The 114,630-nt window shown below is 71.7% G+C and carries 114 protein-coding genes and 3 pseudogenes (2 of these 117 running past the window's edge); 69 read left to right on the top strand and 48 right to left on the bottom strand.

From position 1 onward, the window contains the following. The 10 genes from H6H00_RS28505 to H6H00_RS28550 form a co-directional block, all read left to right on the top strand. On the top strand, positions 1–73 hold the 3' end of the coding sequence (locus H6H00_RS28505) for an ABC transporter ATP-binding protein (RefSeq protein ID WP_255425414.1). Its footprint begins 665 nt before the window's first position; only the last 73 of its 738 coding nucleotides appear in the window; the start codon falls outside the window, past its left edge; its stop codon occupies positions 71–73. Then, positions 70–750: a heme exporter protein CcmB gene (locus tag H6H00_RS28510; protein ID WP_185718731.1), complete on the top strand. Its 681-nt coding sequence runs from the start codon at positions 70–72 to the stop codon at positions 748–750. Before H6H00_RS28505 ends, H6H00_RS28510 begins: the two co-directional genes overlap by 4 nt. Further along, complete coding sequence (gene ccsA, locus H6H00_RS28515; protein ID WP_185718732.1) at positions 747–1,505, top strand: cytochrome c biogenesis protein CcsA; 759 nt, start codon at positions 747–749, stop codon at positions 1,503–1,505. The genes H6H00_RS28510 and ccsA overlap by 4 nt, the downstream gene beginning before the upstream one ends. Before the next feature lie 111 nt (positions 1,506–1,616). Further along, complete coding sequence (locus tag H6H00_RS28520; RefSeq protein WP_185718733.1) at positions 1,617–2,060, top strand: cytochrome c maturation protein CcmE; 444 nt, start codon at positions 1,617–1,619, stop codon at positions 2,058–2,060. Then, positions 2,057–4,060, top strand: coding sequence for a heme lyase CcmF/NrfE family subunit (locus H6H00_RS28525; RefSeq protein ID WP_255425415.1), 2,004 nt, complete (start codon positions 2,057–2,059; stop codon positions 4,058–4,060). Before H6H00_RS28520 ends, H6H00_RS28525 begins: the two co-directional genes overlap by 4 nt. After that, the gene (locus H6H00_RS28530; protein WP_221775698.1) at positions 4,053–4,556 is read left to right on the top strand and encodes a cytochrome c-type biogenesis protein; all 504 of its coding nucleotides are present in this window, start codon (positions 4,053–4,055) and stop codon (positions 4,554–4,556) included. The genes H6H00_RS28525 and H6H00_RS28530 overlap by 8 nt, the downstream gene beginning before the upstream one ends. After that, positions 4,553–5,374 carry a tetratricopeptide repeat protein gene (locus H6H00_RS28535; protein WP_185718734.1) on the top strand — a complete coding sequence of 274 codons (822 nt, stop codon included), beginning with the start codon at positions 4,553–4,555 and terminating at the stop codon, positions 5,372–5,374. The genes H6H00_RS28530 and H6H00_RS28535 overlap by 4 nt, the downstream gene beginning before the upstream one ends. Beyond that, a complete protein-coding gene (locus H6H00_RS28540; protein WP_185718735.1) occupies positions 5,371–6,033 on the top strand; it encodes a TlpA family protein disulfide reductase in 663 nt (220 codons plus the stop codon). Before H6H00_RS28535 ends, H6H00_RS28540 begins: the two co-directional genes overlap by 4 nt. Next, positions 6,033–6,770 carry a TlpA family protein disulfide reductase gene (locus H6H00_RS28545; protein ID WP_185718736.1) on the top strand — a complete coding sequence of 246 codons (738 nt, stop codon included), beginning with the start codon at positions 6,033–6,035 and terminating at the stop codon, positions 6,768–6,770. Before H6H00_RS28540 ends, H6H00_RS28545 begins: the two co-directional genes overlap by 1 nt. A gap of 27 nt (positions 6,771–6,797) precedes the next feature. Beyond that, positions 6,798–7,211, top strand: coding sequence for a hypothetical protein (locus H6H00_RS28550; RefSeq protein ID WP_185718737.1), 414 nt, complete (start codon positions 6,798–6,800; stop codon positions 7,209–7,211). Here the strand turns inward: H6H00_RS28550 and H6H00_RS28555 are convergent. Further along, on the bottom strand, positions 7,153–7,902 hold the full coding sequence (locus H6H00_RS28555; protein WP_255425416.1) for a CPBP family intramembrane glutamic endopeptidase: 750 nt from the start codon (positions 7,900–7,902) through the stop codon (positions 7,153–7,155). The two genes, H6H00_RS28550 and H6H00_RS28555, sit on opposite strands and share 59 nt — an antisense overlap. A 231-nt stretch (positions 7,903–8,133) precedes the next feature. On the opposite strand from H6H00_RS28555, the gene H6H00_RS28560 reads away from it, so the two are divergent. After that, positions 8,134–8,634 carry a L,D-transpeptidase gene (locus H6H00_RS28560; RefSeq protein WP_185718697.1) on the top strand — a complete coding sequence of 167 codons (501 nt, stop codon included), beginning with the start codon at positions 8,134–8,136 and terminating at the stop codon, positions 8,632–8,634. Positions 8,635–9,130: 496 nt separating this feature from the next. On the opposite strand, the gene H6H00_RS28565 is transcribed toward H6H00_RS28560, so the two are convergent. The 4 genes from H6H00_RS28565 to H6H00_RS28580 all read right to left on the bottom strand — a co-directional run bounded on the left by H6H00_RS28565 (position 9,131) and on the right by H6H00_RS28580 (position 12,198). Continuing rightward, positions 9,131–9,508, bottom strand: a complete 378-nt coding sequence (locus H6H00_RS28565) for a hypothetical protein (RefSeq protein ID WP_185718738.1) — start codon at positions 9,506–9,508, stop codon at positions 9,131–9,133. Positions 9,509–10,539: 1,031 nt separating this feature from the next. Then, on the bottom strand, positions 10,540–11,442 hold the full coding sequence (locus tag H6H00_RS28570; RefSeq protein WP_185718739.1) for a cation diffusion facilitator family transporter: 903 nt from the start codon (positions 11,440–11,442) through the stop codon (positions 10,540–10,542). Positions 11,443–11,535: 93 nt separating this feature from the next. Further along, entirely contained in the window at positions 11,536–11,811 is a 276-nt protein-coding gene (locus H6H00_RS28575) for a L,D-transpeptidase (protein WP_185722842.1), read from the bottom strand. Between the two features lie 168 nt (positions 11,812–11,979). Further along, positions 11,980–12,198, bottom strand: coding sequence for a hypothetical protein (locus H6H00_RS28580; protein ID WP_185718740.1), 219 nt, complete (start codon positions 12,196–12,198; stop codon positions 11,980–11,982). A gap of 740 nt (positions 12,199–12,938) precedes the next feature. On the opposite strand from H6H00_RS28580, the gene H6H00_RS28585 reads away from it, so the two are divergent. From H6H00_RS28585 to H6H00_RS28610, 6 genes and pseudogenes are all read left to right on the top strand, one after another. Beyond that, a complete protein-coding gene (locus tag H6H00_RS28585; RefSeq protein WP_255425417.1) occupies positions 12,939–13,850 on the top strand; it encodes an amidase family protein in 912 nt (303 codons plus the stop codon). Next, the gene (locus tag H6H00_RS28590; RefSeq protein ID WP_185718741.1) at positions 13,847–14,374 is read left to right on the top strand and encodes a hypothetical protein; all 528 of its coding nucleotides are present in this window, start codon (positions 13,847–13,849) and stop codon (positions 14,372–14,374) included. Before H6H00_RS28585 ends, H6H00_RS28590 begins: the two co-directional genes overlap by 4 nt. 529 nt (positions 14,375–14,903) lie before the next feature. Further along, positions 14,904–15,125: pseudogene (locus H6H00_RS32935) on the top strand (hypothetical protein); the annotation flags it as partial. A gap of 30 nt (positions 15,126–15,155) precedes the next feature. Further along, a complete protein-coding gene (locus tag H6H00_RS32575) occupies positions 15,156–15,446 on the top strand; it encodes a hypothetical protein (protein WP_185722930.1) in 291 nt (96 codons plus the stop codon). A gap of 327 nt (positions 15,447–15,773) precedes the next feature. Next, positions 15,774–16,636, top strand: a pseudogene (locus H6H00_RS28605) (DUF5131 family protein). 195 nt (positions 16,637–16,831) lie between these two features. After that, the gene (locus H6H00_RS28610) at positions 16,832–17,338 is read left to right on the top strand and encodes a hypothetical protein (RefSeq protein ID WP_185718742.1); all 507 of its coding nucleotides are present in this window, start codon (positions 16,832–16,834) and stop codon (positions 17,336–17,338) included. Between the two features lie 974 nt (positions 17,339–18,312). Here H6H00_RS28610 and H6H00_RS28615 read toward each other — a convergent pair. Next, positions 18,313–18,498, bottom strand: a complete 186-nt coding sequence (locus H6H00_RS28615; protein WP_185718743.1) for a hypothetical protein — start codon at positions 18,496–18,498, stop codon at positions 18,313–18,315. A gap of 161 nt (positions 18,499–18,659) precedes the next feature. Here H6H00_RS28615 and H6H00_RS28620 point away from each other — a divergent pair, with 161 nt between their 5' ends. Further along, positions 18,660–19,424, top strand: coding sequence for a winged helix domain-containing protein (locus H6H00_RS28620; protein ID WP_185718744.1), 765 nt, complete (start codon positions 18,660–18,662; stop codon positions 19,422–19,424). A 234-nt stretch (positions 19,425–19,658) separates the two neighbouring features. On the opposite strand, the gene H6H00_RS28625 is transcribed toward H6H00_RS28620, so the two are convergent. The 3 genes from H6H00_RS28625 to H6H00_RS28635 all read right to left on the bottom strand — a co-directional run bounded on the left by H6H00_RS28625 (position 19,659) and on the right by H6H00_RS28635 (position 22,455). Then, complete coding sequence (locus H6H00_RS28625) at positions 19,659–20,030, bottom strand: hypothetical protein (protein ID WP_255425419.1); 372 nt, start codon at positions 20,028–20,030, stop codon at positions 19,659–19,661. A 108-nt stretch (positions 20,031–20,138) separates the two neighbouring features. Next, the gene (locus tag H6H00_RS28630) at positions 20,139–22,097 is read right to left on the bottom strand and encodes a heavy metal translocating P-type ATPase (protein WP_185718745.1); all 1,959 of its coding nucleotides are present in this window, start codon (positions 22,095–22,097) and stop codon (positions 20,139–20,141) included. Further along, the gene (locus tag H6H00_RS28635) at positions 22,090–22,455 is read right to left on the bottom strand and encodes an ArsR/SmtB family transcription factor (protein WP_221775700.1); all 366 of its coding nucleotides are present in this window, start codon (positions 22,453–22,455) and stop codon (positions 22,090–22,092) included. The genes H6H00_RS28630 and H6H00_RS28635 overlap by 8 nt, the downstream gene beginning before the upstream one ends. Positions 22,456–22,559: 104 nt before the next feature. Between H6H00_RS28635 and H6H00_RS28640 the strand changes: the two genes are divergently transcribed. The 5 genes from H6H00_RS28640 to H6H00_RS28655 all read left to right on the top strand — a co-directional run bounded on the left by H6H00_RS28640 (position 22,560) and on the right by H6H00_RS28655 (position 26,064). After that, positions 22,560–23,201, top strand: a complete 642-nt coding sequence (locus H6H00_RS28640; protein WP_185718747.1) for a TlpA family protein disulfide reductase — start codon at positions 22,560–22,562, stop codon at positions 23,199–23,201. After that, positions 23,198–23,971 carry a cytochrome c biogenesis CcdA family protein gene (locus tag H6H00_RS28645; protein WP_185718748.1) on the top strand — a complete coding sequence of 258 codons (774 nt, stop codon included), beginning with the start codon at positions 23,198–23,200 and terminating at the stop codon, positions 23,969–23,971. Before H6H00_RS28640 ends, H6H00_RS28645 begins: the two co-directional genes overlap by 4 nt. A 255-nt stretch (positions 23,972–24,226) precedes the next feature. Further along, positions 24,227–24,631 (top strand): TlpA family protein disulfide reductase, encoded by a 405-nt coding sequence (locus H6H00_RS32025; RefSeq protein ID WP_221775701.1) that lies wholly within the window; start codon positions 24,227–24,229, stop codon positions 24,629–24,631. A 31-nt stretch (positions 24,632–24,662) separates the two neighbouring features. Beyond that, positions 24,663–25,031 carry a BlaI/MecI/CopY family transcriptional regulator gene (locus H6H00_RS32030; RefSeq protein ID WP_221775702.1) on the top strand — a complete coding sequence of 123 codons (369 nt, stop codon included), beginning with the start codon at positions 24,663–24,665 and terminating at the stop codon, positions 25,029–25,031. A gap of 73 nt (positions 25,032–25,104) precedes the next feature. Then, positions 25,105–26,064 (top strand): M56 family metallopeptidase, encoded by a 960-nt coding sequence (locus tag H6H00_RS28655; protein ID WP_185718750.1) that lies wholly within the window; start codon positions 25,105–25,107, stop codon positions 26,062–26,064. Positions 26,065–26,131: 67 nt separating this feature from the next. Here H6H00_RS28655 and H6H00_RS28660 read toward each other — a convergent pair whose 3' ends face one another. Beyond that, a complete protein-coding gene (locus tag H6H00_RS28660; protein ID WP_185718751.1) occupies positions 26,132–27,031 on the bottom strand; it encodes a cation diffusion facilitator family transporter in 900 nt (299 codons plus the stop codon). Between the two features lie 60 nt (positions 27,032–27,091). Then, on the bottom strand, positions 27,092–27,535 hold the full coding sequence (locus tag H6H00_RS28665; RefSeq protein WP_255425420.1) for a L,D-transpeptidase: 444 nt from the start codon (positions 27,533–27,535) through the stop codon (positions 27,092–27,094). Between the two features lie 451 nt (positions 27,536–27,986). On the opposite strand from H6H00_RS28665, the gene H6H00_RS28670 reads away from it, so the two are divergent. The 7 genes from H6H00_RS28670 (at position 27,987) to H6H00_RS28700 (ending at position 32,162) form a co-directional block, all read left to right on the top strand. Then, complete coding sequence (locus H6H00_RS28670; RefSeq protein WP_255425421.1) at positions 27,987–28,694, top strand: M23 family metallopeptidase; 708 nt, start codon at positions 27,987–27,989, stop codon at positions 28,692–28,694. A 559-nt stretch (positions 28,695–29,253) separates the two neighbouring features. After that, positions 29,254–29,691: a VldE C-terminal domain-containing protein gene (locus tag H6H00_RS28675; protein WP_185718753.1), complete on the top strand. Its 438-nt coding sequence runs from the start codon at positions 29,254–29,256 to the stop codon at positions 29,689–29,691. A gap of 52 nt (positions 29,692–29,743) precedes the next feature. Continuing rightward, the gene (locus tag H6H00_RS28680) at positions 29,744–30,142 is read left to right on the top strand and encodes a hypothetical protein (protein ID WP_185718754.1); all 399 of its coding nucleotides are present in this window, start codon (positions 29,744–29,746) and stop codon (positions 30,140–30,142) included. A 189-nt stretch (positions 30,143–30,331) separates the two neighbouring features. Then, complete coding sequence (locus H6H00_RS28685) at positions 30,332–31,003, top strand: DsbA family protein (RefSeq protein ID WP_185718755.1); 672 nt, start codon at positions 30,332–30,334, stop codon at positions 31,001–31,003. A gap of 10 nt (positions 31,004–31,013) precedes the next feature. Continuing rightward, a complete protein-coding gene (locus H6H00_RS28690; RefSeq protein WP_185718756.1) occupies positions 31,014–31,631 on the top strand; it encodes a vitamin K epoxide reductase family protein in 618 nt (205 codons plus the stop codon). Next, entirely contained in the window at positions 31,628–31,900 is a 273-nt protein-coding gene (locus H6H00_RS28695) for a hypothetical protein (protein ID WP_185718757.1), read from the top strand. The genes H6H00_RS28690 and H6H00_RS28695 overlap by 4 nt, the downstream gene beginning before the upstream one ends. 118 nt (positions 31,901–32,018) lie before the next feature. After that, positions 32,019–32,162 (top strand): hypothetical protein, encoded by a 144-nt coding sequence (locus tag H6H00_RS28700; RefSeq protein WP_185718758.1) that lies wholly within the window; start codon positions 32,019–32,021, stop codon positions 32,160–32,162. Here the strand turns inward: H6H00_RS28700 and H6H00_RS28705 are convergent. From H6H00_RS28705 to H6H00_RS28735, 7 genes are all read right to left on the bottom strand, one after another. Next, on the bottom strand, positions 32,148–34,094 hold the full coding sequence (locus H6H00_RS28705) for a cytochrome c oxidase assembly protein (RefSeq protein WP_255425894.1): 1,947 nt from the start codon (positions 34,092–34,094) through the stop codon (positions 32,148–32,150). The genes H6H00_RS28700 and H6H00_RS28705 overlap by 15 nt on opposite strands. A 28-nt stretch (positions 34,095–34,122) precedes the next feature. Beyond that, positions 34,123–34,674, bottom strand: a complete 552-nt coding sequence (locus H6H00_RS28710; RefSeq protein ID WP_185718760.1) for a hypothetical protein — start codon at positions 34,672–34,674, stop codon at positions 34,123–34,125. After that, a complete protein-coding gene (locus H6H00_RS28715; RefSeq protein WP_185718761.1) occupies positions 34,671–35,987 on the bottom strand; it encodes a hypothetical protein in 1,317 nt (438 codons plus the stop codon). The genes H6H00_RS28710 and H6H00_RS28715 overlap by 4 nt, the downstream gene beginning before the upstream one ends. 113 nt (positions 35,988–36,100) lie before the next feature. Further along, on the bottom strand, positions 36,101–36,349 hold the full coding sequence (locus H6H00_RS28720; RefSeq protein WP_185718762.1) for a hypothetical protein: 249 nt from the start codon (positions 36,347–36,349) through the stop codon (positions 36,101–36,103). A gap of 408 nt (positions 36,350–36,757) precedes the next feature. Beyond that, positions 36,758–37,549, bottom strand: coding sequence for an FkbM family methyltransferase (locus tag H6H00_RS28725; protein WP_185718763.1), 792 nt, complete (start codon positions 37,547–37,549; stop codon positions 36,758–36,760). A gap of 81 nt (positions 37,550–37,630) precedes the next feature. Then, positions 37,631–38,131: a hypothetical protein gene (locus H6H00_RS28730; protein WP_185718764.1), complete on the bottom strand. Its 501-nt coding sequence runs from the start codon at positions 38,129–38,131 to the stop codon at positions 37,631–37,633. Between the two features lie 118 nt (positions 38,132–38,249). Continuing rightward, the gene (locus tag H6H00_RS28735; protein WP_185718765.1) at positions 38,250–38,930 is read right to left on the bottom strand and encodes a signal peptidase II; all 681 of its coding nucleotides are present in this window, start codon (positions 38,928–38,930) and stop codon (positions 38,250–38,252) included. Positions 38,931–38,985: 55 nt separating this feature from the next. On the opposite strand from H6H00_RS28735, the gene H6H00_RS28740 reads away from it, so the two are divergent. The 3 genes from H6H00_RS28740 (at position 38,986) to H6H00_RS28750 (ending at position 42,534) form a co-directional block, all read left to right on the top strand. Beyond that, the gene (locus H6H00_RS28740; protein ID WP_185718766.1) at positions 38,986–40,275 is read left to right on the top strand and encodes an Nramp family divalent metal transporter; all 1,290 of its coding nucleotides are present in this window, start codon (positions 38,986–38,988) and stop codon (positions 40,273–40,275) included. 196 nt (positions 40,276–40,471) lie between these two features. Further along, positions 40,472–41,905 carry an apolipoprotein N-acyltransferase gene (lnt, locus tag H6H00_RS28745; RefSeq protein ID WP_255425422.1) on the top strand — a complete coding sequence of 478 codons (1,434 nt, stop codon included), beginning with the start codon at positions 40,472–40,474 and terminating at the stop codon, positions 41,903–41,905. Further along, on the top strand, positions 41,902–42,534 hold the full coding sequence (locus tag H6H00_RS28750; RefSeq protein WP_185718767.1) for a thioredoxin-like domain-containing protein: 633 nt from the start codon (positions 41,902–41,904) through the stop codon (positions 42,532–42,534). The genes lnt (H6H00_RS28745) and H6H00_RS28750 overlap by 4 nt, the downstream gene beginning before the upstream one ends. 25 nt (positions 42,535–42,559) lie before the next feature. Here the strand turns inward: H6H00_RS28750 and H6H00_RS28755 are convergent, their stop codons facing one another. Continuing rightward, entirely contained in the window at positions 42,560–44,419 is a 1,860-nt protein-coding gene (locus H6H00_RS28755) for a bifunctional copper resistance protein CopD/cytochrome c oxidase assembly protein (RefSeq protein WP_185718768.1), read from the bottom strand. 106 nt (positions 44,420–44,525) lie between these two features. Between H6H00_RS28755 and H6H00_RS28760 the strand changes: the two genes are divergently transcribed. Next, positions 44,526–45,356 (top strand): DUF4394 domain-containing protein, encoded by an 831-nt coding sequence (locus H6H00_RS28760; RefSeq protein ID WP_185718769.1) that lies wholly within the window; start codon positions 44,526–44,528, stop codon positions 45,354–45,356. Here the strand turns inward: H6H00_RS28760 and H6H00_RS28765 are convergent. Then, positions 45,353–45,916: a copper resistance CopC family protein gene (locus tag H6H00_RS28765; RefSeq protein WP_185718770.1), complete on the bottom strand. Its 564-nt coding sequence runs from the start codon at positions 45,914–45,916 to the stop codon at positions 45,353–45,355. The genes H6H00_RS28760 and H6H00_RS28765 overlap by 4 nt on opposite strands. Positions 45,917–46,335: 419 nt before the next feature. On the opposite strand from H6H00_RS28765, the gene H6H00_RS28770 reads away from it, so the two are divergent. The 13 genes from H6H00_RS28770 (at position 46,336) to H6H00_RS28830 (ending at position 60,634) form a co-directional block, all read left to right on the top strand. Beyond that, entirely contained in the window at positions 46,336–46,764 is a 429-nt protein-coding gene (locus H6H00_RS28770) for a hypothetical protein (protein ID WP_185718771.1), read from the top strand. Continuing rightward, positions 46,761–48,218, top strand: a complete 1,458-nt coding sequence (locus H6H00_RS28775; protein WP_221775704.1) for a multicopper oxidase family protein — start codon at positions 46,761–46,763, stop codon at positions 48,216–48,218. Before H6H00_RS28770 ends, H6H00_RS28775 begins: the two co-directional genes overlap by 4 nt. Before the next feature lie 347 nt (positions 48,219–48,565). After that, positions 48,566–49,381: a hypothetical protein gene (locus tag H6H00_RS28780; RefSeq protein ID WP_185718772.1), complete on the top strand. Its 816-nt coding sequence runs from the start codon at positions 48,566–48,568 to the stop codon at positions 49,379–49,381. Next, positions 49,378–50,646 carry a hypothetical protein gene (locus tag H6H00_RS28785; RefSeq protein WP_185718773.1) on the top strand — a complete coding sequence of 423 codons (1,269 nt, stop codon included), beginning with the start codon at positions 49,378–49,380 and terminating at the stop codon, positions 50,644–50,646. The genes H6H00_RS28780 and H6H00_RS28785 overlap by 4 nt, the downstream gene beginning before the upstream one ends. 363 nt (positions 50,647–51,009) lie before the next feature. Beyond that, positions 51,010–51,201, top strand: a complete 192-nt coding sequence (locus H6H00_RS28790; RefSeq protein WP_185718774.1) for a helix-turn-helix transcriptional regulator — start codon at positions 51,010–51,012, stop codon at positions 51,199–51,201. A gap of 68 nt (positions 51,202–51,269) precedes the next feature. Then, the gene (locus H6H00_RS28795) at positions 51,270–52,505 is read left to right on the top strand and encodes a tyrosine-type recombinase/integrase (RefSeq protein WP_185718775.1); all 1,236 of its coding nucleotides are present in this window, start codon (positions 51,270–51,272) and stop codon (positions 52,503–52,505) included. A 506-nt stretch (positions 52,506–53,011) separates the two neighbouring features. Further along, entirely contained in the window at positions 53,012–53,203 is a 192-nt protein-coding gene (locus H6H00_RS28800) for a helix-turn-helix transcriptional regulator (RefSeq protein ID WP_185718776.1), read from the top strand. 4 nt (positions 53,204–53,207) lie between these two features. Then, positions 53,208–54,491 (top strand): tyrosine-type recombinase/integrase, encoded by a 1,284-nt coding sequence (locus tag H6H00_RS28805; protein WP_185718777.1) that lies wholly within the window; start codon positions 53,208–53,210, stop codon positions 54,489–54,491. A 155-nt stretch (positions 54,492–54,646) separates the two neighbouring features. Next, the gene (locus H6H00_RS28810; protein ID WP_185718778.1) at positions 54,647–56,479 is read left to right on the top strand and encodes an SNIPE associated domain-containing protein; all 1,833 of its coding nucleotides are present in this window, start codon (positions 54,647–54,649) and stop codon (positions 56,477–56,479) included. Positions 56,480–56,890: 411 nt separating this feature from the next. Beyond that, positions 56,891–57,172: a metal-sensitive transcriptional regulator gene (locus H6H00_RS28815; RefSeq protein ID WP_185718779.1), complete on the top strand. Its 282-nt coding sequence runs from the start codon at positions 56,891–56,893 to the stop codon at positions 57,170–57,172. 22 nt (positions 57,173–57,194) lie between these two features. After that, complete coding sequence (locus H6H00_RS28820; protein WP_185718780.1) at positions 57,195–57,401, top strand: heavy-metal-associated domain-containing protein; 207 nt, start codon at positions 57,195–57,197, stop codon at positions 57,399–57,401. A 22-nt stretch (positions 57,402–57,423) separates the two neighbouring features. After that, positions 57,424–58,371, top strand: coding sequence for a DUF8832 domain-containing protein (locus tag H6H00_RS28825; RefSeq protein ID WP_185718781.1), 948 nt, complete (start codon positions 57,424–57,426; stop codon positions 58,369–58,371). A 16-nt stretch (positions 58,372–58,387) separates the two neighbouring features. Beyond that, entirely contained in the window at positions 58,388–60,634 is a 2,247-nt protein-coding gene (locus H6H00_RS28830) for a heavy metal translocating P-type ATPase (RefSeq protein ID WP_185718782.1), read from the top strand. Between the two features lie 248 nt (positions 60,635–60,882). Here H6H00_RS28830 and H6H00_RS28835 read toward each other — a convergent pair whose 3' ends face one another. Together H6H00_RS28835 and H6H00_RS28840 are read right to left on the bottom strand one after the other, a co-directional pair. Beyond that, positions 60,883–63,234, bottom strand: a complete 2,352-nt coding sequence (locus tag H6H00_RS28835; protein WP_255425423.1) for a penicillin-binding protein — start codon at positions 63,232–63,234, stop codon at positions 60,883–60,885. 518 nt (positions 63,235–63,752) lie between these two features. Continuing rightward, positions 63,753–64,352, bottom strand: a complete 600-nt coding sequence (locus tag H6H00_RS28840) for a hypothetical protein (RefSeq protein WP_185718783.1) — start codon at positions 64,350–64,352, stop codon at positions 63,753–63,755. A gap of 133 nt (positions 64,353–64,485) precedes the next feature. Here H6H00_RS28840 and lnt (H6H00_RS28845) point away from each other — a divergent pair, with 133 nt between their 5' ends. The 6 genes from lnt (H6H00_RS28845) (at position 64,486) to H6H00_RS28870 (ending at position 69,571) form a co-directional block, all read left to right on the top strand. Next, a complete protein-coding gene (gene lnt / locus H6H00_RS28845; protein ID WP_255425424.1) occupies positions 64,486–65,961 on the top strand; it encodes an apolipoprotein N-acyltransferase in 1,476 nt (491 codons plus the stop codon). Further along, a complete protein-coding gene (locus H6H00_RS28850; protein ID WP_185718784.1) occupies positions 65,958–66,572 on the top strand; it encodes a thioredoxin-like domain-containing protein in 615 nt (204 codons plus the stop codon). The genes lnt (H6H00_RS28845) and H6H00_RS28850 overlap by 4 nt, the downstream gene beginning before the upstream one ends. A gap of 15 nt (positions 66,573–66,587) precedes the next feature. Further along, positions 66,588–67,421, top strand: coding sequence for a F510_1955 family glycosylhydrolase (locus H6H00_RS28855; protein ID WP_185718785.1), 834 nt, complete (start codon positions 66,588–66,590; stop codon positions 67,419–67,421). Between the two features lie 79 nt (positions 67,422–67,500). Next, complete coding sequence (locus tag H6H00_RS28860; RefSeq protein ID WP_221775706.1) at positions 67,501–68,145, top strand: TlpA family protein disulfide reductase; 645 nt, start codon at positions 67,501–67,503, stop codon at positions 68,143–68,145. After that, entirely contained in the window at positions 68,142–68,915 is a 774-nt protein-coding gene (locus H6H00_RS28865) for a cytochrome c biogenesis CcdA family protein (protein ID WP_185718786.1), read from the top strand. The genes H6H00_RS28860 and H6H00_RS28865 overlap by 4 nt, the downstream gene beginning before the upstream one ends. Then, the gene (locus H6H00_RS28870; RefSeq protein ID WP_221775707.1) at positions 68,912–69,571 is read left to right on the top strand and encodes a TlpA family protein disulfide reductase; all 660 of its coding nucleotides are present in this window, start codon (positions 68,912–68,914) and stop codon (positions 69,569–69,571) included. Before H6H00_RS28865 ends, H6H00_RS28870 begins: the two co-directional genes overlap by 4 nt. Before the next feature lie 12 nt (positions 69,572–69,583). On the opposite strand, the gene H6H00_RS28875 is transcribed toward H6H00_RS28870, so the two are convergent. Next, entirely contained in the window at positions 69,584–70,036 is a 453-nt protein-coding gene (locus H6H00_RS28875; protein WP_185718787.1) for a L,D-transpeptidase, read from the bottom strand. Between the two features lie 109 nt (positions 70,037–70,145). Here H6H00_RS28875 and H6H00_RS28880 point away from each other — a divergent pair, with 109 nt between their 5' ends. From H6H00_RS28880 to H6H00_RS28890, 3 genes are all read left to right on the top strand, one after another. Continuing rightward, positions 70,146–70,676 carry a hypothetical protein gene (locus tag H6H00_RS28880; protein ID WP_185718788.1) on the top strand — a complete coding sequence of 177 codons (531 nt, stop codon included), beginning with the start codon at positions 70,146–70,148 and terminating at the stop codon, positions 70,674–70,676. Positions 70,677–71,038: 362 nt separating this feature from the next. Continuing rightward, entirely contained in the window at positions 71,039–71,482 is a 444-nt protein-coding gene (locus tag H6H00_RS28885; RefSeq protein WP_185718789.1) for a GNAT family N-acetyltransferase, read from the top strand. Then, on the top strand, positions 71,479–72,495 hold the full coding sequence (locus tag H6H00_RS28890; protein WP_185718790.1) for a hypothetical protein: 1,017 nt from the start codon (positions 71,479–71,481) through the stop codon (positions 72,493–72,495). The genes H6H00_RS28885 and H6H00_RS28890 overlap by 4 nt, the downstream gene beginning before the upstream one ends. 9 nt (positions 72,496–72,504) lie before the next feature. Here H6H00_RS28890 and H6H00_RS28895 read toward each other — a convergent pair whose 3' ends face one another. Both H6H00_RS28895 and H6H00_RS28900 read right to left on the bottom strand, forming a co-directional pair. Further along, positions 72,505–73,770, bottom strand: a complete 1,266-nt coding sequence (locus H6H00_RS28895) for a coiled-coil domain-containing protein (protein WP_185718791.1) — start codon at positions 73,768–73,770, stop codon at positions 72,505–72,507. Positions 73,771–73,862: 92 nt separating this feature from the next. Beyond that, positions 73,863–74,387, bottom strand: a complete 525-nt coding sequence (locus H6H00_RS28900; RefSeq protein ID WP_255425425.1) for a M23 family metallopeptidase — start codon at positions 74,385–74,387, stop codon at positions 73,863–73,865. A gap of 580 nt (positions 74,388–74,967) precedes the next feature. Between H6H00_RS28900 and H6H00_RS28905 the strand changes: the two genes are divergently transcribed. From H6H00_RS28905 to H6H00_RS28920, 4 genes are all read left to right on the top strand, one after another. Then, positions 74,968–75,333 carry a BlaI/MecI/CopY family transcriptional regulator gene (locus tag H6H00_RS28905; protein WP_185722853.1) on the top strand — a complete coding sequence of 122 codons (366 nt, stop codon included), beginning with the start codon at positions 74,968–74,970 and terminating at the stop codon, positions 75,331–75,333. Beyond that, positions 75,330–76,277, top strand: coding sequence for a M56 family metallopeptidase (locus H6H00_RS28910; RefSeq protein ID WP_185718792.1), 948 nt, complete (start codon positions 75,330–75,332; stop codon positions 76,275–76,277). Before H6H00_RS28905 ends, H6H00_RS28910 begins: the two co-directional genes overlap by 4 nt. A gap of 200 nt (positions 76,278–76,477) precedes the next feature. Beyond that, complete coding sequence (locus tag H6H00_RS28915) at positions 76,478–76,843, top strand: hypothetical protein (protein WP_185718793.1); 366 nt, start codon at positions 76,478–76,480, stop codon at positions 76,841–76,843. Between the two features lie 287 nt (positions 76,844–77,130). Continuing rightward, on the top strand, positions 77,131–78,207 hold the full coding sequence (locus H6H00_RS28920) for a prolipoprotein diacylglyceryl transferase (RefSeq protein ID WP_185718794.1): 1,077 nt from the start codon (positions 77,131–77,133) through the stop codon (positions 78,205–78,207). A 20-nt stretch (positions 78,208–78,227) separates the two neighbouring features. Here H6H00_RS28920 and H6H00_RS28925 read toward each other — a convergent pair whose 3' ends face one another. Then, complete coding sequence (locus tag H6H00_RS28925) at positions 78,228–79,616, bottom strand: multicopper oxidase family protein (RefSeq protein ID WP_221776044.1); 1,389 nt, start codon at positions 79,614–79,616, stop codon at positions 78,228–78,230. Between the two features lie 381 nt (positions 79,617–79,997). On the opposite strand from H6H00_RS28925, the gene H6H00_RS28930 reads away from it, so the two are divergent. Next, positions 79,998–80,930: a hypothetical protein gene (locus H6H00_RS28930; RefSeq protein WP_185718795.1), complete on the top strand. Its 933-nt coding sequence runs from the start codon at positions 79,998–80,000 to the stop codon at positions 80,928–80,930. Here the strand turns inward: H6H00_RS28930 and H6H00_RS28935 are convergent. Next, the gene (locus H6H00_RS28935) at positions 80,917–82,419 is read right to left on the bottom strand and encodes an MDR family MFS transporter (RefSeq protein ID WP_379539820.1); all 1,503 of its coding nucleotides are present in this window, start codon (positions 82,417–82,419) and stop codon (positions 80,917–80,919) included. The genes H6H00_RS28930 and H6H00_RS28935 overlap by 14 nt on opposite strands. Then, positions 82,359–83,411: a PLP-dependent cysteine synthase family protein gene (locus H6H00_RS28940; protein WP_255425896.1), complete on the bottom strand. Its 1,053-nt coding sequence runs from the start codon at positions 83,409–83,411 to the stop codon at positions 82,359–82,361. The genes H6H00_RS28935 and H6H00_RS28940 overlap by 61 nt, the downstream gene beginning before the upstream one ends. Positions 83,412–84,022: 611 nt before the next feature. Here H6H00_RS28940 and nicT point away from each other — a divergent pair. Then, a complete protein-coding gene (gene nicT, locus H6H00_RS28945; protein ID WP_185718797.1) occupies positions 84,023–85,144 on the top strand; it encodes a Nickel transporter NicT in 1,122 nt (373 codons plus the stop codon). Between the two features lie 446 nt (positions 85,145–85,590). On the opposite strand, the gene H6H00_RS28950 is transcribed toward nicT, so the two are convergent. After that, complete coding sequence (locus H6H00_RS28950; RefSeq protein ID WP_255425426.1) at positions 85,591–86,226, bottom strand: histidine phosphatase family protein; 636 nt, start codon at positions 86,224–86,226, stop codon at positions 85,591–85,593. Positions 86,227–86,309: 83 nt separating this feature from the next. On the opposite strand from H6H00_RS28950, the gene H6H00_RS28955 reads away from it, so the two are divergent. Together H6H00_RS28955 and H6H00_RS28960 are read left to right on the top strand one after the other, a co-directional pair. Then, on the top strand, positions 86,310–86,519 hold the full coding sequence (locus tag H6H00_RS28955; RefSeq protein ID WP_185722856.1) for a CbtB domain-containing protein: 210 nt from the start codon (positions 86,310–86,312) through the stop codon (positions 86,517–86,519). Beyond that, positions 86,482–87,279, top strand: coding sequence for a CbtA family protein (locus H6H00_RS28960; RefSeq protein WP_185718798.1), 798 nt, complete (start codon positions 86,482–86,484; stop codon positions 87,277–87,279). The genes H6H00_RS28955 and H6H00_RS28960 overlap by 38 nt, the downstream gene beginning before the upstream one ends. Positions 87,280–87,363: 84 nt before the next feature. On the opposite strand, the gene H6H00_RS28965 is transcribed toward H6H00_RS28960, so the two are convergent. From H6H00_RS28965 to H6H00_RS28980, 4 genes are all read right to left on the bottom strand, one after another. Further along, entirely contained in the window at positions 87,364–88,191 is an 828-nt protein-coding gene (locus tag H6H00_RS28965) for an FkbM family methyltransferase (protein WP_185718799.1), read from the bottom strand. Between the two features lie 74 nt (positions 88,192–88,265). Then, positions 88,266–90,206, bottom strand: coding sequence for an asparagine synthase (glutamine-hydrolyzing) (asnB, locus tag H6H00_RS28970; RefSeq protein WP_185718800.1), 1,941 nt, complete (start codon positions 90,204–90,206; stop codon positions 88,266–88,268). Between the two features lie 178 nt (positions 90,207–90,384). Further along, on the bottom strand, positions 90,385–90,753 hold the full coding sequence (locus tag H6H00_RS28975; RefSeq protein WP_185718801.1) for a hypothetical protein: 369 nt from the start codon (positions 90,751–90,753) through the stop codon (positions 90,385–90,387). A 244-nt stretch (positions 90,754–90,997) separates the two neighbouring features. Continuing rightward, positions 90,998–92,296, bottom strand: coding sequence for a sensor histidine kinase (locus H6H00_RS28980; RefSeq protein WP_185718802.1), 1,299 nt, complete (start codon positions 92,294–92,296; stop codon positions 90,998–91,000). Positions 92,297–92,550: 254 nt separating this feature from the next. Here H6H00_RS28980 and H6H00_RS28985 point away from each other — a divergent pair, with 254 nt between their 5' ends. After that, a complete protein-coding gene (locus tag H6H00_RS28985) occupies positions 92,551–93,504 on the top strand; it encodes a hypothetical protein (protein WP_185718803.1) in 954 nt (317 codons plus the stop codon). A 93-nt stretch (positions 93,505–93,597) separates the two neighbouring features. Here H6H00_RS28985 and H6H00_RS28990 read toward each other — a convergent pair whose 3' ends face one another. The 10 genes from H6H00_RS28990 to H6H00_RS29035 all read right to left on the bottom strand — a co-directional run bounded on the left by H6H00_RS28990 (position 93,598) and on the right by H6H00_RS29035 (position 102,855). Next, positions 93,598–95,013: an NADH-quinone oxidoreductase subunit N gene (locus tag H6H00_RS28990; RefSeq protein ID WP_344735555.1), complete on the bottom strand. Its 1,416-nt coding sequence runs from the start codon at positions 95,011–95,013 to the stop codon at positions 93,598–93,600. Further along, on the bottom strand, positions 95,010–96,491 hold the full coding sequence (locus H6H00_RS28995) for a complex I subunit 4 family protein (RefSeq protein ID WP_185718804.1): 1,482 nt from the start codon (positions 96,489–96,491) through the stop codon (positions 95,010–95,012). Before H6H00_RS28995 ends, H6H00_RS28990 begins: the two co-directional genes overlap by 4 nt. 3 nt (positions 96,492–96,494) lie before the next feature. Further along, positions 96,495–98,372, bottom strand: a complete 1,878-nt coding sequence (locus H6H00_RS29000) for an NADH-quinone oxidoreductase subunit 5 family protein (RefSeq protein WP_185718805.1) — start codon at positions 98,370–98,372, stop codon at positions 96,495–96,497. A gap of 1 nt (position 98,373) precedes the next feature. Next, a complete protein-coding gene (locus H6H00_RS29005; RefSeq protein WP_185718806.1) occupies positions 98,374–98,679 on the bottom strand; it encodes an NADH-quinone oxidoreductase subunit NuoK in 306 nt (101 codons plus the stop codon). After that, positions 98,676–99,236 (bottom strand): NADH-quinone oxidoreductase subunit J, encoded by a 561-nt coding sequence (locus tag H6H00_RS29010; RefSeq protein WP_185718807.1) that lies wholly within the window; start codon positions 99,234–99,236, stop codon positions 98,676–98,678. Before H6H00_RS29010 ends, H6H00_RS29005 begins: the two co-directional genes overlap by 4 nt. Position 99,237: 1 nt before the next feature. After that, positions 99,238–100,194: a complex I subunit 1 family protein gene (locus tag H6H00_RS29015; protein WP_185718808.1), complete on the bottom strand. Its 957-nt coding sequence runs from the start codon at positions 100,192–100,194 to the stop codon at positions 99,238–99,240. Beyond that, a complete protein-coding gene (locus tag H6H00_RS29020; RefSeq protein WP_185718809.1) occupies positions 100,191–101,312 on the bottom strand; it encodes a hypothetical protein in 1,122 nt (373 codons plus the stop codon). The genes H6H00_RS29015 and H6H00_RS29020 overlap by 4 nt, the downstream gene beginning before the upstream one ends. Beyond that, entirely contained in the window at positions 101,303–101,662 is a 360-nt protein-coding gene (locus H6H00_RS29025) for an NADH-quinone oxidoreductase subunit A (protein WP_255425427.1), read from the bottom strand. The genes H6H00_RS29020 and H6H00_RS29025 overlap by 10 nt, the downstream gene beginning before the upstream one ends. A 115-nt stretch (positions 101,663–101,777) precedes the next feature. Then, positions 101,778–102,449: a DUF305 domain-containing protein gene (locus H6H00_RS29030; RefSeq protein ID WP_255425428.1), complete on the bottom strand. Its 672-nt coding sequence runs from the start codon at positions 102,447–102,449 to the stop codon at positions 101,778–101,780. Positions 102,450–102,468: 19 nt separating this feature from the next. After that, complete coding sequence (locus H6H00_RS29035) at positions 102,469–102,855, bottom strand: DUF6153 family protein (protein WP_185718810.1); 387 nt, start codon at positions 102,853–102,855, stop codon at positions 102,469–102,471. A 163-nt stretch (positions 102,856–103,018) separates the two neighbouring features. Between H6H00_RS29035 and H6H00_RS29040 the strand changes: the two genes are divergently transcribed. Both H6H00_RS29040 and H6H00_RS29045 read left to right on the top strand, forming a co-directional pair. Beyond that, positions 103,019–104,080, top strand: coding sequence for a VldE C-terminal domain-containing protein (locus tag H6H00_RS29040; protein WP_255425897.1), 1,062 nt, complete (start codon positions 103,019–103,021; stop codon positions 104,078–104,080). A gap of 469 nt (positions 104,081–104,549) precedes the next feature. Next, entirely contained in the window at positions 104,550–106,139 is a 1,590-nt protein-coding gene (locus tag H6H00_RS29045; RefSeq protein WP_185718812.1) for an MFS transporter, read from the top strand. A 115-nt stretch (positions 106,140–106,254) separates the two neighbouring features. Here the strand turns inward: H6H00_RS29045 and H6H00_RS29050 are convergent, their stop codons facing one another. The 3 genes from H6H00_RS29050 to H6H00_RS29060 are packed head-to-tail and all read right to left on the bottom strand — an operon-like array spanning position 106,255 to position 110,164. Continuing rightward, positions 106,255–108,000, bottom strand: a complete 1,746-nt coding sequence (locus tag H6H00_RS29050) for a UvrD-helicase domain-containing protein (protein WP_185718813.1) — start codon at positions 107,998–108,000, stop codon at positions 106,255–106,257. Then, entirely contained in the window at positions 107,997–109,691 is a 1,695-nt protein-coding gene (locus tag H6H00_RS29055) for an ATP-dependent nuclease (protein ID WP_185718814.1), read from the bottom strand. The genes H6H00_RS29050 and H6H00_RS29055 overlap by 4 nt, the downstream gene beginning before the upstream one ends. A 23-nt stretch (positions 109,692–109,714) precedes the next feature. Beyond that, positions 109,715–110,164, bottom strand: a complete 450-nt coding sequence (locus H6H00_RS29060; RefSeq protein WP_185718815.1) for a hypothetical protein — start codon at positions 110,162–110,164, stop codon at positions 109,715–109,717. Positions 110,165–110,215: 51 nt separating this feature from the next. On the opposite strand from H6H00_RS29060, the gene H6H00_RS29065 reads away from it, so the two are divergent. Together H6H00_RS29065 and H6H00_RS29070 are read left to right on the top strand one after the other, a co-directional pair. Continuing rightward, positions 110,216–110,647 carry a MerR family transcriptional regulator gene (locus tag H6H00_RS29065; RefSeq protein ID WP_221775709.1) on the top strand — a complete coding sequence of 144 codons (432 nt, stop codon included), beginning with the start codon at positions 110,216–110,218 and terminating at the stop codon, positions 110,645–110,647. A gap of 69 nt (positions 110,648–110,716) precedes the next feature. Beyond that, a pseudogene (locus tag H6H00_RS29070) lies at positions 110,717–111,983 on the top strand (IS256 family transposase). Positions 111,984–112,165: 182 nt separating this feature from the next. Here H6H00_RS29070 and H6H00_RS29075 read toward each other — a convergent pair. Together H6H00_RS29075 and H6H00_RS29080 are read right to left on the bottom strand one after the other, a co-directional pair. Beyond that, the gene (locus H6H00_RS29075) at positions 112,166–113,026 is read right to left on the bottom strand and encodes a CPBP family intramembrane glutamic endopeptidase (RefSeq protein WP_221775710.1); all 861 of its coding nucleotides are present in this window, start codon (positions 113,024–113,026) and stop codon (positions 112,166–112,168) included. Positions 113,027–113,215: 189 nt separating this feature from the next. Continuing rightward, on the bottom strand, positions 113,216–114,630 hold the 3' portion of the coding sequence (locus H6H00_RS29080) for a S9 family peptidase (protein ID WP_185718818.1). 559 nt of this gene lie beyond the right edge of the window; only the last 1,415 of its 1,974 coding nucleotides appear in the window; its start codon lies off the right edge, out of view; its stop codon occupies positions 113,216–113,218.

Genomic DNA, 114,630 nt, shown 5'->3' on the forward strand with positions numbered 1-114,630 from the left:
GCGGCTCGCCGGGTTGACCGACCGGCTGGTCCGGATCGTTGATGGGCGGGCACTTCCCGAGGTGGCGCGGTGACCACAACCGTCGTGGCCCCGCTCGGCCAGTGCCTGACCCTGGCCGCCAAGGACCTCCGACTGGAACGCCGCGCCGGGGAGGCGATGCTGGTCACCGCGCCGTTCGGGGCGGTCGCGCTGCTGCTCGCCCCGCTGGCCGTCGGCACCGACACCCCGCTGCTGCGCCAGCTGGGCCCGGCCCTGTACTGGCTGGTGGTGCTGCTGTTCGGGGTACTGGTGACGATGCGCGCCAGCGCCGTCGACGGCCCCGCGCAACTGGCCATGCTGCGGCTGGCCGGGGTGAGCCCGCGGGTGCGCCTGGCCGGGCGGGCGCTGGCCAACGGGGTGCTGCTGCTGGGGTTCCAGCTGGTGCTGGCGCCGGTGGCGGTGCTGCTCTACGACCCCGACCTCACCGGCTGGCCGTGGCTGCTGCCGGTGTTCGTGCTCGTCGCCGCCGGGCTGGCGGTGCTCGGCGCCCTCGCCGACGCGCTCGCCGTCGGCCTGGCCGGCCGGACCACGCTCGGCCCGCTGCTGGTCGCACCGATCGCGGTGCCGCTGCTGCTCGGGGCCACCGGGGTCCTGCAGGCCACCGGCTACGGGCGGTCGCCATGGCCGTGGCTGCTGCTCGTGACCACCGTCGATCTCGTCGCCGCGCTGCTGGCCGCGTGGTGCGCCCGCTACCTGGAGGACCTGGCATGACACCACTGACCACTGCACCCGGCCCGGTGTTCGGTCGCCGGCTACCGCTGGTCGTCGGCGTCGCTGCCGCCGCCGGCGTGACCGCGGCGGTGCTGTCACCGCCTGACGTCGTCCAGGGTGATCTGGTGCGGTTGCTGTACGTGCACGTGCCCGCCGCCTGGACGGCCTTCCTCAGCTACGGGATCACGTTCGCCGCCAGCCTGGGCTGGCTGTGGCGGCGCCGCCCGGGGATGGACCGGCTGGCCGCGGCCAGTGCCGAGGTCGGGGTGTTCTTCACCGCGCTGGCCATCGCGCTGGGCTCGATCTGGGGCCGCCCGACCTGGGGGGTGTGGTGGACCTGGGATGCGCGGCTGGTCACCACAGCGCTGATGCTGTTCATCTACCTCGGCTACCTGGCGCTGCGCCGGGCCACCCCCGACCCGCTCGACCGTGCCAAGCGGTCCGCGGTGTTCGGGGTGGTGGCGTTCGCGCAGGTGCCGCTCGTGCACTTCTCGGTGGTGTGGTGGCGGACCCTGCACCAGCCGCCCTCGGTCATCCGGCCCGGCGGCCCGACCATGGACCCCTCGATGCTGCTCGTGCTACTCGGGAACGCCGTGGTGTTCACCCTGCTCTACGTCCTGATGGTGCGGGCCCGCGCCCGGATGGCCGCCACGGAGGACGCGCTCGACGCGGCCCAGGACACCCACCCGCTGGCCGGGGCCGCCGTGTCCGCACCGCAGCTCGCCACCGCACGATCGGAGAAGACGGATGTCTGAGTGCGCCTGGGTGATCCTTGGCTACGGCACGACCGGGGTGGCCGTGACCGGCTACCTCCTGGTGCTGGCGCGGCGGTCCGCCGCCCTGCGGCGTCGTGCCGGGGGCCGGAGGTGACCGCCGCCCGCACCGCCGCGCGCGGGGTCGTCGGCCGCTACAAGCTGCTCGCGCTCGTCGCGCTGGGCGCGGCAGCGGTGCTGGTCGGGATGCTCATGTTCGGCAATCTCAACCGCAACCTGGTGTACTACCTCACCCCGGACGAGGCGCTCGCCCAGCAGGCGGACTACCCGGACGGACGCCGGTTCCAGCTCGGCGGGCTCGTCGTCGACGGCAGCGTGGCGACCACCCCGCAGGGCGTGTCGTTCACCGTCACCTCCGACATCGGGCCCGCGGGCGTCGAGGTCCCGGTGACCTTCGAAGGGGCGCCGGCGCAGCTGTTCGGCTCCGACATCGGGGTCGTCCTGGAGGGTTCCTGGCGGGCGGGGACTTTCACCTCGGACACCATGAAGGTCAAGCACGACGAGAACTACCAGCCCGCCGAGGACCCAGCGTCGTGACGACGCTGTTCTCGACGACGACGCTGGTCCCGGGGGCCGGGTGGGCGGGCGCGATGCTCGGCCTCGCCGGCTCGATCGTGCTCGGCGTGCTCGGCCTGCGCGCCCAGCGGCACCCCGACGCCGTACGCCACCGGCAGCTGCAGGCCGCCGTGTGGTGCATGCTCGGCGGCGCGGTGCTCGCCATGGCCGCGCTCGAGGTGGCCCTGTTGACCGACAACTTCGCGGTGTCCTACGTGGCCGAGACCCACTCCCGGGCCACCCCGCTGCTGTTCACCATCACCAGCGCCTGGGCCGCGCTGGACGGCAGCCTGGTGCTGTGGGCGCTGGTGCTCACCGGCTACACCGCGGTGGTCGCGCGCGGGGTCCCGGACACCTCCGACCGCCTCGGCACCGGCGCGCTGGGCCTGCTGGGTCTGGTCGCGGCGTTCTTTTTCGCGATGATCCTGCTGGCCGCGAACCCGTTCGAGATCCTCGCGAACCCGCCCGCGGACGGGCCCGGGCCCAACCCGATCCTGGCCGATAACTTCCTCATCGCCCTGCACCCACCGATGCTCTACCTCGGCTACGTCGGGTTCACGGTGCCGTTCGCGTTCGCGATGTCGGCACTGCTGGTGCGCGAGGGCGGCGTCGACTGGCTGCGCCGGACCCGGCGGGCCAACCTGGTGGCCTGGAGCTTCCTCACCGGCGGGCTGGTGCTCGGGGGCTGGTGGTCCTACGAGGTACTCGGGTGGGGCGGGTACTGGGCGTGGGACCCGGTGGAGAACGCCGCATTGATCCCGTGGCTGGTAGCCACCGCGTTCATCCACTCCTCGGTGGTCCAGGTCCGGCGCGGGATGTTGCAGGCCTGGAACTTCGTACTGGTGCTCGCCACGTTCGCGCTGACCATCCTGGGCACCTTCCTCACCCGCTCGTCGGTCGTGGTGTCGGTACACAGCTTCAGCCAGTCCCCGATCGGACCGGCGCTGCTGGCGTTCTTCGGCGTCGTCGTCGTCTTCGGGTTTACCCTGATCGTGCTGCGCGCCGAGCGCGTCGCGTCGTTGTCGCGGCCGGAGTCGCTGGCCAGCCGCGAAGGCATGTTCCTGGTCAACAACCTGCTGCTGAGCCTGTTCGCCTTCGTCGTGCTGCTCGGTACCACCTACCCGATCCTCGTCGAGGCCCTGACCGGGCAGCAGGTGTCGGTCGGGCGGCCGTTCTTCGACCGGATGGCGGTGCCGTTGGGTTTCGCGCTGCTGCTCGCGATGGGTGTCGGCCCGGTCACCCCGTACCGGCAGGCGACCATGGCGGTGCTGTGGGAGCGGCTGCGGTTCCCGCTGCTGGCCGCGGCGGCGGCGTCGGCGGTCGTCGTGGCTGTCGGCGTCCGTTCCCCCGGGGTGGTCGGGATCGTCGGTATCGCCGCCGGGATCGCCGCGTCCACGGTGCGTCAGCTGCTGGTCACCGCACCCGTGCGGACCCCGGCCGGGTTGCTGCGGTTGGTCCGCGGGCAGCGCGGCTACTGGGGCGGGCAGCTGGCGCACCTGGGGGTCGCGCTGACGGCCGTGGTGATCGCGGTGTCCGGCGGGCTCGCCGAACGCGCGACGATCACCTTGGACCGCGGCGAGTCCGTCGAGTTCGCCGGGTACTCGGTGACCTTCGAGGTCAGCGAGCAACATCAGCAGCCCGACCGGTTGGTCACCGACGCGCACATCGTGCTGCGTTCGGGGGGCGAGGTGGTCCGGGTCGCGGAACCGCGACTCAACTCCTTCCCCGGGCGGCCCCAGGCCGTCGGCAACCCGTCGGTCTGGTCCACCCCGGCGCAGGACATCTACGTCGCGCTCGGCGCGCTGAGTCCCGAGCAGGTGACGCTCAACCTGTTCCGCTACCCGTTCATGGTGTGGCTGTGGGTCGCCGGCGCGCTGGTCGCGGCCGGTGGCTTCTGGGCCCTCGGCGGGCGGCGACGCCGTCCCGACCCGGCGCTGGAGTCGCGCGAGGAGCCCCGGTCGGAGGTGGGCAGCGGTGTCTGACCCGGGAGCGCGCACCCGCACGTCCGTCGTCCTCGCCGTCCTGATCTTCGCGCTGTTCACGGTCACGGTGGTCGCGTTGCTCACCTCGGCCCGGCCGGCACCCGACCGGGCCCAGGATCTGGCGGAGAGCCTGCGGTGCCCGGTCTGTCAAAGTGTGTCGATCGCCGACTCCCCCTCGGAGCAGGCGGTCGCTATGCGGCAGGTCGTCGCCGAGCAGGTGGCGCAGGGCCGCAGTGACGAGGAGATCGTCGCGTTCTTCCGGGCCCGCTACGGCGACTGGGTACTGCTCGACCCGCCGACGCGGGGCGTCACGCTCGCGCTGTGGCTGGTGCCGCCGGTCGCCGCGGTGCTGGGCGCGGTGCTGGTGGCGGCGCGGGCCCGCGCACGTCCGCACGCCGGCGCCGGGCTTGACCTGTACGAGCCGGACCGGGCCCGCGTCGATGCCGCGGTGACCCGTGCCCGCCTGGCGACCACCCAGCGGGAGGACCAGCCGTGAGTATCCGTGAGCCGCAGCTACGCCAGCTGGCCGACCAGGCCGTGCGCGACATCGTGGAGCTCGACGAGCAGGTCGCCGCGGGCGAGATCACCGACGCCGATGCGCGACCGCTGCGCCGGCGCTACGAGGGGACCGCGGCCCGCGCCCTGTCCGCTCTGGACGCCCGGACGCCGGTGCCCGGCCAGGACGAGCTGGAGCCCGCTCGGCCGTTACGCCCGCACGGGTGGGTGCTCGTCTATGCGATCGTCGGCGTCGTCGCCGTCCTGGTGACCCTCGTCCTGCTGCCCGCGTCGGTGATCGACCGCCCGGTGGGCGGGTTCGTCACCGGCAACGAGATCGGTACCGACGTCGGCCGCGACAGCGGCGCGGCACCGCCGCTGGACCCGAGCACGCCCGTCACCGACGAGCAGCTGGAGGAGGTCGTCGCGGCCAACCCCGACGTCGTGGGGATGCGGCTGGCGCTGGCCGACCGCTACGTCGGGCAGGGTGACTACGCGGCCGCGATGCGCCACTACCTCGACGCGCTGCGCCGCGAACCCGATAATGCCGCCGGGCTCGCCCGGCTCGGCTGGCTGCTGTTCCAGATCGACCAGCCCGACGACGCGCTGGCCTCTGTGCAGCAGGCCCTGGCCATCGACCCGAACCTCGACGAGGCCCTCTGGTACCGCGCCAACATCCAGCTCGACGGTCTCGACGACCCGGCGGGTGCGCTGACCACGCTGCTCGTGCTCAAGGGCCGCACGCTCGATCCCGAGATCGCCGCGCAGGTCGATGAGCTCACCGCGGAGGCCGAGCGACGGGCGGCGGGCACTGGATGAGCGAGCCGATCGGCACCGACGACCTGCTGGCCCCGGCCCCGTCCCGGCGGCGGCGCCTGTTCCGCGTCGCCGCCGTGCTGGTGGCACTGGTGGCGATCGGCATCGGCGCGGTGTTCGGCTCGCAGCTCGGCACCGACCCCACGCTCGTCGATAGCCCGCTGATCGGCCGCCCCGCGCCCGAGCTGAGCCTTCCCCTGCTGGATAGCCCGGGCGAGCTGGCGCTGGCGGAGCTGCGCGGGCAGGTCGTCGTCGTCAACTTCTGGGCGTCGTGGTGCGTGGCCTGCCGGGAGGAACACGCCGCCCTGGTCGGGGCGGCCGAACAGTTCCGCGACGCCGGGGTCGTCTTCGTCGGCATCGACTATCAGGACACCATCTCGGGCGCGACCGGGTTCCTCGACGAGCTGGGCCGCGGCGGCGACAACTACCGCTACGTCACCGACACCGGCTCCCGGGCGGCGCTGGAGTTCGGCCTGTTCGGTGTGCCCGAGACGTTCGTCATCGACCGCGGCGGCACGATCGTCTCCAAGATCACCGGAGCGACCACCCTCCCGTTGCTGGCCGGGGCGCTGGACGCGGTGCTCGCCGGCCGTCGGCCCGGCACCCAGTCCGGTGGTCCGGTCCAACCCGCCCCGGGTGCGCCGTTGGTCGGGGGCGGCTGATGCGCCCGCTGCTGCGGTCCGCGGAGCTGCGCACGACGCTCGTCGTCGTGGTGCTGGCCGTGGCGGGGGTGTTCGCGCTGTGGCCCCGGCCCGATGCGCAGCCCGCCGGCTCGGCCACTCCGTGGTCGGTGGACGGCGCGGGGACGATGGCCGCTCCCGCCGGACCCGAGGTCGACGCGCTACGGGCCGCCGCGGACCTGCGACCCTGCCCCACCCCGCAGCCCGGCACGCCGCAGCCCGGTACGCCGCAGCCCGGTACGCCGCAGCCCGGTACGCCGCAGCCCGGTACGCCGCAGCCCGGTACGCTGCAGTCCGCCGGGCTGCTGGCCGGCATCGTCGTGCCCTGCCTGGGCGGTCCGGGCGAGGTCGATCTGGCCGCCGCGCTGGCCGGGCGGCCCGCGCTGCTTAACGTGTGGGCGTCGTGGTGTGGGCCGTGCCGCGCGGAGATCCCGGCCCTGGACGCCTACGCGAACCGTCCCGACGCGATACCCGTCGTCGGCATCGACGTCCGCGACGACGCCGGGGCGGCATTGAGCCTGCTCGACGAGCTCGGTGCCCGCTACCCCTCGGTCGTCGACACCGACGGCGAGTTGTGGGCCGCCCTGGAGGTCCCGCTCGCCATCCCGACCAGCTACGTCCTGCGCGCCGACGGGTCGCTGCGGCGGGTGGACCCGGTCGTGCTACGCACCCCCGACGAAGTGGCGCAGGCCGTGCGGAGCAACCTCGCCGCCCCCTGATACGAGCTCTGGAGTGAGATGTCGACCATGCCCCCCGTCCCCCGCGGCGGCGCCACCGTCGTGGCCGCCACCTGGGCCGTCGCCGGTGCGGTGCACCTGTGGATCGCACTCGGCGCCGCAGCCGCGGCCGCCGCACCGGGGTTCGCCCTCGCGGCGGTAGCGTTCGTCGGTGCGGCCGCGCTCATCGTGGAGCCCCGCCCCGAACTGCTGGTCGCCGCCGCCGTCACCGGGGTGATCGGAGTGGGCGCGTTCGCGATCCCGCTGATCCTGCCTCTCCTCGGCATCGGTGACCCCGTAGCCGATCCCGTCAGCCCCTGGGGCATCGGCGGATTCCTCGTCGATGGGCTGACCGTCCGGCTGGCCGCATTCACGCTGCGCCGGGCTAGAGCCAGCCGACCCTCCCCGCCAGCAGGACGTAACCCAGGAACGCCACAACGTTGATCAGCGTGTGGGCGCCGACGAGCATCCACAGCCGGTTGGTTCGCTGCCAGACCCGCGCGAAGACCAGACCCATCACCAGGTTGCCGAAGAACCCGCTCGCGCCCTGGTAGAGGTGGTAGCAACCGCGCAGGAACGCCGAGGCCAACGCGGCACGGTTGGCCGACCACCCGAGCTGGCGCAGCCGGGTCAACAGGTAGCCGACCTCGACGACCTCCTCGGCCCACGCGTTCGCCGCCGACGAAGCGACCAGCAGCGGCAGCTCCCACCAGGTATCGCCCAGCGTCGTCGGCGCGATCGTCGCACTCAGGCCGGACGCCCGGGCGATCAGGTAGAGCCCGAGACCCGGGACCCCGATCAGAGCGGCGAGCCCCATCGCCCCGCCCAGGTCCCGCCCGGGACGGCTGGCGTCCAGACCCACCGACCGCAGCGTGAAACCGGCCCGCAGCAGCAGGTAGGCGCCGAGCGCACCCCAGCCGACCAGCTGCAGCACCCGGACCAGCTGCAGCGCCAGATCGACCAGCTCGACGTCCGCGGCGGGAGCGTTGAGCACCACCTGCTGCTGTGCCAGCGGTGTCGGCGCCAGCAGCGCGTCGACGAGGCTGAGTGCGCTGCGCAACGCGGACAGGCCGGTGGTGACGGTGAGCACCACGAGCAACTCGACGAGGATCAGCCGCCGGCGCCGCGGGTCCACGACGACGGGGGTGGTCGACGGAGGGGGAGGATCCAGTCCCGCACGGTGCCCGCCACGGAGCCGACGCTATCGCCGAAGCCACCAGCCGGTGACGGCGCGCTCCGCCCGGCAAGTGACAAGCCGGCGCGGCTGTGGGCCGCGGTGAGATTCGCCATATCCCATTTGGCCTCTCGACCATCACCTTCATGTACTTCAGGGGGTTATCGGTTGACACCAGGAGTGAGGAGTTCCATGCGCACGCTCAGCCGGGTTCGCCGTCGGGCTGCGATGATCGGGCTGGTCGTGGCGATGCTGCTGTCGGCAGGTTCCATAGCGCTCGCCGGGCCGATACCCGGGCCTCCCGTGCCAGCCCCGCTCGTGCCGGGCACCCCGTGCACCGTGACGGCCAGGGCCTGCGCGGACCTGATCGGGCTGCAGGCCTGGCTGTTCCAGGACGGCCGGATCCTGCGCGGCCCGGTCCCGATCAGCATCGGCGACGAGTTCGACCCCACACCACCCGGCCGATACGCCGTGGAATGGAAGGCCAAGGACTGGGTGAGCCGCGAATACGGCACGCCCATGCCCTACTCGGTGTTCTTCGCCCCCGGCGGCATCGCGTTCCACGAAGGCAGCCTGCAGACCAGCTCCGCAGGATGTATCCGCATGGAACGGGACAACGCGGCGGCGTTCTTCGACCACCTCCAGGTCGGCGACGAGGTCCAGGTGCACAGCGATGCCCCGGCGGTCGGGTAGCAGCCCTCTCGCATCCGGGGTCGAGGCGGGCGTTGGCCAGCTGACCCAAACCGATCAGCGCCTCGGCATTATCGATGGGGCCGATCTGCAACGAACGGTCCAACGCGCCCTGCACCTAGCCGTAGTACGACGGGTCACCGCGCCCACAGCGGGCCGTCCTCGGGTCTACACCGCAAAGTCTGCAATGCGGTGTCGATCATCTTGTCAAGAGCGCTTGGCTCGGAGATGGGCACCCCGATCTGCGGTGTCGGTGCCGGGCTGAGCTGGGCAGACTCGCCCCGGTGATGATCACCAGTAATAGCCCGATCTCTATCATCAGAATTGGCACTCGGGAGCGGGAGCCGGAGTCATCAGTCATCGACGATTACATCTCGCAGTGTTGGAGCGGGTGTACCACCCCAGCTCAGCCGGGGTTTCAGCAGGATTGTGACCCACGACGGGCCACCTCTCACGAAACGGTCAGCGAACGATACTCGTGGTACGTAGAAACGTCTGATCAAGCGCATTTCGGACATCGCATCCTGGCTCCAGCGAGCCGCCAGCCGTGCGCGGATGCGACCGATATTCCGTGGACCGGACCGGTGAAATGCACAGCATACGGGCCCTCGGAGTACCTGATTCCGCATTCGGCGCACCGCACCGTCCAGCACACGCGTGCCGCTGCTTGCGAGGGCTCATCCGAGGCATCGTGTACCTCCCGGCCGTCGTCAGTGCTCTGCACGTCGCAGGGCACCTGCTCGGCGATGATGCCGACCGGCGGCTCGGGGCGCTGCGACTCACGACGCGGTGCAGCGGCGAAGACGGCCGCGGCGATGACTCCGACAATCGCCAGCGGTATCCCGCCGAACACCAGCACCGCCTCCAGGGTGCTCATCGTCGGGCCCTGCGGACGCAGGAGGCCACGTCGGGGCCTGCTGAACGGTGCAAGTGCACGGCAACTCCGAGTACGGCTACCTGGGCATGGCTGGCGGACGTCGAGGCGAACTGCGTCGAGCGCGGGACACGTGGGGACCTGCAGCGGCCTGCGGTTCGATCCCCCGGGCGGCACGCGCGGTCGCATCAGGCGACGGTCAGCCTCGACGGAGGTCCGCGGCGACGGAATTGGCCAGCGCCGGGTCCGGATACGGCTGCTGCGAGAACGTCAATGAGCGGCGGCGTCAGTCGCCCGGGGACCGGGAGCGGGCGCCGCGGTAGCCGAAGCGCCCGCCACAACGCACCGGCCTGCAGATACAGGGTTTCCGCCCCGGCGACAGCGGCGATGACGAGAACGGCCAACACCATCTGCAGCGGGAGAATCGCAGGGTCGCCGGAATGCTCGGTCCCGTAAGGGAGAACGGCCATCACGGCATGCACGACGGGCTCACTGACCAGCATTCCGCTGGCTGCGGCGAAGTAGCCTCGATGTCGGCCTGGCTGCGCCAGGCGCATCAGCCCCAACGCGATTGCGGCTACACCGAAAGTTGCTGTGTGCAGCGGGTGACTCCCGGCCACAACACCAGCGGTCACCGCAACCAGCACGGTTGTTACCGCCGCGAACGCCGCGGTACGCGTGCCGAGAGTCGCGATGTCACGGCCCTGCCTCATCGCGCCGCCTCCTCGCACCCGGTATCCGGACCCAGACCCAGACCCAGCCGTCAGGTCGATGCCCACAAATGGGCCGTGACGCACCGGGCGAGTCGGCGACCTGCGCCCAACGGTCCGGGTCGGCCGCCTCGTTTCTACACAGCATAGTAGGTGCACGGTCGGCCGGACCACGGGTCCACGACGATGAGGCGGACCGCCTCTTCTACCGAGAACCCGCGCCCGACGTGATCAACGCCGCCTCGTCGGCGTGTCGCTGACAGCCGCCCAGCCGTGCTACTGGGAAGGGCAATTGTCCATTCAATCCTGAGGTGCACTACACGGTCAGACTGGTGTGTCGTGCTCCTCGTGGTGTGCCGGCTCGCACTGAATGGTCGTGTGTGTGATTCCGTAGTCGTCGGCCAGGAGCGCAAGCACGCGGTCGAGCACGTCGTGGTAGTCGGCGCCGTCGGCCACGACGACGTGTCCCGTGGCGTTCTCGATGCCGGAGGTCAAGGTCCAGACGTGCAGATCGTGCACGTCGAGCACGTCGGGCAGCTCGATGAGGCGGCGCCGGATCTCCTCGACATCCATGCCGGGTGGAGCCACCTGCATGAGGATGCGTAGTGCCTGCGCGGTGAGCTTCCAGGTCCGCGGAAGGATGAACAGCCCGATCGCGGCACCGACGATCGGGTCGGCGTAAGGCCAGCCGGTCGTGTAGATCACGATCGCGGCCACAATCACGCCGACCGACCCCAGCATGTCGGCTAGCACCTCCAGGTAGGCGCCGCGCAGGTTGATGCTCTCCTTCGACCCCGCGGTGAGCAGCCGGAAGCTGATCAGGTTGACGACCAGGCCGAGGACGGCGACGACCAGCAGAGGGAGACCGGGCACCTCCGGTGGGTCGGAGAGCCGCTGGACCGCCTCGTACAGCACGTATCCGGCGACGCCGAACAGCAGCAGCCCGTTCGCGAGCGCGGCGAGTACCTCCAACCGGTAGGTCCCGTAGGTGCGCTGCGACGTCGCAGGGCGCGACGCGAGGGTGATCGCGGCCAGGGCCATACCCAGGCCGAGGACGTCGGTGCCCATGTGCGCGGCGTCGGAGAGCAGCGCGAGGGAGCCGAACACGAGACCGGCAATAAGCTCCACGACCATGTATCCGGCGGTCAGCCCGAACGCGATGAACAGCGGCCGCCGATGCCGGCCGCCCGCGGTCGCGGCACTCGCGTGTCCGTGCCCTTGGCCCATCTCGAGCTCCTCACATCTGCGACGCATGCACATTCGTGCATGAGTCGCAGAGTAGCAGCATCACCGGAATCCGAACCAGGATCGCGCGCGAGCCTATGCGGTCGCGGGCACGTCGCTGTGCATCTGCACCTTGTCGCCGACCTGCAGATAGTCGAAGAAGGCCACGGCCTCCTGATGGGGCAACCGCACGCAGCCCGCCGACTTGGTTTGCAGGTTGCCTTCGTGAAAGGCGATGCCGCCGGGGGCGAAGAACACCGCGAACGGCATCGGCGCGGCGGACTCGCCGCCGAGGGCGCGGTTCTTCCACTCCTCGCGGAACCGGCCGGGCGGAGTCCGGCGGCGGGGTGCTGGCAGAGGCGCGCAGGACAGCCGCGGTGGCCCATCGGGCGGTCCGTCTCGGGTCCATCCCTGCTCCTTCCCGTTTACTCGGGTCGGTGGTCGCCGGTGGCGTCAACCACAGGTCGAACGGCGGCGCTTGCGGCTGGTACGACGGCCCGCAGGCAGAGGAGACGAAGGGAGCGGGCATGCCTCGAGCCCTTAGCGCATCGCGATCCGGCCGCGCGACGTCGGCGTCAGCACGGCGACCGGGATGATGCGCCCCGCGGAGCGGAGTGCGTCGCGGCCGGGATCGCGACCATCCAGGGCATCGAGGAACGGATCGACCAGGTTCTCGGGCGCAGCGGGCACGCCGAGTTGCGTCGGCTGTTGGCAGAACTCCTGGCGTGGGGTGACCGTGAACGGAATGCTCGCGATCACCAGCGCGTCCCAGGAGCCAACCGCGCCTCTCCTGTCCGGCAGCGGGCTGGCCGCCACCAAGCACCGGACACCGCGGGACCGAACCACTGACTCTGATCCCACGGGCCAGGTGGGCGGCGATCAACAACGCCACGCCACCACCGACGTCGCAGCGCACACCGCGGAGCACCGGTATCGATCACCGCGACCGGGGAATCCATCCGCGGTGAGCGCTATCGGGAAACGACCGTCTGTCGACGATCTTGACCCCGCTCCGAGGGGCCGCAGGTCACAGGTGTCGGCAACACGCGTCGCGAATCAACGACGGGCAAACCTGGTCAAGCAATCGCCGCGCTCGTCCGCGCCGGCGTCAACCCGGGCCACGACCCATGCTCTTTCAGCTACGCTGTGACGCTCGTTGAGTTCCCCCTTCTCCCGCTGAGCACAGGCGAGGTCCAGCCTTCCCCACCACTAACGCCGCCGCCTACGTCGATGCGGTGACCGACGTGTGGTCGCCGGCCTCGGCGGTAACCACCGCCGAAGCGGTTCGCAGCGGCCAGCTGAGCGCCTCCGACTCCGGTGCTGCGGCCCTGCGGCGTCTTGAGGCGACCGATGGTTGGGTTCGGGCCTTCGTCGACATCGACCCCGCCGGGTCGCTCGCCGTGGCCGCCGCCATGGACCGGCAGCGAGGCAGCGGTTCGGGTCGGCTCGCGGGTGTCCCGATCGCGGTGAAGGGACGCGCCGGCCCTGGATCTGATCAGGTGCGGCGGCTCGTCGCCGAGGGCGCGGTCGTCCTCGGCGCCACGTCCACCCCCCGCGGTACGACCCATCAGACCTGGGGCCACACCGACCGGGGCCCGACCCGGAACCCGTGGCGGCCCGATCTGTCCCCGGGTGGCTCGTCGGCCGGGTCCGCGGCCGCCGTCGCCGCCGGTGTGGTGGCGCTGGCCACCGGAACCGACGGGGCCGGGTCGTCCCGGATCCCGGCGGCCTGGTGCGGGATCTTCGGCTACAAGCCGACCACCGCCCTCGCTGTCCCGACCGGACCCGCCGTGCCCGCCGTCCCGGCCCCGCTCGCTCGCGACCCGCGCGACCTGCGGCTGTGGGCCGACGTCGTGCTCGGCGACCTCCCACCCGTGGGTGAGGCCGGGACCGCGGTCTGGGCACCCGATCTGGGCTATGCCGCGCACGAACTCGACCCCGAGGTCGTCGCGGTCGCCCACGCCGCCGCGCAGCGGCTGGCCGACCGCGTGGGGCTGCGCTGGACCAACCCCACCGTCGAGCTGCTCGACCCCGCCATCGCCTGGACCGCGCTGCGCGACCCGGCGGCCACCGTCGCCGACCGGCGCGCTGCCGCCGCCGTCCGCGCCCACAACGACGACCGGCTCGCTGAGCTGTTCACCCGCGCCGATCTGCTGCTCACCCCGACCACCCCGGCTGGCCCGCACGGCCATGCGGGACCCGGGCCGCGGATGAGCGTCGCCCTGACCTGGGTGTTCAACCTGTCCGGGCACCCGGCACTCAGCATCCCCGCCGGCACCACCGCCGACGGTGTCCCGGTCGGGCTGCAGGTCGTCGCCCGCCCGGGCGCCGACCGCGCCCTGCTCGACCTGGCCGCCGCCTGCCCGGCGGCGGCCCCGGCACCCAGCCGACCGGCCCGGAGGTACCCGTGACCGACCGACCCGTCCTCGCCCCGCCCGCCGGGCACGAGATGCCCGACGGCGCGCTGACCGTCATGGCCAGCGCGCTGCTGCCCTGGACGCACCGCCGCGGCGGCCCGGCCCACTGCCTGGCCCGCGTCCGGCTCTTTGCACCCGACCCGCACCACCCGCCGCGGCGCGCCGTCGTCGTGCTCAGCGAGCTGCGCAACAACCCCCGCGGGCACGGCATCACCGCCGACGTCCCGGGGGCCGCCGCCGCCGCCCGGGCGACCCTGCTGCCCGAAGCGCTCGCACCCGACGCCGTCACCTGGCTCGCCCACCACGGCCCGTTCTCCACTTACGACCCGTCCGGGCCGGAGACCTTCACCGAGCTGCGGCCCCGCTGGGACGGCACTCGCTACACCGACGACGTGCATGATTACCGCCTCCTCCTACCGGACGAGGCCGCGGCTCTGGTGCGCGCGCTCGCCCTCCAGCCGGTCGACCACGAGCTGCGTGCCTGGCCCGCTCCGGCGCCCCGCGTCGCGACCGAATGACCGAACCGCACCACCCACTGCACATCCCCGGCCGGGTGATCCTGCGCGAGGTCGTCGCGGCCTACCAGCCGTACCGGGACCGCATCGCCGAGCGTGACACCCGCGTGCTGATTTTGCGGTTCACCCCAGGCCCCGCCGCGGACGACGAGTGGGCCGCCCGGATGCAGGCCTCGGCGGTCTCGGCCCAGCAGAAGGTGCGGACGTTCACCGCGATCGGCGCCCAGGTCGACAGCCTCGCCCTGCCCGACACCGTGAACGCCGGTGAGCTCGTCGACCGCATCCAGGCCGCCAACGACGACTCGAAGGTCGCCGCCGTCATCGTCCAGGCCCACCACCGGCGCGGCTGCGCGAGGTCGTCGACCTCATCGACCCGACCAAGGACATCGACGCCCTGGGTGTCGACTCCCCCCGCCCAGCCTGCGCCACCGCCGACGGCATCGTCCGCGTCGCCGACCCGTTCCTCTCCCCCGACACGACGATCGCGGTCGTCGGGGCCCGCGGCTTTGTCGGCGGCGGCGTCGACCGGCTGCTGCGGGAGCGAGGCCACGACCCTCTCGCGCTCGACCTCGGCGACGACCTCCGTCAACTGCGCGACGTCGACGTCGTCCTGTCCGCCACCGGCCGGCCGCACCTGCTCACCGCCGAGTACCTGCGCGACCACCACCTCCTCGTCGTCGACTCCGGGTTCGTCCCGCATCCCGACGGGCCCCGCGGCGACGTCGCCCCCGACGCCGCCCGCACCCCGGCCGCGATCACCCCGGTCCCCGGTGGGATCGGGCCGGTGGAGATGGCGGTCCTGGCCGAACGCCTCACCCTCACCGTCGCGCCCGACCTCGCCAGCTGGCGCTACCTCGGAACCGACGCCAGCAGCGAGCGGACCACCACCGCCCACCAGGACGTCGCCGCCCAGCGCGACCCCGCCACGCCCCGCGACCTGTCCCCGGCGCCCGAGCACCGATACCGATCGGGGCACCACCCTCGACCGGTCCGCACCCGGCACCGGCCCTGCGAGTCACACCCGCACCCGTGGCGGTGCGGACGACCCGCCCACAACCGGGCGCTCCCTGCCTGAGCGTCGCGCGACTGGCGACGCCGACGCGACACCGAACATGCGACGAGGCGACCCTCGACCGGACCCGCCGGAACGGCGCCGCACCCGATCAGCCCGGGGCCGGTACCGACACCCCCGGCAGCCGCCGCAGCCCGAGCTCCTGACGCGGCACCTCACCGCCCTCGAATCGCAGTCACGTCCCGCCGATTCAACACTCATTTCCGTCGCGCGGCGCGGTCGAATTACAAGAATGGCTCCTCATCGCGACCGGCCGCCAGCCGAAAAGCCCGGGTGACGAATCTGCCAGCAACCCTGGACCGGCACCGGAAACTGACATAGAATTGCGACATGGCGGGGACCAGTGCAATTCAGTGGACAGAGACGACGTGGAATCCGGTGACCGGATGCGACCGGGTATCACCGGGATGCGATCACTGTTACGCACTCCGCATGGCGGGCCGGCTGAAGCGCATGGGCCAAGCCCGCTATCAGGTGGACGGAGATCCGCGCACGTCCGGGCCCGGGTTCGGCGTGCAGGCGCACGCCGACCTGATCGATCTCCCGCGCCGCTGGAAACGTCCCAGGTTGGTGTTCGTGAACAGTATGTCCGACCTCTTTCACGCCCGTATCCCGGTCGATGTCGTGAAACGGGTGTTGGCCACGATGGAAGCCACTCCGCAGCACACCTACCAAATCCTGACGAAACGCTCGACCCGGCTGCGGCGACTCGCGCCGCAGCTGCAATGGCCGTCGAACGTTTGGATGGGAGTCAGCGTGGAAAACCAGGACTACGCCTACCGAGTCGACGACCTGCGCGCTGTTCCCGCCGCGGTCCGGTTCATTCCGCGGAGCCGTTGCTCGGTCCGGTCACCCTCGATCTGGCCGGAATCGGGTGGGTCATCGCCGGTGGCGAGTCCGGGGCCGGGCACCGCCCGCTGGACCTGACGTGGGCGCGTGAACTACGCGACCAGTGCCAGCAGACTCCGACCACCCGGTTCTTCTTCAAGCAGGTCGGCGGCGCCACCGCGAAGGCGGGAGGACGGCTGCTCGACGGCAGGGAGTGGAACGAGATGCCCGACCCGACCGGCCCGACAGCCGGCCACGCGGACGACGGCCGGATGAACGCTGCTCCGCGACATCAGCACGCTGCGGGCGCGGGGACCCGCGGGCCGGCCGCCGGGGCACCGGTCGCCGCGGGCGAGGCGCGGTGATGACGCGACGGCCCCGGCGCGCGCCCGCCCCCGACACCCAGCTGTCCCTGGAGGACCTGTGGACCGTCGCCGACCAACCCGAACCCGCCGAACCCGAACCCGCCACCACCCAGACCCCCAGCCCGACACCCGGCCCGGTGGTGGCCGAGCCCGGCCGGGTCGCAGACGGCACCGACCGGCCCCAGGAGCAAACTGATGAGCGCCACGACCGCGGCCCCGCCGCCGGCGAGGAGGGTGACGATGACCGACTACGGCGCGATGGCGCAGCGGCACTGGGCGAAGTGCCTCCCCCAGCGCTACAGCCAGATCCCCGAACCGAAGACGGCGTTCTTCACCGACCTGGGCCGGCAGGTGGAGCTGGAGATCGAGGACTTGGCGCTGACGCTGGAGGGCCCCGACGAGCCGGGCGAGACCTACCTGCAGCGGGTCGGGCGGATGAACAACGCCCGCCAACGCGCTCGGGAGATGATCCTGCCCGAGCAGATCCTGCTCACCCCGGAACCGGGAGCCGACCCGGACAAGGAATCCAACCCACCGGCGTCGACGCCGGCCGCGGGGATCCCGTGGATCGTGACCCCGGACGACCCGGAGTGGCAGGAGATCGTGGACGAGGAGACCCGGGCCCGGGAGACGCTGAGCCGCAGCAGTTCCGACCCGCAGGCCAACACGAGCTCGCCCCCGCCGGGGAACGCTCCCGGCTGAAGGCGAACCTGGCCGCGCTGCGCACGCTGCGCGAGCTGCAGGCCGCCGGGCGACCCGCCACCGGTGACGACCAGGCGGTGCTGGCCCGGTGGTCCGGGTGGGGCGCGGTGCCCGCGGTGTTCGACCCGGCCCGCGACGACTACGCCACCGCGCGGGCGGAGCTGCGCGCGTTGCTCTCGCCGGCCGAGTTCAACTCGGCCCGGCGCTCCACCCTCAACGCCCACTACACCGACGCGGGGATCGTCGCTGCGGTGTGGTCGGCGGTGGCGGGGCTCGGGTTCACCGGCGGGGACGTCCTCGAGCCCGGCTGCGGGTCCGGGAACTTCATCGGTCTCGCCCCGCCGGACGCGCGGATGGTCGGGGTCGAGGTCGAACCGGTCACCGCGGCGATCGCCGCCGTGCTCTACCCGCAGGCCCAGGTGCGCGCCGAGTCGTTCGCCGACATCCGCGCCCCCGAGGGCAGCTTCGACCTGGTGATCGGGAACGTGCCGTTCGGCAGCCAAGCCCTGGCCGACCGGCGACACAACCCGGGCGGGTACTCGATCCACAACCACTTCCTGATCACGAGCCTGCACCTGACCCGCCCGGGTGGGCTGGTGGTCGCGCTGACGTCGCGCTACACCCTCGACTCCCGCATACCCCGCCGCCCGCCGGGAGATGGCGCAGCTCGCCGACCTCGTCGGCGCGGTCCGGCTGCCCTCGCGCGCGCACCAGCAAGCCGCCGGTACCAGCGTGGTCACCGACCTGCTGGTGCTGCGCCGCCGCGAACCGGGCCGACCCGGCAACGGCGAGAGCTGGGAGAACGTGACACAAGCGGACCTCCCACTCGCTCCCGCCCGCCGCGCCGACCGGACCGCCCTTCCGGGGGGCGCGGCGCCGACCCAGACCGGCACCCCCGACCCGGTGGAGATCAACCGCTACCTGCTCGAGCACCCCGAGCAGGTGCTGGGCACCGCGATGATCGGCGGTGGCGCCTACCGCGCGAACGAGCTGCTCGTCGAGCCCACCGGCCCGCTGGAGCAGGCGCTGCCGGCGGGGCTGGACCGGATCGTCGCCCACGCCGACGCCCACGACCTGCGCCACACCAGCAGCGCCGACACCCCGCCCGGGCGGCGGGTGGCGCTGGCGCATGGCAGCGTGGCGCACCGCGAAGGGTTCATCAACTCTGCCGAGGACGGCGGGTTCACCCCCATCCGGTCCGGCTCGGTCGTCGAGCACTCGGTGCCCCAGTCGCAGGCCGCCGAGCTGCGGGCGCTGCTCGGGCTGCGCGACACCGTGGTCGCACTGCTGGAGGCCGAAGCCGGACCCGTTCTCCCCGATCGTGCGGGCGCTGGAGCACTACGACGACGCCACCGGCACCGCCACCAAGTCGGCGATCTTCACCCAGCGCGTCGTCGCCCCCCGCGCGCCGCGCCTGGGCGCGGACAACCCCGCCGACGCCCTGGCGATCTGCGTGGACACCTTCGGCGAGGTCCGCCTCACCGAGATCGCGCGGCTGCTGGGCACCGACACCGACACCGCACGGGCCGGGCTCGGGACACTGGTGTTCGACCAGCCCCCCACCAGCAGCCCCGAGTCCGGGCAGCTCGTCACCGGACCGGCTCGGCTGGTGGTCGCGTCGGAGTACCTGTCGGGCAACGTGCGCGCCAAACTCGCCGCCGCCACCGAGGCCGCCGCCGCCGACCCGGCGATGGCCCCGAACGTGGCCGCGCTGCGCGAGGTCATCCCGGCCGACCTCGGCCCGTCGGAGATCCACGCCCGCCTCGGCGCGCCGTGGATCGACGCCCCCGACGTGCAGCAGTTCCTGCGCGCCACCCTCGACGACCCGGGTCTGCGGGTCGAGCACCCGGGCGGCTCGATCTGGGCGGTCAAGGGCGCCGGCGTCGGGGTCGCGGCCACCTCCACCTGGGGCACCACCCGCCGCGAACCCTGCGAGAACACGATCGAGGAATCCCCCCGCGCCGTCAGACGTCGCGTCACGCGGCGCGCGAAGCGCGTCATCGCCGGTTGGCCGATCGCGATGCCAGCACGATGCCGACCGACGCTCACTCGTCTCGGAGTGACGCCGATCTCAACGCATCGGTGACCCGCTCACGAGTCGGCACGTCGAGCCGGCACGCCTCGGTGGGCGTGCCATCGTCCGGAGCGCCCATCACGTCGCGGCCGTCGACCAGCACCGTCGGCGACGGGTACCGCGCCACTCGCTCCGTGACGACGCCGTCGATACCCAGCTCGTGCATGCACTCGCGGACGAGGTCCAGAGCCGCCGCGGCGAGTGGGCATCCCTCATGACGCACGACCTCCACACGCACGGCCCCACTCATGGCAGGAAGCGGTCCAGTCGGCGCAGGAACGCACCCAGCGGCCCGCGCTCGTGCCACCCGTTGCTGATCACCCGGTCGCGCACCCACTGCACACCACCGCGCACCGCACCGAAGGGTGTCCAACGATGCTCGTCGCGCCTGGCCACCGCGCGCCGCTTCACGAACCGCGCGCAGTCCAGACAGACCGCCGCCTCCGGGCGAGCGCCGAGCCGAACCAGGTCGACCTCGGCGAACTCACCGGCGCAGCACCAACACGGCGACACCACCGGTTCCGACGTCGGTACCTGAACCTCCAACCCCGCTGTGCGCTGCAGCTGAGGGCCATCGGAAAGCCGGCCGCCTTCAGGATCGACACCACTCGGAGCCATCCATCAACCCTATGCCCGGCCGTCGCCGGCCCACCACCGTCGGCACCGCTCCATCGACGGCGGCAGCACCTCCGGCACCGTCGGCAGACGGCCCGCCGGGGCCGTCGCTCACCGGGCCCGGACGGCCTCTGGAGCCAGGACCGCCGTGGCCTGCGGCCCGGCGGGCGCGAGGGGGCGGGCCCGCCCGGCCCGGACACCGTTGGCGATCACGACGATCTCTGCCAGCTCGTGCACCGCGACCACGGCGGCCAGCCCGAGCACCCCGAGCAGTGCCAGCGGCACCAGCACCACGACGATCGCCAGCGACAGGCCCACGTTCTGCAGCATGATCGCGCGGGCGCGCCGCGCGTGGCCGAGGGCCTGGGGCAGGTGCCGCAGGTCCTCCCCCATCAGCGCCACGTCGGCGGTCTCGATGGCCACGTCGGTACCCATCGCGCCCATCGCGATCCCCACGTCCGCGATGGCCAGGGCCGGGGCGTCGTTGACGCCGTCCCCGACCATCGCGGTGGCTCGCTCGGCCCGCAGGGCCGCGATCAGCGCGGCCTTGTCCTCGGGGCGCAGCTCGGCGTGCACGTCGGTGATGCCGGCCTGTGCGGCGAGCGCCGCTGCGGTGGCCCGGTTGTCGCCGGTGAGCATCGCCACCCGGTACCCGTCGCCGCGCAGCCGGGCGACGACCTCTGCGGCCTCGGGGCGCAGCTCGTCGCGAACGGCGACCATGCCGAGCAACCGTCCGTCGGCCTCGACGAGCACCGCCGTGGCCCCCGACCCCTGCATCCGGGCGACCGGGCCGGCCAGCTCGCCTGCGTCGATCCAGCCGGGGCGGCCCAGGCGCAACTCCTGCCCGTCGAGCCGGCCGGTGAGCCCGGCACCGGGCACCGCCTCCACGTCGGCCGCGGGGGTGGGCGAATCGACGGCGGCCAGGATCGCCCGGGCCAGCGGATGCTCGCTGCGCGCCTCCAACGCGGCGGCCAGCACGAGCACCTCGGCGCGAGTGGCACCACCGGTGGCGACGACCCCGATCACGGTCGGCCGGTTGCGCGTCAGCGTGCCCGTCTTGTCCAGCGCGATGCCGCGGATCCGCCCGAGACCCTCCAGCGCGGCCCCGCCCTTGACCAGGACGCCGATCCGGCTCGCGGCGCCGACTGCAGCGACCACGGTGACGGGGACCGAGATGGCGAGCGCGCACGGCGAGGCGGCGACGAGCACGACGAGCGCGCGCTCGATCCACACCAGCGGCTCCCCGAACAGGCTGCCGAGCCCGGCGATCAGCGCGGCCACGACCATCACGCCGGGGACCATCGGCCGGGCGATGCGGTCTGCGAGTCGCTGGGCCTCGCCCTTGCGGGCCTGCTCGGCCTCGACGATCGCGACGATCCGCGCCAGCGAGTTGTCCTCGGAGGTGTTGGTGACCCGCACCTCCAGCGCACCCGAACCGTTGATCGACCCGGCGAACACCTCGTCGTCGGGTCCGGCCTCGACCGGCACCGACTCCCCGGTGATCGCGGACAGGTCCAGCGCGGTGCGGCCGGTCGCGATCCGGCCGTCGGTGGCAAGGCGCTCCCCCGGCCTGACCAGCATCGTGTCGCCGACACGCAACTCCACCGGGGCGACGACGACCTCGGCGCCGCCCCGCAGCACGGTGGCCCGCTCGGGCACCAGCGACAGCAGCGCGCGCAACCCGCGCCGGGTACGCGCGATCGAGTACTCCTCCAGTCCCTCGCTGATCGAGAACAGGAACGCCAGCATGGCGGCCTCCCCGATCTCACCCAGCAACACGGCCCCGACCGCGGCGATGGTCATCAGCGTGCCGACCCCGATCCGGCCCCGGACCAGGCGGCGCAGCGTGGCGGGCACGAACGTCCACGCGCCGAGCTCCAGCGCGCCGACCTGCAGCGCGAGCTCGACGGACGCCGGACCGGAGGCCCAGCCGACGGCCAGCGACACCACGAGCAGCACCCCCGACGCCGCGGCGAAGCGCAGCTCGGACACCTCCCACAGCCGCTCCGGCTCGCGGTCCCCCCCGGCCTCGGGACGCAGCTCGTCGGCGCCGCAGCACGCGTCACTCATCGCCGGCTCCCTCCCCGCCGGTGCCGTAGACCGGGCACAGCGCCACGGCCGAGCCGGTGGCGTCGAGCAGCGTCTCCGCCGCCACCAGCAGGTCCCGCAGCTCCGGGCGCGCCAGCGCGTAGAACACCTGCCGACCCTCGGGGCGGCCGACGACCAGTCGGCAGTCGCGCAGGCAGGCGAGATGCGCTGACACCGTCGACTGGGCCAGCCCGAGCTGATCGGTCAGGTCCACCACGCGCGCCTCGCCGTGGGCGAGCCGCTGCACGATCGCCAGCCGGGTCGTGTCGGACAGGCTGTGGAACAGCGCCGCCGCCGGTTGCAGGTCACGCCGGCCGGACACGGCCGTTCCCGATGTCATCGCCATTCGACGATGATAGGACGCTCACCGGCGCCTGTCACCCCGCCGCCTGCTCCGCTTGTTCTACAGCGCATAGTAGTAGCGACGACCCTCCCGGAGGTGAGATGCATCCCGCCCCACCCCACCGTTCGCGTGGCCGGGTCTCGGCCGCCGTCGTGGTGCTGCTCGTGGCGCTGAGCGGCTGCAGCTTCAGCACGCCAGACGGCACCGCACCCAGCCAGGCCGCCGAGTTCACCTTCGTCGCCCCGGGGGGCCAGACCCGCATCTTCTACGACCCGCCCGGGTCCCGCGGAACGGTGAGCGGGCTGTCCGGGGAGAGCCTGCTCGAACCCGGCGCGACGATCGGCCTGGACGACTTCCCGGGCCAGGTCGTCGTGCTCAACGTCTGGGGGGCCTGGTGCGGCCCCTGCCGCGAGGAGATGCCCGGACTGCAGCAGATCCACCAACAGATGCAGCCCGAGGGCGTCACCCTGCTCGGCATCGACGTGCGCGACAGCGCCGACGCCGCCCGCGACTTCATGGCCGACCGGGACATCACCTATCCCTCGATCTACGACAACCCCGGCCGCTCGCTGCTGGCGCTGAGCGGGTTCCCCCGCAGCACGGTGCCCTCGACGATCGTGCTCGATCGGCGACACCGCGTCGCCGCAGTGTTCCTCACCGCGGTTCGGGTCTCCGAGCTGCTGCCCGTGGTGCAGCGCGTCGCCGCCGAGGAGCCGGCACCGAGCGACGGGGACGGGACGTGAACGGGCTCACCGAGCTCGCGATCTCCGGTCCGCTGCTGGTCGCCGTCACGCTGGCCCTGGCCGCGGGGGCCATCTCCTTCGCCTCCCCCTGCTGCCTGCCGCTGGTTCCCGGCTACGTCGGCTACCTGGCCGGGCTGGTCGGCGACGAGGGCGTCTCCGGCGACGGGGTCGCGACCCGGACCGGCCGATGGCGGGTCGCCGGGGCTGCGCTGCTGTTCGTCGGCGGGTTCACGGTCGTCTTCACCGCCGGCGTGCTGCTCGTGCTCGGCCTCTCCGACTGGCTGGTCGGCAACGAGCTGCTGCTGCAACGCATCGGCGGGGTCGTCACGATCGCGATGGGCCTGGTGTTCCTCGGGTTCGTCCCGGCCCTGCAACGGGATGTCCGGATCCACCACGTCCCGCGGGTGGGGCTGGCCGGCGCCCCGGTCCTCGGCGCGGTGTACGGGCTGGGCTGGACCCCGTGCCTCGGCCCGACCCTCACCGGGGTGATCGCCCTGGCGACCGGCACCCAGGTGGGCCCCTCGACCGGACGCGGGATCCTGCTGGTGCTGGCCTACTGCGCCGGGTTGGGCGTGCCGTTCGTCCTCATCGCCCTGGGCACCGGTTGGGCCGTGCGCACGGCCGGGTGGATGCGGCGCCACATCCGCGGGGTGCAGATCGGGGGCGGCGTCATGCTCATCCTGCTCGGCACCCTGCTGGTGACCGGAGCCTGGGGCGAGTTCGTCGCGTGGCTGCGCGGACCCATCGCCGGCTACACCCTCCCGCTGTGAGCCGGACGATGAGCTCGGAGTTGCGGTGGACGGTGCTGGTCGTCGTGCTCACCGTCGCCGGCGTGGTCGCTCGCTGGCCGCGACCCGACGCCTACCCCGACGCATCCTCCGACACGCGGCCGGTCCCGGTGGAACGGCTCGCGGAACGGCCCGACGACGCCGCGCTCGGCCCCGGCGCGAGCCGCAGCCGCGCTTCCACCCTGTCCCGTCCCCTCGGGCGCGCCCGTCCCGCCGGGGCCGCTGGCCGATGTCGTCGTGCCCTGCCTCGGTGAGGTCGGCGCCGTGCCGCTCGGCGCCGTGCTCGCCGGGCGGCCGGTGCTGCTCAACCTCTGGGCGTCCTGGTGCGCTCCGTGCCGCAAGGAGATCCCCGTACTCGACGCCTACGTCGCGCGGCCGGACGCGGTCGACGTGCTCGGCGTGGTCGTACGCGACCGCCCCGCGGACGCCCTGGCGATGGCCGATGAGCTCGACCCGCGCTACCCCTCGGTGCTCGGTCCCGACAACGCCGTGCAAGCCGCCCTGGGCGCACCCCCGGTGCTCCCCACCAACTGGATCATCCGCCCCGACGGCTCGGCCGCGCGCGTCACCGATCCGCTGGTCTTCCGCGACCCCGCCCAGGTCGCCGCCGCCGTCGGGGCCGCGCTCGCGACGACGGGCTAGTCTGCGACGTCGCGAGGTGACGGGGGGATGTGTGCGCGGTTTCGGTGAGCTCGAGGCCGCCGTCATGGAGCAGATCTGGACGTCGTCCGAGGGCGCGACGGTGCCGGAGGTGCACGAACGCCTCGAGGCCCAGGGCGACATCGCCTACACGACGGTGATGAGCGTCGTCCACAACCTCTATCGCAAGGGACGCCTGACACGTCGGCGCGAGGGGCGCACGCATCGGTACCGGGCCACCGCGAGCAGGGCGGAGCACAGCGCCGACCTGATGAGCGTCGCCCTGCGGAGCGGCGGGGACCCACACACGATCCTCACCCACTTCGTCCAGCAGATGGACCCGGCCGACACCCGTCGCCTCGCCCAGCTGCTGGCCCGGATGGACGAGGACGGCACGGGGTAGTCGAACGGCCCCGATCGCGTACGGAGCCGGAGCACATCGACGGTTAGCGTGTACCGAGCCGGAGGAGGTCGTGATGCGCGGGTTCGGCGGGCTCGAGGCTGCGGCCTGCCTGATCGGGTACGGGATCGTCGTGGCGGCCCTGGCGCCACGCGTCCTCGCGCACCGCAGACACCTGGATCGGGTGCCGACGCTCGGCGTGACAGTCTGGTTGGCGGGCTTCCTCGGCGTCCTGGTCGCGTGGGTGGGCGCGGTGCTCCTGGTCGCGGCCGACGTACTCCTGTCCTCTGACGTCCGGCATGTCGTGGACCGGTGCGTCGCCTCCTTCTGCGCGGCGGCGCTCGGCGCCCACGGCACGGTCGGTCAGTGGCTGGCGGTCGGGTCGGCGGTCGTTCTGGTCGCCGGGACCCTCGGTACCGGGTTCGGACTGAGCCGCGCGCTGCTGCGGTTCCGCGCTCGCACACACCGCCACGCCGACGCCGCCCGGTTGCTCGGACGATACGACGACGCGCTGGGCGCGGTGATCCTGGACGTGCCGGAGAGGGTCGTCTACGCCATCGCTGGACGCCCGCCCACGATCGTCCTGAGCCGCTCTGCGCTGCGCGCCCTCGACGAGAACCAGCTCGCCGTCGTCCTGGCGCACGAGCGGGCCCACCTGACGGGCCGCCATCACCTGGTTCGTGGCCTCAGCAGCGCGCTGGCCCGGGTCATGCCACGGATACCGCTGTTCACCGCGGGCCACCGCGAGCTCGCCCGGCTGGTGGAGATGTGCGCGGACGACGCGGCGATCCGCAACCGCGACGCACGACACCTCGTCAGCGCCCTGCTGGCGCTCACCGCGCCGGTCAGCATCCCGGGGTCTGCCTTGGCCGCCGCGGCCGGCGGCGGGGTGATCCGACGCGCGGAGCGGCTCATGTCGCGCCCGAGCCGCGGCGCGCTCCGGTGGACGCGAGTACTGCTCATGGCCGGATCCGTCGCGCTGCTCGCCGGGCCGGTCGTGGTGGGCTCCGTGCTGTGTGGCGTCCTACCGTTCTGACCGTAGGTACCTCACCGCGCACCCGGACACGCGCCGTGCCGACCACCGACGGCCCTCGACGACCGGCTCAGACCGGGGTGTCGCGGTCCTCGTGACGGGCCGGCTCGCACTGCACGGTGACGTGGGTGATCCCGTATCCATCGGCCAGCAGGGCCAGCACCCGGTCGAGCACATCGTGGTAGTCGGCGCCATCGGCCACGACCACGTGCCCGGAGGCGTTCTCCATCCCTGAGGTCAGGGTCCACACGTGCAGGTCGTGGACGTCGAGCACATCCGGCAGCTCGATGATGCGCCGCCGGATCGCCTCGACATCCATCCCCGGCGGGGCGACCTGCATGAGGATGCGCAGCGCCTGGGCGGTGAGCGTCCAGGTCCGCGGCAGGATGAACAGGCCGATCGCGGCGCCGACGATGGGGTCGGCGTAGGGCCAGCCCGTCGTGTAGATCACGACCGCGGCCACGATCACGCCGGCCGAGCCGAGCAGGTCGCCCAGCACTTCCAGGTAGGCGCCGCGCAGGTTGATGCTCTCCTTCGACCCGGCCGTGAGCAACCGGAAGCTGATCAGGTTCACGACCAGGCCGAGGACGGCGACGACCAGCAGCGGGAGACCGGGCACATCCGGCGGATCGGAGAGCCGCTGCACGGCCTCGTAGAGCACGTATCCGGCCACGCCGAACAGCAGCAGGCCGTTGGCCAGTGCAGCGAGCACCTCGAGCCGGTAGGTGCCGTAGGTGCGCTGGGAGGTGGCCGGCCGTTGCGCCAGCGTGATCGCGGCCAGTGCCATGCCCAGCCCGAGGACGTCGGTGCCCATGTGGGCGGCGTCCGAGAGCAGCGCCAATGATCCGAACGCCAGCCCGGCCACCAGCTCGACGACCATGTACCCGGCGGTCAGCGCGAACGCGATGACCAGCGGTCGGCGGTGCCGGCCGCCCGATGTCGCGGCGCCGTGCCCATGACCCTGACCCACGTCCCACACCTCCCGGCACGTCTCATGCACAGATGCGCATGAGACGAATGCTAGCAGGCTCTACACGGCATCGTCATGCACTTGGACCTCGTCACCGACCTGCAGGTAGTCGAAGAACGCAGCGGCCTCGTCGTGCGCCAGCCGGACGCAGCCCGCGGACTTGGTTTGCAGGTTGCCTTCGTGAAACGCGATGCCGCCGGGGGCGAAGAACACTGCGTAGGGCATCGGCGCGCCCGACTCCCCGCTGATGTGGTCCTTGTTCTTCCACTCGACCTGGAACCGTCCGGCCGGTGTGCGGTCCTCACCGCCGGCCCCGATGCTGATCGGCACCGGCCCCCGCAGGACCTGACCGTCCTGGAAGAGCCAAGCTTGGAGGCCGACGAGGTCGACGCATGCGGCGGCGGTCGCGGTGCAGGGAGTGCCCGGCACGACCGGCGGACCAGCCTCCTGGGCCACGGCGATGGTTCCGGCGGAGACCAGCGTGGCGGCGACGAGAGCAAGCACGACCGCACCCCGGCGCCCTCTCCACGACACGCGCCGACCCACGACCCCGAAGCTGCCCATGCTGGTCCTTTCCGCACTCGACACCCCGTGCAACGGCCGAGCCCGAGTGAGGGCACGGGATTGAACCCGATCGTGTCCGCGGCCGTGCCATGGTCACGGAACAGCAACGGGGGGACGGACGCCGCCCCTCCGACGGCGTTGCGACGGCCCTGCTAACGTCCGAGTACTTCGATCACAACCCGATCACGACGGACGGTCCGAGCTCCCCACAGGCCGCCGCCGGATCGACGTCGAGAAGGACTCCGTCGTGGCGCGCCACCGCTCCCCCAGCGGCGCGCGGACGTCCGAGCCCGACCGGAGGATGCCGTCAGGCATCGTCGCGGCCGGCAGGACGCACCGCCTGCCACCGCCTCCCGGCGGTACCTACTGCGCGCGAACACTGGTCGCCGCGGTGGCGGCCGGAGCCGCGGTGGCCGCGGCCGAGACGGTGATCGTCCCCGTTGGTGACGATCTCGAGCCCGTCGTGCTCAGCGCAATGGTCCCCGTCCCGGACGCGCACACGGCGACGGTGACCGCCGCGGCGTCCTGGGACGGCGTCGGCGGTGACCAGCCCCTGCCGCTCACCGCGGCCGCTGCACATGCGGACGACTCCCCCGTCGACGTTCGCAACCTGACCAAGGCCGTCGAGATCGGGCAGGAACTCGCCCGGCAGGCGGCGATCCTCGACTCGGCCCTCGCCGCAGGCGCTCCGGGCGCGGCGTTGTTCGGGGACAGCGCGTTCGCCCAACCGGTGACGGGCCGGGTCACCTCGTTGTCCGGTCCCCGGTGGGGCCGCACCCACAACGGCCTCGACGTCGCCAACGCCATCGGCACGCCCATCTTCGCCGTGACCGACGGTGTCGTGGAGAAGTCGGGCCCGGCCAGCGGTTTCGGCCTGTGGGTGGTCCTGCGGCATCCCGACGGCACCCGGTCGGTCTACGGCCACATCAACCGCACCTACGTCGAGGTCGGGCAGCAGGTGTCCGCCGGTGCCCAGATCGCCGAGGTGGGCAACCGCGGCTTCTCCACAGGGCCACACCTGCACCTGGAGATCTGGGACGTCGACGGCACCAAACTCGACCCGACTGCGTGGCTGCAGGAACGCGGCGTCGACGTCTGAGCGGCCGAGCCGGCCCAGCGGCTTGGGGACCTGTAGCAACGGTCCGGGCACCGCTCACAGCACCCAGCAGCACGGTCGTCGCGTCACCGGGGTCCCGATGCGCCGGGGTCGGTGTCCGTTTCGTACGGTCGCTGGACCACGGCCCGGTAACGGAACGGAAACGGACGCTCCCCGCTCCGCCTGCTCCCCGCTCGCTTCCGACCGGCCGTCCGGCACGAGAGGTCCGTTCGTGGCACGGCACAGCGCTCCATCGCGCCGATCGACGGCGCGCGTACGTCCCGCCCCCGCACCTTCCGCCCCCGCGCGGCACGCTTCCCGCACGAGCAGTCTGGCCGCGCGCTACGGATCCACCGGGGTCCTGGCCGTCACCGCTGTCAGCTGCGGCGCTCTCGCGACCGGTGAGCACCTGCCGATCGCCGAAGCGGACGTCGCACCGGCCGCGGTCCAGCTCGACACGCTCACATCGCCGGCCCTCCCCGACAGCCCCACCCTTCTGTCCAGCGTCGCACCGGTCGCTCCCGAGCCCACCACCTTCGACGCCGGCGCTCTGGTCAAGGCCGTGACCCTGGGCGAGGAACAGCAGGCCCGGCAGGAGGCCGAGGCGGCAGAGGCCGCCGCGGCGGAGGCCCGCGAGGAGGAGGAGCGCCGCGCGAGCAGCTGCGCTGCTGGGGACTCCGGTTTCGAGACCGTCCAACCCGGGGTGACCGACGCCGGCACCGAGCTGCGCTGCCGGTTCGGCGTCGACACCGTCTACGGCGTCGCCGGTCGTGCCGGCACCTCCGACCACCCCGCCGGGCTCGCGCTCGATCTCATGGTCGACCGCGACCCCGGTGAGCAGCTCGCCGAGTACGCCGTCGAGAACATGGACCGGCTCGGGATCAAGTACGTGATCTACCGTCAGCGGATCAACACCGGGTCGGGCTGGGAGGCCATGGAGGACCGCGGCGGGGTGACGGCCAACCACATGGACCATGTCCACGTGTCGTTCGAGGACTGACGCCAACCCGCGCCATCCGCCGCACCCGTCCGTTGTTATCGTCGCTGACGTCATGAGCAGCGTCCGCGTGCCCCGTTCCCGCCGCCCGGCGGTCGGATGGGGCACGCGTGCCGTGCTGGCGATCGCGATCCTCGCCCAGCTGTTCGCCTGCCAGGCGCTGCTGGCCCCGACCGGTCCCGCACCGGCGGCGGCCGTGATCCAGGATCTCGGGCACGGGATCGGGCACGACACCGTGTGCGAGGCCGGTGCTACGCCGGTCATCGCAGGCGCTGCGCGCGCCCTGGTCCCCGACTGCTTGCCGCCGGCCGACCCGGCCCTCGTTCTCGTCGCTCTGATCGCGGCCGGTCTCGTCGCCGCGCGGGCCACCGCGGGCGGGACCGCTCCGTGGGCTCCGCGCCGCCTACTGCCGGGACGCCGCCGACTGCTCGCCGTCGGCATCGCCCGGGTGTGATGACGCAGCGGCCCCTCCAGGGCCGCTAGGTCCCGGCGGCCGGGCGGTCCGCCCGGCTAAGCCCACCGTCCGCCGCACCTCGCGCTCGGACCCTCGACCGGCCGCCGCCCGGCCCCGCCGCGTCCCCACCCGATGTCGCAGCCGGCGCATCCGCCGACCCATCCGTGAACCCGCCCCCAGAGAGGCATCATGACGAAGAACCTCCGGGCCACCCTGACCGTCGTACTCGTGGTCCTCGCCGTCCTCGTCGGCGCCCTGCTCCTCACCCGCAACGACACCGCGGTCCCCGACTTCGCCGGTGGGCAACCGGCCGCCCAGCTGGTACCCGACGAGGTACTCGTCCGCGCCGACAGCCACCTCCTGTCCACCCCGTCCGAGAGCCGGGCCACCTTCGTCGAGTTCCTCGACTTCGAGTGCGAGTCCTGCCGGGCCGCGTTCCCCGCCGTCGAGCAGCTGCGCGCCGAGTACGGCGACCGCGTCACTTTCGTCGCCCGCTACTTCCCCATCCCCAGCCACGCGAACGCCGAGAACTCCGCCGTCGCGGTCGAGGCGGCCGCCCGGCAAGGCCGCTTCGAGGACATGTACCGCACGATGTTCGAGACCCAGACGCAGTGGGGCGAGCAGCAGGAGTCGCAGGCTGCCCTGTTCCGGCAGTTCGCCGTCGACCTGGGTCTCGATCTCGTCGCCTACGACCAGGCCGTGTCCGATCCCGCCACTCTCGAGCGCGTGCTCCGGGACCGGGCGGACGGCGAGGTGGCCGGCGTGCAGGGCACCCCCACGTTCTTCCTCGACGGCGCGCGTCTCGAGCCGGAGTCCCTCGACGACCTCCGGTCCCAGCTCGACCTCGCCCTCGCCCGATAGGAGAAGGTCCATGTCCCCACTCGACGTACGGGCCCGGGGCACCGCGCCCCCGGCCGAGGCCGGCACGTTCCTGGGCCGGGCGACCGGCTGGATCCTCCTCGCCGGAGGCAGCGTCGGCGCCCTGGCCGCCTTCGCGCTGATCCTCGACCGCATCGCCCTGCTCGAGGACCCCGAGTTCGTCCCGGCGTGCAGCATCGACCCGGTCCTGTCCTGCGGATCGATCATGTCGTCACCGCAGTCCGAGGTGTTCGGCTTCCCCAACCCCCTCATCGGCCTGCTCGCATTCCCCGTCGTCGCCACCCTCGGTGCGGCGGTGGTCGGCGGCGTCGCCCTCCCCCGGTGGATGTGGTTGGGGCTGCAGGTCGGTGCGACGGCCGGTGTCCTGTTCGTCCACTGGTTGATCGCGCAGAGCCTCTACGTGATCGGCGCGCTGTGCCCGTACTGCATGGCCGTGTGGGTCGTGACCATCACCGTGTTCTGGTACACGACGCTGCACAACCTGGGCCGCGGACCGGCCGGTTCCCGGCTCGCCGGGTACCACGGGGCCGTGCTCGCCGTCTGGCTGGTCGCGGTCGCCACGCTGGTGGCGGTGCGCTTCTGGCCCTACTGGACGGGACTCCTGCCATGACCTCCTTCGTGCTGGCCAGCTACGCGATCACCGGACGCCGCGAGATCTGGCCGCTGCTCGTGGTCGCCGGGCTGGTGGTGCTGCTCGTCACCGGCCTACTGGTCGCGCAGCTGACCGATCCCGACCGCAGGCGACGGGCCATCGAGCGCCGGGCAGTGATCGCCGGTGTCCCCTCCATCGGCCCGGAGGCCGACGCCCACGCGCCCGAGAAGGCGCATGACGAGTCCGGCGACGTCGACGTTCCGCACCAGGACCGGAGATCCGAGTGACCGGCTCGGCGTGTCGGTCCACGGCGCCGATCCCCGATAGGCGATCCCTCGTCCGATCCCTCACCTCGACGGGCGCCCGCCCGCTCCCGGGCGGGCGCCCGTCACGGAAGGACCCTTCATGACCACACTCCAGGCGATCGGCGTGTTCGCCGGGATCCCCGTGCTCGTCCTGCTGGTGATCGCGCTTCCCCTCTACGGCGGCAGCTGGTTCCGGCGACTGACCCGCCGCGGCACCGGTCCCGACCGATCACACCCGAGCTGAGGTACCTCCACCCGTGACGACGCCGTGCGTGGCGGACAGTTTCGCCGACCCGATCCGCGGAGGATCGCCGCGACCGGGCGACACGGTAGCCAGTAGCAGCCTTGCGGCAACCGGCAGACACACCAGCCACACGACCGCGGCCCACCGCTGCTCGGCGAGGAGGTCGGGCACCCAGACGAGTCCGACACCGCGGAAGTGCTCCGCACCGACGACGTCCGGTCGGACGAGGAGGGCGATCCCGACGGCCAGCTGCACACCCAGGAGGGCGACAACCTCCCACAGGCGCGGGCCAGAGGAGCCGGTGAGGCCGGACGCGACGACGCAGCCGGTCAGGAACAGCAACGCGTCCAACGCCTGACGTCCGGCCGACGAAGCCAGCAGCAGGTCCAGCCCCCCGGCGCCGTACAGGGTCAGCTGAACCGCCGCGAGGACCAGCGGCGCGGCGCCCGGCCGGCGCAACCGCCGGGCCAGGGGACGGCGCAGCAACCACAACAGACTGCCCCGCGGACTCGGCCCACCCGTCTTACCGACCGCGGGCAGCGCGCGGCACGCGAGCCGCAGCGGCGCACCGGCGGCGAGCAACGCAGGCGCGACGGCCAGCATGAGCACCTGGCCGACAGCGGCCACGCTCGGCATGGCCGCCCCGTAGCGGCCGATGCCCGACGAGGTGGCCACGAGCACGACCAGTGCGCCGCCGCACCAGGCGACGGTGCGGCGCAGCGGCCACGCCTCGCCCACGACCCGGAGTGTGCGCACCCCGGCGAGGTAGATGATCACGAGAACGGCCACGACGAGCGCGAACAGCACGTCGACCCGGATCCAGGTCACGAGCTGCAGCGGCCCGTCCGGTCGGGCGAGCTCGTACCCGAGCACCTCCTCGGCCCGGCTCGTCCCTGTCGCCGGCCCGGGCGGAGGTGGGGTGCGCCCGAGCCCGACCGCGAGCCCGATCGTGACGACCATGATCAGGAGTTCCAGTCCACCCCAGCGCAACAAATCGACCGTGCGGCCCCGGGCCGCGGCCGGGACGGTGCGTCGCCGGTGGACGAGCCCGAGCAGGCCCAGCGCGGCGAGAGCCACGGTCTTCCCCACGACGAGCGCGCCGTAGGGGGTGAGCAGGCCTCGTGGGTCGACGCCGACACGGACGGCCAGGTTGACGAGTCCGGAGAGGGCGAGCACGGCCCAGCACCACCCGGCCAGCGTGGAGAAACGAGGCAGCGCGGTGCGCAGCGCCCGCGGCGCCGAGGTCGCGACCAGCAGGATCGCGAGCAGACCACCGACCCAGAGCGCGGCCGCCACGACGTGCAGCAGCAGGCTGTCGGTGGCGATGTCGTGGGACCCGCCGACGGCGGAGTGCCCCGACGCGGCCACCGGCAGCAGCCCGCCGACGGCGGCGGCGAACAGGCCGACCGACCATCCCCAGGTGAGGGTGCCCGCACTCCCGACCGCGACGGCAGCCGCGACGGCGCCGGTCACGAGCCAGGCCGAGGACGTGGGCAGGACCGGCAACGCCGCGGCGAGCGAGCCCAGCGCCTCGACCAGGGGGCGACCCGACGCCTCGGCCACGGTGAGCGGCACCATCAGCAGCGCCGCCGCCGCCCACACCGCCGCGGACACCGCGGCCGTTCGCACCGCCCGGAAGCCGGCCACATCGAGGTAGCCGCCGCGCTGCGGCGGCGCCAGAACGGTGGCCAGCAGCAACATCCCGACCGTGACCGTCGCAGCCACCTCGGACAACACCCGGACCATCGGCAGCGCGACCGTCACGAGCGGCCCGGCATCGGGCAGACCCGCTATCGCGGCCGGTCCCGCCGACACCCCGAGCGCGGCCGCCACGAGCATGCCCGCGACCGACCCGACCACGAGGAGCACCACGACGGTCCACTGCCGCGCACCACGGCCGGTGATCGGCCCGGACACCGCGGGCAGGGCCATACGTTGCACGCGTCTCCTCGGTTGCAGGTCAGGACGGGGCCGCGGCCCGGTCGCCGGTCGGGGTGACGACGAACCACTGGTCGTCCTCACCGTGCCGGCCGCTGTCGGTCAGGCCACCCTGGTCGGCCGGATCCCGGTACAGGGGCCATCCCGCCAGCGTCACCTGCGTCGTGCCGTCGGACCGGATGAGGGAGCCCACCACCGCCGGATCGACGCCGAGCAGCACCGGCTGCTGGCCGGACCCGACGGCGAACGGCTGCCAGGACGCGCTGCAGCCGTCGGTGCAGCGCGACGTCGGTGGCGCCGTGCTATCGGCCTCCGACCGATAGAGGAGCCGTCCGTCCCCATCGGTCACGACGACACCGAGCGGGCCGCTCTGCACGGCGTACAGCACGGCTTCGCCCGCAGCGCTGTGACCGTCCGTCTGCTCGCCGGAGGAGGCGCCCGGGGCGGCCTGCGCCGGGGTGGCTAACGGCGGGGCGGACGCCTCCGCCGCGCACCCGGACGCCGCAGCGGCCAACGCGACGACCAGCACCAGCCGGGCGGTGCACGAGATCGGGCGGAAGTGCTGTCGGTTCATGGCGATTCTCCGTGATCCGCTCGGTGGATCTGGGTCCATTCGGGAGACGGGCCCCGGAGGCCGTGGCTGATCGCGGCGACACCGGCCGCGCCGATCAGAACCGTTCCCACCGCGACGGCCGGGTGCAGCAGCCCGGCCGCGGCGAGCGGCACCGCGAGGGTCACGGTCGCCGCCGTCCACCTGCGCGCGGCGCGAGCGGTGGCCGGGAGGCACCGGCCCAGCCGCACGAGTTCGACGACGGCGGCCGGGTCGGTGTCCGCGATGACGACGTCCGCCACGTCCACGGCCGACGACAGGGAGATGCCGAGGTCGGCTGCCGCCAGCGCGGGAGCTTCGTCGGGGTCACCGGTGATGACCGCGACAACGGCTCCGGCCTCCTGCAGCCGGCGGACGGCGGCGGCCGTCTCCGCAGGTCGGAGGCCCGCGACGACGGTCTCGACGCCGGCGAGATCGGCATGCGCCCGCGCGACGTCGTCGGCACCGCTGGCGAGCAGAACCGGGTCGAGGTCCAGACCGCGCAACCGGGCGACGGCCGTGGGGCCGAGGGGTTGCGTCCCCGCCCCGGCCCGCGCGCCGTCCGGGCCGAGCGTGGCCGATCCGGCGATCAGCACGGCGCTGACCCGGGATGCGACCGTCAACGCAGGCATTCCACGGAGCGTGATCCCGAACCTGCGGAGCGCATCCGCTGCCGCGAGCGCCGCCGCGGGCCGGTCGAGGGCCAGCGCAACCGGGCAGGACGCCACCAACACCGCCAGGGCGATCTCCAGAGCGGCGGGACGACCGGCGCCGGCGCCGAACCAGAAGAAGGCCCCGATCGCCGCGGCGAACAGGACGGTGGGGACGAACCATGTGCTCGCGCCGGTAGGGCGCGGCCCACCGGCGAGCCACCGCGCGCCGAGCGCGGCGGTCGTGACGACCGCGACCACCTCCAGGTGGAGCTGCCCGGAGCCGTCCCCCCAGATCACGGTGAGCGACATCGCCTGCCGGTAGCCCGGCGCACCAGCCGGGCCTGCGAAAAGGCTGTGCACCGACATGGCGAACGCCGCCGACACGGTGAGCGTGGCGAGCACGTTCACCGCGGCGCTCCCGCGACGTATCTCGGCGAGAGCCGACCGGTACAGCGGCAGGGCACCCCACGTGATGATCGGCGCGGTGAGCAGGAGGCCGACCCACTGCCATGCGGGGAACTGCAGGGGCGGCACCCACGTCAGCACCACCACCGGCACGGTGAGCACCGCGCAGCCACGGACCCGGGCGTGCAGCGGACCGCGGTCCGCCCGACCGGACCGGGCGACGGCGGCCCCTTCGTCCACGGCCGAACCGGCCGGCGACAGCGGGGCGCTCGGGACCCGGGCGGTCGGGTGCGCGTGGTCCACCGACGCGCCGACATCGTGCGGCCGGTCGGGCCGTGGCAGGGCACCGACGCTCATCGGCCGTGCGCGCCTTCGTGCACGGGAGCCACCCATCCCGGTCCACCACCGTCGTCCTCCGCACCGCTGCTTACCGCGGGCACATCCTGGCCTGAGCCACCGAGCACAGCGGGCCGCGTGAGATCGGGAACGGGTACCAGCTCCGAGGACAGCCCTCCGACCGTCCACGCCGCGGCCGCCGCCACCGCCAGCGCGGCCAGGAACACCACGACCCGGGCCGGGGGCGAAAGCTCGGCATCGTCCATGCCCGCACAGTAGGAACCGGCCGGTGCGACGGGTTGCCTTCCTGAGAGCCCACGCCGCCCTCCGGCGACTCGGGCGCGCCCAGTGGGCCCGCACACCGCCATCCAGACCAGCATGCTGCGCCGGACGACCCGGGTGGGTCTCAGGGCGTCATCCGGCGGGGACGAGGGCGCGACGAACGGCACGTGAGCCGTGAGGACGGCCGAGGAGGAGCCCCGCGACTCCGCCGCGCCCGCGATCGCTGCCGACTCGCGACCACGCCCTACGCCTCAACCCGGCCGGCACCGCTGTGCGCACCCGGCACCCGATGCCCGGTGTCGGAGTCGCAGCCGTGAACCTCACGTTGGCCGCATGACCCGCGTCCGCAGGGCACCGGTGGCGCGGATGGGCGCCGCCGGTGCCCTGTCGGGTCACCTTCTGACGAACACCAGGTTCTCGCGTTCGACCAGCAGGTCCAGATCGAGCGTGGCGGTGACCTTCCGGAGAGAGCTGGTTACGCCCTGGCCGGGGTACAGGTAGTCGTGCGGTTCGACGAACATCGCGCTCGCCTGGCCGACCCACTCGGTGTCGGCGGAGAAGAGATCGGCTTCGAACCCCTCTATGTCGATCTTCACCACGAACAGCTCGCATTCATCGCCTTGATCGGCCACGATCTCGGGAACGGTGAGGATCGGCACCTTCCCAGCCACCTCCCGCCGCGTCCCGATCGCGTCACTCTCGCGCCCGTCGGCCACCAGGGACACGAAACCCCCCGTCGAGCCGATCGCGGCCTGACGGACCCGGATGTCGAAGCCCGCCGTGTTGGCCCGACACACCGCGGCATTGCCCGGATCGGGCTCGACGGCGACGACCACGGCGCGCGGATACCTGCGGGCGAACCACACGGCGCTGGCCCCGTTGTTGGCTCCGGCATCGATGATCAGCGGCTGCTTCCCCGACTCGAGGATGGCCCCGTAAGCGGCGTCGACTCGTCGATCGTGCACCGGTGACGTGATGCGGTACTGATCCTCGCGGAAGATCTCCCGCACGATGTTCACATCGTGCGACCCGTTACGGATCGTCAGCCGCCCCACGTCGCGCACCGTCACCGTGACCATCCCACCGTGATCGACAGCGGGGCGCCGGAGGTGCCGCAGCAGAAAGCGGAATCCCAACCGTTTTACATCCAGAATGTTCTCGGCCAAAAAATGCAATACCTTCATGTATAAATACCTCGTTGATTCGGCGCGCAAGAATATGGGAGAAGCGTGAAATGAATCGGCCGGCGTTCCGCCGGTGATTGCTCAGCGAGCAGGGACGGGCGAACGCGGCGGACCGCGGGTAGGCATCGCGATCGGCCGGTAGCGGCTGGTCGGATGGGCCCGCACCGGCGTGCGGAGCCTCCTCGGCCCCTCGCCGGTAGCGCGCAGCCGCACCGGACACGTCCGCAACCAGCAGACCCGAACGACGCCGGAGGCGGTGGCGATGAGCTGCTCGGTGAAGGTGACCGCGGCCACGAGCGCCAGGGCGACCGCCAACTGCGTGCCACCGACGAATACGTCGGCCTGCCCGACCGCGGGACCGACACCGTGGTCGAGCTGTGCGTGGGGGACGACCTTCACGGCCGCGTGCAGCACGGGCTGGGCAACGACACAGCCGGTGAGGAACTGCAGGAGACCACGGTTCCGGCCGACGAGCCGGATTCGTAGGGCCCCCATCACGATGGTGATCACACCGAGGATGGCGACATGCACGGCCGCCTCTTCAGCGACGATGGCGGACGCGACGGCGACGGGGACAGCCACTGCGGCCGAGGCCACCAGGACGGCACTGTTCTGCCCGATCGCTCGCCCCGGGCTCACCCCGGACAGCCCGACGACCGGAACCGTCTCGCCCGGGCGCCGACTCCTGGTCGACCGCGGGTCACCGCGCCGCGCCGCCCGACGTGATCAGAACGGGCTGCCCCCGCCAGGACAGAACGAACGCCACGGCCACACCGACGGTCAGCGCCGCGTCGGCCAGGTTGAACGCGGCGAACCAGGCGACGTCCACGAAGTCGACGACCGCACCCCGGCCCGGTCCCGGCGGGCGGACCAGCCGATCGATCAGGTTACCGGCTGCTCCTCCGCCGACCAGGCCCAGCACCAGCGCCCATCCGGCCGAGGCGGCCCGACCGGCGAACCATGCGATGGCGATGACGACGACCCCGGCGAAGGCGGTGATCAACGGGGTGAGCGAGGTCCACATACTGAACGCCGCGCCGGTGTTGAACGACAGAGCCAGCCCGACTCCGGGCAGGATGGGCCACGGTTCGACGAACAGGCGCAACGCGACTTCCTTCGTGGCCTGATCGACGATCACGACCGCAGCCAGCACGACGGCTACCAGTAGCCACCGTTGTCGACGTCGGCCGGCCCGAGCCGGTTCAGCGGACCGCTCTGCACCGCCGACCGCGTCAAGAGCCATGACCCACACGATACGGACATCGCACGCAGCACCCGCGGCGGCATCGACCGACCCGACCACTGCCGCACGTAGGTCTCCGAGTTGCTCCCGGTCGCAGCGCGCATGGCGGCCGAGCCTGCCGAGAACGTCGCCGCGCACCGGAAGGTCAGGCGACCCTGCCGGCAGATGTGAGAGACGTCTACTATCTCTGGTAATGGCAACTACCGACGCGGCGACCGGCGCTCACAGTCCCGGCAGCGGCGCACCGACGGTCGCCGAGATCCGTGCCCGCGGGCCGTTGCGCGGGCGGCTGATATTCTTCGGGCCCGCCATCGTCGCGGCCATCGCCTACGTGGACCCGGGCAATTTCGCCACGAACTTCTCCGCGGGCGCGCATTTCGGTTACCTGCTGCTCTGGGTGATCGTCGCTGCGAACCTGCTGGCGATGCTGATCCAGTCGCTGTCGGCGAAACTCGGGCTGGCCACGGGCCGGAACCTGCCGGAGATGTGCCGCGACCGGTTCCCCCGCCCGGTCTCCCGCGGGATGTGGGTGCAGGCCGAGATCGTCGCGATCGCCACCGATCTCGCCGAGGTCATCGGCGGCGCGATCGCCCTCAACCTGCTGTTCGGCATCCCGTTGTTCACGGGCGGGGTGATCACGGGGATCGTCGCCTTCGCCCTGCTGGCCCTGCAGTCCCGCGGCTTCCGGCCGTTCGAGCGGGCCGTCGCGGGTCTGTTCGCCGTGATCCTGCTGGGCTTCCTCAGCACGGTGGTGCGCATCGACATCGTCGGGGCCGACGCCGTCGCGGGGCTCGTCCCGCGGTTCGACGGCACCGACAGCGTGCTGTTGGCCACCGGCATCATCGGGGCCACGGTGATGCCGCACGTGGTCTACCTGCACTCCGCCCTCACCCAGACCCGGATCCGGGCTGACACAGCGGCAGATCGCCGCTTCCTGCTGCGTCGCCAGCAGACCGACGTCGCGGTCGGGATGGGGTTGGCCGGTCTGGTCAACGCCGCGATGCTGGTGATCGCCGCCACGCTGTTCTTCGGTAGCGACGTGCCCGACACTGACACCCTGGACGGGGTGTACGACGGGCTCGGGCGTGTCCTCGACCAGCCGGCCGCGTTCGCCTTCGCGATCGCGCTGCTCGCGTCCGGCTTCGCGTCGTCGGGGGTGGGCACCTACGCCGGGCAGGTCGTCATGCAGGGCTTCATCCGGCGCCAGATCCCGCTGCTGCTGCGCCGCGCATTGACCCTGGCCCCCGCGCTCGTCGTGCTCGGCATCGGCATCGACCCCACGCGGGCACTGGTGCTCTCGCAGGTGGTGCTGTCTTTCGGCATCCCGTTCGCGCTCGTTCCGCTGATCCTGCTCACGCGTCGCCGCGACATCATGGCCGAACTGGTCAACCACCGCCTCACCACGGCGGTCGCCGGCCTGGCCGCGGTCGTGATCATCGGCCTCAACGGTTTCCTGGTCTGGCAGACCGTCACCGGGGTCTGACCTCGCGACGGACACCCCCCAGGTGGTCGACCCGAACTTCTACGCGAGATAGTAGAAGTGCCGAACAACCGGCCGAGCCGGACCGAAGGGACACACCATCCACACGGATCTGCCGGCGTCACCGGGAGCCGCCCCAGTTCGCATCGACCGGCCGGGCGCCGCCGGTCCGGCGACCCGTCTGCGCTTCGCGATCCTGTTGGCCACCGGCGCGGGTGCGGCCTGGGCGCTCGGGGCGCAACCGCGAGGATGGTGGCCGTTGCTCCCGCTCGGGGTGGCCGCGCTGACGGTCGCGCTGCACGGGCGCGGGCTCCGTGCCCGGCTGTGGCTCGGCGGTGTGGCGGGCGCCGTCTTGTACGGCACGACGCTGGGCTGGCTCACCGGCTTCGCCGCGGCCGGGTACGTCGCGATTGCCGCGTTGGAGGCCGTCATGCTCGCCGTTGCGGTCGGTCTCGTGCCCACCGCCCACAGCGGTCGTTGGGCGGGAGGCTGGTGGGCGCTGCCGGCCGGGCTGGTGCTGCTCGACGCGGCGCAGACCCGGTTCCCGTTCAACGGGTTCCCGCTCCCCGCACTCGTGCACGCGCAGCTCGACGGCCCATTCGTGTTCGTTGCGCCGCTGGGCGGCTCGCTGCTGGTCACGGCCGTGGCCGCCACCGCCGGCGTCGGCCTGGCCGCCCTGGTTCTCACGATTGGCCGGGCCCGGCTGATCGCAGTGGGTGTGGCGGTGGCGCTGGCGGGTGTCCCCGTCGCGGTGGGCGCGGCCGTCGCCACCGCCGATGCCGGCAGCCTGGACGTGGCGGTCGTGCAGGGCGGCGGGCCGCGCGGTCTCCGGGCGGTGTTCACCGACCCGCAGGACACCACCGACCGGCAGTTCGCCGTGGCCGAGCAGATCACCGGCTCCCCCGACCTGGTGCTGTTCCCGGAGACCGTGATCAGCGTCGACGGGTCGATCGCCGGCTCGGCAGGTGACGCGCGTGCCGCCGAGCTCGCCCGGCGCCTCGACGCACCGGTCGTCGTCGGGGTCGTGGAGAACCAGGGCCCCGGGTTCCGCAATGCGGCGGTGCTGTGGGGTCCCGACGGCACGATCCTCGGCCGCTACGAGAAGGAACACCGCGTCCCGTTCGGCGAGTACATCCCCGGGCGCGAACTGCTCAGCCGCGTCACCGACCTCACCGCGCTCGTGCCCCGTGACGCCATCGCCGGCGAGGGCACCGCCGTGCTGGTGTCCCCGGCCGGGCCGCTCGGCGTCGTCATCTCCTACGAGGTTCTCTTCGCCGACCGCGTGCGCGAGGCCGTCACGGCAGGCGGGAGGATCGTCCTCGTGCCTACCAACGCGGCGTCCTACGTCACCGAGGACGTGCCTGCGATCGAGGTGGCCGGCGCCCGGCTGCGGGCCCTGGAGTACGGCCGCACGGTGCTGCAGTCGGCGCCCACCGGCTATTCCGTGGTGGTCGCTCCCGACGGGCGGGTGCTGGCCCAGAGTGGGCTCGGCAGCCCGGCCCTGCTGCGCGAGGCGGTGCCGCTGCGCACCGGTCTGACGCCCTACGCCCGCACCGGTGACGGCCCCATGCTGCTGCTCGCCGCGCTCGCGCTGCTGCTCCCGGTACTGGTGCGCAGGCGGGCCGCCCGATGAGCGAGCAGCCGCAGGACCGGCCGGTCGGCCGGTGGTCGCGGATCGGCGGGCCGCTGGTCCTGCTGCTGGCCGCCGCATCGTTCGGGGTGGTTGCGGTGAGCGTCCTGATCCCGTCCGACGCCGAGCGGGAGCTCGCCTCCTTCGCCCCCACGGCGGAGCAGCCCGATCCCTCGACGCGGATCCCCGGGATCGTCGTCACGCCGGTCGCGGACCACGACCACGCAGCTGCCGCGACCGGCTCCACCGCCGACGGCAGGGCCGTTCCCCCCGTCGGCGGCCCGCACGGCCCGGGGTACGCGGCGTGCGACGGGGTCGCCCACCCCGATCCGATCCCCGACACCGACGCCGTGCACGCCATGGAACGGGGCGCGGTCTGGATCACCTACGACCCCGCCCGCACCGCTCCGAACACGGTGCAGGCCCTCACCGTCACGCGGGTCACCGACGCCGACTTCCTTTTCATGTCGCCCTTTCCCGGTCTCGACAGCCCGATCTCCCTGCAGGCGTGGGGACACCGGCTCACCCTCGACACCCCCGACGACCCGCGTTTCGAACAGTTCATCCGGGCGCTGAGCGACAACCCGTACACGACTCCCCTGCCCGACGCCGGCTGCGCCCCGGGCACCTGACGTCCCTCGGCCGCGCACCCGTGAATCACCGTGCTCGCGCCCGAGCAAGCCCGACCGCGAGGATCGGGACGAGCGCCACCTGTCCCACCAACCACACGACACCGGCGAGGCGTTGCTGATCGAGCAGGTCGGGTACCCAGGGCAGGCCCAGCCCCCGGTAGAACGTCGCGGCGATCGGCTCGGTACGCAGCAACAGGCCGATGCCGACCCCGGCTTGGACGAGGACGAGCAGGGCCACAGCCCGGCCGCGGGCGACGGCCCCGCTCGTCAACGCCCCGACCAGGACGACACCGACCGACAGGAGCAACGCGTCCAGGGCCAGGCGACCCGGCTGTGACGCGAGCAGGGAGTCGATCAGCCCGAACCCGTAGAGCATCACCACGGTCGCCGCGAAGACGAGCACCGCGGGGAACGGACGTCCCAGCACGGCGATCGTCGGGTGCGCGAGCACCCGCTTGACCTCCGGCACCGCCTGCCGGGCGAGCGCCAGCGGCGCCCCGAGCACCAGGAGCAGGGGTGCCACCAGCGTCAGCAGCAGCTGCGCCGCGACACCGACGCTCAGCATCGCCGCTCCGTAGCGACCGAGACCGGACGAGGTCGCGAGGAGCACCACAGCACAGCCGGCCAGCCACGCCGACGACCGGCGGATCGGCCACGCCCGTCCCTCCGCGCCCAGCCGCCTGACGCCGGCCAGATAGGCCACCAGCATCACCGCGACGACGACGACGAAGATGAGGTCCGGACGCCCGTCGACGACAAGACCGCCGAGCCCGGAGGGTGGCCCGGCCAGCTCGTACCCCAGCTCCTCACCGGTGCGCGAGGGTTCACCGGTCTCGCCCGGGGCTGGGGGCGGCGTCCGCCCCAGACCGACGGCCAGGCCGATCGTGGCCAGCATCAGTAGCACCTCGCCCGCCCCGAGCCGCAGGAGCGCGCGGCGGTCACCCCGGACGGCCGGGGCCAGAGCGCTCCGCCGGTGCAGGTAGCCGAGAACCCCGAGCAGCATCAGCGACGCCGTCTTGGCCACCGCGATGACCCCGTAGCCGGACAGCAGGTTCGGCAGCGTCAACGGGATGCGGACCGCCAGGTTGGCCAGCCCCGACAACGCCATCAGCCCCCAGCACCATGCGGCGATCATCGAGAAGCGCGGCAGCACCGTGCCCAGCTGGTCGGGCGAGGGACGCGCGGCGAGCGACAGCACCGCGATGAGCCCGCCGACCCACACCGCCGCGGCCACGATGTGGATCATCAGGCTGTCGGTGGCGAGGTCGTGCGACCCCCCGACCGCGGAATGTCCGGTGGCCGCCACCGGCAGCAGCCCGACGACCGCGGCCCCCAGGAGCACACCGGCCCACCCCCACGTCAAGGTCGCTCGGCAACCGGCCGCGATCAGAGTGGCCAGTACCGCGGTGAGCAACCATGCCGCCGACGTCGGGAGCAACGGCAGGGCTGCGGCCAACGGACCGAGTGCCAGCACGTCACCGACCGGGCGTCCCAGCACCTCGGCCACGGTCAGCGGGACCATCACCAACGCTGCCCCCGCCCACAGCCACGCGCATCCGGCAGCCACACGGACGGATCGGTACCCCGCGATGTCGAGGTACCCGCTGGCCTGTGGGGCCGCCAGTACCGCCGCGAGCAGCAGGAACCCGACCGTCGCCGCCGCACCGATGTCGGCCACCACCCGTACGGCAGGCAGCCCGTATCGCACGACGAGCCCGGGATCCGGCAATCCGAGGACGTCGGCGATCGCCGACCCGGCGGAGGCCGTCAGCCACAGCGCAACGAGCAGACCGAGCGAGGTCCCGGCCACGACGAGGGAGCCGACGGCCGACCGAGACCGCCCCACCCGGGCCGGTCCGGAGGGCATGACCTGCTGATGTGGCATCTACACACCGTAGAACCCGCTCGGTCGGATGAACGCCACGGGCCGGTCGTGCGTAGGAAGGGTCGGCGTACCACCGCGCCCGCGTTCCACACCGAAGGGCCTATTCATGCGCACGTCCCTGAAGGCCGGCCTCGTCACCGTCGCCACCGGCGCACTACTTGCCGTGCCGCTGTCCGCCGCTTCGGCCACCGAGCGGCACGGCCTCGACGTCGTCGGCCTCGTCGACGGCATCACGCTGGTCGACTTCGAGACCGACGACACCGACCAGCACGGCGCCACCGACGTCACCGGCCTCGACGGCGACGTCTCACTCGTGGGGATCGACTACCGGGTGCAGGACGGGGCCCTCTACGGCGTCGGCGACGCAGGCGGCATCTACACGATCGACGGGCACGGCACGGCCACCAAGGTCGCCCAGCTGAGCATCGACCTCGCCGGCGAGCTCTTCGGCGTCGACTTCAATCCCGCCGCCAACGCACTGCGGGTCGTCAGCGACACCGGCCAGAACCTGCGCCAACCCTTCGCCATGCCCGGTGCCCCGACGGTGGCCGACACCGCCCTGACCAACCCGGCGGTCGCCCCCGCCACCGGCACCACACCCGCAGAGGGGGTGACCGCGGTCGCGTACACCAACAACGACGATGCGGCCGGTACCGCCACCACGCTGTTCGCCGTCGACACGACCGCCGACCGGGTCGCGATCCAGTCCCCCGCCAATGCCGGGACGCTCGCCCCGACCGGCGGCCTGGGGGTGGACGCCGGCCCGGACGCCGGAGCCGACATCTACACCTCGGCCGACGGCAACCGGGCCTTCGCCACGCTGGAGGTCGGCGGTATGCGGGGGCTGTTCGAGGTGGACCTGCTCACCGGATCGGCCGAGCATCTCGGGGCGCTCGACGGCGTCACCGACATCGCCCTGCCGATCGACCAGGGCTAATACGTCGAAGCTCTCCGCCGCCCGCTGAGCCAACGCACCGCCACCACCGAGCACCCGATCACCAGGGCACCACCCACCAGCCACGCCCATACGTGGAGGGATGGATGCTGGGCCGCCTCCCCATGGTGACCGGAGCCGGTAGCGGCGGTGGGCGGTAGCGCGTGCTGTCCATGAACAGGGCCGCTGGTCTGGCGGACGACAGAGCCGGTCACCGTGAAGCTGATGCTGCCGCGAACGGGATGGCCGTCGGTGGCGACGGCTCCGTACCAGAGGACGTACTCGTCGTTGATCAGGGTCGGCAACGGCTGCACGACCACGGTCCGCGTCGTCGTCGGTGGAGCGAGTTGAGCCTGAAATCCAGCCGAGCCGATCAACCTGATGGTGACAGAACCCGCATCGAGCTCGTCGCCGAACTCCAGCGTGACCGGACGAGCGACCCCGTCCACCGCCCCACCGTCGACCGGATCACTGCGCACGAGATCGGAGTGGGCCAGCGCCGGGCTGCCGGTGAGCAGCACCAGCGTCGCCGCGATCAGCGGCGCGCCGATGGTTCGCAGCACGAGCCCGACTCGACCCCGAGCACGCGTCACTGCCCCCACCGTCGCCATCCCTCCACGAGACCCCGTGCAGAGACCGCCGAGATCGCCGGCCCGTTCGGGCCCGCAGGTCGCAACTGTATCCACGACCTGCTCCGCGTCTCCTCCACCATGCGGACGGCGGTGACGAACGTCGGCCCGTCAGCGAATTCATCCTCATCAGCTGCTCCACGGAGGGATCGATGCGCCGACTCGGATGCGGAACCCGGATCCGCGTCATCACCCTGCGTGCGGTCGTCGTGCTGTCACTCCCGCTGGTCGCGGCAGCCGGATGCGGCAGCACCACGCCGAGCGACACACCGCCGGCCTCCGGCACCGCCACGAGTTCCGAAGCGAGGCCGGACACGATGTTCGTGGGCCGATCGGCCGACGGCATCATCGCTGTGGCCATCGCCGTTCACGACGGTCGGGCCACCGGGTTCATCAGCGACGGCCTCCAGATCGGGGTCTGGTTCGACGGCGCAGCCACCGGCGGACTGCTCGATCTCCGCGCACTCGACGGGTCGACGCTGGTCGGGGGGATCCACGGCCGCGTCATCCACGGTGGGGTCACCCGCGGCGACGGCGCCGAGTGGTCGTTCGTGGCCCTGCTGGGAGAGGAACCGACCGGCCTCTACACCGCCACCTCCAGCGCGGACACCGACGACAGAGTCGGCTGGATCCGGTTCCCTGACGACACCGTGGTCGGTACAAGCGACATCGGGGGCGCCACCGGACCGGCTCCCTCGATCGCACCGACGATCACCGTCGAGAACACGCCATTCGAGCCGTCCCACCCCGTGGTCGGCGGTACCGAGATCGGACCGGGATGACAGCACGGACCCACCTCGGGAGGCGCCGGGACGTACCCCGCCGAGACACCTGGACGCGCCGCGAGCTCCTGATGATGGCCGGCGCCGGAGTGGGCGCTCTCGCGCTGGGCGCCTGCTCCGGCATCACCTTCGCTGGGACGTCCCCGCTCGGGCCGGTCACCACGCTCGGGTTGGATGCCGGGCAGGTTCGGCTCGACCTCGAAGGCACCCCCGTCGAGACCTGGGGCTACAACGGCACCGTTCCCGGACCGGAGATCCGGCTCCGAGAGGGAGAGACCCTCCGTGTCCCGCTGCGCAACGGGCTGTCCGATCCGACCACGGTGCACTGGCACGGCATCTCGCTGGTCAACGCGATGGACGGGGCCCCGTTCCTCACGCAGGCACCGGTCGAGCCGGGCGCCGGTTTCGACTACGAGTTCGTGGTACCCGAGGCCGGCACACACTGGTACCACGCCCATGTCGGGCACCAGCTCGATCGGGGCCTCTACGGGGCCCTGATCGTGGAGCCGCGCCACGAGGAGCTCTCCTACGACCGGGAGTACACCCTGCTGCTGGACGACTGGCGCGACGGGCTCGACGACCGATCCGAGTACTCCGCCGGCCACGGCGGCCACGACCCGACGGGGAGCCCCGCACTCCCGGCCGATCCCCGTGAGTGGGTCTCCTTCGGCGGCCGCTTCTACCCGCTGACCCTGGTCAACGCCCGGCCCCCGGCCGACCCGTACACGCTGGACGTGCGCCTCGGCGAACGGATCCGTCTACGCGTGATCAACGCTGCGGCCGACACCGGCTTCCGCTTCGCCATCGGTGGCCACCGGCTGACCGTGACCCATGCCGACGGCATGCCGGTGCAGCACGTCACCGTCGACGCCATCCGTATCGGCATGGGCGAGCGCTACGACGTCCTCATCGAGGCCGACGCTCCGGGGGCGTGGCAGGTGGGCGTCATGCCGGAGGGACGAACGGGATACGGCCGAGCGATCCTGCGCTACCTCGACGCCGCCGGATCCACCGCGCCACCATCGGATCTGCGCCCCACCGAGCTCGATGGGCGACTCCTGACCTATGACGATCTGGTCAACACAGGCAAGGAGGAGACCCCTGCCGCCGGCTCCCCGGATCGGACGTTCGCCCTGACCCTGTCCGGAACCGACATCCTCGCCGACGGCCTCGACCCCACCGAACCGTTCCTCGTCGACTCCGGCGAGTGGGTGCGCTTCACCCTGCGCAACGAGAGCATGAAGTGGCACCCGATGCACTTGCATGGTCACCATTTCCGGGTGTCCACCCCCGGCGGGAACGGGCCGCTCAAGGACACCGCCGCGGTTCCGGCGCGCGGCGGTGAGCTGACATTCGACTGGCGTGCGGACAATCCGGGCGCCTGGATGTTCCACTGCCACAACCACTACCACATGGAAGACGGCATGATGCGCACCGTCACCTACCGGACCTGACCGGCCGCATACATCGTCACGCGCCAGCAAAGCGGACCGCCGTGATGATCATGATCGAGTAGTAGGTCGGCTCCGGGCGCTCGACGGGTGCCCCGAGACGGCCACATCGGATCACGGTGCGATCGACCCGCTGCGCAAGCGTTGCTCACGTCGCTGTCGGACGGCAGGGCCTCCAACGCCGCTCGGAATTGACCCCATTCCACCCTGGAACTCACGCGGCGACACGGGTCAGGTTTCCCACCGCTGACAGGGGGTGTCGCGGAAATCGTGAACACAGCGGGTCGGCGTGCGTATCGTCGTCGGCGTTCGGCCCTCAATCTGCGGTTCTTCCCCCCGAGGAGGCAGCGGTGGATCTCGATGTCAACATCGCCGGCCAGGTCACGTCGCACTCGGTGGTGCGGGCCGATCTCGGCCACGACGGCCGCTCGATCGTGGTGGTGTCCGGGATCGCGCTGCCGGAATGGCGTGTCGATACCGACGAGATGACGCGGACGTCGGCGCGCGTGCTGCTGCGCCAACCAGCCGACATCGTCGAGCAGTCGACGGTGACCGTCTCGCTGGCGAGCATCAGCAACGAGGAGAGCTCCTTCGGCTTCGCCGTCGACCAGGCCGAGCTGGCCGTTGAGGCGGACGAGCTCGTGCTGGCCACCCGGCTGTCGCTGATGGGCGAGGCCTCGTTCCTGCACCGCTTCTCCTTCCAGGTCGTGCTGGCCATGCGCGATGTCCCCGCGCAGATCAGCGGAGAACTGGTCTGGAACACCTCGCAGTTCCGGCCTGCGGAGACCACGCCCGCCGCTGCGCAGCGCGCTTTCGTGATCGAAGCGAACGCAGTGACCGTCACCGACGGCCCGCCCCCCTCGGCGCCGCCACCCGGCGTGCCCGGCACGCTCCCGACCGGCACCATCGACCTCCGTCCCGTCGCCAGCGGTCAGATCGTCTCCGTGACGGTAGGCGAGCAGACCTGTCGCGCGTCCTACGTGATCGCCAACCCGCCGAAACTGAAGCGCCTCATCGTCACTGTCGGCGCCCCTGGTCTGCACGCGGTCGGCACAGGCACGATCGGCATGCGGGCGACGGGGGAAGCCGACTTCACACTCACGCCGGCTGCCCCCACCCGCGAGCACGTCGACTTCGCCTCGCACCACGAAACCGGGCCGGCATGACGCCCGGCCCGCCGACTCCGGCGCAGGTCGTCCAGCGGGCCGGGTTCGAGTCCCAGGCCGCCTTCAACGAGGCCATCCCGATCGTCAAGATCCCCGTCGCCGGGCCCGCCCCGTTCAACATGCTCGCTGTCGTGCGATCGCGCCTGTGGGGCATGGGGTACTTCGGGGACGACCTCCACCGGGCACACGTCACGGGCTATCCCACCGCCTTGACCATCCCCAGATTCGATCCTGGCCGGCCAGAACAGCACGTCGTCCACCATTCGACCTCCGTCGGCGTCTCGGCAATGGCAGCCGACGACGACGTGGACTTCACCGTGGCGCTGGACTCGGTGGCGAGCGCGTCCACCTTCGACAGGGACGGCACCTGGCTGCTCAGCTTCGACTCCGCGGTCCAGTTCGACTTCGACTCCCTGGTCGAGGTCGAAGCGGGGGTCGTCGAGTACGTGGCGACGAGCTGGGTGCTCTTCGTCGAGCCGCCTCCACCTCCCGGCGCGGCGCCGGATCCGCCCACGGTCGCCACGAACCTGCGCGGATGGGCGCACTTCATGGTCCACAGCACCCGCCACTACGCCACCCTTCCCGGGGCCGACGTGATGCGCGCCGCCGCAGAGCTGACCCCCCTGGTCCGCGAGCTCAGCGCTGCGGGGCAGACAGCGGACGCGCAGGCCGTACAGCAGGCGTCGGTCGACGTGCTGGAGGAATTCAGCCCGGCAGCGGCCGAGCGCACCGCGTACCTGATCCTGCGTGCCGAGGCCAAGCACAACCTGATCGCCCGCATGATCGAGAACAAGCAGCTCGCGGACGTGGGCCCCCTGGCCGGCTCGGCGATCAGCAACTACCAGGCCTACACCGCGGCTGCAGGCGCCGACCTCGCCCGCGCCGCCCGAGATCTCGGCGAGCTGGTCAAACCGCTGCTCACCGCCGGGCTACCCGCCCAAGCGCTGGCAGCCCAGAGGGCGAACCTCGACACCCTGCGGGCCATCACCACCCCGACCGATCCGCTCGGACACGACCTCGCCCTGGCCGAGTCCGAACACAACGTCGTCGCGCGCCTGATCGACGCCGGGCAGACGCCGCACGCTGCGCCACTCGTCCAACCGCTCCTCGAGCGCTACCTGGCCTATGCCGGCAAACCGGCTGCCGACATCCTGCGCGTCCAACGCAACCTGACGGAGCTGGCAGCCCGCCTCGCGAGCGCACACCTCACATCAGAGGCCGGCGCGACACAACACGCCCTGAACCAGCTCGACGCACGGGCGTGACACATCCCGAGTCGTAGGCCAGCTGGGCTCCTCGGCGTGGGCCACGCGCTCGCGCACACGGCGCACCGAGGAGGGTGCGGCAGACGTGATCAAGTTCCAATCGGTAACGAACGCCCGCAGCATGCCGGGCAGCAACTCCATGACCACGGATAGGCAACGCGTCGACCACGCTTGTTGTGTCGCCATCCAGCCGTGGTCGCCCGCGACGTAGGCAGCGCCCTGATCGGCGTGTAACAGAGGGCGGAATCCTCCTTGCGGAGGAGTCGCGAACCCGACAATCACCGCCACCGACCACAGGAAGCAACGCAGCCACAGCAACGGCCGCGAATCCTCCGGATCGAGACGCAACATCCGGAGGCATCGATGGAGAGTCAGCCGCACCCGCTGTGGGGCGTTCACGAGGTCGCCACCTACCTCGGCGTTCCCGTCGCCACCCTCTATCAGTGGCGCCACCGCGCGTACGGACCCCGAGGCCGCCGTGTCGGCCGCTACATCCGCTACGACCCCGACGACGTCCGCAGATGGTTCAACGACCGGAGCGAGACAGTCACATGATCTCCGCCGCCGCGACCTCAACAGGCAGGTGCCGGCGACGCCACCAGCCGCCGCACCTCGGGTAGCCGATGGCCACCGTCGACGACAACTGGTACGCACTGATCAAGCGGCCGGACGGGACCACGCAGAAGGTCCCCACATCGCGCCACGGTGTCGGGTCCCGGTGGCTGGTCCGATGGCGCGACGACGCGGGCACACCACGGAAGAAGTCCTTCGTCCGCAAGGCAGACGCCGAACGCGCCGCGGCCGAGATCGAGACCGAACTGGCACGAGGGACCTACCTCGACCCGGACGCCGGCATGATCCGCTTCCGCGACTACGCGGAGCAGTGGCGACAGTCGCAGTTCTCCGATCCCGGGACCACCTACCAGGTCGGGATCAGGTTCCGGCTCCACGTCTACCCGACGTTCGGGCACCTGCCGCTGCGCACCATCACCCCGTCGGTCATCCGCCAGTGGACGAGCGGCCTGCGGATGGCACGCAGCTACCAGCGCACGATCTTCGCGAACGTCTCCCAGGTCTTCGGCGCCGCCATCGCCGACGACCTCATCGCCAAGAACCCCTGCCGGTCCGGCACTGTCCGCAAACCGGCCCCCGACCCGCGCCCGATCATCCCGTGGCCCGCCCAGTGGGTGGCCGGCGTCCGCGATGCCCTTCCCGCCCGGTACGCCGTCCTCGCCACCCTCGCCGCAGGCGCGGGATTGCGGCAGGGCGAGATCCTGGGCCTCACCCCCGACGACATCGACACCCGGCACGGGACCGTCCACGTCCGGCGGCAGGTCAAGCTCACGGCCGCCAACCAGCCGTACCTCGCCCTACCGAAGGGCCGGAAGACCCGCTCGGTTCCCGTTCCCGCATCGGTGATCGACGCCGTCCTCGATCACCTGACAGTCCTACCCGCCCGGACGCTGACGTTGCCGTGGGACCGGCCAGACGGAGACCCACTCACCGTCTCGCTGGTGCTCACCAGTCGGGAGTCCACGCCGGTGAACCGGCACTACTTCAACGCGAAGATCTGGAAGCCGGCCCTCGTGGTCGCCGGTGTCCCGCCGACGCGGGACAACGGCTGTCACGCGCTTCGGCACTACTACGCGAGCGTCCTGCTCGACGGTGGCGAGTCCATCAAGACGGTCAGCGAACGCCTCGGCCACGCCGATCCGGCCTTCACTCTGCGTACCTACACCCACCTCCTTCCGAGCAGCGAGAGCCGAACGAAGCAGATCATCGAAGCGGCGCTGCCGGCGCTCCCCCGACGTCCCGGGCCGCGCCCATGTGCCACAGATGTGCCACGATCATCGAGATGATGTTCATTCGTGCAGGTCAGCGCACTACGTCTCGCTCTACTACGACGTCTGATTCGGGCGTTTTCCTGACCTCCGGGTCAGGCTCGAAACGGCGGTTGACCAGGCAATACGTCTCTCGACGGTTGTCGGCGTCAACCGCCGTTTTTCGTGCTCGTGCGCCCCAGATGCGCCCCAAACGAAGATCGTCTTTCGGCCTCTCGCAACGCTGTGACCTGCACGCTCGGGACCGCCCTGCGGACAGGGCCACGGGGTCCGATCGGGCCCGTGCGCCCCAAACGCCTGGTGGATCTTGTATTTGTCCGTTGTGACGAACGAATCGTCAGATCGGGGTCTCAGACGCCGGCTAGGACGTGCACGATCGAATCTGTCGATCCTCCACAACAGCCACGGTCGGACCACGACCTGACCACGCCCCCGACCACACCGAGGAACGACGCAGCCACGCGTCGAGCGATCGCCCGCCGCAACGTCGACAGGCATCGCGATCCCTCGATCGGAGGCCTGCCGTGGACGACCGACCCGAACCGCTCTGGGGCATCCCCGAGGTGGCGCACTACCTGCAGATCCCCGTCGCCACGCTCTACCAGTGGCGCCACCACCGCTACGGCCCGCCCGGACGCCGCGTCGGGCGCTACGTCCGCTACGACCCCGACGAGGTCCGGCGCTGGTTCACCGAGCAGTCCGACGGCGCCGCCTGAACCCGTGGCCCACGTCAACGACGCCTGGTACGTCGAACGACGCCAGCCCGACGGCACCACCCGCCGGCAGAAGACGCCCCGGCACGGGCTGGGCAAGCGGTGGATCGTGCGCTGGCGCGACCACGCCGGCGAGGACCGCAAGCAGTTCTTCGACAGGAAGACCGACGCCGAGCAGGCCGCCGCCCGTCTCGACACCGAGCTCGCCCGCCGCACCTACGTCGACCCCCGCGCCGGTGAGATCGCCTTCCGCGACTACGCCGAGCAGTGGCGCCTGGGTCAGTTCGCCGACCCCAACACCGCCTACCAGGTCCGCGCCCGACTGCAGCTGCACGTCTACCCCAAGCTCGGGAACCTCGCGCTGCAGGTGATCACGCCGTCGCACATCCGCAGCTGGCTGCGCGGCCTCACCGTCTCGCTCAGCTACCAGCGCACCCTGTTCGCGAACGTCTCCCAGATCTTCACCGCCGCGGTCGCCGACGACATCCTCGCCAAGAACCCGTGCGTCAACCGCACCGTCCGCAAGCCCGTCGCCGACCCGCACCAGATCGTGCCGTGGACCGCGCAGCAGGTCACCGACGTCCACCGCGCCCTGCCCGACCGCTACGCGATCCTCGCGCTGCTCGCGGCCGGTACCGGCCTGCGCCAGGGCGAGATCCTCGCCCTGTCCGCCGCCGACCTCGACCTCGCGCGGCGCAGCATCCACGTCCGGCGCCAGATCAAGCTCACCCCCGGCAACCAGCCCTACTTCGCCCTGCCCAAGGGCCGCAAGATCCGCACCGTCCCGCTGCCCGACTCGGTCCGCGACGCACTCACGCAGCACCTCGACCGCTTCCCCGCCCGCACCGTCACCCTCGGCTGGGACGGCACCGACGGCAAGCCCACCACCGCCGACCTGATCCTCACCACCCGCGAGCGCAAGCCGGTCAACCGGCACTACTTCAACGCGAAGATCTGGAAACCCGCCCTCACCGCGGCCGGCATCGCGCCCACCCGCGAGAACGGCTGCCACGCGCTGCGCCACTACTACGCCAGCGTCCTGCTCGACGGCGGCGAGTCCATCAAGACCGTCAGCGAACGCCTCGGCCACGCCGACCCCGGCTTCACCCTGCGCACCTACACCCACCTGCTCCCCCAGAGCGACACCCGCACCCGCGACATCATCGACACCGCACTCCGGGCGCTACCTCCGAGGAAGCCGACGAGCAGCGCCTCCGTTGCGCACGTGCGGTACTCCTCCGGACCGACCAGGCCGCGACGCGCACCGGGCTACTTCGGTCCAGAGCGCTGAACGCCGATCAGGTACCCGTCGACCACACGAGGACCACGGGGCGACCACGGCCCGACCACCCACCGGTTCCTGACACCAGGTGAAACACCCTGAGCAACGGGTGCGATGGCAGGGGGATGGACGGTCACGATCCGTCGCACGAGGGGACGGACGGTATGGCGATCTTCGGGGGACGACGGCGCGCTGCGGACCTGGAGGTCGAGCTCGCCCGCGCCCACACGATGCTCGCCGAGCTCGGCGCCCTCGACCACGTCGAGCGCGCCGCCCGCCGCCAGGCCGCCGAGCAGCAGCTCGCCCAGGTCCTCGCCGAGGAGCACGCGGCCCGCCGCCGCGTCACCGACGCCGAGCTCGAGCTGGGCCAGCTGAAGTCGCTGCTGATCGAGACCCGTGACCAGGAACTGCTGCAGTCCGCCGGGGTCTACGAGTTCACCCACCCGCTGGAGAACTCCGTCGCGTTCAAGGACCGCCTCCAGCGGCTGCGCGCCGACATCAAGGCCGAGGTCACCGCCCGGCGCGCGGTCACCGGCAGCGTCGACTGGCAGGTCAACGGATCACGCCAGCAGGGCGCGAAGATGGTCAAGGACTTCTCGACCCTCATGCTGCGCGCCTACAACGCCGAGGCCGACAACTGCGTGCGCACCGTCCGCCCGCACACCCTCGCCAGCGTCTGCCAGCGCCTGGACAAGACCCAGCGCACCATCGCCAAGCTCGGCGCCACCATGTCCATCGCGGTCTCCCGGAGGTACCACGCGCTGCGGACCATGGAGATCGAGCTGACCGCCGACCACCTCGCCATGGTCGAGGCGGAGCGCGAACGCATCCGCGCCGAGAAGGAAGCCGCCCGCGAGGAGGAGCGCGCCCGCCGCGAGTACGAACGCGCCCGCGAAAAGCTGCTCAAGGAACAGGCCCACTACCGCACCGCCTACGACCGCATGCTCGCCCTGCCCTCCCCCGACCCCGCCGCGCTGACCGAACTGCGCGGCCAGCTCGAACGCATCGACATCGCCGCCGTCGAGGCCCGCGCGGCGAACACCCGAGCCGGCTACGTCTACGTCATCAGCAACATCGGCTCGTTCGGCGACCACGTCGTCAAGGTCGGCATGACCCGCCGCCTCGAGCCCATGGACCGCGTCCGCGAACTCGGCGACGCGTCCGTCCCCTTCCGCTTCAACGTCCACGCCCTCGTCTTCAGCGACGACGCCGTCGGCCTCGAAGGCCGCCTGCACGCCGACCTCGCCGACCGCCGCCTCAACAAGGTCAACCAGCACCGCGAGTTCTTCCGCACCACCCCCGCCGAGGTCCGCCAACTCCTCACCCGCGCGGCCGGCAGCCACCTGCTCGAGTACACCGAGACCGTCGAGGCCCTCGAATGGCGCGCCAGCGGCGCCACCACCACCGCCGCACCCGCACCGCCCATCCCCTCGCCGACACCACCGCCCACCGCGCCCGAGCCGGCGACCACACCACCGCCCACGGTCGACCACGACGGACCACGACTTCGCCCCGACGACCGCATCGCCCTCACCGCCACGCACCTACGCCTCGTGCTGCGCACCGACGACGACACCGAGGCCGACCCCGTCGCGTTCCTGCTCACCCACGCCGGCGAGGTCCGCACCGACGCCGACATGGTCTTCTACGGCCAACCCGACCACGACAGCGGCGCCATCACCCTCGCCGCCGACGAGACCGGCGCCGCCACCACCCTGCACCTCAACCCGCGCCAGATCCCCGCCGACATCACCGAGGTCCTCCTCGTCGCCCAACTCCCCGCCGACCTCACCGACCCCGGCTCGGCGGACCTGACCGACCTCGACACCGGCCGAACCCTCGGCCACCTCACCCTGCCCGCCACCGGCCCCACCGGCCTGATCCAGCTCGGCGCCCTGCAGCGCAGCGACGGACAGTGGCACCTCCAGATCGCTTCTTCGAGCCTCGACCACGACCTCGCCGCCCTCGCCGCCGCAGCCGGCGTCCAGGTCGACTGAGCCGCTCATCGACGATCACCGACGACGCCGCTGCTGGCGTGGTCATCTCGTGCACCGCGGCGACCACGCGGCGATCACGTCAGGCTCGGGAACGCCCCCGTTCCCGCCCTCCGAAGCCGGAAGGCAGCCTTCGGCATATCTCGCTGCCCTGTGGTCACCGAGCAACCAGCCGACCGAGACGGGTGCAGTCGAGCTACACGAAGAAGAGACGCGCACCGCCGACGCAGACGCGGCTGGACTGATCTCGCCGATTTGGCCCCGGTCGATTGGGCAAGGCCGCGGCCGCACAGGACCCGTGACATCGGGCCCACCTGGTAATTACAGGCGTCCCGACCCCACCCGCTCTGACGGCGCCCGCCTTGCCTACGCTACCCCCCTAGGGTATCTTCGCAGGAGAGGACAGGAGGACCGATGAACGGTTATGCGCAGGACAAGGATGCCTACCTCAAGCGGATGCGCCGTATCGAGGGGCAGGTCCGCGGCATCGCGAAGATGATCGAGGACGACAAGTACTGCATCGACGTGCTCACCCAGGTCTCCGCCGTCACCAAGGCCCTGGAGGCCGTGGCGCTGGGCCTGCTCGACGAGCACCTCAAGCACTGCGTCACCCAGGCCGTGGCCGAGGGGGGCGACATCGCCGACCAGAAGGTCGCCGAGGCCAGCGCCGCCATCGCACGGCTGGTCAAGTCCTGAATTCCGCGAGAAGAGGAACGAGATGAGCGAGACCACCTACACGGTGACCGGCATGACCTGCGAGCACTGCATCGCCTCGGTCACCGAGGAGATCAGCGAGATCGACGGCGTCACCGCCGTCGCGGTGGACCTACCCACCGGCGGGGTCACCGTCACCAGCACCACCCCGATCGACCAGGCCGACGTGCGCAACGCCGTCGAGGAAGCCGGCTACCGCCTCGCGGCATAGCCAGGAGGAACGGATCGAGGACATGAACACTGCAGCGAAGCTCTCCGCCTACGGTGTGGCGCTCGCCCTGCTCGTCACAGCAGGGTGGGCGACCGGAACCGCTGTCGGTCCCCTCACCACCGCGACCGCCGCACCCAGCGGCCACGGTGCGATGCCCGTCGGCGAGGACGCCGGGCACGGGGACGTACACAGCGGCACCGTCGCGGAGACCGCCACCGACCAGCCCGCCGGGTTGGCGTCGAGCAGGGGCGGCTACACCCTCACGCCCACCGACCCGACGCCCACCGATGGGACCTTCTCCTTCACCGTCACCGGCCCCGACGGCACCCCCGTCACGGCCTACGACGTCGAGCACGACAAGCGCATGCACCTCATCGTCGTTCGCCGCGACACCACCGGGTTCCAGCACGTGCATCCCGAGATGGCCCCCGACGGCACCTGGACCGTGCCGCTCGCCCTCCCGGCCGGCGGTTCCTACCGGGCCTTCGCCGACTTCGCGCCCAGCGGCGGGGAGCCGACCACGCTCGGGGTCGACATCGCCGCGCCGGGCCCGTTCGAGCCGGTCGAGCATGCGCCGAGCCGGACCGCGCAGGTCGACGGCTACACCGTCGAGCTCACCGGGGACCTGGTCCCCGGGCAGGCGTCGCCGGTGGCGTTGACCGTGAGCCGGGACGGCGTGCCGGTGACCGATCTGCAGCCCTACCTCGCCGCGTACGGCCATCTCGTGGCGCTGCGCGAGGGCGACCTCGCCTACCTGCACGTGCATCCGGACGGCGCACCGGGTGACGGCGTCACCCCGGCCGGGCCGCAGATCGAGTTCGTAGCCGAGGTCCCGACCGCAGGCAACTACCGGCTGTTCCTGGACTTCCAGCACGGCGACGTCGTCCGCACGGCGGAGTTCACCGTGCCGACCGGGGCCGCGACCGACCCAGCAGCCCCGGCGCACGCCACCGCCGGCCACGGCCACTGAGCGCGGAGGAGGAGACATGAGCACCCCGACCACCACCACCACCGACGTCGAGCTCGCGATCACCGGCATGACCTGCGCCTCGTGCGCCAACCGGATCGAGCGCAAGCTCAACAAGCTCGACGGCGTGACCGCCACGGTCAACTACGCCACCGAGAAGGCCAAGGTCACCTTCACCAACAGCGTCGACAGCCAGGACCTGCTCACCGCAGTCGAGCAGGCCGGCTACACCGCCCGGCTGCCCGAGGCGCCCAGCACCACCGAGAACGCCGGCGACGACGACGCCGAGGACGCTCCGGTGCGCGCCCTGCGCACCCGGCTCGTCATCAGCGCCGTCCTCGCCGTCCCGGTCATCGCCATGGCGATGATCCCCGCGCTGCAGTTCACCTACTGGCAGTGGCTCTCGCTCACCCTGGCCGCCCCGGTCGTGGTGTGGGGGGCGCTGCCGTTCCACCGCGCCGCGTGGACGAACCTGCGACACGGCGCGGCCACCATGGACACGCTGATCTCACTCGGCACCCTCGCCGCACTGGCCTGGTCGCTCTACGCGCTGTTCCTCGGCACCGCGGGCGTGCCGGGCATGACCCACCCGTTCGAACTGACGGTCGCGCCCTCGGACGGCGCGGGGAACATCTACCTCGAGGTCGCCGCGGGCGTCACGACGTTCATCCTGGCCGGGCGCTACTTCGAAGCCCGCTCCAAGCGCCGCGCCGGAGCCGCTCTGCGCGCCTTGCTGGAGATGGGCGCGAAGGACGTCGCCGTCCTGCGCGACGGGGCCGAGGTACGGATCCCGACCGCGCAGCTCGTCGTCGGTGACCGGTTCATCGTCCGCCCGGGCGAGAAGCTGGCCACCGACGGGGTCGTCGAGGAAGGCAGCTCGGCGGTCGATGCCTCGATGCTCACCGGCGAGTCCGTGCCGGTCGAGGTCCGACCCGGGGACGCCGTGGTCGGCGCCACCGTGAACGCCGGTGGGCGGCTCGTCGTCCGGGCCACCCGGATCGGCTCCGATACCCAGCTCGCCCAGATGGCGCGGCTCGTCGAGGACGCCCAGAACGGCAAGGCCGAGGTGCAGCGCCTGGCCGACCGGATCTCCGGGGTCTTCGTGCCGATCGTCATCGCCCTCGCCGCGACCACACTGGGTTTCTGGCTCGGTACCGGCGGCGGCGCGGCCGCGGCGTTCACAGCAGCCGTCGCTGTGCTGATCATCGCCTGCCCCTGCGCGCTGGGACTCGCCACACCCACCGCGCTGCTCGTCGGCACCGGCCGGGGCGCCCAGCTCGGCATCCTGATCAAGGGCCCGGAGGTGCTGGAGTCCACCCGCCGCGTCGACACCGTGGTGCTGGACAAGACCGGCACCGTCACCACCGGCCGGATGAGCCTGGTCGGCGTGCACACCACGGAGGACGAGGCCGAGGTACTGCGGCTGGCCGGGGCGCTGGAGAGCGCGTCGGAGCACCCCATCGCCGCGGCGGTGGCGGCCGGGGCGCGGGAGCGGGTCGGCGCACTGCCCGACGTCGAGGACTTCACCAACATCGAGGGTCTGGGCGTGCAGGGTGTGGTCGACGGGAACGCCGTGCTCGTCGGACGCCCGGCGCTGCTGGAGCAGTGGAGCCAGCCCCTCACCCCGGAGCTCGCCGCGGCCATGGAGGCCGCCGAGCAGCGCGGGCACACCGCGATCGCCGTCGCGTGGGACGGGCAGGCGCGGGCCGTGCTCGCCGTCGCCGACACCGTCAAACCCACCTCCGCGCAGGCGATCAGCCAGCTCCGGGCGCTCGGGCTCACCCCGGTGCTGCTCACCGGCGACAACGCGACGGTCGCCCGCACCGTCGCCGACGAGGTCGGGATCGACGAGGTGATCGCCGAGGTCCTGCCCGCCGACAAGCTCGACGTCGTCAAGCGGCTCCAGGACCAGGGCAAGGTCGTGGCCATGGTCGGCGACGGCGTCAACGACGCCGCCGCGCTCGCCCAGGCCGATCTCGGCCTGGCCATGGGCACCGGCACCGACGTCGCGATCGAGGCGAGCGACATCACGCTGGTCCGCGGTGACCTGCGCGCCGTCGGGGACGCCATCCGGCTCTCCCGCCGCACTCTCGCCACGATCAAGGGCAACCTGTTCTGGGCGTTCGCCTACAACGTGGCCGCGCTCCCACTGGCCGCGATGGGGCTGCTCAACCCCATGATCGCCGGTGCCGCCATGGCGTTCAGCTCGGTGTTCGTCGTCGCCAACAGCCTGCGGCTGCGCGGCTTCACCTCCCGAGCCGGTTAGACCCGCGTCTGACCACGTCGAACGCAGGATGTGCCCGGCTCTGCGGAGCCGGGCACATTCTCCTGCCTCGGTCCGACGACGGGTGACCCGGCGACGTCCCCACCTCACGACGAACGCAGGCGCGTCGCTCGTTCCGTACGAGCGGGACGCGGCACTGCTGCGTGCCACGGACGCCGCCCTGCGGCGTCGTCCGGCGCCGCGATCTCTGAGCTACTCACCTCTGCGGTGCACCTTCTGGCGCCGGACCGTCAACCCCCATCCACAGCGTCGCCGCTGTCGTCGGCGGGCGACGACTCGTCCTCTCCCTCAGCCGGGGGTTGGTCCCCCGGCGGGGCTGGCGGTGGCGGGACCTCGCCGGTGCTCACCGTCAGCACGATCGTCTCGCCAGGCAGCGCGGTGCCGCGCGGGCTCTGCCCGATGACGGTGCCGCGCGAGGACGCGTTGTCCTGCTCGCGGACGGTGACGATCCAGCCAGCCGACTCGAGCGTCGCGCGGGCGTCGTTCTCCCCGTCACCCACCACGTCGGGAACGCGGGACTCCGCGCCGCCCTCCAGGTACCGGTCCTGCACCGCGGGTAGCGGCGTCACCGGCTGGCCCTCCAGTAGCGGCGTCATCGTGCCGAACCACGTCTCGGCGGGGGTCTTGCCGCCGAAGATATTGCCGCGCGCACAGGCGAACGGGGAACCGGCCCCATCACAGAGCGCGTCGGGGCGATTGTCGTTGTCGTAGGTGATCACCGCACCCGACAGCTCCGGCACCACGCCGAGGAACGCCGCGGACTTGTTGGCCTGGGTAGTGCCGGTCTTGCCCGCCATCGGCCGGTCCCAGCCGACCTCACCGGCCGCCCGCGCCGCCGTGCCGCCCGGCAGGTCGTCGCGGCTCATCGCCGTCATCATCGCGTCGGCCAGACCGCGTTCGACGACCTGCTCGCACGGCGCCTCGGTGACCGGCACCGGGTTGCCGACGGAGTCGGTGATCGACGCGATCGGCGTCGGCGGGCACCACATGCCGCCGCTGGCCAGCGTCGCGCCGACGTTCGACAGCTCCAGCACGCTCGTCGGGCTCACGCCCAGGGTGAACGACGCCTGCCGCTGCGCCTTGGTGACCTCGGCGATCGAGCGGTCGGTCGGCTGGCCGGTGTTGGGGTCGACGAAGCGCTCCGTCGCCAGCGACCGCATGCCCAGGCGCACCGCCATGTCGACGACGTCGGGCACGCCGGTGAACTCCATCAGCTTGACGAACGCGGTGTTCGGCGACTGCGCGAGCGCGTCGGTGAGCGTCATGCGCTCCGCGTAGTTGCCGGAGTTCTGGACGGGCAGCGGGCGCCCGCCGCCGTCGACGTAGATCGGGGAGGCGTACCCGCTGGCCGGCACCGAGAGCTGGTAGTTGATGCCCAGCCCCTTCTCCAGCGCCGTGGCCGCGGTGAACGTCTTGTAGACCGAGCCCGCGCCGAGCGGGACCGGGATGTAGGGCAGCCCGTAGCTGGTCTCCAGCGCGTCGCCGTCGAGGCCGTAGACGCGGCTGGAGCCCATCGCGAGCACCTCGTGCCGGTCGGTGCCGGGCCGGACGGTGGCCATCACGTTGGCGACGTTCGGCTGGTCCGGCGGCACCTCGGCGGTGAGCGAGGCCTGCATGGCGTCGAGGACGGTGCGGTCGAGCGTGGTCTGGATGGTGTAGCCGCCGCGGCGGAGCTGCTCGGTGGAGAAGCCGGCCTCGGCGAGGTACTCCTGCACGTACTGGCAGAAGAACCCGGCCGAGCCCGCGCCGATGCAGCCGTTGGCCTGCGTGTTGAGCGGGGAGGCGATCCCCAGCGGCTGGGCCAGCGCGGCGTCGGCCTGCGTGGCGTCGATCATCTGCTGCTCCAGCATCTGCTGGATCACCAGGTTGCGCCGGTCGAGCGCGGCCTGCGGGTTCTGCACCGGGTCGGTCGCGGTGGTGCTGCGGACCATCCCGGCGAGCAGCGCGGCCTGCGGCACCGTCAGGTCGGCGGGGGTCACGCCGAAGTACGTGCGCGCGGCGGAGGCGATGCCGGCGGCGCCGTTGCCGAACGGGACGATGTTGAGGTAGCGGGTGAGGATCTCGTCCTTGCTCAGCGACTGCTCGAGCTGCAGCGCGATCTGGGCTTCCTTCAGCTTGCGCGCCGGGGTCTGCTCGGTGGCCTTGAGCCGCTCGGTCTCGGTCTGCGCGTCGACGTAGAGCAGGTAGTTCTTGACGTACTGCTGCGTCAGCGTCGAGGCGCCCTGCTCGATGCTGCCCGACACCGAGTTGGTGACGACGGCGCGCACCGTGCCCTGCCAGTCGACGCCCTGGTGCTGGTAGAACCGGCGGTCCTCGACGGCGACGATCGCGGCCTTCATGGCCGGGGAGATCTCGTCGGAGGTGACCGAGCGGCGGTTCTGGTCCGGGACGAACAGCTGCGCGATCGTGTTGCCCGCGTTGTCGGTGACGATGGTGGTCTGGGGCAGCGGCTGGTCGAGGACCTCGGTGGACACGCTGCCGACGCTGTCGCTGGCGTCGTTGGCGACGAGCCCGAGCCCGATGGCGGCCGGGAACGCGATGCCGGCTGCGACGATTCCGCCGAGCAGACTGAGACCCAGCAACAGCCCGGTGAGACGCACGAGACGCCGTGGGCCTTGCGACCAGACTTCCCCTGAATCCGGCGGTCCGATCCGACCCCGCACGATCGGCGACGATGATACGCGCCTGACAACGGTCCGACGTACCTGCGTCAGGCGGTTCACGTCGATCCCGTTGCTGGATCACGATCGCGGTCGGCGGCGGGAACCGTCGACTCGTGAGGGATGTGCTCGTCCTGCTCAGCCCCAGCCGATCGCGCACGTCGATCAGGATCAGTGAGATGCGCAGCCGCGATCAGGAGCACGAGTATGAAGATCACACCGAACACCGCGACGGCCACCCACCCCCCACTGCCATCGTTACCGACCGGGTGTGCTGCGAGTATTCGTGTATACATGTACAGCTCGCTCCATGCTCAATAATGATCCAATAAATAATGAATGCAAGGGAGTAGTCGCCTGCACAGTCGCACGTCACCAGGCAAAAGAGACCCCAGCGCGCGACGGACCACCACTGTCCGCCCAGAGGCCAGCGTCGAGGATCAGGCCACGAAGCGGGGCGGCGGACCTCGCAGAGCCACCATTCCTGGTCGATATCGACTGATCAGTCGGCTCGCGGCCGGTGCGCGACGCACCACCGCCGTCGACGCCCTGGTACACGCGAATGATGACGTGGTTCTCGCGACTCGAATGACGCCGACCACTGCAGAAACGATCTGGTCACTGAACGAGACAACCCCGACGATCACAGTCGCAATGACGATCTGCGTGATCATGACTGCGATATCCGCATGACCGATCTGCTGCCCGACTCCGTGCTCGACCTGCGCGTGCGGACCGTACTCGGCCGCAATGTGGAGCGCGGGTTGCGACGCAGCGCACGCACCGAGAGCGCGCATCAAACCGTAGGAGCTGCCCATCAGGTGCAGCCTCGTCGCGGCCACCAGTGCGGTGACGGCAACGAGCGTCAGCACATGCAGCGGCGCCTCGTCCGTCAGCAGGTCGGCAGCCAAGGCCAGCGAGCAGGACAAGCCCACAGCAACACGGCGCGAGCGAGAGCAGAGCGCCGGATCGAAGACCGCTCGGCTCACCTTCACGACATTACGGCCCTTCTCCGGCTCCGGGCAGCGCAGCCCGGTCATGCACCTGGACAGGTACGGCGTCCCACCTGAGCTGTCTCTCGCTGGATACCGGGCGTCAACTTCTACAGAGCCTAGTAGATACTGGGCGGGCAGGACCTGACATCCGGGGGGACTCATCCGCACGTTGCCGCAGTTGATCCGGCGCAGGACCGAGCTGGTTCCGTCGCGCCCGGCCCTTCCCGTCCCCCTTTCCCTCGCTCTGGCGGTTCTGGCCGGAGGTCTGTGGGCTCTGGCGGCGTCCCCCCGCGAATGGTGGCCCTTGCTCCCGCTCGGTGCGGCCGTCCTGACGTTCGCGTTGCACGGTCGGACCGTGCGCGGGCGGTTGCTGGTGGGGGCCGTCGCCGGCGCCGTTCTGTACGGGACGACGCTCGGCTGGATCGGTGGCTTCGCGCTCGCCGGGTACCTGGCGATCGCGCTCGTCGAGACGCTGATGCTGGCCGCGGCCCTTGCGCTCGTCCCGACCACCCGACCCGGGGGGATCTGGGCACTGCCCGGCTCACTGGTGCTGCTGGAGGCGGTGCAGACCCGGTTCCCGTTCGACGGTTTCCCGCTGCCCGCCTTGGTGCACTCGCAGCTCGACGGACCGTTCGCGTGGGCGGCACCGCTCGGCGGGTCGCCGCTGGTGACGGCGTGCGCCGCGACGGCGGGTGTCGCGCTGGCCGCGCTCGTGCTGGCGCGGCGACGCGCACGGGTCGTCGCAGCAGCGTTGGTCGTGGCCGCGCTCCCGGTCGCGGTGGGAACCCTGGTCGACACCACGGACAGCGGGACACTGGACGTCGCGGTCGTCCAGGGCGGCGGCCCGCGTGGCCTGCGTGCGGTGTTCACAGACCCCCAGGACACCACCGACCGCCAGTTCGCGGTGGCCGAACGGATCACCGGCTCCCCCGACCTGGTCGTGCTGCCGGAGACGGTGATCAGCGTGACCGGCACGGTGGCCGGCTCGGCCGGGGACCTCCGCACCGCCGCGCTCGCCCGCCGCCTGGGCGCCTCCGTCGTGGTCGGGGTGGTGGAGAACCAGGGCACCGGGTTCCGCAACGCCGCCGTGCTGTGGGGTCCAGACGGGGAGATCCTGGGCCGCTACGAGAAGGAGCACCGCGTCCCGTTCGGGGAGTACATTCCCGGCCGCGAGCTACTGGAACGGGTCACCGACCTGACTGCTCTGGTCCCGCGCGACGCGATCCCCGGCGAGGGCACCGCGCTGCTGGACTCGCCGGTCGGGCCGCTCGGCGTCGTCATCTCCTACGAGGTGCTCTTCGCCGACCGTGTGCGCGAGGCCGTCACCGCGGGCGGCGAGATCGTGCTCGTGCCGACGAACGCGGCGTCCTACGTCACCGAGGACGTCCCGGCGATCGAGGTGGCCGGCGCCCGGATGCGCGCACTGGAGTTCGGGCGCACCGTGCTGCAGTCCGCCCCCACCGGTTACTCGGTGATCGTCCTGCCCGACGGGAGAGTGGTCGAGCAGAGCGTCCTCGGTGACCCGGCGCTGCTGCGGGCCGACGTACCGCTGCGCACCGGCCTGACGCCCTACGCGCGCACCGGGGACCTGCCGGTGTTCATTCTGGCCGCGGTGGCGCTGCTGCTGCCGGTGCTGCGGGGCAGGCGGCGATGAGCGAGCAGCAGCCCGCCGGGCGGTGGTCGCGGTGGGCCGGCCCGCTGGTCATGCTCGTGGCCGCGGGGTCCTTCGGTTCGGTCGTGGTGGGAATGCTGCTGCCGTCGGCGGCGGAGCGGGAGCTCGCGGCCCTGCGCCCGACCGAGCAGCTCCGGGACCCGTCGACGGCAATCCCGGGCGTCATCGTCGAACCGGTGCCGACGCATGAGCACGACGTACCCGGAGCGGAGCCGGTCCTCGAGCCCGGCCGGCCGCCGACGGGCGGTTCACACGGCCCGCGCGCCGCCCCCTGCGACGGCGTCACCTCGCCCGGCCCGGTCGACCCGGCGGAGGCCGTGCACGCGCTGGAGCACGGCGCGGTGTGGGTCACCTATAACCCGGGGCTGCTGCGAGCGGACACCGTGCGACAGCTCGGCTTCCGTGTTACCGACGGTGACGATCTCTTGTTGTCGCCCTTCCCCGGGCTCGGCGCGCCGTTGTCGCTGCAGTCCTGGGGCCATCGCCTGGTCCTGGACACCCCCGCCGACCCCCGGTTCGAGCAGTTCCTCGTCGCACTGGCCGGCAACCCGTTCCTCGTCCCCGAACCCGACGCCGGCTGCCCGCCGGCCTGACCGAACCGGAGAACCATGCCGCACCGCTTCCGGACCATCACCGCCCTGGCGCTCGCAGGGGTCGCCGTGACCGCCTGCTCCTCCCCTGGCGCCACTGCCCCGGCCGCGGACGGGCCGGTCTTCGAGCACGTGCACGGCGTCGGGACCGACCCGGCCGACGGGACCGTCTACGTCGCCTCGCACGACGGGCTGTTCCGCAGCGGTCCCGACGGGCTGGTCCCGGCCGGTGCGGCCGGTCGCGACCTGATGGGCTTCACCGTTGCCGGGCCCAGCCGGTTCCTCTCCAGTGGCCACCCCGCCCCGGACGACTCGCTGCCCGAACCAATCGGGCTCGCGGAGAGCACCGACGGCGGCGCGACCTGGACGCCGCTGTCGCTGACCGGTGAGGTCGACTTCCACGCCCTCGAGGTCGCCGGTGATTCCGTGTACGGCTACGACGCCACCAACGGTCTCCTGCGCGCCAGCACCGACGGCGGGCGGACCTGGGAGGACCGGGCCGCCGTCGAGGCGCTGGACATAGCGGTCGAAACCGGTACCGGTCAGCGGGTGCTGGCGACGGTGCAGGGCGGTACCGCGCTGAGCACCGACGGCGGACGCACCTTCGCACCGCCGACCGGACCGCAGCTCGCGTACGTGTCGTGGGCGCCCGACGGCACGGTGTACGGCCTCGACCTGGACAGCGCTGTACACACCAGTACCGACGCCGGCGCCACCTGGACCACCACGGGCACGGTCCCGGGCGGCCGACCCCAGGCCGTTACAGCTACTTCGGACGAACTGCTGGCTGCAACCGCCGGCGGCGTACACCGCTCCACCGACGACGGAGCCACCTTCACACCCGTCGTCTGACGCTCCGACCCCGGCCACCCCGCTGGTGAACCAGCTTCTTCTACAACGCATAGTAGTAATGACCCCACTCGGAGGTGCCATGCAGCCCGTCCCATTCCGTCGCCTGCGCGGCCGAGTCACGACTGCGCTGGTGGTGGCGTTGCTCGTGGCGATGAGCGGCTGCAGCTTCAGCCGGCCGGACGGCTCTGCACCCAGCCAGGCCGCCGAGTTCACCTTCGTCGCCCCCGGGGGACAGACCCGCATCCTCTACGACCCGCCGGACTCCCGTGGAACGGTGAGTGGGCTGTCCGGGGAGAGCCTCCTCGAACCCGGTTCGACGATCGGCCTGGACGACTACCCGGGCCAGGTAGTCGTGCTCAACCTCTGGGGCGCCTGGTGCGGCCCCTGCCGCGAGGAGATGCCCGGGCTGCAGCAGATCCACGACCAGATGCAGCCACAGGGCGTCACCCTGCTCGGCATCGACGTGCGCGACAGCGCCGACGCCGCCCGCGACTTCATGGCCGACCGGGACATCACCTACCCCTCCATCTACGACAACCCCGGACGCTCGCTGCTGGCATTGAGCGGGTTCCCCCGCAGCACGGTGCCCTCGACGATCGTGCTCGACCGCCAGCACCGCGTCGCAGCCGTGTTCCTCACCGCGGTCCGGGTTTCCGAGCTGCTGCCCGTGGTGCAGCGCGTCGCCGCCGAGGAACCGGCACCGGCCGGCGGGGGCGGGACGTGAACGGGCTCACCGAGCTCGCGGTCTCCGGCCCGCTCCTGGTCGCCGTCGCGCTGGCCCTGGCCGCGGGGTCGATCTCCTTCGCCTCCCCCTGCTGCCTGCCGCTAGTGCCCGGTTACGTCGGCTATCTGGCCGGGCTGGTCGGTGACGAGGGCGTCTCCGGGGACGGGGTCGGGACCCGGACCGGCCGGTGGCGGGTCGCCGGGGCCGCACTGCTGTTCGTCGGCGGATTCACCGTCGTGTTCACCGCCGGAGTGCTGCTCGTGCTCGGACTCTCGGACTGGCTGGTCGGCAACGAGCTGCTGCTGCAACGGATCGGCGGGGTCGTCACGATCGCGATGGGCCTGGTGTTCCTCGGGTTCGTCCCGGCCCTGCAGCGCGACGTCCGGATCCACCACGTCCCGCGGGTCGGGCTGGCCGGCGCCCCGGTCCTCGGCGCGGTGTACGGGCTGGGCTGGACCCCATGCCTCGGCCCGACCCTGACCGGGGTGATCGCCCTGGCCACCGGCACCCAGGTCGGTCCGTCGACCGCCCGCGGGGTCGTGCTGGTGCTGGCGTACTGCGCCGGGTTGGGCGTGCCGTTCGTCCTCATCGCGTTGGGCACCGGCTGGGCCGCACGCACCGCCGGCTGGCTGCGCCGCCACATCCGGGGCGTGCAGATCGCCGGAGGGGTCATGCTCGTCCTGCTCGGCGCCCTGCTGGTGACCGGGGCGTGGGGCGAGTTCGTGGCGTGGATGCGCGGACCCATCGCCGGCTACACCCTCCCGTTGTGAGCCGGACGGTGAGTTCGGAGCTGCGGTGGACGGTGCTGGTCGTCGTACTCACCGTCGCCGGGGTGGTCGCGTTGTGGCCGCGACCCGACGCCTACCCCGACACGTCGGCCGACCCGCGGCCGGTCACGGCCGAGCGGGTCGCGGAACGGCACGACGACGCCGCCCTCGGCCCGGCGCGGGCCGCAGCCGCGTTACCGCCTTGTCCCGACCCCTCGGGCGTGTCCGTCCCCCCGGGCGCATTGGCCGACGTCGTCGTGCCCTGCCTCGGCGAGATCGGTGCCGTACCACTAGGTGCCGTGCTCGCCGGGCGGCCGGTCCTGCTCAATCTGTGGGCGTCCTGGTGCGTGCCGTGCCGCGAGGAGATCCCCGTGCTCGACGCCTACGCCGCGCAGCCGGACGCGATCGACGTGCTCGGCGTCGTCGTGCGCGACCGACCCGCCGACGCCCTGGCGATGGCCGACGAGCTCGACCCGGGCTATCCCTCGGTGCTCGATCCAGACAACGCCGTGCAGGCCGCCCTGGGCACGCCACCCGTCCTGCCGACCAACTGGGTGGTGCGCCCCGACGGCTCGGCGGTGCGGGTCACCGATCCGCTGGTGTTCCGCGACCCCGACCAGGTCGCCGCCGCGGTGGAGGCCGCCCTCGCCGGGCCGTAACCCAGTTCGGGCTCAGCGCACCTGCACCTCGTCGCCGACCTGCAGCGTGTCGAAGAACGGCGGGGCGTCGGCGGCCGGAAGGCGGATGCACCCGGCCGAGGGATGGTCGATGGGTCCCTCGTGGAAGGCGATCCCGCCGGGCGCGAAGAAGACCGAGTACGGCATGGGCGTGCCGAACTCGCCGCTGACGTGGTCGATGTGCTTCCACTCCACCCCGAAGGTGCCGGTCGGGGTCTCCCGGCCCGGCCCCCCCGAGCTAATCGGCACCGGACCGCGCACCACCCGACCGCCGGTGAGCAGCCACGCCTGCTGCCGTCCGAGGTCGACGCAGGCCTCGGCCGTTGCCGTGCACGGCGTTCCCGGCACCACGGCTGCACCGGTCTCGTCGGCCGCTCCGACGGCGGTGAACGTCGCCAGACTGATCGCGGTCAACGCGATCGCCGCGTAGGTCGAGTAGTGCCTCATCACGTCCTGCTTCCTTCGACGACACTGCGTACAACTGCCCAAGTACGTAGTTGGTGACGGGGCCGGGTACCGTCGGGAACGTCCGGCTGTGCGAGAGGAGTCCCGGCGCGTGCGACCAGCGTGGTGCGATCCGGCTGCAGCCGCCGGCGCGGCCGCGATCGCCGGCGCGGTCGCGGTCGGAGCCGACATCGCCGCCGGCGGTACGGCGACACACACCGTGGCACTGGGCCTGCTCGCGCTGATGCTCGGCGCGCTGCGGCTGCGCACGGCCGGACGTGCGCGTGCCGCGAACGCGGCGGCGACCGCCGCCCTACTGAGCCAGCCCGTGCTGCACGCCATGACGACGTTCGTGCCGCCCGGCTCGGCTGCCGCGGACGCCCCGCACACACTGTTGGAGACGCCGGTGACCCTGGGGCAGCTGCTCCTGGCCGCCGTGGTCGTCATGTCGGTGGCGAGCGTCGAGCCGCTGCTCCACCGCTGTCTGCGGTGGCGGCCACGGACTGTCCTCAGGTCCTTCTCGCGACGGTCGGTCGACGTCACCCTTCCCGCGCCACCGGAACTCACCTGCCGTCACAGACAGCGCGCCTCCGGGCAGCAATTTCGGCTCCGGGCACCGCCCGTCCCGCCCGTCACGACCTGAACGCGCTCCACCTCCGGGGCGCGCACCGCCCCGTGATCCGTGTGGAGTCCGCTGTGCCCAGCACCTTGCCCGTCCCCGCGCCCCGTTCCGTGCCGGTACCCCAACCCCGCTCCCTACCTCGTGGCGCCCGATCATCGGCGGCAGCACCCTGCCCGTCCGCGGTCACCGTCCGGCGGGCGACGTCCGGCGACGTCCGCGCCATGGCCCGGCTACACGTCGACCAGCTACCAGTCGGGCTCTTCCCCTCGCTCGGAGCCTGTTTCGTAGCCCGGTGGCATCAGGCCCACATCGACAGCGAGCACGGCGTCGCCCTCATCTGCCACGAACCGACAGACGACGGGGTACAGGTCGCAGGGTTCCTCGTGGGGGCGGTCGACCGGGGGGCGTTCCGGGTCGAGCTGCTCACGCGGCACCGGCGCGCCCTGCTGATGTTCGGCGCCGGCGCTCTGCTCGTCCGGCCGCGTGTACTGGCACGGTTCCTGCGTACCCGTTCGACCGCCTACCTGCGACGGCTCCGCCGCCCGCGTATCGCCGGCGCCACACCCGGTACCGCGGTCGCCGACCTCACCGCGATCGCGGTCGCCCCGCGACTGCACCGCGGAGGCGCCGGGCGGGCCCTGACCGCGGAGTTCCTGCGGATCTGCGCCGCCGGCGGCGCGACCCACGTCGAGGTCGTGGCCGACGGCGCCGCGAGCGGCTTCTACGAGCGGACCGGATGGCGGTGCGGCCGGACAGCCACCGCCCGCGACGGTCGCTCCCTGCGCTGGTTCTCGGTGGACCTCCGCGACGGGGGCCGGGACCGGTGACCCGCCGGATCGGCGTCGTCGCGGTCGGGATCCTGCTCGCCGCAGCCGCGGTGCTCGGTGGCGTCGTCATCGCCGACGCATCCGGGGCCGACGGTCCGCCCCGGACGAGCACCCCACCCGCACCGCAGCCCACCCCCGCCGAAGTGCCCGCCCCTCTACCGGCTGACCCGGACGCCTTCGATGCGGCCCCGTTCGACGTCACCCCAGAGATCAAGGTGACCGCGGTCCGCTTCGTGCAGTCCGTCGGGACGTGGTCGCCGTCGTCCCCCGCGGCTGCGTCGGAGCGGCTGGCCGCCGCCGGCTACCCGGCGGACCTCGTCGTCGTCGCCGGACCGCTGCTCGACGAGAGCGCGTCGTCCGCGACCACGCAGGTCGTCTACCCGCAGTACGGGGGGCTGACCGACGCGACGGCGAGCGTCATGGTGCTCGCCCGGCAGGAACTGCGGGACAGCACCGGCGCCCGTGAGCGCGAGGTCCTGCTCGACGTGCGACTCGCCCGGCAGGCGGACGGCGCCTGGGAGGTCACCTCGCGGATCGAACCGGCGCGTCCCGCCTACGCCGAGGCCCGACCGGGCTGCCCGACCGAGCGCGGCGGGCAGGTGCTCGAGGCCCCGGGGATCGAGCTGCCCGGGCCGGCGCGCGACGACATCGTCGAACGCCGCGCCGGGGACCCGATCCTCTCGGTGCTCGCCACGCTGGCGCAGACCTGGGACCTGGACGTGCAGGTACTCGTCAGCGGCCACCCCGGCACCGTCTTCCCGACCACCCGCATCTCGAACCACACCGTCGGCCGAGCCGTCGATGTGCGCGCGATCGACGGGAGACTGGTCGCAGCGATCCCCCGGGACGACCCGGCGCTGACCGCGTTCATGGCGGCGGCCGGGGCGGCGGGTGCGACCGAGGTCGGCGGACCCGTCCTCCCCGCCGGGACCGGGTTCTTCACCGACGCGGTCCATCAGGACCACATCCACGTCGGCATCACGCCCACGAAGCCGCCGGCGTCGGGCTCCTGAAGGAGCCGCTCAGCATCGGACCGACGCCAGCGAACCCCCCGGCGAGGCGTTGAAGGACATGTGAACGTGCTCCATGTGGTTCTCGACGGGGGACCCGCGGTCCTTCATCATCTGCCAGCCGGAGCCGGAGTTGATGCGCTGGCGGAAGATGACGTACTTGACGGCGAGCGGGCCGCGGTTGCGCAACGCGCACTCGGCCAGCGCATCGCCCGTCTCCTGGTCGACGAAGAAGTCCAGCGCCAGGCCGAGCGGGTGGTCCGACACCCGGCCCCGCGGCCCGACCCCGCCGACCGACTCGATGCCGAAGCGGCAGCGCAACAGCTGCCCCGCGTCGGACACCCACCGCTTCACCGGCCCCCACCGGGGCACGCCCGTCCGGCAGCCGTACTCCGGACCCAGTGCGGCGGCCGGGCCGGTCGAGCTGCCGGCATCGGTGTCGGTCGAGACCGCAGCCCGTTCGGCCCGGCGTCGCTCGTCCTCCGCGGCCTGCGCGGCCCGCTGCTGGTAGGACTGATAGGCGCCGCGCTGCTCGCGGAGCCGCTGGTCCGTCGCGGTGAAGGACGCCAGTTGGGCCTCGACCCCCGCACGTAGCGCGTCGAGCCGTTCGAGTTGGGCCTGCTGGTCGGCGACGGCGGCGCTGGCGTCCTGGACCGCCGCGTCGGCGACGACGCGGGCCTGCTCGGCAGCTGCGCTCGCCTCCTCTGATTCATCGACGGCCGCCCGGGCGAGGGACCCGGCGTTGACCTGGTCGATGTGGGCGCGCTGCACCGCGTCGATGGTCCGGGCCAGTTCCCGCCCGATGAGGTTGCCGAACTCCGCTCGGGCGATCAGGTCCTCCGGTGTCTGCGCGCCGGTCAGCAGCCCGAGCGGGCCGAGATCGAGTGTCTGCTGGTAGGTGGCGGCCGCTGCCAGGTCGAGCCGTTGCCGGGCCTGATCCACCACACCGCGGGCGGCGGTGGTGGCGACCTCGGCGTCGGCGGCGCGGTCCGCCGCGGCGGCGGCCGCCTCCTCGGCGGCCTGCAGCACCGTCAGCCGCTCGAACGCCGCCTCACGGCGGCCCTGCAGGACGTCCCGCGCCTCAGCGGCCTGCCCGTCGAGCTCAGCGGCTACGCCCGACAGCCGGCCCAGCTCAGCGGCCCGCTCGACGACAGCGGAACGGCTTGCGTCGAGGGCATCGTCCGAGGGATTGGGCGGCGGCGCGGGTTGCGCCGCCGCCACGGACGCACCAAGCAGCAGGCCGACGACGGTGGACAGCACGACCGGGATCGTTCGCATTTCCACCTCGTGCCGGTGTCCGGATCATGCTGGTAGCGCGGCCCCGGGCCGGGCCGCCGCGCCGCAGAACGTGTAGTGACCGCGGAGGCCTCTCATGTCACGGCGATGTTCCGCTCGTCCAACCACGGGGTCGGGTTGACGTTGCCGCCACCCGGGGCGATCACCTCGAAGTGCAGGTGGGGCCCGGTGGAACGGCCCCGGTTGCCGACCTCGGCGATCACGTCCCCTGCGGACACCCGCTGCCCGACCTGCACCAGCGTGCGGTCGATGTGGCCGTAGAGGGTGACGGTGCCGTCGTCGTGCCGCACACGCACCCACAGGCCGAAGCCGCTCGCGGGGCCGGAGTCGACCACGACACCGTCCAGGGGAACGCGGATGGGACTGCCGACGGGCGCGGCGATGTCGAGGCCCTTGTGCTGGGCATCCCAGCGCGGGCCGTACCCGGAGGTGATCCGTCCCGTCATCATCTGTACCCCACCGCCGCTGAGGAGGCCGGTGACCGTCGAGACGCTGCGCCGGGCCTGTTCCGCGGCCTCCTCCGCGGCCCGGGCCTCCTCGGCCGCCCGGGCCGTCTCCACCCGGCGCGCCTCCTCGTCCGCCACCCGTTCGAGCTCCACCGCCTTGATCAAACCCGCGGCGTCGGCGACCGGAGGCTCGAGCGGCGCAGGAAACGCGACCGGCACCACCACCGCGTTCGATGTCGGTGGAACGCTCAGGGTCGCCGCACCGAGCCGGAACACGTCGGGGTCGTCGATTGCCGGCGACGCCGCGAGCGCCGTCTCGCCGGCGAGCGCAAGCAGGCCACCGGCGACGGTGGCCGCGATGACGCGACCGGGAACCGACGGATTCCTGTACTCGATCGGTACGGAGGAGGCGCCGACGAGCCGGGGTCCGGGGTGAGCCGGCTGCCACAAGGGGGCCGGTCGGACCTGCGCGGTCTGCGTGCGGCGGCCACGGGGGGAGCGATGCCGCGCCACGAGATTCCTTTCGTGATCTGGTCGGCACTCGACACCACAGCGGGGGAGCGGACGCGTCGAGACCGGATCGTCATCTACTGGATGAGACAGTAGCGAGAACGTCCGCTCCGCAGCCCGATCGCTGCACGAGGGAGCCGACCGGCGCCCGCCACGCGCCGAACGGCGACCCGCAGGAGATCAGCCGCGGCAGCTACGCTGAGCGGACCGGGAGGGGGTCGTGATGCGCGGGTTCGGCGAGCTCGAGGCGGCGGTGATGGAGCACCTGTGGGCGTTCCCGGACGGGGCGACGATCCCGCAGGTGCACGAGAGGATGCAGGCGGACCGGGACATCGCGTACACGACGGTCATGAGCACCGTGCACAACCTGCACCGCAAGGGCAGGTTGACCCGTGTCCGCGAGGGTCGCAAGCACCGCTACCGCACCACCGCCAGCAGGGCCGAACACAGCGCCGAACTGATGCGCGAGGCCCTGGGCAGCGGAGGGGACCCGCGTGCGGTCCTGAGTCACTTCGTCGAGCGCATCGATCCGGCCGACAGTCGCCGGCTGGCCGAACTGCTGGCCACCATGGAGGAGCCGCCGCGATGACCGCCGCGGCGTGCCTCATCGTCTACGGGTTCGTGGTGGCGGTTGTGGCGCCGCGCGTCCTCGTCCGCCGGGCGCTGTTGGATCGAGCACCCACGTTCGGGGTCACGATCTGGTTGGCGGCCATCGTCAGCGTCCTGGCGGCATGGCTGGGTGCCGTGGTGCTGACTGCGGTCGAGGTGCTCCTCTCCCCCGAGGTCCGCCACGTCGTGGGCCGGTGCGCCGCCTCTTTCTGCGCCGCGGCGCTCGGTGCCCACGGCTCAGTCGGGCAGTGGCTGGCGATCGGGACCGCGGTGGCGCTGGTCGCCGGCACCGTCGGTGCCTCGTTCGGACTGGGCCGCGCGCTGCTCCGGGCGCGCACCCTGACCCACCGCCACGCCGACGACGCCCGCCTCCTCGGACACCACGACAGCACACTCGGCGCGGTCATCCTGGACGTGCCGGAGAGGGTGGTCTACGCGGTCGCCGGGCGCCCGCCGACGATCGTGTTGAGCCGCCCGGCCCTGCAGTCACTCGACCAGGACCAGCTCAGCGTCATCCTCGCGCACGAACGGGCCCACCTCGCGGGCCGCCATCACATGGTGCTCGGCCTCAGCGGCGCGTTGGCCCGGATCATGCCGCGTGTGCGCCTGTTCACCACGGGCCGGCGCGAGCTCGCCCGACTGGTGGAGATGTGTGCGGACGACGCGGCGATCCATGACAGCCGCAGCGCCCGCGACCTTCTCAGGGCCCTGGTGACGCTCTCCGCCCCGGTCGGCATGCCCGGTTCCGCCCTGGCCGCCGCGGCCACCGACGTGACGGAGCGCGCCCAACGACTCGCGTCGCCACCCGATCGCAGGGCACTGCGTCGGGCCCGAACCCTGCTCACCGCCGGCTCCGTCACGCTGCTGGCCGGACCCACGCTGGTCGGCGCCGTCGCGTGCGGCGTCCTGCCATTCGGCCTGTAGCCCGACCCAGAACCTGCGCGGCCCCGCCACCTCGCGGAGTGCCGCGCGGATTCAGCACGTCACCGGGTCTTGACGCCCTGCCGCTAAACTACTGAGACACTACGTAGTTCGGCACCCAGCGGAGGCCCCGTGCATCGTCTGCCCAGAACGCGACGACGACGTCGATCGACCAGTGGGGTCGCGATCCGGCGGCCGGAACGGTGAGCACCTGGAGCGCGGTGCTGGTCTTCGCGGGCATCCCCGCGGCGGTCGTCGGACTCATCTTCGCCGTCGTCGTCCTGGGCAGCGGCCGGCGCCGTCCGCACGACCCGGACGTCGTCGTCGGCATCCTCCGCCCGGAGGCGGGCTGCACCGTCCGGATCGACGCCGGGGGTCGGCACGTGCACGAGACCCGGCCGGGGACCGACCCGACCTGCTTCACCGCCAGGTGCGCGGAGTGTCACACCACTCACTGCGACGGCACCGACTACGTGCATTTCACGGGCCCTCGCGAAGGAACCGACAGCGTCCTCGCGCTCGGCTGGCGCCTCGCCGGACCGCGGCTGCGTTGCCCCCGGTGCCGGTGAACCACCGGCCCGTCGCCAGACCGGGAACAGGAGATCGAGACGTGGGCCGAGAACAACGCCGCCGTGCCGAGCGCGAGCAACGCAGGCGCGCACGGGCGGTGCCGCCGCCCGCCGCGACGACGCGGCGTCCGGCCGCCGGACCGTCATCGACGCCGGAGATCCTGTTGCGCAAGCCCGGCCGTCGGACCGAACCTCCCCGGCCGGCCACGGCACCCCCCGGAGCCACGGCCCGCCAGAAGCAAGGCTCCGCACCCGCACGGTCGACACCCCCGTCCGCGACGCTCAACGTGGGTTCGTCACTGCAGGCCACGCAGGCCAACTGCGGTCCGGTCGAGGGCCTCGACCCGCAGGCACTCGGCGTCACCCTCACCTTCGACGCACCGCGGGACGGCGAGCCGTACCCGCTGACCGTGCGGTTCGTCGGCCTGCGGGCGGGAGCGACGAACCCACCCGCATCGGGCGACACCTTTGACGTCCTCGACACCATCGCCGGCGTCGTTCCGGGCAGCGGAACCGTCTCACTGACCCGCCGCATCGAGGGCATCACGCCCGGCGACTGGACCGTGCAGGCCCGTTCCGTCGTCGACCCGTCCACCCCCGACCGATCTGTGCCCGCAACGGCCCAGGTCGCGACGACTACCGGTTACGCCCCACTCGTCCGCGTGCGGGCACCCGGGGTCCGGATCGGCGCCTGGCCCGCGCTGGTCGGCGCCGGCGCTGCCGTTGCACTGATCCTGCAGGGCGTTCTCGCGTCCCGGTTCGGATTGCCCATGGGCCAGCTGTCGACCCTCTCGCTCGTGGCCTGCCTGCTCGGGCTCGGCGGGGCACGGCTGTACTACCGCCTGGAACATCCACAGAGCCCGCGGACGCCGGTACGGGTCACGGGCATGTGCATTCAGGGGTTCGTCCTCGCCGCGATCGGGACCATCGTCGCGGGCGCTCTGCTGCTCGGGCTCCCGGTCGGCCGGCTGATGGACGTGACCGCGCCCGGCCTCATGGCCGGGATGGCGATCGGGCGCGTGGGCTGCTTCCTCGGCGGCTGCTGTGCCGGCCGGGTGACCGCCTCACGGTGGGGGCTCTGGTCGTCCGACCGGCGCCTGGGCGTACGCCGGATCCCGACCCAGCTGTTGGAGTCGGCGTGGGCCGTGCTGATCGGCTCGGTCGCGGGCACCCTGCTGCTGGTCGTCGACACCGAGCCGGCGGGGGCGCTGTTCGTCGCCGCGGTCGCGGCGTACACGTTCGGCCGACAGCTGATCTTCCCGCTCCGGTCGCTCCCCCGGCACACGCGGTACGGGCGGCAGCTGGTGATGCTGTCGACCGGTATCGCGTTCGTGGGCGCCGGTGTGACCCTGCTGCTGCGCTGAGCGCGAGCGGCGAGCGCCGCCTACGAGTCGACGTACGACACAACCGTCATCATCCCGGCCTCGCCGTGGTAGACGTTGTGGCAGTGGGTCAGCCACTGACCGGCGTTGTCGGCGTCGAAGTCGACTTCGAGCGCCTGCCTGGGGAACACGATCGCGGTGTCCTTGCGCGGACCCACACCACCCGCGCCGCGGACCTGGAACGTGTGCCCGTGCAGGTGCATCGGATGGAACATCGACGTGGGGTTCTCGAACCGCAGCCGCACCCGCTGCCCCTCCCGGACCGGGACCCCGGCCGCTGGGTCGTAGGTCCGGCCGTTGATCGTCCAGGTGTAGCCGGGCTCCGGTCCGCCGAGCGTCATGGGTTGCACGACGTCGGGCTCCCGGTCGGGCAACCCCATGGACTCCGTGGCCGACAGGTCGCCCACCGGGGTGACCGGGCTCCCGCGCAGTGCAACAGCAGCCGCCACCACGTCAGGTGCGGCTCCCGGGCCCGCGCGCAGCAGCACCTGGGTGACCCCGTCCTTGCCCTCGGCCAGGCCGAGCAGCGGCATCACCGCGTCCGGCACCTCGACCACCGCGTCGACGCGCTCGCCCATGCCGAGCAGCACCGCTTCGACGCGGGTAGGGACGACCGGGAACCCGTCGGTGTGCGTGACCGTCATCGCCGTGCCGGGCACGCCGACCCGGAACGCGGTGTCGGCGGAAGCGTTGATCATCCTGAGCCGGATCCGTTGACCGGGTCGCACCTCCAGGGTGTGGGCGGCATCGGCGGTACGACCGTTGGCCAGGAAGTACGGGTAGGTGACGTTACCCGCGTCGCCCCCGAGCAGGTCCGACCGTGGCATCGTCATGGCGGCTGCCCCACTGCCCATGTCCATCCCGCCCATGCCGTTGGCGAGCAGCTCGGTCAGCACCTGGTCGGGATCGCGGCCGGTGCCGTCGAGCCAGTCGTCGAACACGACAACCAGCTCCCGGTCGTAGTCACCGGGCTCGTCCGGGTCCTCCACGATCAACGGCGCATACAGGCCCCGGTCCAGCTGCGCGCCGACGTGCTGGTGGAACCAGAAGGTGCCGGCGTCGGGCACCGCGAACGCGTAGTCGAACGTCGCACCCGGCGCAACCTCCGGCTGGGTCAGCCCTGGTACCCCGTCCATGTCGTTGCGCAGCGCGAGCCCATGCCAGTGCACGGTCGTGGGCTGAGGCAGGGCGTTGTCGAGCCGGACCCGCAGCAGATCCCCGCGACGGACCCAAATCTCTCGGCCCGGTAGCTCACCGCCGTAGGTCCAGATGGTGACCCGCGCCCCGCCGAGCGGGAGCGGCGCGCAGAACTGCGTCGACGATGCGCTGCCCCGGACGGGCGCGGGCCTGCTCCAGCTCCATGATCCGAGGCGAGAACGGCCCGACCGGATTGGGCGGAGTGGCCTCCCTGGCGGTACAGCCGGCGAGCAGCGCTGCGCCGGCGGAGACCGCCAGGAACCGTCGACGGGTCAGCGGCGGACCCGCCGGCAGCTGTCGGAGCGTCATGCGTTCCTCCTGGCGTCTTCCGGTCGTCGATCGCATATCAGCCGCGTCCGATCGCCCACTACACAACTACTATGAACTCTAGTAGTAAAGGGTCGGCACAGATCACGACCTCGACCGTGCGGACCGCAGCTGTCAACACACCCGTCGCATGGCGTGGCGGCGACGCCCGGACCTGTTGCCCAAACGCTTGCCGAGCACTCACCACCCGATTGTGAAGTTCTACCTATCGTCGAAGTCGAAACCTGAACCCGGAGGTCAACCACAGCGTGAGCACCCCCATCCCCACCCGGCTGACGATCGTGTACCGCTCGACCGACGCCGAGAACGGCAAGCCGCGCCCGCACTTCTACGGCAAGGACCTGGCCCTCGCGTCCATCCTGCGGGCTGCCGAGGCGCTCCCGACCCAACCACGACTGGTCTTCCTCAACGACGGCGTCCTGCCCGCCGAACGGCTGGCCCTGATGAGGCGCCACGGCCACGTCCGCCGGATCGTGGGTGGCAGCAATCGCGCCACGTTCCGGACCGCCGTCGCTCGGCAGGCGGCGCTGTGCACCGGCGACCGGGAGCTCGTGTGGTTCGCCGAGGACGACTACCTCTACCGGCCCGACGCGCTGAGCTCGCTGATGGCGGCCGCAACCGCGTTCCCCGAGGCCGACTACTTCGCGCTCTACGGTTCCGACGCCCTGGACACCGCTTCCCCATGGCACCGCCCCGCGGTGCGACCCGAGCCGGGCGCAGAAGGGGACCCGGACGCACGCGCAGCCGGGTCGGTTCAGTGGTTCCGCGCGCAGTCCACCACCAGCACCTTCGGCGTACGGGCCCGGGCACTGCGCGCCGACGCGGCGCTTCTGCGCAGAATGCCGTTCGCCGGTGGAGCGTGGGACACCGCGACCTGCCTCGCGCTGCAGGGGTACCTGCCCTTCCCCCGGCCCGACCTCCTCCCGCAGTCGGACGGTGTCACCGCCCGCACCCTGATCCGGGCTGCGGTACGGATCGCCGCCGACGTCGGTGCCGCCGCACGTCTGGGCGGGCGGCGGGTCCTCGTCGGCGCCGATCCGGAACTGGTCCACCACATGGAGGTCCACGACGGCCGCACACGCACGTCTCCGAGCGCGGCGACCCTGTCTACGGACTGGCGGCGGACCGCCGAGGAGACCCGGGCATGGGCCGTCGACCGGGCCTTCGTCATCGCCGGATGAGGCGCTCGTCGGTGCGGGTCCCCGCCTCCATCCGTAACGCCGGACGCGCAGGAAGGGGACCGACACGACCGCCGGCGACTCCGCCCCGCGGCTCGACGGGTCGGGTCGGGACACCGGCCGGAGCACCGGGCCGGGCTCGCCCGGCGTCCGATCGCCGCAGGCGGTGCCGACCGCCGCGGAGGCGGCGTTGCTCCTCGGCGGGCAACAGGCCGCGGCGACGCAGCGACCGCACGGCTGCGGCGCACCCCGTACCGACGACCATCAGCACCAGCCACGGCGCCACCGGGAGCCCGGAGGAGCGGGCCAGGTCCAGCGCCCAGCCCGTGCCGAGGTTGCCCAGCAGGATCCCGACCCCGCACACCGTGTTGTACAGGCCGTAGTGGGTGGCGACCCTCCGGTTGCCCGACAGCGCGACGATCGTGCTCATCTCGAAGGGGAACAGGATCGCCGTTCCGAGCGCGAGGACCCCGGCGGACAGAACCAGGGCGATGGCACCGAGCACTCCCCCACCGCCCGGCAGCGCGGACGTCGCCAGTGGTGGCAGGAACGCCGCGCCCAGGGTGACCAGCCCGAGAACCATGGACCGGGCGGGACCGAGCCGCTCGCGGCACCACGCCGTGACCCGCAGCTGCCCCACGATGGTGACCAGCCCGGACACCGCGAACAGCGCGGCCACCAGCATGGTGGCGTGGGCCGCGGTCGCGGTCACTGTCGCTGCCTGGAGCGGCAACGCCAGATAGACCTGGAACGACAGGACGTAGGAGCCCGCCATCGCCGCGGCGAACAGCAGGAACGGGCGGTTGCCGACGATGTCCCGCCAGCCGGCCGAGTCCCGACCGGGAGAACCGTCGGCCGCGCCACCGCTGGACGGCAGGGCGCGGATCTGCAGCACCGTGAGCAGCGCGAACACTCCCGCCGACACGAGGCAGGTCAACGAGAACGAGACGCCGGTGAGGGCGAGACCGATGAGCGGCCCGAGCAGGATCCCGGCCTGGTAGAACACGCTGAACAGCGCGAACGCCTCGACCCTGCGTTCCCCGGCGTCCTGGGCGAGGTAGGCCCGGACCGCCGGGTTGAACAGTGCCCCGGCGAACCCCGTCGCCGCCGAGGCGACGATGAGCGCGGGCAGCGAGTCGACGACGCCGAGCAGGGCGAACCCGACCGTGCGCAGGGCGCAGCCGGCCACGATGAGGGGTTTGTACCCGAACCGGTCGGCCAGGGCGCCGCCGACCAGGAACATCCCCTGTTGGGCGAAGTTGCGCACCCCCAGCACCAGCCCCACCAGCCAGGTCGCCAGCCCGAGGCCATCGGACAGGTGCGCGGCGAGGTACGGGATGAGCATGTAGAAGCCGAGGTTGATCGTCAGCTGGTTGAGCAGCAGCAGCTGCACGGACCTCGGGAACGAGCGGTACTGGCCCAGCACACGCATCACCGGCGCCGCGCCGCCGCCGGCCCGGCCGGATCGGTGACGGTCGTGCACCGGGTCCACCGGGTGACCTCGCGGTGGGACGTGTGCTCGATCAGGTCCGGGTCCGGCCGGGGATCGGCGTCGAGCAGCTCGTTGGTCCGGCAGAACTCGTCGTTGTAGACGGTGTCGAAGTAGCGCTGGGGCCCGTCCGGGAACACCGCGACGATCCGCGTGCCCGGCGCACTGGTCCGGGCGACCCACGACGAGACCAACCCGACCGCACCGACGCTCCACCCGCCGCTGGCGTACGTCGTCGCCGCGAGCCTGCGGCACGCCCACACGGCCTCCGCGGGCGCGACCCAGTGCACCTCGTCGAACATCGGATAAGCGACGTTGCGCGGGAGGATGCTCGAGCCGAGGCCGCGCATGAGCCGGGGGCGCGCAGGCTGGCCGAAGATCGTCGATCCGACCGCGTCGACACCGACCACCCGCAGGTGGGGCTGATGCTCGCGGAGCACCGCGCTGAGCCCGGCCGAGTGGCCGCCGGTGCCCACCGAACACACCAGCACGTCGAGGCCACCGGTCTGCTCCAGCAACTCGTGCGCCATCGGTGCGTACGACGCCACGTTGTCGGGGTTGTGGTACTGGTCCGGGCAGTACGCACTGGGGTCCCCGGCCAGGATGTGCCGAACCGCCCGCCGCCGCGCCTCCTGCCAGCCACCTTCACGGCAGGGCTGGTCGACGGTGTGCAGCTCGGCTCCGTACGCACGCAGCATGCGCTGCATCAGCGGCTCCATACCCGGGTCGCTGACCAGCGTCACGGGATGGCCGTAGGCGATGCCGGCGAGAGCGAGCCCGAGTCCGAGCGTGCCGCTGGTGGACTCGACGATGCGGGCCCCGTCGGCGAGGTCACCGCGCTCTCGTGCGCGGCGGATCATATGCAGGGCCGGGCGGTCCTTGATCCCGCCGGGATTGAAGCCCTCCAGTTTCGCCCAGAAGCCGCGGTCGTCGGCGGTGAAGGGACGGTCGATGCGGACAAGTGGGGTGTTGCCGACGACCAGGGGCAGCCGCAGCGTCGGGGAGGTGCGCGGTTCGTCGTCGGGACGGACCGGCGTGAGAGCGGGAAGAGTCACGAAGTTGCTTCCTCGAAGCGCGCACGGCGGCGCGGACGGACAGGGACCTGGGCAGGTCCCGTCACGTCCGGGCGATGCACAACCGATGGAGGAGTGCCCGACCCGCCGGGGGCGGACGTCGAGGCGTACGTCGACGCGGGTGACCCACAGCCCGTGTCTGGGAGGAGGTGCCAACGAACGGCGTGGGAGCGGGGGCCTCGTGATTGACCGCACCCCGCCGGAGTTCGGGCGCCGCGTCCTCCTCGACCGGTCCGTGACCTTCACAGTGCTCGCTCTGCGTCGGCCCTCCGGAGGCATGGGCGGCCACGTCGAGCGGCGGACAGGATGCCGCTGCCTGCGCGACGACCACGAGGGTGACAAGCAGCATCACGAGGACCCGCCCGACCCGCACCACGTTGCTGCCCACAGTGACACGACGGTAACAATCTGCATCCGCCACGACCGGGCGATCCCGGGGGTGACACCGCGTGACCTGTTCTCCCCACCTTCCGACGAGGCCGCTACTGCTGCCACTGCTATGCAGAAGCATGGAGATCGCGCATGATGCACGGATGGCTGATGTGCTCACGAACGGCGGGCCGGCGGTGGCCCGCTGGTCGCGATCGGACCGGCTGTCCCTCAGCGGGATGACAGCGTTCGTGGTGCTGCTGCACGTCGTCGGTTGGGGCGTGCTGGTGCTGGCCGTGGCCCCGCAGAACATCGTGCTCGGTGAGGCCGGGACCTTCGGCGTCGGGCTCGGGCTGACCGCCTACCTGCTCGGCGTCCGGCACGCCTTCGACGCCGACCACATCGCTGTCGTCGACAACACCACCCGCAAGCTCGTCGGCGAGGGCCGCCCCGCCCTCAGCGGCGGGTTCTGGTTCTCCCTCGGCCACTCCAGCGTCGTGTTCGGGTTGTCGCTGCTGCTGACCCTCGGGATACGGGCCCTCATCGGCCCCGTGCAGGACGAGAACTCCGCGCTGCTCCAGACGCTCGGACTGATCGGTGCCGTGGTCGCCGGCACGTTCCTCATCCTCATCGGCCTCACCAACCTGGTCGCCGTCGTCGGTATCACGCGCGTCTTCCGCCGGATGCGTCACGGCGAGCTGGACGAGGCCGAACTCGAACGCCACCTGCACAATCGCGGGTTCCTGGCCCGCCTGCTGGGGCGGGTGATGCGCCGGGTCAGCAAGCCATGGCACCTCTATCCCGTCGGGCTGCTGATGGGCTTGGGCTTCGACACCGCCACCCAGGTCGCGCTGCTCGTCCTCGCCGCAGGCACCGCGGCGATCACCCTGCCCTGGTACGCGATCCTCGTACTGCCCGTGCTGTTCGCCGCCGGGATGAGCCTGTTCGACACCGCAGACGGCGTCTTCATGGCCCGCGCCTACAGCTGGGCCTTCCTCAAGCCGATCCGCAAGGTCTTCTACAACCTCACGGTCACCATCCTGTCCGTCGTGGTCGCCCTGGTCATCGGCGTCGTGGTACTCATCGGCCTGCTCGCCGAACGCACCGGCGTCGGCACCGGCCCGCTGGCATGGGTCGGCTCGCTGGACCTGGAGTACGTGGGGTTGGCCATCGTCGGGCTGTTCGTCGTGACCTGGCTGATCGCGTTGGCCGTGTGGCGCTGGGCGAGGGTGGAGGAGCGATGGTCACCACCCGTCACGGCACCCCACCCCGGTACGGCTGGCTGAGCGGCGACGGTCGCCCCGGTCGGCGTCGCGCAGCCGTGGGTCCGATTCGGTGACGCTCAGAACCGCCGGCGCGCGGGACACGAACCCTGGGCAGTCCATCGTCGGTCGATCAGGGACGGCAGCGATTGCCCACAGCGCAGAGGCGGACGGCGGATCATCACGGTCCGGCGCCGGCCATACCCACGATTCGGGTCGCCGACATCACGCGGACGCTGACGTCCTACCTCGATCTCGGTTACGAGGTGCGACAAGCCGCAGACGGGTGGGCCACACTGGTCAGCGGTTCGACGGCGGTGCTGCTCGTGTCGAACGAGGACGCGGACCACGTATCACCCCGGACCGGGACGCCGGCTCCGGTCGAGTACTTCCAGTCGGCCTCGGCACAGGCCGGATGAGCACGTAGTCCGGTCATCCGCAGTCAACGGACGCGAGACGGGCGACCGCATTCATCGCCGCACCCGGAGGTGCGACGCCGTGGCGATCAGTCGCCACCGGCCCGGCCGCCCGCCGATGACCGTGGCGGTCAGGGGCGCGATGTCGATCCGCCAGAACGCGCTCAGGGGCGCGTCGAGCACGGCGAGGACGACCGCCCGGATGACTGCGGAGTGGGTGACGGCCACGGTGTGCTCGTCACCGGATGCGGACTCCAACCACCTGTCCACCCGCGACGACAACTCGACGAGGGTCTCACCGCCGTGCGGGGCGGCCGTGGCGTCGGCGAGCCAGGCCTCGACGGCTTCCGGCTCATCGGCGGCCACCTCGTCGAGGGTGCACCCCCGCCACCGGCCGAGATCCCAGTCCACCAATGCCGGCTCGACGACGGCCGCGGTCAGACCCAGCGCCTGTGCCGTCTGCCGGCACGACACGGCTGGTGACGACAACACCCGGGTCGCGTGAGGGAGGCGTCCCACGGCGTCGGCGGCCCACTGCGCACCACGGGGATCGAGGGGTTCGTCGGACGCGAAGGCGGCCGCGTTCGTCGCGGAGGTGGACGAATGGGACACCAGGGTCAGCTTGTCGCGCATATGCCCTCCTTGAGGGGCTCGATGGCCCTTGACGAGAGCGTCGTCGCAGGTCAGCATAGTTACTTGAACGACTGCTCAGGTAATCCGACAAGGCGCACGGAAGTCGATCCGGGCGCTGTCACTCCGACAGGAGATCGATGATGACCCAGGCCGCAGCCCTTCCCATCTCCACACCGGTGACCATCCCCCTCAATGAGGTCGTCCCGTGGGCCGTCTTCGCCGGGGCGATCCTGTTGGCCCTGCTCTACCTGGTCGGCATGGACCAGGGCGCAACCTCGCTGATCTCGGGCAGCGTGCTGCACGAGTTCCTGCATGACGGTCGGCACCTCCTCGGCTTCCCCTGCCACTGACGGCGGGACAGCGATCATGGTGAGAGCGCTGCTGGTGCGCGGTATGGCCGCCGGTGTGGTCGCAGGGCTGGCCTACTTCGTGTTCGCCTACCTGTTCGGCGAGGCGGCGGTCGACGGGGCCATCGCCTATGAGGACAGCTTGACCGCGGCTGCGCACGGTGCGTCCGGCGAGCCCCCGCTGGTCAGCCGCGGGATCCAGAGCACGGTCGGACTCGGTATCGCCGCAGTGCTCTACGGCGTCGTGATCGGCGGACTCCTTGCGCTCGTCTACGCCGCGGTCGTGGGCCGCGTCGGGCGGCTGAGCCCACGGGCCACCGCGGCCGTGATCGCGGTTGTCGGGTTCGTCGCGGTGGCCGCGGTGCCGTTCCTCAAGTACCCCGCCAACCCGCCCGCGTCGACCGTCGACAGCACGGTCGGCCAGCGCACCGGGCCCTTCGTCGCGCTGATCATCATCTCGGTCGCCCTCATGATCGGCACGGTGCTGCTGCAACGCAGCCTCACCGCACGACTGGGAACGTGGAACGCCACGCTGACGGCGACCGGAGCCTACGTCGCGGCGGCCGGCATCGTGGGCTTCCTGCTGCCGACCGTCGACGAAACTCCGGCAGACTTCCCTGCCACCGTGCTCTACGACTTCCGGCTGGCCTCGATCGGCGGCCAGGTCGTGCTGTGGGCCGTGGTCGGACTCGTGTTCGGTGCACTGGTGGACGACACGTCCAAGCGCCGGTCAGGGACGCGGCTAGGGCTAGCCGACCGATGACTCGGCCGAGGGTCAGCTCGACCGGCCCCCCGCGTCACATCCTCGCGGACCCACCGGCCCGAACCCGCTCTTCCTGCCGGTCGACTACGACGATGGTCTCTCCTTGGCCGGGGCCGACCCCGCCCAGTTGACGTATACGAGATTCTCCCTTGCGACCAGCAGTTCTAGGTGGTGCTCGGCGGCCACCGCCTGCATCCCCCGCGTCACACTCCGGCCCGGGAACAGGTAGTCGTGCGGCTCGATGTACAACACCGAGGTGTCCCCCACCCAGCCGGTATCCTGAGCGAAAAGATCGGACTCGAATCCCTCGATGTCGACCTTGACGATGAACAGCGTGCACTCCGGCGGTTGCTCCGCGACGATCTCCGGGACGGTCACCACCCGGACGCCGCCCTCATCCCCGCGCACGGTCTGGACGGCGTCACTGGACCCCTCACCGTGCACCAGGCGTACCCGCCCCGACCGGCACCCGATCGCCGCCTCCACGACCAGCACCCCGAACTGCGCGGTGTTGGCACGAGCCGCCTGAGCGTTCCCCGGATCGGGTTCGACGGCAACGATCAGTGCCCGGGGATAGCGCACGGCGAACCACGCGGCACTGGCGCCGTTGTTGGCTCCCGCATCGATGATCACGGGGCGTCGGCCCTGCGCCAGCAGGGACCGGTAGACCTCGTCCACGTGCCGGTCGTGCGGGGGCGACGGGATGCGGTAGCCGTCCTCCCGGAAGATCTCCCGGACGACGCCGAGGTCCTGGGAGTTTTGGCGCAGGATTAGCCGACCGACACCGCTCACGGACACCCGGACGGGTGCGCCATCGCCCCGACGCAGTCGCGGCAGGTGGCGCAGCAGGAAGCGCGGGCCGAGGTGTCTCGCGTCCCGGACGTTCTCGCGCAGGTGGTAGAGCAGGTACATGGCGGACTCCAGGAGGGTTCGCGGCGATGCGGAATGGGGGACGGCGGCGGACTCGTCGCCGGTCTCGCGGGGTCTCACCGGATCACCGGAGTGGACCGGATGCGGGAGACGGGCTCCGGGATCCGCGGCGTAATGCGGTCCTCGACGAAGATCCCGTGCCAGATCAACAGCGTCAGTACGGCCCAGAGCTTCCGGCTGTGATCGGCCGGGCCGGAGCGGTGTGCGTCGAGCATCCGCTCCACGGCGGCGAGGTCGACGAGCTCACCGGCGCCCGACTCGCGCAAAAGCAGGCGGGCCCAGTCCTGCATCTCTTCGCGCAACCAGTGCCGGATCGGCACCGGGAAACCCAGCTTGGGGCGATGCAGCACGTGCGGGGGCACGATTCCGTCCAGGGCTCGCCGCAGCGCGTACTTGGTGGTGCCGGCGGCGAGCTTCTCCGACCGGGGCAGCCCCGCGGCCACCGCGAGGACCTCGGGATCGAGGAAGGGCACCCGCAGCTCCAACGAGTGCGCCATCGTCATCTTGTCCGCCTTGACCAGGATGTCCCCACGCAGCCAGGTGAACAGGTCGACGTGCTGCATCCGGGCCACCGGGTCCGAGCCGGTCGAGAGCCGGTAGTGCCGCGCGCTGGCCTCCTCGCGGAGCCGGGACGGGTCGTGTCCGCGCAGGACCGAGGTGAGCTGGTCGGGCCGGAAGATCCGCGCATTCCCGTGGTAGCGCTCCTCCAACGGTAGCGCCCCGCGCCGGAGCAGGTCTTTGCCGCGCATCCCCTCGGGCAGCGCGGACGAAGCCCGGCCGAGCAGGCGACGCAAGGAGCCGGGCACCCGTTCGAAAGGAGCCAGCGAGAGCGGTTCGCGGTAGATGCGATAGCCGCCGAATAGCTCGTCCGCCCCCTCCCCCGACAGCACCACCGTCACCTCGCGGGCCGCCTCCCGCGCGATGAACCACAGCGGCACGAGCGCGGGATCGGCGACCGGATCATCGAGATACCAGATGATCGACGGGAGGCTCTCCATCATCTCCCGCGCCGAGACGACCCGGGTGACGTGTCGTACGCCGAGCGCGGCGGCGGACTCGGCGGCCACGTCGATCTCGGAGAACCCGGGTCGGTCGAAGCCCGCTGTGAACGTGGTCAGGTGCGGGTCGTGCCGGCGGGCGAGGGCGGCGATCGCGGTCGAGTCGATCCCCCCGGAGAGGAACGCGCCGACCGGGACGTCGGCCCGCAGATGCATCGCCACCGACTCCTCCAGGGCAGCGGCGATCCTGCGGTGCACCCGTGGGCCGGTACCGGAGCCGTCGTGGAACACCGGAAGGAAGTAGCGACGCGACCTCGGCCGGCCACCCGGCCGCAGCGTGAACGCGGTGCCGGACTCGATCCGGCGCACGGCCCGGTGCATCGACGCCGGTTCCGGCACGTACTGCAGCACCAGGTAGTCGCGCAGAGCGTCGTGGTCGAGCTCGCCGGACGCAACGGGATCGAGGCCGAGGACGGGTCCCAGCTCGAGCAGGCACTTCTTCTCGCTCGCGAACGCGGTGCCCGCGGGCCCGGTCGCGCAGTACAGAGGCTTGATCCCGAACGGATCACGGGCCCCCGTCAGCATCTGCTCGCGGGCGTCCCAGATCAGGAAGGCGAACATGCCACGGAGCCGGGTGACCGCCTCGGGGCCCCAGTAGTGGTGGGCTGCGACGAGCACCTCGGTGTCGCCCCGGGTCGCGAACTCCGCGCCGTGTCGGGCGACCAGTTCGGCGCGCAGCTCGGGATGGTTGTAGATCTCGCCGTTGAACACCACGGTGTAGCGGCCGGGGTCCCCCGGCGGGCCCCAGCGCATCGGTTGGTGGGAATGGTCCAGGTCGACGACGGCGAGCCGCTGGAAGCCCGAGACGACGACGCCGCCGTCGTGGACGGTGCTCTCGTCAGGTCCGCGGTGCGCGGTCGCCGGGAGGGCAGCGGTGACGGCAGCAGCACGCCCATCGGGGCTGCCGTCGCCGCCGAGGAAGCTCAGTAGGCCGCACATGGGCGTGCCTCCGCCAGAAAAGGGCCGGTGTAGTTCGGCATGGGATCTCTCCGGTGATGACGCCGCGCGTTTGCTGCTCCGTCGGAGCCCGCGCGCAGCGGTGTGGGCGACCCGCAGGCGGGTCGCGGGAGTCACCTCACGGCCTCAGGGCCGTGGGCCGGGAAGGACGCGGCCGGGATCAGGCCGCGACGATCCGGCGGGGCGGGCCGCGCTTCACGGTCGTGCCACGGCCGAGCAGACGGCGCGGCCGGGCCGGCGCCGGGGCGGGGCGGCGGCGGACGACGCCCGGCGCGGGGTGCGGGCGGCGCAACATCAGGCGCAGCCAGCAGGCGCGGACGACCCCGCCGACGGCGACGACGAGCTGCTCGGCGAGGCAGATCGCGGCGACCACCACGACGACAAGGAGGATCTGGGTGAGGGTGACAGCGAGGTCAGCTCGGCCGATCTCGCTGCCATGACCGTGGCTCAGCGGCCCGTGCGGGACGAGCTTGACGGCAGCGTGCAGCACCGGCTGCGCTCCGACGCCCGCACAGACGAACTGCAGCATTCCCCGATGGCGACCGCCGAGGTGCACCCGCACACCGGCGATCACGGCGACGACGGCGCCAAGGGTGACCACGTGCAGTGGCGGCTCGCCTGCGGCGAGATCTGAGAAGACCGCCATCGCCACGGTCAGTAACGCGGTGGCGACGAGAACGACCCGACCGGGGGGTTCGATCCCGCCGCGCACCTCGGCCGTCGTCACGCCTTCAGCATACGGACGCGAGCACGCACGGAGTGGATGCGCCGTCTCAGTGATGGCTGCCCGCCGGGAGCAGGAGGGTGAACAGCGGCGGTGTGGGCCGGGCGAGCCGCAATCGGCCCCCCTCGGCCTCGGCGAGCCGCCGCGCCAGCGGCAGCCCGATGCCGTGTCCGCCTGACGATGGCCCGGTCCGGGTGAACAGCTCGGAGTCCGGGACGCCGATTCCCGGACCGTGATCACCGACGTCGACGGCTACCGCGCCGCCGCCCACATCCCGGCTGGACACCTCTACCGTCCCTCGCCCATGTTGCAGGGCGTTGTCGAGCAGGACGGCGAGCACCTGCCGTACCGCTGCGGCCGACGCCAACGCGGGCGGGGTGTCCGGTTGCAAGTCGATCCGGAGCGCGCGGCCCGCGGCGCTGAACTGGGGACCCCACTGATCGACGGCCTCCTGCACCACTCGTTCGAGGTCCAGCGGGTCGGCGGCGCCGCGGTCGTGTCGGGCGAGGGCCAGCAGCTCGTCGATGGTGCGCTCGATGCGATCGGTGGCGCGCAGGCCCCGGGCGATGACTAGCCACGGGTCTTCGCCACGTTGCTCCAGGGCATTCTCCAGACCGAGGCGGAGCCCGGTGAGCGGGGTGCGCAGCTGATGGGACGCCTCCGCGGAGAACGCGCGTTCGCGGGCGAGGAGTGCATCCAGCCTCGAGGCGGTGCGGTTCAGGGCGCTGCCGACCGTGTCGATCTCGACGTAGCGCACCGTCGGCACACGCACGCTGAAATCCCCGTCGCCGAGGCGGCTGGCCGCGGTCAACAGATCGTCGAGGGGGCGTGCCAGGCGGGCAGCCTCTCGCTGGGCGATCCCCCATACGACCCCGACGGCGAGCAGCGCCAGACCGGCCATCCCGAGCCAAGCCAGGGTGACCGGCCACAACAGTGTGTCGCGCGAACCGGCGATCCGCACCGCCCCGACGATCTCCCCGTCATGCGCCACGGGTACCGCCACGAGCAGCAGACCGTCAGCCGAACCGGTCTCGACCGAGCCGTCGAGGGCCGAGCGGACCATGGCCTCGGGCAGCTCCGGCCCGCGGCCGCTCAGGTAAGTGCCGTCCTCGTCGTAGAGGGACAGGAACGTCAGCGTCGCCTCGTCCTCGAGATCACCGGCGTTCGGGTCACCCTCGTCGGTCAGATCCGCCGACACCCGCAACGCGGCCCGGTCCGCCAGCCGCTCCAGGTCGAGCAGCTTGTAGATCTCTGCGTACTGGACGACGGCGACAGCCAGGGGAAACCCGAACAGCGCCACGGCCACCGCCGCCGCCACCACGGCGAGCCGGACGATTCGATGACGCACCTGTACGACTCCCTCTCGACCCGCGCTCGGGCAGGACGACCGGCGCGAGTGTAGGTAGTCGTGATAGCGCTGGCGGGTCCTAGGCAGATCCTTTACCGTCCGTTTGCCACATGAGGGTGATCTGCTGGCTTTCGGCCCGCCGCGGCATATGATGCGCCGAATTTTTTGCCATTTGATTACCTATGCTCTACCGGTGAGTTGCCTGACGTTGCATAGCGTCGGCGGGGTATCCGACCGCGAGGAGCCCGCCCACTGTGTGCACGCCCGAACCCGACCTGACGATCGTGTACCGGTCCAGCGCGGCCGAGAACAGCAAGCCGCGCCCCCGGTACTACGACAAGACCCTGGCGCTCGCCTCCGTGCTGAGGGCTGCCGAGGCGCTGCCGGCCCGGCCACGCTTCGTGTTCCTCAACGACGGGGAGGTGCCGGCGGACCGGGTACGGATCATGGCCGGGATCGGCGATGTCCGCCGCGTCGACGACGGCGGCAACCGGGCCACCTTCCGCCGCGCGGTCGCCCAGGAGGCGGCCCGGCCCGGATCGCGCAGCGGCCTCGTGTGGTTCGCCGAGGACGACTACCTCTACCGGCCGGACTCCCTGACGACGTTCGTCCAGGCGGCACAGAGATTCCCCGATGCCGACTACTTCTCCCTCTACGGGTCGGACGCGCTCGACACCTCGGTCGCCGGTAGACGTCCGGTGCGCCGTTCCGCGCCGGGTGCCGCATTCGACCCCGACGCGCGAGACTGCGGATCGGCAACCTGGTACCGCGCCTACGCCACCACCAGCACCTTCGGGGTGCGACGGGGCGCCCTGCGCGAGGATGCCGCATTGCTGCGGGTCATGCCGTTCACCGGTGGGGCGTGGGACACCGCCACCTGCCTGGCGCTGCAGGGCTACCGACCCTTCGGCCCGGCCGAAGTCCTGCCGACGTGCGAGGCCTCGCTCGTACGCGGGGTGGCCCGGGGAACGGTTCGCGTGCTCGCCAACCTGCGGTCGCGGCGCCGTCCGGCTCGCAGGCGCATCCAGCTCGGTACCGATCCGGAGCTGATCTGGCACATGGAGGTCCTGACCGGGGCCACCCGCACACGCCCCAGCGCGAGGACCGACGCGATCGACTGGGACGAGGTCGCCGGAGAGGTCGCGGACTGGGCAACAGTCAGATCGATGCCGGTTCCGCAGCTCCACCGCCGTTGTGCCGGCGCCTGACGTCCGGCTGCGATGACCACCGGGCTCGGTCCCTCCGCACGGCCTGCGCAGCGATCCGGTCACGCAGTCGTGGCGGGTGGGCTGCGTCGCCTGTCAGACCGTGAGCACGGCTAGGACGGGGCCGGCCAGCACTCCGAGGAGAAGTGAGGCGATGGCCGCGATGTAGGCGCTCCGTGCTGCGGAGCGGCCAGCCGGTGGCACGTCGTCGGCGGGTACGGCGTCACGGGCCCGGAGAACCGGGGCGATCCACCGCAGGTAGTAGAAGACGCTGGCCATGGTGTTGAGCACCGCGACCACGGCGAGCCAGGCCAGGCCGGCGTCGACGGCGGCGGTGAACACCGTCAGCTTGCCCACGAACACGGCGGTGGGCGGCGTGCCGATCAGCCCGAGCAGGCAGATCACCAGGCTCAGGGCGAGCAGGCGGTGCCGAGCGGCCAGGCCGCGGTAGTCGGCGAGGGTGCGGGCTCGGGGAAGGGCGGCTACCACGGCGAACGCGCCGAGGTTGGTCACCGCGTAGGCGGCGAGGTACAGCCCGAGGGCGGGCATCGCGAGCGGGGCCCGTCCGGCCGCGGCTACGGCCATCAGCAGGTAGCCGACCTGGCTGATCGTGGAGTAGGCGAGCAGCCGGCGCACGTCGTCCTGGAAGAACGCTGCGAGGTTGCCCAGCGTCATCGTGACCGCGGCGAGCACCGCCACCAGCAGCGACCAATCGACGTCGGACGTCGGCACGGTCGTGGACAGCAGGCGGTACATCGCCCACAACCCGCCGATCTTGGGGACGGTGGCGACGAACGCCGCGACGCCGGTGGTGGCGCCCTGCACGACGTCGGGCACCCAGAAGTGCAGCGGCACCGCACCGATCTTGAACAGCAGCCCGGCTAGCACCGCGACGAGCCCGACCGCGACCGCGACGCGCGGCGCGTCCGGTAGCGCGGCGGCCAGATCGGTGTACTGCGTCGAGCCGCTGACGCCGAACAGCAGCGTCGACCCGATCAGCAGGGTGACCCCGGACAGAGCGCCCATCAGGTAGTACTTCAGCGCGGCCTCGTTGCCCGGCCCGGTCCGGGCGATGCCGGTCAGGGCGTAGAGCGGGATGCTCGCGAGCAGGTAGGAGGCCACGAGCAGCAGCAGGTCGTTCGCGCCCGCCATGGCTACGGTGCCGAGCCCGCCGAGCAGCAGCAGGACATAGAACTCGGCCTCGCGGGTGCTCCCCGAGACCTGGTCACCCGCCAGACCGATGGTCAGGACGATCGAGGCGAGCACGACAATCCGAACCGCGCCCAGGCCCACGTCGACGACGTAGGTGTCGTCGAAGACCGACTGCACCGGGCGGGTCAGGTCCGCGGCCGCCGCGATCGCACCGGTGAGGCAGGCGAGCACCGCGATCGACCGGACGACGCCCTGACGGTTCCGCGGCAGGAACGATCCGGCCAGCAAGCCCACCACGGCGGCGAACACCAGGAGCAGCTCAGGGATCAGCGCACCGGGATTCTCGTTCATCATCGTCATCGAGCGACCAGCTCCACCACGGTCCGGGCGGCGGGCTCGATCACGTCGAGCAGGAACCGCGGGAGCACACCGATCACCACCGTGGCCACGATCAGGGGGGCGATCGCCCAGGACTCGACCGCGGTGAGGTCATCGGTCGCACCGGGCACGCGGGTCTCGCCGAGGAACACCCGCTGATAGGCGAGCAGGAACAGAGCCGCGGTGACGACGATCCCGAGCACCGCGATCGCCGTCGGCACCGGCGCGCCCGGCAGCGAGCCGGTGAAGATCTGGAACTCGGCGATGAACCCGGAGAACCCGGGCAGCCCGAGCGAGGCGAACGCGGCGGCGGCGAACAGCAACGCGAACCGCGGGGCGGGCCGGGCCAGCCCCCCGTAGGCCGCCATGTCGTAGGTCGCGCCCCGAGCGTAGAGCACGCCGGTGAGCAGGAACAACGCACCGGTGATCAGCCCATGGCTGACCATCTGCGTCACCGCGCCGGTGACGGCCAGAGTCCGTGCCTGCTCCGAGCTGCCCGCCACCAGTCCGGCCGCACCGACCGCGAGGATGACGTAGCCCATGTGGTTGACCGAGGTGTAGGCGATCATGCGCTTGAGGTCGGTCTGTGCGAGCGCGACCAGCGCGCCGTAGACCACCGACACCACCCCGACGGCGATGATCACCCACGCGTACTGCCGCCAGGTCTCCGGCATGATCGGCAGCACGATCCGGACGAAGCCGAACGTGCCCATCTTCAGCAGTACCCCGGCCAGGATCGCCGACCCGGCTGCGGGGGCGTCGCTGTGCGCGGGCGGCAGCCAGGTGTGGAACGGCACGGTCGGGGTCTTGATCGCGAACCCGATGACGAGCGCGGCCAGCACCAGCCCGGCGAGCGGACCCCCGCCGTCGAGTGGCGCGGCCGCGGTGAGCTCGACGATGTCGAAGGTGCCCCCGGCCAGGTAGAGCCCGATGAACCCGAGCAGCAGCACCAGTGAACCGAGGAAGGTGTAGAGGAAGAACATCAGCGCCGAGCTCCGCGCCCGTTCCCCGTGTCCCCAGCCGGCGATCACGAAGTACATCGCGACGATCGAGACGTCGAAGAAGACGAAGAACAGGATCAGGTCCAGCGACACGAACAACCCGAGCGACACCGTGTGCAGCAGCAAGAACAGCACCGCGTACGCGCGGACCCGGCGCTGCTCACGCAGCGAGTACACCGAGCAGGCCAGGAACAGCACGCCGGTCATCGCCAGCAACGGCAGCGACAGGCCGTCGACGCCGACGTGGTATCCGGCCGACACCGTCGGGATCCACGCGATGTCGGTCTCGTACCCGATACCGCCGGCGGGGTCGTACCCGATCCATAGCGCGATGACCAACGCCAGGTCTAGCACGCTCACCGCCACCCACGTCCAGCGGACCGCGCGATCGGGCAGCCGGGGCAGCGCGAGCAGCACCAGCCCGACCGCGAGCGGCAGGAACACCACGATCGAGAGCACGCCTCACCTCACCAGGATCAGGAACAGGGCCAGGACCGCGAGCGCACCCGCGGCCTGGGCGTAGTACTGGTGCAGCTGCCCGGTCTGCGGGCGGCGCGCCAGCCGGCCCAGGGCCCGGCCCGCGGCGCCGAGCCCGTCGAGCCCCCGGGACAGAGGCCCCTCCAGCCGGAGGTCGGCCAGCCGGGCGGCCGCACGGGTACCGCCCGCGGCCGCCCGCACCGCCCCGTCGACGACCCGCTCGTCGAACCTCGACAGGGCCCGGGCCAGCGCCATCGTCGGCTCCGCCACCCCCGCCAGCGCGACCCGCTCCAGGCCCAGCCAGCCACGCAGAAGTGTGACCCGGGTCAGGATGCCGACTATCGGCGGCAGGGCGGGCAGCACGGCCGCGCCGAGCAGCCCGGCGCGGGCGGGCACCAGCACGGCCAGCACCACGGCCGCGGCCAGCACGCCCGACACCAGCGCCTCGACGAGCGTCGGCTCCGGTTCGCCCACCGAGCCCAGCGCGGCGCGGACCGGCTCCGCGGCTGCGCCGAGCACCGCGGCCCCCAGTGCGAGGGGCACCAGCGGCAGCCTGGCCACGAGGGGTATCTCCTGGGTGCCCGGCTGTTCCCGGTCGTACCCGGTATCCGCGGGCGCCCGCCCCAGCACCGCGACCAGCGCCGCCGCGGCGTAGGCCGCGCTGACCAGCAGCCCGACCAGCCCGGCCACATAGAGGGCGGGCGAGGTCGCCGCGGCCGCGGCCAACACCGCGTCCTTCCCGAAGAAGATCGACAGCGGCGGCAGGCCGGCCAGGCTCAGCACACCCACCGCGAACACTGCCCCGACCAGCGGCCAGCGCCGCGCCGCACCCCGTAGCGGCGCGAGCTGCTTGGTGCCCAGCGCGGTGAGCCACGCCCCGGCGACGAGGAACAGCAGGCTCTTCGTCGCCGCGTGCGCCACCAGCTGCAGCGTGCCGCCCGCCGTGGCACCCACCCCGGCGGCGAGCACGATGAACCCAATCTGCGAACACGTGGACGCCGCGAGCAGCTGCTTGAGATCGGTCTGCGCGAGCGCGACCAGCCCGAGCAGCACCACCGTCACCGCGCCGACCCACGCCACCAGCGGACCGGCCCAGCCGGATCCGGCCAGTAGCGGCTCGATCCGCAGCAGCAGGTACCCCCCGGCCGCGACCATCGTCGCGGAGTGCAGCAGCGCCGAGACCGGGCTCGGGCCGTCCATCGCCCGGGCGAGCCAGAAACTGAACGGCAGCTGGGCGGACTTGCCCAGCGCGGCGACGACCAGCCCCGCGGTCAGCAGGTCTCGCCAGCCGCCGCTCGCCTGCGGCAGGTCGGCCAGCGCGAGGGTGCCCACGCCCCCGCCCAGCGCCGCCCCGGCCGCGACATAGAGCCCGATGTCGGCGCTGCGGGTCACCAGGAACGCCAGCGCACCCGACTCCATGGGCCGCTGCGCCTGCCAGCGGTGCGCGACGAGCGCGTAGGACATCGCACCCATCACCTCCCACGCCGCGAGCAGCGTGAGCAGGTTCGTGGCGGTGACGGTGAGCAGCATCGCGCCGACGAAGACCAGCAGTAGCCCGAAGAACCGGTGGCCGGCGTCCATCTCGGCGGCGGCGAACACAACCACCGCGAGCGTCACTGCGCTCACCACGAGCACCATCACCGCCGACAGCCCGTCCACCGCCAGCCCAAGGTCGATGCCGGCTATCAGCGCCGAGGACACGGTCGGGCGACCCACGGCCACCAGCGCCGCGAGTACCAGCACGACCGACGCCACCCCGATCGCCACCGGGGCGGCGACGCGCGCGGCCGGGCGACCGACGGCCAGCAGCACGACACCGGCCAGCACCGGCACCGCCACCAACCCGACCAGCGCGAGCTCCACGTCAGTCCTTCAGCTCGGCGGCCATGTCGGTCATGTCGATCTCGCCGGACCGGAAGATCGCGATGGCCACCGCGAACCCCATCGCCATCTCCACCGCCATCAACGTCACCGCGACCAGCACGACGACCTGCCCGTCGGGTTGCGCGGGCGAGACGTAGAACCAGAACGCCGCACCGGCCACGACCACCGCGTTCACCATCAGCTCCAGCCCCATCATGATCATCACGATGGACTGCTGGGACAGCGCGCCGTAGAGCCCGACGGCCAGCAGCGCGACCGCGAGCAGCAGGAAGGCCTGCAACGTCATCGACCCACCCCCCGGATCGGATCATCGGCGGGCCGCCGACTCAGGTCGTCGCCGAACCGGTCGTACCGGCCGCGCGGATGCGCGAGCACCACGGCGGAGACGATCGTGGCGAACAGGCCCAGCCCCACTACGAGCATCACGAGCATGTGCGAGCCCATCAGCGCCTCGCCGAGCGCGAAGGTCGGGTCCGCGGGCGGCTCGCCCTGACGCTGCGGCCAGTCGACGAGGAGCACACCCGTCGCGAGCACGACGAACGTGCCGACGGCGATGACCAGCGAGCCGCGCTGGTTGTGCACCATCGTCATCGGCATCAACCCGGCCGGGTTCATCATCAGCATGATCATGAAGACGGCCATCACGACCATCTCCATGATCATCATGAGGATGACGAGGACTCCTAGGTAGGACAGGCCGAGCAGCAGCAACGGGATCGCGGCGAAGACGAAGGACGCGAGCAGCGCGAATGTCGCCCGCGCCATCGAGTCGACGCGGAACACCGCAACCCCGGTGACCACCGCCCCGACCGCGCACACCCAGAAGATCACCGCCTCGTACATGTCACATCCCTCCCATCGCCGGCCCCCGGCTGACGACGACCAGCGCCACCAGCAGGGCCTGCAGCAGCGTCAGCGGGATCAGCACGATCCAGCCGAACTCGGCGAAGCGGTCCATCCGCACCGTCGCGCTCCGGCTGCGGATCCACACCAGCACCCCGAGCACCGCGACGGTCTTGACGAGCGTCCACAGCCATGGCGGCAGCAGCGGTCCCGCGCCGCCGCCGAGGAACAGCGGCACCGACATCGCCGCCGCGGCGGCCAGCAGCAGCCAGCGCCCGGCCAGCAGCAGCAACCGGTCCACCCCGGAGAACTCGGCCAGCACCCCGCCGGCGATGTCGCGCCCGGTCGCGGTGTCGAACGGCCCGGCGAACGACAGCGCCAGCGCGGAGAGCAGGAACGCCACGAACGCCACCGGCATCCAGACCACGAACCACAGCCCGTCCTGCGCGGCGACCGCATCCGACACGTTCAGCGAGGCCGCGCCCGTGGCCACCGTGATCAGGGCGAACATGTGCGGCAGCTCGTAGGACAGCCCCTGCACCGCGAAGCGGTACCCGCCCACCAGGCCCCACACCGAGTTCGTGCCCCAGCCGGCCATCCACAGCGCCGCCCACATCACGATCTCCATCGCGTTGAACCACACGATGCCGACCGACAGGTCGCTGGCCGTGGTGTCCCCGAGCGGGACGACCAACGCCGCGAGCACCGCAGCGACCGGCACAAGCACCACCCCGATACGGGCCAGTAACCGGTCCGAGGCGACGACGGCACGCCGCTGCTGCACCAGCAATCGGCCCGACTCGGCCAGCGGCGCAGCCAGCACCGCGCCGGTGATCCGCCGCCCGTCGGCCCGCGCGTCGAGCACCCGGGCGAACGCTGCCCCGGCTAGGGCCAACGCCCCCAGCAACACCGGCACCAGCAGCACAGTCCACAACGGGCCCTGCTGCACCTGGTTCATCCCGGCACCATCATCAGCGCGTCGAGGTCCATGTCCAGTGAGGCGACCACCACCCGGACGGACGCAAGCTCGCGCCCCTCGACGAGACCCGCCAGTGCCGTCAGCGCGGCGGCGGCCCGCCCGGCGTCCGGCGCGGGCCCGCCGTGCTCGGCAGTGTCTAGCCACCGGAGCCAGCGTGCGGTGGCGTCCCCGGCCAGGTCGGGACCGTCGTCGAGCTTCCCGAGCCCGTCGGTGGCCCAGCGCAGCGTGCGGGATCGGCGCAGCCGGCGCGCGAACCGGTGCAGCACGGCGCTGTCGACGGTGCCGGCGAGGACGTCGTCGCGCAGCCGGCGGGCCGTGCGTGCCGCCGTGGAGGACCCACACACGGCCAACAGCTGCGCCAGGCCGTCCAGTGCGGCCGCCGCCGGGGGGCACTCCCACGCCGGGCCGGGCTCCCCGACCACCTCGACCCGCGCGGCCTGAACGACATCGCCCTGAAGCGTGACGTGCACGACCAGTCCGGCGGGCCAGTCGGACAGAACGGGTCCCAGGGACATCTGCAGCACGTCGAGGGTGAGCCCGTCACGGTCCGGCGCCCGGTCCGCCATCGGCAACCCGGCAACCTCACCACCGTGCATCATGTGCATGTCGTGGCCGCCCGACATCTCGTGCCCGGACATCTCATGCCCCGGCACCTCGTCGGCCGGCACCTCGTCGGCCGGCACCTCGTCGGCCGGCACCTCGTGGGCCTTAACCTCGTGGGCCGAGGCAACGGTGCCGCGGCCCGGTTCCGGTCGCGCCTCCTCGGTCGCGGACGAGACGGAGGCGTGGCCCGCCCCGCTGCCGCCACGGAGCCCGCGGTAGGCCCGATCGAGCTCGTCGCGGGCCCCGTCGGCCGGTCCGACGTCGGCCCGTGCCCGCGGCGCGGGCACCTGCGACCAGATGCGCTCGATCGCGTCACCCAAACCGGGGCCCGGTGCGCCGCAGACGACGAGCAGGTCGGCATCGGCGGGGGCCGCCGCCAGCTCCCACCCCCGCTCGCGAGCCAGCCGCTCGACAGCCAGCCGCGCGGGACGACCGTTCCGAGCCGTGATGACCAGCAGTCGCGGGGTCGCACGCAGCCAGCTCGTCATGTCCACCGGAACGCCCCTTCGCGCCAGGCGTACACGACCCCGACGAGCAGCACGGCCAGGAAGCCGAACATCTCGATCACGGCCTTCGGCCCGATCTGCGCCACAACGACGGCCCACGGGTACATGAACACCATCTCCATGTCGAAGGCCAGGAAGACCATCGTGATCGTGTACCAGCGCACGTGGTATCGGGACACGGCGTGCTGCACCGGGGGCGTTCCGGACAGGAACGGCTCGACCGAAACCACCCCGGGCGCCTGCCGCACCAGCAACGACCACCCGTAGACCAGCGACACCCACGCTGCTGCCACGGCAAGCAGCAAGAGGGCCGGCCCGAACTCCGCCGCCATCGTCATCGCCTCCCGTTATACGGATACGGGGTACTAGTACCATGAAGTGGGGGTCGACCACCAGCCGTGGTGAGACGGGTGTGGCCCGGACCGACTGGTCGGTCCGGGCCACACCGACCGGTCAGACCTGCTGGAGCAGCGTGTCCATCTCGGTGATCTCGGCCTGCTGGGTGTCGATGATCTTCTGCGCCAATGCGAGCGCATCCGGGTCGGCACCGTCCTGCAGCTCGGTCTGGGCCATCTCGACCGCGCCCCGGTGGTGCTCGGTCATCATCTCCAGGAACATGCGGTCGAACGCCGGCCCGGACGCACCCTGCAGCTGCTGCATCTGCTCGGGCGTCATCATCCCGCCCATGGCGCCCATGTCCCCGCCGTGATCCATACCGCCCATGCCGCCCATGCCGCCGTCCTCGGCGGGCACCTCGGCACCCCACTCCTCGAGCCAGCCGACCATCGTGTCGATCTCGGGCTGCTGCCCGCCGCCGATCCGCGCGGCCAGGTCGATCACCTGCGCGTTCTGGCTACGACCGGCTACCAGATCGGCCATCTCGACCGCCTGACGGTGGTGCGGGATCATGCCCTGCACGAACGCCAAGTCCGCGTCGTTCTGCTCGCCCTGCGCCGCGGACGCCGAGGAGCCGCCCGGGGCGGCGGTCCCGGCGGAGGTGTCGGTGCCGGCCGCGCAGCCGGTCAGGATCAGACCCGCGACCGCGATACCGGCCATCAGGCGCGCTGAAGAAAGCCGTGCATTCATCTGTGAAAACCTCTCGTACGTCTGGGAAGTGCGGATCAACCGAGTCGCTCGGTCGACCTCACGTCCGCAGGACGCAGAGCAGGGCGAGTCGTGCCGGGGCGGTTGCCGGTGGGGCGCGCGGCGCCGGACGCACACGGGACGTGCCCGCGCGGTGCGCGACCCGGGCCAGCCCGGGACGCCGCCACAGCACCGCCGATACCAGGAGGATGGCCACGGCGGTGAGCACGGCCAGGCACAGATGGAGCGATGCGGATCCGTGATCCTCGCCGGGATGTGCGGGGTCAGACTCCATATCGGATCCAGCCATCGCCGCAGCGGAGATGGCCGGGCTGTCCGGCGTCATCACGGACAGATGGTGCATCCCCACCAGACCGACGAACAGACCGGCGATCAGGACGCCGAGCATGATCGCCCGTCGTCCCCGCAGCGCCACCGACCTGATCACCGGCCCCAGGCTACCCTCGCCGCGGATTCCGACCCGCGAGCCCATCCGGGGTTCCCTCAATCCGGATCGTGCGGCACCCTCGGAGCGTGGACAGGGACGCGGCCGGTGCCGACCGCGGCCCTCCTCATTCGTCGTGAACGGGATCCAGCATGCCGCTGTGGCGATGCGCCGGCTCGGACTGCGCCTGACGATCGTCGCGATCGCGGTGGGTGTGCTGGCCGCACTGGTCGGAGTCGTGTTCGTCGCGATGTCAGCGGTGCTGAGCGCCGGATCCCGGCAGTCGGGGGCGTGCGGCCCGAGCAGTTCGGGAGTGCCGATCGAGGCCTCCGGCGAGGCGGAGACGACCGACGAGCAGCTCGTCAACGCAGCCGCCATCGTGGCCACCGGCCGCGACATGGGCGTCCCTGATCGCGGGCTGTGGGTGGCCCTGGGTACGGCGTTGCAGGAGTCCGGGCTGCGCAACCTCGACTACGGCGACCGGGACTCCCTCGGCCTGTTCCAGCAGCGCCCGTCACAGGGATGGGGCAGCCCCGCCCAGGTGCGCGACCCCCGTTACGCGGCCACCCGGTTCTACGAGCGGCTCGTCGAGGTCCCCGGCTGGACCGAGATGCCGCTGTGGCAGGCCGCACAGACCGTGCAGCGCTCGGCCTTCCCCCTGGCCTACGCCAAGTGGGAGCAGACCGCGGCCGACATCCTCGCCGAGGTGGACGGCAATCCCGGCCTGGTCGCTGCGGCCGCCGTGCAGAACTGCGCCCCCGGGTCGGTAACCCCGTTCGACGGCGGCGGGACCGGATGCGTCGAGGACGACCCGACCACCAACGGCTGCGTCACCTCCACGACGCTCTACGCCGTCACGCAGGCCGCCTCGGCGTTCGGCGGCCTGCGCCAGGGGCCGATCATCCGGTCCGCGGGCTGCCACGCGCCCCGGCCGGCGAACCCGACCAGCGACCACCCCCTCGGTAAGGGCTGCGACTTCTTCCCCGGCGCGGGCGGCCGGTTCGCCCGCGGGATCGAGGTCGACAACGGGTGGCGGGCCGCGGAGTGGTTCCGGGTCAACGCCGAGGCGCTGCAGGTCGACTACATCATCTGGCAGGGCCGCATCTGGACCCCTACGTCTGCGGATCAGGACGGCTGGGGGCGTCCCTATTCAGGGGGAGGCGTCTACGACCCCTCTGACGCGGTCGGCGGTCACTACGACCACATCCACGTCTCATTCGCGACGTAACGTGCATAGTTCCGCGGAGTGCCCGAATCGACGGTGAGTCGTTTCGACAATTTGGCACCGGCGGTTCCTCCGATCGATCCGGTGGCCGCGACCGGCAGCAGTAACTGTGCCGATCATCGCTCGTCGGATGCGAGCGGCGCGCGCCCTTCGGGTCATTAGCCACCACCCTCCGGCTCAGCGGGGCGGCCTGATGGACGTGGTTCCACTCCTCCACCACCCGCTCATGCGTTTCCTGCGCCGGACCGCGTAGGACCGACTAATCCTCTGGGCGGCGTCGGCGCTGGCACCGGCCACGTCGTCAAGCGCCTCACCCACCGGTCGAATGGAGCCCGAGCAGCCCAGTTGACAGACATACCCCCTCCCCGTACGTTCCGGTACCACTACCCCGTTCGGGTATGCGAGAGATGCACTGACCAGCGCGTGGTCCTGGGTGACACAACGCAGGACGACCACGAGGAGAGGAGTGCCGATGACCTCGGCAACGAGCCTGGGCGAGCCACTCGCCGGGCGCAAGGAATGGATGGCGCTGGGCCTGCTGGTCCTGCCGTCCCTGCTGCTGTTCATGATGTTGACCGTCTTGTTCCTGGCCATCCCTTACCTGGCCGCCGACCTGCAGCCCACCAGTACCCAGACGCTGTGGATCCTGGACATCTACGGCTTCCTGATGGCCGGCTTCCTCGTCCTGATGGGCACCGTCGCCGACCGGATCGGCCACCGGACCCTGCTGATCGCCGGCGCGTCGATCTTCGGCATCGTGTCCGTCGTCGCCGCGTTGACCGACGACCCCGCGATGATGATCGTGTGGCGCGCCGTGCTGGGCGTCGCGGCCGCGATGCAGATGCCGGCCACCCTCGGACTGATCTTCACGATCTTTCGGGACGCCAAGCAGCGCGGCGTCGCGATCGGTACCTGGGCCGCCGGCATCTCCGCCGGTGTCGCGCTCGGGCCGCTGCTGTCCGGACTGCTCCTGGAGGCGTTCTCCTGGCGCGCGACGTTCCTGGTCGCCGTCCCGGTGATGGCGATCGTTGTCATCGGCGCACCGTTCCTGCTCCCCGCCCATCACGGCTCCCAGGGCGCCAAGCTGGACTTCTTCAGCGCCCTGCTCCTGCTCGCGACGCTGCTGCCGTTGATCTACGGCATCAAGTCGCTCGCCACCGGCGAGTCGATCACCGTCTCCGCCGCGGCCATCGCCATCGGGGTCGCGTTCGGGATCTGGTTCGTGCTGCGCCAGCTGCGGTCGGCGGCGCCGCTGCTCGACGTGCGACTGTTCCGCAACCGCACCGTCAGCGGCGCCCTGGGCGTGTTCATCCTCTCGGCCACCGGTCTGGGCGGGGTGTATCTGATGTTCACCCAGTTCCTGCAGCTGGTGAAGGGCCTGTCGCCGATCCAGACGGGGTTCGCGATCCTGCCTGCCGCGCTCGTGCTGATCATCGTCGCCACCAGCTCGCCGATCATCGCCCGCCGCTTCCGGCCCGGGAACGTCATCGCCGTCGGCCTGACCGTGCAGGTGGTCGGCTACCTGCTGCTGACCCAGGTCGACGCCGCCACCGGACTGCCGCTACTCATCGCCGGGTTCGTCGTGCTCTACCCCGCCGTCGCCCCATCCATGGCGCTCACCACCGACCTCGTCGTGGGCTCGGTGCCGCCAGAGAAGGCCGGCTCGGCCGGCGGACTCGCGTCCACCGTGAACGACCTGGGCATCTCCCTCGGCGTCGCGATCGTCGGCAGCATCGGCGCCGCCGTCTACACCGGCAAGATCGCCACGACCCTGCCCGCCGGTCTGCCCGCCGACGCCGACGCCGCGGCCCGCGAGAGTCTCGACAACGCCGCCGCCGTCGCCGGACAGCTACCCGCCGACCTCGGCACAGCGCTGCTGACCACGGCCCGGGACGCGTTCTCCAGCGGTCTCAACGCCGGCGCCGCCACCGCCGCGGTCATCGCCGCAGCGGGGGCGCTCCTGGCCGCCACCCTGCTCCGCCACGTCCCGCCGACCGGATCTAGCGCCGCGCTGTCCCCGGCCGACGAACCCGTCGAGACCGGCGCCGTCACGGACCGCTGACCAGAACCCACGCAGGTCGCGGCCGGGCACTCCCGGCCGCGACCTGCTACGACAGGAGGAATCGACGTGATCAGCGTTAGCACACCCGCCACCGAGACGCTCGACAACTGTGCACTCACCCGCCCTCGATCCTTCTCCGGAGGAAACCGGCCCGCTGCAGGCTGTCAATCACCGCGGTTGAGGTGTTGGTAGGGAGCGCGATGGCGCAGTACTTCCGCGCCCGCGTGAGCGCCACGTAGAGGATCCGCTGCTCTTCCGCATGCTCGGGCGGCACCTGCTCCCCGCGCAGATGCGCGGTCCACGTCTCGGCCTCAGGTGGCCGGTAGGGCGACGTCCGGCCGCGCGCCACGACCAGGACCGCCTCCCGCGTCGCACCCTTCACATCGTGGACCGAGCGCGCGGCGAAGCCCGGCGAGGGCCGCGTGAAGTAGTCGCCCGCGACGACATCGCCCTGGTCGGCCGCGCTGCGCAGAACATCACCGGACCGTCGCACCGGCACGGCGACCAGCTCGGAGGCGACGCCGCGGAGCACGACGGCCGCGTCGCGGATCCACTGTTGCAGCGGCAGACCGAGCGCGGGCGCTGCGGTTATCAGGTCGATGGTGGCGTTCCGGACCTGCCGCCGCCCCTCGGGATCGAGACCGTCGAGGCTGTCGGCCTCCCCCCAGGCCGCGTAGGCGATGATCTTGTCGACCGCGACGAGGTCGTGGCGGCCCGCTGTGCCATGACGCAACGCCATCACCGCGCGTCCCAACGCCTTGGGTCGCGGGGCACATTCGACCCGCTCGGCCTGGTTGTTGAGGAGGGTGACGAGCGCGTTGTTGCGCGCGAGCACAGTCGTGGTCGTCGGGTCGATTCCCAGCGCGGCGATGCGGCCGAGGAAGTGGTCGGTCGCCGTCGTCGGCTGCGCCGGGTCGTAGAAGACGATCTCCGGGCGCGCTGTGAAGTCGGCGTGCTCGCCGACCGCCACGTCCGGCTGGTCCCGGGAACAGAAGTGGACGGCCACGTCGCAGATGAGCTGCGACGACCGGTGGTTCTCCACCAGAGGAACCGACCGCATCCCGCGGTCGGCCACGAGCCGGTGCACGCCCTGCGGAGTGGCCCCCTGGAACGCGTAGATCGACTGGTCGACATCACCGACGAGGACCAGTGACCGCAGCCGCCCCGTGCCGGACAGCTCGGTGAGGCAGGCGAGTTGCAGCTCGCTCGTGTCCTGCGCCTCATCGACCAGTAGTTCGTCGAACCGGCCCGCCACCGCGGCAGCCGCACCCGGCACATCACGCAGCACACGCAGGGACCAGTACATCGCGTCGTCGAAGGTCGCGCGTCCACGGGCCGCGGCACGCCTCTTCATGATCGCGGCCTCTGCACTCCCGGCTGCGGTGATCTGGTCGCGGCTCCAGCCAGGCAGGCTCTTGCCGCAGTAGAGCAGCGATCCGTCCGGGCGGAAGCGGAACCCGCCGAGCGGGGCTCGCCAGCGGTTGTCGCCGTTCAGGCGGACGTCGTCGCCCGCATTCTCGGCGTCGACGAGGTGCGGCGATGAGCAGCCCATCACGATGTGGGCAAAGGGATAGAAGACGTACTGGAGCAGGAACTTGTGGACGGTGCCGATGAAGCTCTCCGGGCCGACGGTTCTTCCGAGCTCGGAGCTGATCACCTCGCGGATCTGGTCGACCCCGATGTTCGTATAGGACGTGGCCGCGACCCGATCGCCGGCCTGCGCGCGAACCACGAACCTCGCCCCGGCGGTTCGGGTCTTCCCGCTCCCTGGACACGCCGTCAGCAGGAAGTCGGGAGGGGCGTCGACCACCAGACGCTGCGCCGGCGTGAGGTAGCCGGGTTCGTCGAGCGGGTCGGTCACGGCGTGACCCACTCCACGGCTTCCCGGATGTAGGGAGGCACGACGAACTCGACGTCCGGGATCTCGATGATGGCCGCGAGTTCCTGCGCGAACCGGCCCTTGACGTCGGAAATCGCGACAAGGATCCGATCGGCTCGTTCCTCGTCGCCGAGCGGGGCGAGTTCGGTGGCGAGTCGAGCGGCGACTCGGGGCTTGATCGGCAGCAGCGCCGTGACAAGCACCTTCCAGTTCCCTGCGGCGGCCAGGTCCCATTCCAGGGTTCTGCGGGCGAGGCGAACCTGCAAGGTGTCGCTCTGCATCCCGAGGAGGGCGGACGCGCGGGCGGACCTGTCCGGTGGGTCCTCGGCGATGTCCGATCCCGCCGCCGGCGGATCGGCGTCGGAGAGAACCGCGCACCGGCAGGGAAGGCGGTCCGGGCCGAACAGCCCGATGAACGGAGCGAAGGCTATGCCGCCGACGTTGATCATGGCGACACCGTGCCGGGGCAACGGCCGACCCGATCGGTCGGCGAGGACGGGCAACAGGAGCTGCTCGGCCACCCCCTCGACGAGGATCACGCCCCGGGCGAACAACAGCGACGACTTCGTCGCGTCCAGGAACCGGCGGAGATGTCCGAGCTCGCGCGGACCGAGGCCGAACTCGCGCGGCGCCCGCGCCGAGCTGGGCGAGTCCTCCGTCCCAGCGATCATGACCGTCACCCGCTCGACGCGGGCCGCCGATGCCAGGTTCGGGGAGTGGCTCGACAGCACGACCTGCGTGCCGTTGCCGCTCTCGCTCTCCAGGTAGCGCATGAGCAGGTCCTGGAGCTGTGGATGCAGATGGGCCTCGGGCTCCTCTACGAGCAGCAGTCGCAACGCTGCGTCCCGATTGTCGGCCAGCGCCGCCAGCACGACCGCGATGTAGATCAGGTTGTTGTAGCCCAGCCCGTTCTCGGCCAGCTCGAGCGGCACAGACGGCCCGGCCAGCGCACGTAGCGTCGCCACGATCCGGTCGAAGCGGGGATCGGCGAACGCCAGGTCCGTCTGCTGCGTGAACCCGCCCGAGCCGGTCATGCCGCCCAGGCGTCTCTGGATGCTCGTTCGGGCCTCGACGACCGCTCCGACCTGGCTCAGTGCAACGTTGGCCTCCGCGGTGATCCGCTCGATCTCGACCCGATCATCGTGCCCGACCGGAGCCAGTGCGGCGAGCAGCCCGACGAGTCGGTTGTCCCGGCCCGGGCGCAGGTCCGCCGCGGCGTCCCGCAGCGCCGGCAGGTACGTGAAGACGACCGCTTCACGGGCCCACGCCTCGACTTCGGCGTGCTGGCTGTCCCCGCCGAACCACTCGACGTCGACCCGACCTGTCGCCCGCCTCGTCGCCCGCAGCCGCAGCCTCGCGCATCCCGCCCCCAGCGACGGCGCGAGGCAGGTCACCATCCGCGCCTGCTCCTGGGAGGTCAGCCCGGTGAGCTGCGCCTCCAGCTCCAGGACGTCCGTGGTGCGCACGCCGGCAGGGTCGTGCCGAAAGTCCTGCTCGGTGATCCACTTCCGGCCCCGCGGCCCGGTCTCCGGGGTGAACAGCAGGCGCAGCGCGTCGATGACGCTGGACTTGCCCGAGCTGTTCTCCCCCAACAGCACCGCCAGCGGCTCGCACAGCGGGATGCAGCCCTCCAGATTGCGGAAGCCGGTTACGACCAGTGCACGAACGAACACGGCTGGACATCGGACATACTTCGCTAACCGTTACGTCCCACTCGCGAATGGCTGAGCCGCCGACGGAGCCGCACCCGGACCGCGATCACGTGCACCGTGGCCGAGCCGAGCATGAAGTAGCTGCTCGCGGCATGCCACGACTGGTCGGGCGGCACACCCACCAACCGGAGAAGACCCGTCACGACCATCGCGGCCGTTCCGACCAGGAACACCCAGTAGGCGAGGGTCCGAACCGTCGACCTGCTCGAACTGCGACCATGGCGTCCGACCAACACGCGCAGCCGCCGCGTCCGAAGATGATGACCGACGAGTCCGATCAGAGCGCAACCGACGAGAACATGGGCCAGAAAGATCGGCAGCGCCAGCCAGCAGACCACCGCCACGACGCCGACCGGGATGTCCGTACGCCAGGCCACCGGAACCCGCGCCAATTGTCTCCGCACCGAGCCCCACACTGCACCGATCGCTATCATCTCTCGATGGTGCAAGCTCAAGCTGACTTGAACACAAGGTCGGAACTCGAGTTGAAGCCGATCGACGAGGTCGGCCGACTGCTCGGGATGGCGTCGTCGGCGTTGCGGTACTACGACGAGCGCGGTCTCGTCCCCGCAGCCGCCCGCAGCAAAGGAAAGCGTTGGTACGGCCCACACGAGCTTCGACGCCTGGCCTTCATCAAGATTGCCCAGCGACTCGGAATCCCGCTCGCCACGGTGGCCGCGATCCTCGACGCACCGGGACCGGACTGGCGGACGACCGTACGCGCGCAGATCGGCGACCTCGACCACCTCATCGAGCAGGCGAAGGGCGCTCGCCACTTCCTGGAGCACGCGCTCGACTGCCCCGTCGACCACCCGGCCCGCGACTGCAGCTCGATGACGGACGCGCTCGACCACATCGTCGACGGAGGAACCGTGGAACAGCTGGCTGACAGTCACTTCTACAGGAGCACCCGGTAGTTCGGGACTGTCCGACGAACGGTGTAACTGGTCCGACACGCCGAGCGCAGCTCGGGGGAGGGATCAGCAATGACCGAGACGATCGAGCCTGTGCCGGATCGGATTGATCAGCAGCAGCTCGCCCAGCAGTTGGTGGAAGCAGCCCGGGCCGAGGGGGTGGAGCTTGTCGGCCCGGGCGGTCTGCTTACCGGGTTGACGAAGACGGTGCTCGAGACCGCACTGGAGGCGGAGATGACCGAGCACCTGGGCTATGACCGCCACGACCGGGCCGGGCAGGAGAACCCCAACTCCCGCAACGGGACTCGCGTCAAGACGGTGCTGACCGAGATCGGGCCGGTGCAGATCGAGGTGCCCCGTGACCGGGACGCCAGCTTCGACCCGGTCATCGTGCGCAAGCGCCAACGGCGTCTGGACGGCATCGACGAGATCGTGTTGTCGCTGACCGCCCGCGGCCTGACCACCGGGGAGGTGGCGGCGCATTTCGACGAGGTCTACGGCGCGAAGGTCTCCAAGGACACGATCTCGCGGATCACCGACAAGGTCCTCGACGAGTTGGGCGAATGGGCCCAGCGTCCGCTCGACGCGGTCTACCCGGTGCTGTTCATCGACGCCATCCACATCAAGGTCCGCGACGGCCAGGTCACCAACCGGCCCTTCTACGTCGTCATCGGCGTCACCGTGGACGGGCACCGCGACATCCTCGGGATCTGGGCCGGCGACGGCGGCGAGGGCGCGAAGTACTGGCTCCACGTCCTGACCGAGATCAAGAACCGCGGCGTGGTCGACGCCTGCATCGTGGTCTGCGACGGCCTGAAAGGCCTCCCGGAGTCGATCACCACCGTGTGGCCCCCACGCGCTGGTCCAGGCCTGTGTGCTGCACCTGATCCGCAACACCTTCCGCTACGCCTCCCGCCGCTACTGGGAACAGATGGCGCGGGATCTGCGCCCGGTCTACACCGCGCCCACCGAGGCGGCCGCCGAGGACCGGTTCGCCGAGTTCGCCGCGACCTGGGGCGGGCAGTACCCGGCGATCATCGCGTTGTGGCGCTCGGCCTGGTCGGAGTTCGTGCCGTTCCTCGACTACGACGTCGAGATCCGGAAGGTCATCTGCAGCACGAACGCGATCGAGTCGATCAACGCCCGCTACCGGCGCGCGGTCAAGGCCCGCGGCCACTTCCCGACCGAGCAGGCCGCGCTCAAGTGCCTCTACCTGGTCACCCGAGCGCTCGACCCGACCGGGAAGGGCCGGGCCCGGTGGGCGATGCGCTGGAAGCCGGCGCTGAACGCCTTCGCGATCACCTTCGCCGGACGTATCGTTCCCAGCAACGGAAGCTAGCCATCACGACCGGTTACACCGTTCATCTGACACTCCCGATCAGGTCGTCTGGTCGATCTCGTTGTGGCGCGCAGGACCGGGATTACGGCGAGAACGATGCGAGGCAGGGACCCCGATGAAGCGTCGCCGACCTCCACGGGTACGCAGCGAAATGAGAGTCGGGCGGGCGGACCGGTCAACCGCTATGCCGTCGCCCGATGCCTCCGCTCGTACCCCCAGATGAACGCCACCATCGCGAGGTTCGCGGCGCCGAGGATCAGCAGGGAAGCATCGCCGGTGTCGGTGGAGCGGTCGATGGCGACCTCACCACCCCCCGACATCATGTTGTTGAGAACGCCGGCGATGACGTTGTTGACGACGTGGAAGGCGATCGGCGCCTCCATCCCTCCGCTCACGATCGCCATCAACCCGGTACTGACTCCGACCAGCGTGAAGTACCCAGCCAGCCACGGGTCGGTGGAGCCGTGGACGGCAGCGAAGATCAGGCTGGAGACCACGAGTCCAACGGTCAGGGCGGGCCGGACCGCGCGAAGCCAGCTCGCGGCGGCAGGCAGCATGACGCATCGGTAAGTCAGCTCCTCACCGATTGACTGGATCGGGGTTGTGAGGAGGGTGACTGCCAGGAGCGCGACCGTCGTGCCGGTGATCGCAAAGCCGGTCCAGTTCGTCGACTCGGGCGCGACGATTGCCACGGTTCCCAGTCCTGCGCCCACCATCACCACCGCGCCGGCCCCGTAGTGGATCAGCCGTCGTCGGTCGAACGCCCGCTGCGGGGTGAGCAGGAGGCGCCACGGCACGCGGGTCATCCACACGAGCAGCAGGATCGCCACCAGGCCCGTCGCGCCGATGCTGAGGTTGGCGGCCAGCGACTTCAACGGGGTGAGCCCGGGGGCGAACGGGTCGTCGCTCCCCTCGACGACCCCGACGATCACGTAGGCCGCGATCTGCAGCACCACGAGAGTCAGCGGCAACGCAAGGACGAGCACGAGTGGTTTCCACCAACTCATCTGCAGGTGAGCGCCGAACGGACGTGTGGTGTCCACGGCCGGGTGGGTCGGTCGACCGTCGTGGCCGTTACGTGATGGGATGGATTTCAGGCGTGCGGTCGCCGCTGCCGCTTCTTCGTTATCAGATGTAGTCATGAGTGGTTGCCCTTTACGTCAGATCAGATGGTGAGTGACGAGTTCCAATGCCGCCCCGGTGAGCGAAAGAACGGGAATCGCGCCGCAGCGTCACGGGCGAGCGCGCACTCTGCGGTCCGCAGTCCTTCTCTCGTCATCCGACCGGGCAGCGTGTCGTCCGCCCAGATGCTCGGCGAAGTGGTGCTCGATCGCCCGGTACAGCCGAAGCCGATTGCTCTCGTTCTCGAACCCGTGCCCCTCGTCCCCGGCGAGCAGGTACTCGACCGGCACACCGCGCTCGCGTAGAGAGGCGACGATCCGGTCGGACTGTGCCTGGGGGACGCGGACGTCGTTGGCTCCCTGGGCGACCAACAGTGGCGTCCGGATCCGGTCCACCATCGTGATCGGCGAGCGCGCGATCAGCTCGGCCTCCTGCTCGGGGACGTCGGGGTCGCCGAGGTAGCGGTACCAGCTGTTGGCGTTGTAGCGGCGAGTGAACGGCGGGAGGGCCCGCAGGGCGGCGACGAGGTCGGAAACGCCCACGTAGTCGACCGCCGCGGCGAACCGGTCGGGGGTGACGGTGATCGCGCGCAGGACGGCGTACCCGCCGTAGGAGACACCGGAGATCCCGACCCGGCCGGGATCGGTGTATCCCTGCGCCACCGCCCAGTCGATGCCGTCGTCCAGGTCGTCCTGCATGGCCCGGCCGTACTCTCCGACGGCCGCGGTCAGGTGCCTGCGCCCGTATCCGAGAGAGCCGCGGTAGTTGACCTGCAGTACCGCGTAGCCGCGGTTGGCCAGCATCTGGACCTCGGGGTTGTAGCCCCAGAAGTCCTGCACCCAGGGGCCGCCGTGTACCAGCAGCACCGTCGGCAGGTTCCGCGGCTCCACGCCGACCGGCAGGGTGAGGTAGCCGGGCAGCTCCAGACCGTCCCGGGCGGGGAACTGCACGGCCCGCATCGGGGCCATGTCGGCCGGGTCCAGGTCCGGGTAGGGCTGGAACAGGCGGCGTCGCTCGCCGGTGGCGTGGTCGTAGAACCAGCTCACCCCCGGCTCGCGGTCGTGGATGAAGGTGACGATCCAGCGCCGGCCCGACATGTCGGAGGAGACCGTGCCGAGCACCCCGTCGGACAGGGTGGCGAGCTCCGCGTACACCGGCGCGAAGTCCGGGTCCAGGACCTCGATGTGCGGCCGGTCGTCGACGAAGCGGGCAGCGATCGCCTGGCCTGTGCCCGGGTGGAGGTACACGGCCGGAGGGAGGATCCCGGGGGCCAGGATGCCCATGACGTCCAGGCTGCGGCCCTCGACGGCCGCGACGACGGTCTCCTCGCCGGTCTCCCGATCGATCCGGACCAGCTGCAGGTCGTCGCCGTCGCGAAATGATCCGACGAGCAGGCCGTCGCCGTCAGGCGTCACCAGCTGGGGCTGCACGCTCAGCGGATACTCCGCGCCACCCATGCGGCGGAGCAGCCGAGGGTTCCCGGTGGTGCGGTCGATACCGGAGACGGCGACGGTCCCGTCCTCCT

Origin of the sequence: Pseudonocardia petroleophila (assembly GCF_014235185.1) — a bacterium.
In the GTDB taxonomy this organism is placed as follows: Bacteria; Actinomycetota; Actinomycetes; order Mycobacteriales; family Pseudonocardiaceae; genus Pseudonocardia; species Pseudonocardia petroleophila.

What these genes read in the sequence shown, in the direction of transcription:
- H6H00_RS29025 (WP_255425427.1), bottom strand. Translation starts at nt 101,662, where the DNA reads ATGACGATGGCGGCGGAGTTCGGGCCGGCCCTCTTGCTGCTTGCCGTG.
- H6H00_RS28630 (WP_185718745.1), bottom strand. Translation starts at nt 22,097, where the DNA reads ATGAGTGACGCGTGCTGCGGCGCCGACGAGCTGCGTCCCGAGGCCGGG.
- H6H00_RS28905 (WP_185722853.1), top strand. Translation starts at nt 74,968, where the DNA reads ATGCGCGGGTTCGGCGAGCTCGAGGCGGCGGTGATGGAGCACCTGTGG.
- H6H00_RS28700 (WP_185718758.1), top strand. Translation starts at nt 32,019, where the DNA reads ATGACCACACTCCAGGCGATCGGCGTGTTCGCCGGGATCCCCGTGCTC.
- H6H00_RS28705 (WP_255425894.1), bottom strand. Translation starts at nt 34,094, where the DNA reads ATGGCCCTGCCCGCGGTGTCCGGGCCGATCACCGGCCGTGGTGCGCGG.
- H6H00_RS28960 (WP_185718798.1), top strand. Translation starts at nt 86,482, where the DNA reads ATGACGGTCGGCACCTCCTCGGCTTCCCCTGCCACTGACGGCGGGACA.
- H6H00_RS28695 (WP_185718757.1), top strand. Translation starts at nt 31,628, where the DNA reads ATGACCTCCTTCGTGCTGGCCAGCTACGCGATCACCGGACGCCGCGAG.
- H6H00_RS28550 (WP_185718737.1), top strand. Translation starts at nt 6,798, where the DNA reads ATGCCCCCCGTCCCCCGCGGCGGCGCCACCGTCGTGGCCGCCACCTGG.
- H6H00_RS28825 (WP_185718781.1), top strand. Translation starts at nt 57,424, where the DNA reads ATGAACACTGCAGCGAAGCTCTCCGCCTACGGTGTGGCGCTCGCCCTG.
- H6H00_RS28655 (WP_185718750.1), top strand. Translation starts at nt 25,105, where the DNA reads ATGCGCGGGTTCGGCGGGCTCGAGGCTGCGGCCTGCCTGATCGGGTAC.
- asnB (WP_185718800.1), bottom strand. Translation starts at nt 90,206, where the DNA reads ATGTGCGGCCTACTGAGCTTCCTCGGCGGCGACGGCAGCCCCGATGGG.
- H6H00_RS28615 (WP_185718743.1), bottom strand. Translation starts at nt 18,498, where the DNA reads ATGAACCCTTCGCGGTGCGCCACGCTGCCATGCGCCAGCGCCACCCGC.
- H6H00_RS28720 (WP_185718762.1), bottom strand. Translation starts at nt 36,349, where the DNA reads ATGGACGATGCCGAGCTTTCGCCCCCGGCCCGGGTCGTGGTGTTCCTG.
- nicT (WP_185718797.1), top strand. Translation starts at nt 84,023, where the DNA reads ATGGCTGATGTGCTCACGAACGGCGGGCCGGCGGTGGCCCGCTGGTCG.
- H6H00_RS29060 (WP_185718815.1), bottom strand. Translation starts at nt 110,164, where the DNA reads ATGATAGCGATCGGTGCAGTGTGGGGCTCGGTGCGGAGACAATTGGCG.
- H6H00_RS29015 (WP_185718808.1), bottom strand. Translation starts at nt 100,194, where the DNA reads ATGAACCAGGTGCAGCAGGGCCCGTTGTGGACTGTGCTGCTGGTGCCG.
- H6H00_RS28965 (WP_185718799.1), bottom strand. Translation starts at nt 88,191, where the DNA reads ATGTACCTGCTCTACCACCTGCGCGAGAACGTCCGGGACGCGAGACAC.
- H6H00_RS28820 (WP_185718780.1), top strand. Translation starts at nt 57,195, where the DNA reads ATGAGCGAGACCACCTACACGGTGACCGGCATGACCTGCGAGCACTGC.
- H6H00_RS28545 (WP_185718736.1), top strand. Translation starts at nt 6,033, where the DNA reads ATGCGCCCGCTGCTGCGGTCCGCGGAGCTGCGCACGACGCTCGTCGTC.
- H6H00_RS28975 (WP_185718801.1), bottom strand. Translation starts at nt 90,753, where the DNA reads ATGCTGCAGTTCGTCTGTGCGGGCGTCGGAGCGCAGCCGGTGCTGCAC.
- H6H00_RS28855 (WP_185718785.1), top strand. Translation starts at nt 66,588, where the DNA reads ATGCCGCACCGCTTCCGGACCATCACCGCCCTGGCGCTCGCAGGGGTC.
- H6H00_RS28750 (WP_185718767.1), top strand. Translation starts at nt 41,902, where the DNA reads ATGAGCGAGCAGCCGCAGGACCGGCCGGTCGGCCGGTGGTCGCGGATC.
- H6H00_RS28840 (WP_185718783.1), bottom strand. Translation starts at nt 64,352, where the DNA reads ATGACCGGGCTGCGCTGCCCGGAGCCGGAGAAGGGCCGTAATGTCGTG.
- H6H00_RS29010 (WP_185718807.1), bottom strand. Translation starts at nt 99,236, where the DNA reads ATGTACGAGGCGGTGATCTTCTGGGTGTGCGCGGTCGGGGCGGTGGTC.
- H6H00_RS28955 (WP_185722856.1), top strand. Translation starts at nt 86,310, where the DNA reads ATGACCCAGGCCGCAGCCCTTCCCATCTCCACACCGGTGACCATCCCC.
- H6H00_RS28775 (WP_221775704.1), top strand. Translation starts at nt 46,761, where the DNA reads ATGACAGCACGGACCCACCTCGGGAGGCGCCGGGACGTACCCCGCCGA.
- H6H00_RS28610 (WP_185718742.1), top strand. Translation starts at nt 16,832, where the DNA reads ATGAGCGCCACGACCGCGGCCCCGCCGCCGGCGAGGAGGGTGACGATG.
- H6H00_RS28565 (WP_185718738.1), bottom strand. Translation starts at nt 9,508, where the DNA reads ATGAGCACCCTGGAGGCGGTGCTGGTGTTCGGCGGGATACCGCTGGCG.
- H6H00_RS28685 (WP_185718755.1), top strand. Translation starts at nt 30,332, where the DNA reads ATGACGAAGAACCTCCGGGCCACCCTGACCGTCGTACTCGTGGTCCTC.
- H6H00_RS28990 (WP_344735555.1), bottom strand. Translation starts at nt 95,013, where the DNA reads ATGACGATGATGAACGAGAATCCCGGTGCGCTGATCCCTGAGCTGCTC.
- H6H00_RS28860 (WP_221775706.1), top strand. Translation starts at nt 67,501, where the DNA reads ATGCAGCCCGTCCCATTCCGTCGCCTGCGCGGCCGAGTCACGACTGCG.
- H6H00_RS28625 (WP_255425419.1), bottom strand. Translation starts at nt 20,030, where the DNA reads ATGGCTCCGAGTGGTGTCGATCCTGAAGGCGGCCGGCTTTCCGATGGC.
- H6H00_RS29045 (WP_185718812.1), top strand. Translation starts at nt 104,550, where the DNA reads ATGACCTCGGCAACGAGCCTGGGCGAGCCACTCGCCGGGCGCAAGGAA.
- H6H00_RS29040 (WP_255425897.1), top strand. Translation starts at nt 103,019, where the DNA reads ATGCGCCGGCTCGGACTGCGCCTGACGATCGTCGCGATCGCGGTGGGT.
- H6H00_RS28560 (WP_185718697.1), top strand. Translation starts at nt 8,134, where the DNA reads ATGCGCACGCTCAGCCGGGTTCGCCGTCGGGCTGCGATGATCGGGCTG.
- H6H00_RS28875 (WP_185718787.1), bottom strand. Translation starts at nt 70,036, where the DNA reads ATGAGGCACTACTCGACCTACGCGGCGATCGCGTTGACCGCGATCAGT.
- H6H00_RS28755 (WP_185718768.1), bottom strand. Translation starts at nt 44,419, where the DNA reads ATGCCACATCAGCAGGTCATGCCCTCCGGACCGGCCCGGGTGGGGCGG.
- H6H00_RS28810 (WP_185718778.1), top strand. Translation starts at nt 54,647, where the DNA reads ATGGCGATCTTCGGGGGACGACGGCGCGCTGCGGACCTGGAGGTCGAG.
- ccsA (WP_185718732.1), top strand. Translation starts at nt 747, where the DNA reads ATGACACCACTGACCACTGCACCCGGCCCGGTGTTCGGTCGCCGGCTA.
- H6H00_RS28850 (WP_185718784.1), top strand. Translation starts at nt 65,958, where the DNA reads ATGAGCGAGCAGCAGCCCGCCGGGCGGTGGTCGCGGTGGGCCGGCCCG.
- H6H00_RS28540 (WP_185718735.1), top strand. Translation starts at nt 5,371, where the DNA reads ATGAGCGAGCCGATCGGCACCGACGACCTGCTGGCCCCGGCCCCGTCC.
- H6H00_RS28725 (WP_185718763.1), bottom strand. Translation starts at nt 37,549, where the DNA reads ATGAAGGTATTGCATTTTTTGGCCGAGAACATTCTGGATGTAAAACGG.
- H6H00_RS28830 (WP_185718782.1), top strand. Translation starts at nt 58,388, where the DNA reads ATGAGCACCCCGACCACCACCACCACCGACGTCGAGCTCGCGATCACC.
- H6H00_RS28895 (WP_185718791.1), bottom strand. Translation starts at nt 73,770, where the DNA reads ATGCGAACGATCCCGGTCGTGCTGTCCACCGTCGTCGGCCTGCTGCTT.
- H6H00_RS28795 (WP_185718775.1), top strand. Translation starts at nt 51,270, where the DNA reads ATGGCCACCGTCGACGACAACTGGTACGCACTGATCAAGCGGCCGGAC.
- H6H00_RS28710 (WP_185718760.1), bottom strand. Translation starts at nt 34,674, where the DNA reads ATGAACCGACAGCACTTCCGCCCGATCTCGTGCACCGCCCGGCTGGTG.
- H6H00_RS28680 (WP_185718754.1), top strand. Translation starts at nt 29,744, where the DNA reads ATGAGCAGCGTCCGCGTGCCCCGTTCCCGCCGCCCGGCGGTCGGATGG.
- H6H00_RS28690 (WP_185718756.1), top strand. Translation starts at nt 31,014, where the DNA reads ATGTCCCCACTCGACGTACGGGCCCGGGGCACCGCGCCCCCGGCCGAG.
- H6H00_RS28740 (WP_185718766.1), top strand. Translation starts at nt 38,986, where the DNA reads ATGGCAACTACCGACGCGGCGACCGGCGCTCACAGTCCCGGCAGCGGC.
- H6H00_RS28815 (WP_185718779.1), top strand. Translation starts at nt 56,891, where the DNA reads ATGAACGGTTATGCGCAGGACAAGGATGCCTACCTCAAGCGGATGCGC.
- H6H00_RS28785 (WP_185718773.1), top strand. Translation starts at nt 49,378, where the DNA reads ATGACGCCCGGCCCGCCGACTCCGGCGCAGGTCGTCCAGCGGGCCGGG.
- H6H00_RS28760 (WP_185718769.1), top strand. Translation starts at nt 44,526, where the DNA reads ATGCGCACGTCCCTGAAGGCCGGCCTCGTCACCGTCGCCACCGGCGCA.
- H6H00_RS28570 (WP_185718739.1), bottom strand. Translation starts at nt 11,442, where the DNA reads ATGGGCCAAGGGCACGGACACGCGAGTGCCGCGACCGCGGGCGGCCGG.
- H6H00_RS29005 (WP_185718806.1), bottom strand. Translation starts at nt 98,679, where the DNA reads ATGACGTTGCAGGCCTTCCTGCTGCTCGCGGTCGCGCTGCTGGCCGTC.
- H6H00_RS28635 (WP_221775700.1), bottom strand. Translation starts at nt 22,455, where the DNA reads ATGACATCGGGAACGGCCGTGTCCGGCCGGCGTGACCTGCAACCGGCG.
- H6H00_RS28950 (WP_255425426.1), bottom strand. Translation starts at nt 86,226, where the DNA reads ATGCTGACCTGCGACGACGCTCTCGTCAAGGGCCATCGAGCCCCTCAA.
- H6H00_RS28910 (WP_185718792.1), top strand. Translation starts at nt 75,330, where the DNA reads ATGACCGCCGCGGCGTGCCTCATCGTCTACGGGTTCGTGGTGGCGGTT.
- H6H00_RS28640 (WP_185718747.1), top strand. Translation starts at nt 22,560, where the DNA reads ATGCATCCCGCCCCACCCCACCGTTCGCGTGGCCGGGTCTCGGCCGCC.
- H6H00_RS28790 (WP_185718774.1), top strand. Translation starts at nt 51,010, where the DNA reads ATGGAGAGTCAGCCGCACCCGCTGTGGGGCGTTCACGAGGTCGCCACC.